Annotated in this window: 110 protein-coding genes and 3 pseudogenes (1 of these 113 cut by a window edge); 67 read left to right on the top strand and 46 right to left on the bottom strand. The window is 66.4% G+C overall.

The features are described 5' to 3' along the window. The 9 genes and pseudogenes from LZ199_RS31310 to LZ199_RS31265 all read right to left on the bottom strand — a co-directional run. Positions 1–715: the 5' portion of a HEPN domain-containing protein gene (locus LZ199_RS31310; protein ID WP_253997428.1), read on the bottom strand. It extends 83 nt beyond the left edge of the window; 715 of the gene's 798 nt are visible here — the first part of the coding sequence; its start codon is at positions 713–715; its stop codon lies off the left edge, out of view. A 12-nt stretch (positions 716–727) separates the two neighbouring features. Further along, complete coding sequence (locus LZ199_RS31305) at positions 728–1,942, bottom strand: DUF262 domain-containing protein (protein WP_253997427.1); 1,215 nt, start codon at positions 1,940–1,942, stop codon at positions 728–730. Positions 1,943–1,951: 9 nt separating this feature from the next. After that, entirely contained in the window at positions 1,952–3,271 is a 1,320-nt protein-coding gene (locus LZ199_RS31300) for a hypothetical protein (protein WP_253997426.1), read from the bottom strand. Between the two features lie 896 nt (positions 3,272–4,167). Further along, positions 4,168–4,362 (bottom strand): annotated as a pseudogene (locus LZ199_RS31295) (hypothetical protein); the annotation flags it as partial. A 22-nt stretch (positions 4,363–4,384) separates the two neighbouring features. After that, positions 4,385–4,861, bottom strand: a complete 477-nt coding sequence (locus LZ199_RS31290) for an SMI1/KNR4 family protein (RefSeq protein WP_253997425.1) — start codon at positions 4,859–4,861, stop codon at positions 4,385–4,387. After that, on the bottom strand, positions 4,861–6,621 hold the full coding sequence (locus tag LZ199_RS31280) for an HNH endonuclease (RefSeq protein ID WP_323389984.1): 1,761 nt from the start codon (positions 6,619–6,621) through the stop codon (positions 4,861–4,863). Before LZ199_RS31280 ends, LZ199_RS31290 begins: the two co-directional genes overlap by 1 nt. Then, on the bottom strand, positions 6,611–8,050 hold the full coding sequence (locus LZ199_RS31275; protein ID WP_253997424.1) for a hypothetical protein: 1,440 nt from the start codon (positions 8,048–8,050) through the stop codon (positions 6,611–6,613). The genes LZ199_RS31280 and LZ199_RS31275 overlap by 11 nt, the downstream gene beginning before the upstream one ends. Before the next feature lie 692 nt (positions 8,051–8,742). After that, the gene (locus tag LZ199_RS31270) at positions 8,743–9,663 is read right to left on the bottom strand and encodes a DUF2381 family protein (protein ID WP_253997423.1); all 921 of its coding nucleotides are present in this window, start codon (positions 9,661–9,663) and stop codon (positions 8,743–8,745) included. A 73-nt stretch (positions 9,664–9,736) separates the two neighbouring features. Continuing rightward, positions 9,737–11,683: a serine/threonine protein kinase gene (locus LZ199_RS31265; RefSeq protein ID WP_253997422.1), complete on the bottom strand. Its 1,947-nt coding sequence runs from the start codon at positions 11,681–11,683 to the stop codon at positions 9,737–9,739. Between the two features lie 202 nt (positions 11,684–11,885). On the opposite strand from LZ199_RS31265, the gene LZ199_RS31260 reads away from it, so the two are divergent. Next, complete coding sequence (locus LZ199_RS31260) at positions 11,886–12,266, top strand: helix-turn-helix domain-containing protein (protein WP_253997421.1); 381 nt, start codon at positions 11,886–11,888, stop codon at positions 12,264–12,266. Positions 12,267–12,318: 52 nt separating this feature from the next. Beyond that, entirely contained in the window at positions 12,319–12,666 is a 348-nt protein-coding gene (locus LZ199_RS31255; protein ID WP_141649280.1) for a helix-turn-helix domain-containing protein, read from the top strand. Positions 12,667–12,860: 194 nt separating this feature from the next. Here LZ199_RS31255 and LZ199_RS31250 read toward each other — a convergent pair whose 3' ends face one another. Continuing rightward, positions 12,861–13,244, bottom strand: a complete 384-nt coding sequence (locus LZ199_RS31250) for a hypothetical protein (RefSeq protein ID WP_141649281.1) — start codon at positions 13,242–13,244, stop codon at positions 12,861–12,863. Between the two features lie 7 nt (positions 13,245–13,251). After that, the gene (locus LZ199_RS31245; RefSeq protein WP_253997420.1) at positions 13,252–14,424 is read right to left on the bottom strand and encodes a serine/threonine-protein kinase; all 1,173 of its coding nucleotides are present in this window, start codon (positions 14,422–14,424) and stop codon (positions 13,252–13,254) included. Between the two features lie 256 nt (positions 14,425–14,680). Here LZ199_RS31245 and LZ199_RS31240 point away from each other — a divergent pair, with 256 nt between their 5' ends. After that, the gene (locus LZ199_RS31240) at positions 14,681–15,061 is read left to right on the top strand and encodes a DUSAM domain-containing protein (RefSeq protein ID WP_253997419.1); all 381 of its coding nucleotides are present in this window, start codon (positions 14,681–14,683) and stop codon (positions 15,059–15,061) included. Between the two features lie 115 nt (positions 15,062–15,176). On the opposite strand, the pseudogene LZ199_RS31235 reads toward LZ199_RS31240, so the two are convergent. After that, positions 15,177–15,411, bottom strand: a pseudogene (locus tag LZ199_RS31235) (PspA); the annotation flags it as partial. Between the two features lie 161 nt (positions 15,412–15,572). Here LZ199_RS31235 and LZ199_RS31230 point away from each other — a divergent pair. Then, positions 15,573–16,568 carry a hypothetical protein gene (locus LZ199_RS31230; protein ID WP_253997418.1) on the top strand — a complete coding sequence of 332 codons (996 nt, stop codon included), beginning with the start codon at positions 15,573–15,575 and terminating at the stop codon, positions 16,566–16,568. Positions 16,569–16,729: 161 nt separating this feature from the next. Here LZ199_RS31230 and LZ199_RS31225 read toward each other — a convergent pair whose 3' ends face one another. From LZ199_RS31225 to LZ199_RS31175, 11 genes are all read right to left on the bottom strand, one after another. Beyond that, positions 16,730–17,251, bottom strand: a complete 522-nt coding sequence (locus tag LZ199_RS31225) for a PspA (RefSeq protein ID WP_253997417.1) — start codon at positions 17,249–17,251, stop codon at positions 16,730–16,732. A 113-nt stretch (positions 17,252–17,364) separates the two neighbouring features. Next, on the bottom strand, positions 17,365–17,787 hold the full coding sequence (locus LZ199_RS31220; protein WP_253997416.1) for a hypothetical protein: 423 nt from the start codon (positions 17,785–17,787) through the stop codon (positions 17,365–17,367). Then, on the bottom strand, positions 17,784–19,331 hold the full coding sequence (locus LZ199_RS31215; RefSeq protein WP_253997415.1) for a recombinase family protein: 1,548 nt from the start codon (positions 19,329–19,331) through the stop codon (positions 17,784–17,786). The genes LZ199_RS31220 and LZ199_RS31215 overlap by 4 nt, the downstream gene beginning before the upstream one ends. Further along, positions 19,328–19,531 carry a hypothetical protein gene (locus tag LZ199_RS31210; RefSeq protein WP_141649462.1) on the bottom strand — a complete coding sequence of 68 codons (204 nt, stop codon included), beginning with the start codon at positions 19,529–19,531 and terminating at the stop codon, positions 19,328–19,330. Before LZ199_RS31210 ends, LZ199_RS31215 begins: the two co-directional genes overlap by 4 nt. Continuing rightward, positions 19,528–20,094: a DUF2924 domain-containing protein gene (locus LZ199_RS31205; RefSeq protein WP_253997414.1), complete on the bottom strand. Its 567-nt coding sequence runs from the start codon at positions 20,092–20,094 to the stop codon at positions 19,528–19,530. The genes LZ199_RS31210 and LZ199_RS31205 overlap by 4 nt, the downstream gene beginning before the upstream one ends. 91 nt (positions 20,095–20,185) lie before the next feature. Continuing rightward, on the bottom strand, positions 20,186–20,365 hold the full coding sequence (locus LZ199_RS31200) for a hypothetical protein (RefSeq protein WP_253997413.1): 180 nt from the start codon (positions 20,363–20,365) through the stop codon (positions 20,186–20,188). A 788-nt stretch (positions 20,366–21,153) separates the two neighbouring features. Further along, positions 21,154–24,360 (bottom strand): hypothetical protein, encoded by a 3,207-nt coding sequence (locus LZ199_RS31195; protein ID WP_253997412.1) that lies wholly within the window; start codon positions 24,358–24,360, stop codon positions 21,154–21,156. 26 nt (positions 24,361–24,386) lie between these two features. Further along, the gene (locus LZ199_RS31190) at positions 24,387–25,898 is read right to left on the bottom strand and encodes a DEAD/DEAH box helicase (protein WP_253997411.1); all 1,512 of its coding nucleotides are present in this window, start codon (positions 25,896–25,898) and stop codon (positions 24,387–24,389) included. Between the two features lie 87 nt (positions 25,899–25,985). After that, on the bottom strand, positions 25,986–26,729 hold the full coding sequence (locus LZ199_RS31185; protein WP_253997410.1) for a hypothetical protein: 744 nt from the start codon (positions 26,727–26,729) through the stop codon (positions 25,986–25,988). Next, positions 26,726–27,067: a hypothetical protein gene (locus tag LZ199_RS31180; protein WP_253997409.1), complete on the bottom strand. Its 342-nt coding sequence runs from the start codon at positions 27,065–27,067 to the stop codon at positions 26,726–26,728. Before LZ199_RS31180 ends, LZ199_RS31185 begins: the two co-directional genes overlap by 4 nt. Before the next feature lie 155 nt (positions 27,068–27,222). Next, positions 27,223–28,032: a sigma-70 RNA polymerase sigma factor region 4 domain-containing protein gene (locus LZ199_RS31175; protein WP_253997408.1), complete on the bottom strand. Its 810-nt coding sequence runs from the start codon at positions 28,030–28,032 to the stop codon at positions 27,223–27,225. Positions 28,033–29,668: 1,636 nt separating this feature from the next. Between LZ199_RS31175 and LZ199_RS31170 the strand changes: the two genes are divergently transcribed. From LZ199_RS31170 to LZ199_RS31145, 6 genes are all read left to right on the top strand, one after another. Then, a complete protein-coding gene (locus tag LZ199_RS31170) occupies positions 29,669–30,277 on the top strand; it encodes a hypothetical protein (protein ID WP_253997407.1) in 609 nt (202 codons plus the stop codon). A gap of 130 nt (positions 30,278–30,407) precedes the next feature. Further along, positions 30,408–31,583: a RecB family exonuclease gene (locus LZ199_RS31165; RefSeq protein ID WP_253997406.1), complete on the top strand. Its 1,176-nt coding sequence runs from the start codon at positions 30,408–30,410 to the stop codon at positions 31,581–31,583. Next, the gene (locus LZ199_RS31160) at positions 31,583–32,242 is read left to right on the top strand and encodes a 3'-5' exonuclease (protein ID WP_253997405.1); all 660 of its coding nucleotides are present in this window, start codon (positions 31,583–31,585) and stop codon (positions 32,240–32,242) included. The genes LZ199_RS31165 and LZ199_RS31160 overlap by 1 nt, the downstream gene beginning before the upstream one ends. Further along, positions 32,239–32,577: a hypothetical protein gene (locus tag LZ199_RS31155; protein ID WP_253997404.1), complete on the top strand. Its 339-nt coding sequence runs from the start codon at positions 32,239–32,241 to the stop codon at positions 32,575–32,577. Before LZ199_RS31160 ends, LZ199_RS31155 begins: the two co-directional genes overlap by 4 nt. Next, positions 32,553–33,383, top strand: a complete 831-nt coding sequence (locus LZ199_RS31150; RefSeq protein ID WP_323389980.1) for a hypothetical protein — start codon at positions 32,553–32,555, stop codon at positions 33,381–33,383. Before LZ199_RS31155 ends, LZ199_RS31150 begins: the two co-directional genes overlap by 25 nt. A gap of 8 nt (positions 33,384–33,391) precedes the next feature. After that, positions 33,392–34,342: an AT hook motif domain protein gene (locus LZ199_RS31145; RefSeq protein WP_253997402.1), complete on the top strand. Its 951-nt coding sequence runs from the start codon at positions 33,392–33,394 to the stop codon at positions 34,340–34,342. 2,121 nt (positions 34,343–36,463) lie between these two features. On the opposite strand, the gene LZ199_RS31140 is transcribed toward LZ199_RS31145, so the two are convergent. Further along, positions 36,464–37,078, bottom strand: a complete 615-nt coding sequence (locus LZ199_RS31140) for a tyrosine-type recombinase/integrase (RefSeq protein ID WP_253997401.1) — start codon at positions 37,076–37,078, stop codon at positions 36,464–36,466. 129 nt (positions 37,079–37,207) lie between these two features. Between LZ199_RS31140 and LZ199_RS31135 the strand changes: the two genes are divergently transcribed. The 4 genes from LZ199_RS31135 (at position 37,208) to LZ199_RS31120 (ending at position 42,259) form a co-directional block, all read left to right on the top strand. Continuing rightward, positions 37,208–37,744, top strand: coding sequence for a hypothetical protein (locus LZ199_RS31135; RefSeq protein WP_253997400.1), 537 nt, complete (start codon positions 37,208–37,210; stop codon positions 37,742–37,744). A gap of 903 nt (positions 37,745–38,647) precedes the next feature. Continuing rightward, on the top strand, positions 38,648–39,190 hold the full coding sequence (locus LZ199_RS31130) for a phage terminase large subunit family protein (protein ID WP_253997399.1): 543 nt from the start codon (positions 38,648–38,650) through the stop codon (positions 39,188–39,190). Positions 39,191–40,110: 920 nt separating this feature from the next. Beyond that, positions 40,111–41,151, top strand: coding sequence for a serine/threonine-protein kinase (locus LZ199_RS31125; RefSeq protein ID WP_323390004.1), 1,041 nt, complete (start codon positions 40,111–40,113; stop codon positions 41,149–41,151). Between the two features lie 397 nt (positions 41,152–41,548). Beyond that, positions 41,549–42,259 (top strand): hypothetical protein, encoded by a 711-nt coding sequence (locus tag LZ199_RS31120; RefSeq protein ID WP_253997397.1) that lies wholly within the window; start codon positions 41,549–41,551, stop codon positions 42,257–42,259. A gap of 97 nt (positions 42,260–42,356) precedes the next feature. Here the strand turns inward: LZ199_RS31120 and LZ199_RS31115 are convergent, their stop codons facing one another. Beyond that, positions 42,357–43,274 (bottom strand): hypothetical protein, encoded by a 918-nt coding sequence (locus LZ199_RS31115; RefSeq protein ID WP_253997396.1) that lies wholly within the window; start codon positions 43,272–43,274, stop codon positions 42,357–42,359. A 121-nt stretch (positions 43,275–43,395) separates the two neighbouring features. Next, positions 43,396–43,653, bottom strand: coding sequence for a hypothetical protein (locus tag LZ199_RS31110; protein WP_253997395.1), 258 nt, complete (start codon positions 43,651–43,653; stop codon positions 43,396–43,398). 326 nt (positions 43,654–43,979) lie between these two features. Between LZ199_RS31110 and LZ199_RS46790 the strand changes: the two genes are divergently transcribed. From LZ199_RS46790 to LZ199_RS31090, 4 genes are read left to right on the top strand one after another with little or no spacing between them, the layout of a single operon-like run. Continuing rightward, entirely contained in the window at positions 43,980–44,180 is a 201-nt protein-coding gene (locus LZ199_RS46790) for a hypothetical protein (protein WP_253997394.1), read from the top strand. Then, on the top strand, positions 44,177–45,976 hold the full coding sequence (locus LZ199_RS31100) for a phage portal protein (protein WP_253997393.1): 1,800 nt from the start codon (positions 44,177–44,179) through the stop codon (positions 45,974–45,976). Before LZ199_RS46790 ends, LZ199_RS31100 begins: the two co-directional genes overlap by 4 nt. Then, the gene (locus LZ199_RS31095) at positions 45,973–46,254 is read left to right on the top strand and encodes a hypothetical protein (RefSeq protein ID WP_253997392.1); all 282 of its coding nucleotides are present in this window, start codon (positions 45,973–45,975) and stop codon (positions 46,252–46,254) included. Before LZ199_RS31100 ends, LZ199_RS31095 begins: the two co-directional genes overlap by 4 nt. Continuing rightward, positions 46,235–47,314 (top strand): head morphogenesis protein, encoded by a 1,080-nt coding sequence (locus tag LZ199_RS31090; protein WP_253997391.1) that lies wholly within the window; start codon positions 46,235–46,237, stop codon positions 47,312–47,314. Before LZ199_RS31095 ends, LZ199_RS31090 begins: the two co-directional genes overlap by 20 nt. An 11-nt stretch (positions 47,315–47,325) precedes the next feature. On the opposite strand, the gene LZ199_RS31085 is transcribed toward LZ199_RS31090, so the two are convergent. Continuing rightward, complete coding sequence (locus LZ199_RS31085; RefSeq protein WP_253997390.1) at positions 47,326–48,372, bottom strand: phospholipase D-like domain-containing protein; 1,047 nt, start codon at positions 48,370–48,372, stop codon at positions 47,326–47,328. A 316-nt stretch (positions 48,373–48,688) separates the two neighbouring features. Between LZ199_RS31085 and LZ199_RS31080 the strand changes: the two genes are divergently transcribed. From LZ199_RS31080 to LZ199_RS31055, 6 genes are all read left to right on the top strand, one after another. Beyond that, positions 48,689–48,874 (top strand): hypothetical protein, encoded by a 186-nt coding sequence (locus tag LZ199_RS31080; RefSeq protein WP_253997389.1) that lies wholly within the window; start codon positions 48,689–48,691, stop codon positions 48,872–48,874. Further along, positions 48,867–50,222 carry an XkdF-like putative serine protease domain-containing protein gene (locus LZ199_RS31075; RefSeq protein WP_253997388.1) on the top strand — a complete coding sequence of 452 codons (1,356 nt, stop codon included), beginning with the start codon at positions 48,867–48,869 and terminating at the stop codon, positions 50,220–50,222. Before LZ199_RS31080 ends, LZ199_RS31075 begins: the two co-directional genes overlap by 8 nt. Beyond that, positions 50,219–50,917: a hypothetical protein gene (locus LZ199_RS31070; RefSeq protein ID WP_253997387.1), complete on the top strand. Its 699-nt coding sequence runs from the start codon at positions 50,219–50,221 to the stop codon at positions 50,915–50,917. Before LZ199_RS31075 ends, LZ199_RS31070 begins: the two co-directional genes overlap by 4 nt. 30 nt (positions 50,918–50,947) lie before the next feature. Further along, on the top strand, positions 50,948–51,574 hold the full coding sequence (locus LZ199_RS31065) for a phage major capsid protein (RefSeq protein WP_323390002.1): 627 nt from the start codon (positions 50,948–50,950) through the stop codon (positions 51,572–51,574). Between the two features lie 101 nt (positions 51,575–51,675). Then, the gene (locus LZ199_RS31060; RefSeq protein WP_013375286.1) at positions 51,676–51,903 is read left to right on the top strand and encodes a hypothetical protein; all 228 of its coding nucleotides are present in this window, start codon (positions 51,676–51,678) and stop codon (positions 51,901–51,903) included. Positions 51,904–51,911: 8 nt separating this feature from the next. After that, complete coding sequence (locus tag LZ199_RS31055) at positions 51,912–52,301, top strand: hypothetical protein (RefSeq protein WP_253997386.1); 390 nt, start codon at positions 51,912–51,914, stop codon at positions 52,299–52,301. A 6-nt stretch (positions 52,302–52,307) separates the two neighbouring features. Here the strand turns inward: LZ199_RS31055 and LZ199_RS31050 are convergent, their stop codons facing one another. Then, positions 52,308–52,514, bottom strand: coding sequence for a hypothetical protein (locus LZ199_RS31050; protein WP_253997385.1), 207 nt, complete (start codon positions 52,512–52,514; stop codon positions 52,308–52,310). Between the two features lie 36 nt (positions 52,515–52,550). On the opposite strand from LZ199_RS31050, the gene LZ199_RS31045 reads away from it, so the two are divergent. The 10 genes from LZ199_RS31045 to LZ199_RS31005 are packed head-to-tail and all read left to right on the top strand — an operon-like array spanning position 52,551 to position 59,169. Then, entirely contained in the window at positions 52,551–53,192 is a 642-nt protein-coding gene (locus LZ199_RS31045; protein WP_253997384.1) for a hypothetical protein, read from the top strand. Then, on the top strand, positions 53,192–53,716 hold the full coding sequence (locus tag LZ199_RS31040; protein ID WP_253997383.1) for a hypothetical protein: 525 nt from the start codon (positions 53,192–53,194) through the stop codon (positions 53,714–53,716). The genes LZ199_RS31045 and LZ199_RS31040 overlap by 1 nt, the downstream gene beginning before the upstream one ends. Further along, entirely contained in the window at positions 53,713–54,006 is a 294-nt protein-coding gene (locus tag LZ199_RS31035; protein ID WP_253997382.1) for a hypothetical protein, read from the top strand. Before LZ199_RS31040 ends, LZ199_RS31035 begins: the two co-directional genes overlap by 4 nt. Then, a complete protein-coding gene (locus tag LZ199_RS31030) occupies positions 54,003–54,644 on the top strand; it encodes a hypothetical protein (RefSeq protein WP_253997381.1) in 642 nt (213 codons plus the stop codon). Before LZ199_RS31035 ends, LZ199_RS31030 begins: the two co-directional genes overlap by 4 nt. A 7-nt stretch (positions 54,645–54,651) precedes the next feature. Then, positions 54,652–55,257: a hypothetical protein gene (locus LZ199_RS31025; protein ID WP_253997380.1), complete on the top strand. Its 606-nt coding sequence runs from the start codon at positions 54,652–54,654 to the stop codon at positions 55,255–55,257. Beyond that, on the top strand, positions 55,257–56,159 hold the full coding sequence (locus LZ199_RS31020; protein WP_253997379.1) for an IPT/TIG domain-containing protein: 903 nt from the start codon (positions 55,257–55,259) through the stop codon (positions 56,157–56,159). Before LZ199_RS31025 ends, LZ199_RS31020 begins: the two co-directional genes overlap by 1 nt. Beyond that, positions 56,156–56,485, top strand: a complete 330-nt coding sequence (locus LZ199_RS31015; protein WP_253997378.1) for a hypothetical protein — start codon at positions 56,156–56,158, stop codon at positions 56,483–56,485. Before LZ199_RS31020 ends, LZ199_RS31015 begins: the two co-directional genes overlap by 4 nt. Then, a complete protein-coding gene (locus LZ199_RS46785; RefSeq protein WP_323389974.1) occupies positions 56,482–58,014 on the top strand; it encodes a phage tail sheath protein in 1,533 nt (510 codons plus the stop codon). Before LZ199_RS31015 ends, LZ199_RS46785 begins: the two co-directional genes overlap by 4 nt. Beyond that, positions 57,905–58,696 (top strand): phage tail sheath family protein, encoded by a 792-nt coding sequence (locus tag LZ199_RS31010; protein WP_323390000.1) that lies wholly within the window; start codon positions 57,905–57,907, stop codon positions 58,694–58,696. The genes LZ199_RS46785 and LZ199_RS31010 overlap by 110 nt, the downstream gene beginning before the upstream one ends. Before the next feature lie 11 nt (positions 58,697–58,707). Then, positions 58,708–59,169, top strand: a complete 462-nt coding sequence (locus tag LZ199_RS31005) for a phage tail protein (protein WP_253997376.1) — start codon at positions 58,708–58,710, stop codon at positions 59,167–59,169. 15 nt (positions 59,170–59,184) lie between these two features. Here the strand turns inward: LZ199_RS31005 and LZ199_RS31000 are convergent, their stop codons facing one another. Continuing rightward, complete coding sequence (locus LZ199_RS31000) at positions 59,185–59,718, bottom strand: hypothetical protein (protein ID WP_253997375.1); 534 nt, start codon at positions 59,716–59,718, stop codon at positions 59,185–59,187. 92 nt (positions 59,719–59,810) lie between these two features. Between LZ199_RS31000 and LZ199_RS30995 the strand changes: the two genes are divergently transcribed. The 9 genes from LZ199_RS30995 to LZ199_RS30955 are packed head-to-tail and all read left to right on the top strand — an operon-like array spanning position 59,811 to position 67,277. Beyond that, entirely contained in the window at positions 59,811–60,584 is a 774-nt protein-coding gene (locus LZ199_RS30995) for a hypothetical protein (RefSeq protein WP_253997374.1), read from the top strand. Next, positions 60,581–60,772 (top strand): hypothetical protein, encoded by a 192-nt coding sequence (locus LZ199_RS30990; RefSeq protein WP_253993359.1) that lies wholly within the window; start codon positions 60,581–60,583, stop codon positions 60,770–60,772. The genes LZ199_RS30995 and LZ199_RS30990 overlap by 4 nt, the downstream gene beginning before the upstream one ends. Before the next feature lie 3 nt (positions 60,773–60,775). Further along, positions 60,776–63,460: a phage tail tape measure protein gene (locus LZ199_RS30985; RefSeq protein WP_253997373.1), complete on the top strand. Its 2,685-nt coding sequence runs from the start codon at positions 60,776–60,778 to the stop codon at positions 63,458–63,460. A gap of 15 nt (positions 63,461–63,475) precedes the next feature. Further along, positions 63,476–63,988, top strand: a complete 513-nt coding sequence (locus tag LZ199_RS30980; RefSeq protein WP_253997372.1) for a CIS tube protein — start codon at positions 63,476–63,478, stop codon at positions 63,986–63,988. After that, entirely contained in the window at positions 63,988–64,329 is a 342-nt protein-coding gene (locus tag LZ199_RS30975; protein ID WP_253997371.1) for a LysM peptidoglycan-binding domain-containing protein, read from the top strand. The genes LZ199_RS30980 and LZ199_RS30975 overlap by 1 nt, the downstream gene beginning before the upstream one ends. Beyond that, complete coding sequence (locus LZ199_RS30970; protein WP_253997370.1) at positions 64,326–65,609, top strand: phage late control D family protein; 1,284 nt, start codon at positions 64,326–64,328, stop codon at positions 65,607–65,609. The genes LZ199_RS30975 and LZ199_RS30970 overlap by 4 nt, the downstream gene beginning before the upstream one ends. 9 nt (positions 65,610–65,618) lie before the next feature. Continuing rightward, positions 65,619–66,197, top strand: a complete 579-nt coding sequence (locus tag LZ199_RS30965) for a phage baseplate assembly protein V (protein WP_253997369.1) — start codon at positions 65,619–65,621, stop codon at positions 66,195–66,197. Positions 66,198–66,205: 8 nt separating this feature from the next. Continuing rightward, a complete protein-coding gene (locus LZ199_RS30960; protein WP_253997368.1) occupies positions 66,206–66,880 on the top strand; it encodes a hypothetical protein in 675 nt (224 codons plus the stop codon). Positions 66,881–66,890: 10 nt separating this feature from the next. Further along, a complete protein-coding gene (locus tag LZ199_RS30955; RefSeq protein WP_253997367.1) occupies positions 66,891–67,277 on the top strand; it encodes a GPW/gp25 family protein in 387 nt (128 codons plus the stop codon). Between the two features lie 55 nt (positions 67,278–67,332). Here the strand turns inward: LZ199_RS30955 and LZ199_RS30950 are convergent, their stop codons facing one another. Next, positions 67,333–68,199, bottom strand: a complete 867-nt coding sequence (locus LZ199_RS30950; protein WP_253997366.1) for a hypothetical protein — start codon at positions 68,197–68,199, stop codon at positions 67,333–67,335. A gap of 110 nt (positions 68,200–68,309) precedes the next feature. Between LZ199_RS30950 and LZ199_RS47030 the strand changes: the two genes are divergently transcribed. From LZ199_RS47030 to LZ199_RS30945, 3 genes are read left to right on the top strand one after another with little or no spacing between them, the layout of a single operon-like run. Beyond that, complete coding sequence (locus LZ199_RS47030; RefSeq protein WP_407667265.1) at positions 68,310–68,855, top strand: helix-turn-helix domain-containing protein; 546 nt, start codon at positions 68,310–68,312, stop codon at positions 68,853–68,855. Further along, the gene (locus tag LZ199_RS47025; RefSeq protein WP_407667264.1) at positions 68,767–69,651 is read left to right on the top strand and encodes an IS630 family transposase; all 885 of its coding nucleotides are present in this window, start codon (positions 68,767–68,769) and stop codon (positions 69,649–69,651) included. Before LZ199_RS47030 ends, LZ199_RS47025 begins: the two co-directional genes overlap by 89 nt. Next, entirely contained in the window at positions 69,533–70,135 is a 603-nt protein-coding gene (locus LZ199_RS30945) for a DUF4142 domain-containing protein (RefSeq protein WP_407667268.1), read from the top strand. The genes LZ199_RS47025 and LZ199_RS30945 overlap by 119 nt, the downstream gene beginning before the upstream one ends. A gap of 14 nt (positions 70,136–70,149) precedes the next feature. Here LZ199_RS30945 and LZ199_RS30940 read toward each other — a convergent pair. Further along, positions 70,150–70,527, bottom strand: a pseudogene (locus tag LZ199_RS30940) (transposase); the annotation flags it as partial. Positions 70,528–70,849: 322 nt separating this feature from the next. Between LZ199_RS30940 and LZ199_RS30935 the strand changes: the two are divergent. From LZ199_RS30935 to LZ199_RS30865, 15 genes are all read left to right on the top strand, one after another. After that, positions 70,850–72,379, top strand: coding sequence for a baseplate J/gp47 family protein (locus LZ199_RS30935; RefSeq protein WP_253997364.1), 1,530 nt, complete (start codon positions 70,850–70,852; stop codon positions 72,377–72,379). A 1-nt stretch (position 72,380) separates the two neighbouring features. After that, positions 72,381–72,911 carry a hypothetical protein gene (locus tag LZ199_RS30930; protein ID WP_253997363.1) on the top strand — a complete coding sequence of 177 codons (531 nt, stop codon included), beginning with the start codon at positions 72,381–72,383 and terminating at the stop codon, positions 72,909–72,911. A gap of 7 nt (positions 72,912–72,918) precedes the next feature. Beyond that, a complete protein-coding gene (locus tag LZ199_RS30925) occupies positions 72,919–73,614 on the top strand; it encodes a hypothetical protein (protein ID WP_253997362.1) in 696 nt (231 codons plus the stop codon). A gap of 4 nt (positions 73,615–73,618) precedes the next feature. Next, positions 73,619–74,014, top strand: coding sequence for a hypothetical protein (locus LZ199_RS30920; RefSeq protein ID WP_253997361.1), 396 nt, complete (start codon positions 73,619–73,621; stop codon positions 74,012–74,014). A gap of 9 nt (positions 74,015–74,023) precedes the next feature. Continuing rightward, complete coding sequence (locus LZ199_RS30915) at positions 74,024–75,361, top strand: phage tail protein (RefSeq protein WP_253997360.1); 1,338 nt, start codon at positions 74,024–74,026, stop codon at positions 75,359–75,361. An 87-nt stretch (positions 75,362–75,448) separates the two neighbouring features. After that, a complete protein-coding gene (locus LZ199_RS30910; protein WP_253997359.1) occupies positions 75,449–76,033 on the top strand; it encodes a hypothetical protein in 585 nt (194 codons plus the stop codon). Positions 76,034–76,198: 165 nt separating this feature from the next. Beyond that, positions 76,199–78,109, top strand: coding sequence for a hypothetical protein (locus LZ199_RS30905; RefSeq protein ID WP_253997358.1), 1,911 nt, complete (start codon positions 76,199–76,201; stop codon positions 78,107–78,109). 10 nt (positions 78,110–78,119) lie between these two features. Then, on the top strand, positions 78,120–78,557 hold the full coding sequence (locus LZ199_RS30900; protein ID WP_253997357.1) for a hypothetical protein: 438 nt from the start codon (positions 78,120–78,122) through the stop codon (positions 78,555–78,557). A gap of 134 nt (positions 78,558–78,691) precedes the next feature. Next, on the top strand, positions 78,692–78,988 hold the full coding sequence (locus LZ199_RS30895) for a hypothetical protein (RefSeq protein ID WP_253997356.1): 297 nt from the start codon (positions 78,692–78,694) through the stop codon (positions 78,986–78,988). A gap of 70 nt (positions 78,989–79,058) precedes the next feature. Then, entirely contained in the window at positions 79,059–79,283 is a 225-nt protein-coding gene (locus LZ199_RS30890) for a DUF6900 domain-containing protein (RefSeq protein ID WP_253997355.1), read from the top strand. A 115-nt stretch (positions 79,284–79,398) separates the two neighbouring features. Continuing rightward, positions 79,399–80,013 (top strand): DUF2924 domain-containing protein, encoded by a 615-nt coding sequence (locus LZ199_RS30885; protein ID WP_253997354.1) that lies wholly within the window; start codon positions 79,399–79,401, stop codon positions 80,011–80,013. Positions 80,014–80,350: 337 nt separating this feature from the next. After that, complete coding sequence (locus tag LZ199_RS30880) at positions 80,351–81,307, top strand: amidoligase family protein (RefSeq protein WP_253997353.1); 957 nt, start codon at positions 80,351–80,353, stop codon at positions 81,305–81,307. 86 nt (positions 81,308–81,393) lie between these two features. Continuing rightward, positions 81,394–81,834, top strand: a complete 441-nt coding sequence (locus LZ199_RS30875; protein WP_172811431.1) for a gamma-glutamylcyclotransferase family protein — start codon at positions 81,394–81,396, stop codon at positions 81,832–81,834. Beyond that, positions 81,831–82,220, top strand: coding sequence for a gamma-glutamylcyclotransferase family protein (locus LZ199_RS30870; protein ID WP_253997352.1), 390 nt, complete (start codon positions 81,831–81,833; stop codon positions 82,218–82,220). The genes LZ199_RS30875 and LZ199_RS30870 overlap by 4 nt, the downstream gene beginning before the upstream one ends. A gap of 8 nt (positions 82,221–82,228) precedes the next feature. Further along, positions 82,229–82,459, top strand: a complete 231-nt coding sequence (locus LZ199_RS30865) for a hypothetical protein (protein WP_141648413.1) — start codon at positions 82,229–82,231, stop codon at positions 82,457–82,459. A gap of 113 nt (positions 82,460–82,572) precedes the next feature. Here the strand turns inward: LZ199_RS30865 and LZ199_RS30860 are convergent, their stop codons facing one another. Next, positions 82,573–82,875 (bottom strand): hypothetical protein, encoded by a 303-nt coding sequence (locus LZ199_RS30860; protein ID WP_253997351.1) that lies wholly within the window; start codon positions 82,873–82,875, stop codon positions 82,573–82,575. Between the two features lie 352 nt (positions 82,876–83,227). On the opposite strand from LZ199_RS30860, the gene LZ199_RS30855 reads away from it, so the two are divergent. Then, positions 83,228–83,824: a cell wall protein gene (locus LZ199_RS30855; RefSeq protein WP_323389970.1), complete on the top strand. Its 597-nt coding sequence runs from the start codon at positions 83,228–83,230 to the stop codon at positions 83,822–83,824. 63 nt (positions 83,825–83,887) lie between these two features. Here the strand turns inward: LZ199_RS30855 and LZ199_RS30850 are convergent, their stop codons facing one another. Both LZ199_RS30850 and LZ199_RS30845 read right to left on the bottom strand, forming a co-directional pair. After that, on the bottom strand, positions 83,888–85,759 hold the full coding sequence (locus tag LZ199_RS30850; protein WP_253997528.1) for a HEAT repeat domain-containing protein: 1,872 nt from the start codon (positions 85,757–85,759) through the stop codon (positions 83,888–83,890). Between the two features lie 85 nt (positions 85,760–85,844). After that, the gene (locus LZ199_RS30845; protein WP_253997349.1) at positions 85,845–86,426 is read right to left on the bottom strand and encodes an RDD family protein; all 582 of its coding nucleotides are present in this window, start codon (positions 86,424–86,426) and stop codon (positions 85,845–85,847) included. Positions 86,427–86,616: 190 nt separating this feature from the next. On the opposite strand from LZ199_RS30845, the gene LZ199_RS30840 reads away from it, so the two are divergent. Next, positions 86,617–87,219: an imm11 family protein gene (locus LZ199_RS30840; RefSeq protein WP_253997348.1), complete on the top strand. Its 603-nt coding sequence runs from the start codon at positions 86,617–86,619 to the stop codon at positions 87,217–87,219. Positions 87,220–87,630: 411 nt separating this feature from the next. Here LZ199_RS30840 and LZ199_RS30835 read toward each other — a convergent pair whose 3' ends face one another. From LZ199_RS30835 to LZ199_RS30820, 4 genes are all read right to left on the bottom strand, one after another. Continuing rightward, positions 87,631–92,139, bottom strand: a complete 4,509-nt coding sequence (locus tag LZ199_RS30835; protein WP_253997347.1) for an NACHT domain-containing protein — start codon at positions 92,137–92,139, stop codon at positions 87,631–87,633. Between the two features lie 292 nt (positions 92,140–92,431). After that, on the bottom strand, positions 92,432–92,755 hold the full coding sequence (locus LZ199_RS30830; RefSeq protein ID WP_253997346.1) for a hypothetical protein: 324 nt from the start codon (positions 92,753–92,755) through the stop codon (positions 92,432–92,434). Between the two features lie 88 nt (positions 92,756–92,843). Next, the gene (locus LZ199_RS30825) at positions 92,844–93,227 is read right to left on the bottom strand and encodes a hypothetical protein (protein ID WP_253997345.1); all 384 of its coding nucleotides are present in this window, start codon (positions 93,225–93,227) and stop codon (positions 92,844–92,846) included. A gap of 30 nt (positions 93,228–93,257) precedes the next feature. After that, positions 93,258–94,037 (bottom strand): hypothetical protein, encoded by a 780-nt coding sequence (locus LZ199_RS30820; protein WP_253997344.1) that lies wholly within the window; start codon positions 94,035–94,037, stop codon positions 93,258–93,260. A 598-nt stretch (positions 94,038–94,635) separates the two neighbouring features. On the opposite strand from LZ199_RS30820, the gene LZ199_RS30815 reads away from it, so the two are divergent. Then, positions 94,636–95,604 (top strand): toll/interleukin-1 receptor domain-containing protein, encoded by a 969-nt coding sequence (locus LZ199_RS30815; RefSeq protein ID WP_253997343.1) that lies wholly within the window; start codon positions 94,636–94,638, stop codon positions 95,602–95,604. 187 nt (positions 95,605–95,791) lie between these two features. On the opposite strand, the gene LZ199_RS30810 is transcribed toward LZ199_RS30815, so the two are convergent. Next, a complete protein-coding gene (locus LZ199_RS30810) occupies positions 95,792–97,033 on the bottom strand; it encodes a hypothetical protein (protein ID WP_253997342.1) in 1,242 nt (413 codons plus the stop codon). A gap of 396 nt (positions 97,034–97,429) precedes the next feature. Here LZ199_RS30810 and LZ199_RS30805 point away from each other — a divergent pair, with 396 nt between their 5' ends. Beyond that, on the top strand, positions 97,430–97,888 hold the full coding sequence (locus LZ199_RS30805) for a hypothetical protein (RefSeq protein ID WP_253997341.1): 459 nt from the start codon (positions 97,430–97,432) through the stop codon (positions 97,886–97,888). Between the two features lie 51 nt (positions 97,889–97,939). Here the strand turns inward: LZ199_RS30805 and LZ199_RS30800 are convergent, their stop codons facing one another. From LZ199_RS30800 to LZ199_RS30790, 3 genes are all read right to left on the bottom strand, one after another. Continuing rightward, positions 97,940–98,761 (bottom strand): hypothetical protein, encoded by an 822-nt coding sequence (locus LZ199_RS30800; RefSeq protein ID WP_253997340.1) that lies wholly within the window; start codon positions 98,759–98,761, stop codon positions 97,940–97,942. Between the two features lie 190 nt (positions 98,762–98,951). Continuing rightward, positions 98,952–99,365 (bottom strand): hypothetical protein, encoded by a 414-nt coding sequence (locus tag LZ199_RS30795; RefSeq protein ID WP_253997339.1) that lies wholly within the window; start codon positions 99,363–99,365, stop codon positions 98,952–98,954. A 6-nt stretch (positions 99,366–99,371) separates the two neighbouring features. After that, complete coding sequence (locus LZ199_RS30790; RefSeq protein WP_253997338.1) at positions 99,372–99,563, bottom strand: hypothetical protein; 192 nt, start codon at positions 99,561–99,563, stop codon at positions 99,372–99,374. A gap of 721 nt (positions 99,564–100,284) precedes the next feature. Here LZ199_RS30790 and LZ199_RS30785 point away from each other — a divergent pair. Then, positions 100,285–101,280, top strand: a complete 996-nt coding sequence (locus LZ199_RS30785; RefSeq protein WP_253997337.1) for a hypothetical protein — start codon at positions 100,285–100,287, stop codon at positions 101,278–101,280. A 1,016-nt stretch (positions 101,281–102,296) separates the two neighbouring features. On the opposite strand, the gene LZ199_RS30780 is transcribed toward LZ199_RS30785, so the two are convergent. The 3 genes from LZ199_RS30780 to LZ199_RS30770 all read right to left on the bottom strand — a co-directional run bounded on the left by LZ199_RS30780 (position 102,297) and on the right by LZ199_RS30770 (position 106,807). Then, the gene (locus tag LZ199_RS30780; RefSeq protein WP_253997336.1) at positions 102,297–104,702 is read right to left on the bottom strand and encodes a LysM peptidoglycan-binding domain-containing protein; all 2,406 of its coding nucleotides are present in this window, start codon (positions 104,700–104,702) and stop codon (positions 102,297–102,299) included. A gap of 61 nt (positions 104,703–104,763) precedes the next feature. Continuing rightward, positions 104,764–106,146 carry a hypothetical protein gene (locus tag LZ199_RS30775; RefSeq protein WP_253997335.1) on the bottom strand — a complete coding sequence of 461 codons (1,383 nt, stop codon included), beginning with the start codon at positions 106,144–106,146 and terminating at the stop codon, positions 104,764–104,766. Between the two features lie 544 nt (positions 106,147–106,690). Continuing rightward, the gene (locus tag LZ199_RS30770) at positions 106,691–106,807 is read right to left on the bottom strand and encodes a DMP19 family protein (protein WP_253997334.1); all 117 of its coding nucleotides are present in this window, start codon (positions 106,805–106,807) and stop codon (positions 106,691–106,693) included. Positions 106,808–107,979: 1,172 nt separating this feature from the next. Between LZ199_RS30770 and LZ199_RS30765 the strand changes: the two genes are divergently transcribed. Then, positions 107,980–108,768, top strand: coding sequence for a hypothetical protein (locus LZ199_RS30765; protein ID WP_253997333.1), 789 nt, complete (start codon positions 107,980–107,982; stop codon positions 108,766–108,768). A 428-nt stretch (positions 108,769–109,196) separates the two neighbouring features. Here LZ199_RS30765 and LZ199_RS30760 read toward each other — a convergent pair whose 3' ends face one another. Then, on the bottom strand, positions 109,197–111,809 hold the full coding sequence (locus LZ199_RS30760) for a DEAD/DEAH box helicase (protein ID WP_256569555.1): 2,613 nt from the start codon (positions 111,807–111,809) through the stop codon (positions 109,197–109,199). Positions 111,810–112,240 lie beyond the last annotated feature (431 nt).

Raw genomic sequence — 112,240 nt, 5'->3', positions numbered from 1 at the left:
GGGCCTTGTGGGCAACCAGCTCGGCTTCAAGCACCGTGACGAACCCCGTTCCGAGCGCCTCGAGCATGTCGGTGAAATCGAGGATGTCAGTTGCCGTCGGAATTGGGGAGACAGTGCCTGTATGGGCACACGCGTTTCGCTTGACGATCAGGTCGTCAAGCTTCGTCGTTAGGGCGCTGTCGGACCATCGCGACGAATTACCAGAATGAGTAGAAACCGCCGGCCAGAATTCCTTAATACCAAGATTTTTCGCGATTTCTTTAACCACGCGGGGGGCCGGGTTCGCCTGTGTGTCAGCGAATGCTTCCCATAAAATTTGATACGAGCCAGCTGCGTTTGATGCCGAGTGGAGCCGGGCGACGATGTCCTCGCGCGTTGCATTGCCGAACGGAGTAGCCCTTCCCTTACGCGCGAACTCCGACGCCCTAGTAAGAACATCGCCGCCACCCTCGAAGTGCCGATTTCGAATGCCCTCCGGAAGTTCGGCGAATGTAACGCCTGATATTGACAGGTCTTCGATGAAGCGTCGGACCAACTCCTTGAGGAATGCCTCGAAGTAGCCCGTCATTAACACGACAGCTCCACACTGCTGCGTCTCGTGAAGCTCGCGAATCATCGGTTCGGCGAGCGCTGCCCCTGTCGCAGCAAGAATACTGTTCGCTAAAGTCCGGATACGCTTCAGCGAAGCCCCGAAATCGGCAAGTGCTTGGCGCATAATTTCACCAGACTACCGCTTCTTGGAGAACCGCTTGCTCAGGGGCTTACGAGCTGCCGCCCCCCCTTTGAGTGCCTCATCCACCGCAGCGCGGGCGAGCGAAATTCGGTCGTTAATCGCAGTCTCACCGTTTGTTCCCTTTTCGACCGCCCTTCTGAACTCTTGGTTCTTCATGCAAAGCTTTTCGAACGCGCTACGAATTCGCCTCGCTACGTCGGGAGTCAATGCAGCAGTGGGACGGTCAGCAAGGGCCTGCATCACGGCATCAGCGTAAGGCGCCGACCGGTTAGCTTTCTTGCTCGGATCCTTTTTGAGCTTGAAAGCGTCGTCCCCAAACACCTTAGCGCAATTCGTGATGGCCTGACGAAACACCGCCGCTTCACGCGCTTGAAGTGAGGAGTCCTTCCTGAATGCGGTGTTCTGCTCGCTCATCACGTCACTAAGGCGGTCCTTGAAACGCATGCTTTTCAGTGTGCCTTCTCTGAGTGAGAAGAAGCGGAGGACGAGTTCCAAATCGCCCATTTCCCGATAGAGGACGTTCTTCTCGAGCGCTACTGGGTCATCGGAATTCGGGATGCCCCAGAGCTGCCGGAACGTGTGATCCCTCGATAGTTCGTGCAGCATCACATTGAAAGGGCCAGGAAAGATCGCGTTGCGGACCTCCATCTGCTCAGCAATAACGCCGCCAGTGTTCAGGCGGTCGAAGACTTCGTACTTCACCTCCGGCGAGGACTCGTGGGTAAGGAGGATCGCGGGTAAGAACCGGCGCTCGACCGTTGCGGCAAACCCCTTCTTCTTGATATCCGCGTACGTAAGGCCGTTCAGTTCCGTCCAGATTTTAAGCCCCTCAACGCGAAGTTCGTTGCTCAAGAACTTGTAGGCAGCCGTTAGACGCTGGCGCCCGTCGAGTACGACATACTTCCCATACTCCTCCTCCCCGAGAAACACCGGAGGAACGGGAACATTCATGATCACGGACTCGATGAAGCGAGAGCGCTTCTCGTTGTTCCAGCGATCGCGACGTTGGAAGTCAGGTCTAAGATTGATCTGTTCATCGATCTGCGTCTTCAACGTCAGCCAGGGCAAGTCGATCTTCGTCGGGAAGATCTGCCGCATCTGCTGGCTGTACTTCTCTTCGAGCGACGCTAGGCTCTGCTCGTTGGGCGCAGCCGTGCCCATGTCCACGCGCTCTTCTTCGACTGCTGTGTCTCGCCTCTTCGTTGCCATTGAGATTCCTCACGCTACGCGCTGAAGCGCGACGACATCCTCGGAGTACCACCGTTCCGCTTCATGCTGCATCGCTCGGGGGTTGATTAGTGCGAGCACGCGCCGAACCGGCACACGGAGCACGACGCGAGATCTGAAGCCGAGTTCCTCTCCGAGTGCCGAGTACAGATCGCCGAGCGGTACTGGAATGTCTTTATAGTAGGAACTCTGGACGACTAGGAGTGCCGTGGCACCTGGCTTGAGCACCCGGCCAATCCCGGCGACCGAACGACGCGCATCGTCGAAGTACTGCAAGTAGTGCTTGTAGTAGTAAGTACTGGATGCCTTCGAAGGATGCTTGCTAATTCGCTTCAGCAGCTGCCGCACCACGCTGGGCTGTGAGCCGACATCGGGTGTTGTCCTGCGCATGAGGTTTGTCCCCATTGCGCCGCTCCGCAGGGCTCTGAAGCGCTCTCCATCCGGGCCGATCCCGAGCGCTGCGAGTTCAAACGCCGTTGCACGGAAGTAATCGATACGCGTGCAGTACGGAGGCGAAGTGACAACGGCGTCGATTGACGCGTCTTCGAGGGGCAGCTCACGCGCATCAGCGAGTGATACCGTGCTCGCCGTACTGCGAACCGATGAACGTGCGAGTGCGGCCTTCTCTGCGTCCGCCGAGCACGTAGCAACCATCGCGAGGAACGCTCGGTCGAATGTCTCCGTGCGTGTGTCGCCCGGCCTTTCCGGTGTAACCCACGTCGGGTTCGAGTTCCCCTTCATGCGAGCGAACTGCTTGGCCGCACGAACGAGACACAGAATGAAAAAAGCAGAGAAGGGCGGCGGTGTCTCAGACTGGAGGTTAACCTTCACACCATCCTTGGTTCCGAGGAGACTGAGGATGGCTCCTTCAATGCGTCGGTACCGGCGGGTTACACGCGGAGATAGCCACTCTAGCAAAGGGTCGTCAGAGGCGACGTCAAGTTCATTGCGCCCCGCCACCGCCAGAAACTCGTTCGCGAGGCCTGCGGAGTGTGCGGTATTGGAGCTTCGCTCCAAGCGCGCGGCGGCAACAAGAGCCGCAACAGGGTTGATGTCGAACCCAATCGCATCGCACCCGTTCGCATCGGCGACAGCCGTTGTCGTGCCCGCACCATTCCACGGGTCGAGCACGGTCCAGCCGGGCTCTGCACCGAGGCCAGCAAGCGCCTCGCGAACGAACACTGAGGAATAGCCGGCGTAGTACGGAAACCAAGCATCGACCCCAACGCGCTTGACTGCAGGCTTGAGCGAGATCGCACGGCGCTCCAAGTGCCGCCCGAGCGTCGTCAGTGTACCGGTTCCTTTACTCATGAGCGTCGGCGCACTCCGCGCGGTGATCGAGAGAAGGTTGGTCCCCGGGCGGCCGCAGCAGTCTACGCAGGACGCTCATTCCCTGTCCAGATTCCAGGACTTCTGAAGGTCTTCTGCCCCACGCCCAGCTGCGCAGTCCCTGTCCCGAGTGAAGCCACGACGCTTAGCAGCGCTCAGCCAGCTGCGCGCCGCCATCGCCGACTTCGAGGGTCAAGACGACAACCTGAAGGTCCGGAACCAGGAGGAGCAGGGCTTGGAACTGGGTCATCCGCGCATGGGGCATGCCCTAGCTTCTACGCGAGGTCGGTGAGAATGGCGATGAAGCCCTCAGTATGTAGCGCACGGCAGGTGGTGCGCGAGAGCGCATATCTGGGCCCCTACCGACCCAAAATAACAGGGACCGAGTAAGCGGATCGCGCAACGACCGGCTGAACGGATCGCATCCGCTGCTCGAACAAAACTGACCTCCGGCGGCCGATTGCCGCACGCCCGCGTGCGGAGGGAGGGGCAAGGGCACAGAACCGTTCAGGTTTCGCGCAGCCGAACATTGACGCTCCCGAGCACGCGGGCTCCCTTGCCTGAATCGAAACCGAACTCCGAGAAAGTGGCGCGCGAGCGATCCGACGGGGCGACCCATGACAACAATTCGATCGAGGCGTCATGCACGAGTCAAGACCAAGTCAACGGGTGCCTCATGCCAAGAGGGCGACGCGCGGGTTAGTCCGCCGTTGACGATGATCACGGCAACAGGAACGCGTACAAGTGGCGACAGCCCTCAATCTTCAGCCGCGTCAACTCCCCGCTTGGACCAACGGAGCTACCCAGCACCCACAACTCGCGCCCCGAACCGCGCGACAGCCGACGCCGCCTGGCGCGCGAGGAGCACCGACACCAAGTCAGGGCCGGTACCGCTCCGCCTCATGGAAGAACTGCGTGAGCGAGTAGTCCAACAGCGACTGGCGGGACTGCATGTACCGGCGGGCGCGGAGGAAGGGCAGCCAGACGCGCTTGCCGACGCGCACCTGGGACTCCTCCATCTTCGCCCGCAGCACCCACGTCCCGCCCAACCGCCGCACCAGCACGTCTCCCAGGAGCCGCTTCTTGAAAGGGGCCCTACACCTTGAGAACCCTCGGGGACAGTTCGTCAGACTGAAGCGACGAGACGAAGGCGCCAAAGCCGTCCGCTAAGAGGTAGATACTCTTCGCGCCGGGATGCGCATGGGCGTCCCAATAGAAGACTCCACCTACCCTGTCCCCCGCAGTCGCCAAGCAAATCTTGTCGGCCCCCTCTGTCGTCGCAATAGGAATGAGCCATTCAGGCACGCGTCCCGCAAATACGCCAAGGTTCCAGTCCAGATTGCATGACTCAATGGGGTCGTTGAGACCAAAGAACAGGTGGATTCGACCAATCGGGTTCCCCGGAAGGCCATCGATGGTGAAGAGGTCGCGCTCTGGCCGTCCACCATTCATCGACAGCAGGAATTGTCGGTACTGGCCAGGCAGACCGAGGCCATGGCGCATCTCGAAGAGCCGAACCTCTTCCTCACTCAGGGGAGGACCGCCTTCGACCGTCTGCACAAGATGCTCCATTATTGGCCTCCTGCGAAGCCACCGGTGTGCCCCGTTCGAGCATGAACGTCAGTGGGAACAAGCTGCATGGTGGTCCGGTCCTGATGGTGATGCCACGTCATTCCCTTCGGTGTCGCCTGAAGCCCAGCAGCCCGGTTTGCAGCAGCGAAGTCCCCGGCTCTTGAACCAGTATACGCAATCTTCACCTCGGCCTTGACGACGCCAGCGGCCCTGAAATCTGGATAGCCCTCCATGTCGAAGGGCACCCCTGTTACAGGGTGCTTTTTCCCTGCGAGGTGCGCATTCCGGATGGGAACGTCCACCGAAGGAGTCCCTCTCGGAGAACTGCCTCCTGCACCGCTCCTCGTCGCGCCCCCCCTTACTGCTGGGCCCCTGCCAGACTCGCGACTGGCCTCGGCCAGCACCGCCTGCGCCTTCGCGGGGTTTCCACGGGCCTCGTACAGCGCCAGCAGTCCCGCCTCACCCCACTCGGCGGCCACCAGCGCGCCCTCTCGACTCGCCTGGAGGTAGCGCAGCAAGTCGCGCGCGGCGTTGATGCCGAACTGCTCCTCCAGGCGCGCCATCAGCGCCTTCATGCCGGCCGCGTCGAGCGCCGGCATCTGGAGGCGCCGTAGCCCGCCGCGCGACTCCACCAGGGCCCGAGCGCCCTTGCCCCCGGCGTACACCGCCACCACCAGCGCGGCCGGCGCCAGCTCGCGCGTGGCCTGCTCGTACTTGCCCTGCGCCAACGAGTACGCCCCGTGCCCCGTCCCCACCGCCAGGTGGTAGAAGCCCACCGGCACACCGAAGGTGAGGGAGTCAAAGGCTCCCGCCGAGACACTTCCCGGCGAGTAGTGCCTCTCCATCAGGGCCTTCTCCACCTCGTCGATGGCAGCTTGGTAGGGCGGCGGCATCTGCCCCCGCATCGCCATGAGCTCCGTGTACCGGGCCTCACCGCTCACCAAGGTGCTGGAGAGCATGTCCCGGCCCGCGCGCCCCAACCCCCGCAGCACGTCGCCGGCCTTCTCCGCTCGCTCCGGGAAGCCCTCCAGCTCCAGGCCCCGTCGCTTCAACTCCTCGCGGACGGCGGCCATGGCGCCCAGCGTCTCCCCCAACTGCTTGTCACGGGCCAGCCGCTGCACCACCTCGCGCAGTTCGTCGTCGAAGGCCGTGTGGAGGACGAAGAGGGCGAGCACCTCGGAGTACGGCACACCGTACTTCTCCACGGACGTGACGAGGAAGGCCGCGCGCTTGCTGCTGAGGACGGCAGAGGCCGGCGCGTCCATCGGCCCCAGGGCTCCCAGGCGGACAGCGTCCCAGGCCGTGAGGGACTGCACCAGCGCGGCCATGTCCACCCCGCGCTGCATGGCCACGAACTCCGCGGGAGAGGCACACGCCAGGAAGGGCTCCAGCACCTCCCGGCTGGAGTCCAGGTGGGGCCATCCCGAGGGAAGGGCCTTGTCGCCACAAACGAAGGCACCGCCCTCCCGGTTCGAGCCCGCCGCCCCCTCCCTGTCGACAACCATCCCCTGCAGCCCGCGTCGCAGGCCCATCGGCGCCGGCTCTGGCGTCCCATCCGCGGAGCCCGCCCCCTCCCCCTGGTACACCCCCGTCGCCGCGCTCCTCGCCGCATGGGAGGGCACGGAGAGGGGACTCAAGGCCAGGACGGCCCCACGGCCCGCCTGGCCCGGCCCCGTCGGCAACGAGGCGCACCCGGAGGCCAAGAGGGCCACGGCCAGGACAAAGCTGAGCCCGCTACCCCAAGGCCGCTCAGCGCGCATTGTCCACCCCCAGCCCCATGGACGCGAAGGCGCCTGGCCGCAGCATCCCCTCCGCCGTCGGGAAGAGCAGCGTGCCCCCCTGCCCCACCACGTACAGCTTCCCGCCCAGGAAACGCCACCGCGCCTCGCCCGAGGCGAGGTAGCGCGCCCCCGGCTGGCCCGCACCCACTGCCAGCCCGCCCACGCCCACCGTGAGGTTGCGGTGGAAGAGCTGCGTCTCCAACCGGCCGTCCACGTCCACCCGGCCCCAGCTGAAGACTTCAGCCCCCATCGTCAGGCGGAAGTGACGCTGCCCCAACCGCCCCGCGCCCTCCGCGTCCCAATTGAGAATCACCTCGCCGTGGGCCGAGTACCCGTCCGGAAACGACGCGTCCGCCTGCGGTACGGCCTCGGGGCCCGCCACCCTGAAGCGCGCCAACTCGTAGTCCGGGCCGAAGGCGCCCTGCCGGAAGCCTCCGCGCTGGAGACGCCCCTCCAGGCGCGCTCGCAAGTCCAGCTTCGGCGACATGGCTTCGACTCCCAGCCCCGCCACCGCGCCCCACGCGCCGCCCTCGCCGGGGCGCCCGCCCCACCCCACGTTCGCCTGCACCTCGAAGCCGCCTTGCCTGTCGCGACGGCTCACGAGGACGGCTGTCCCATCCAGGTGGGCCAGCGTCATCGGCTCCGACGTCCCTCCCGCCCTCCCCCAGTCATGCACCGCGGACAGCGACAACATGTACTTCAGGGGGTACGGCTGGCGGCCGAAGAGGACGTGCTGAATGTCCAGGGCGACTTCCGCCCCCATCAGCCGCGCGCCCAGCACGTCCGAGGCGAAGGCCTCCACGTAGAAGGGCCTCAACATGCCCGTCACCAGCGCTCCGGCTGGGTGGTAGTCGGGGTTGCCCCGGTTGTTGTAGCGGCGCACCAGGTGCCCGGACAGCAGCGTGTAGGACTCCAGGGCCCCCAGCCACACGAAGTTCGGCGCATCGCCTCCCACCGTCAGCGCTTGCACCACCTGGCCCCAGTCGGACAGCTCGTCCCAGTCCTCCTTCCTCACCAGACTGGCGCCCGTCTCCGCACCCCACATGCGCAGCCGTACCGACGCGCCCAGGTCGAGGTGGAGCTTGCCCGGGTTGACGAGCTCCAACCGCGGCACCACCTGCAGAAAGCCTTCATCCGTCCCCGCCCCACGTCGCGGCAACAGCGCCCACGTCGTGGTCTCCAGGCTCAACCTGTTCGCCCAGCGAGAGCCCGAGCCGGACGAAGCCCGCGGTGCCTCCTCGGGCTTGGAGTCCCCCTCGTCCGCCGGAGGCTGGAGCAGTTCATCCCCTTCGGGCTCGAGAAGGACGGCCTCCTCCTGCGCGACGGAGTCCTCGGGAGAGGCAATCTCCTCCGCCCATCCAAATCCAGGCAACACCAGCAACAGCATGACGGCCCAGCGCATGAACATTGACGCCTCCTGCATGAGCCCCGGAGGGGGCGATAAGGACAGAGGTTCCCCGTTCGGTCCGACAGGGCGTCGGGCCGTGAGGTGAATGCGTTGCGCCGGAAGAGTCACGCGCGACCCTGCTGGGCAACCTATAGACAGACGTGTCATGTCACGGCGCCAGGAAGCCCCTAGCGCAGTCTCAACAGCAGACAGGCGAGTCACGTCACGGCGCCAGGAAGCCCCAGCGCAGTCTCAACGGCAGGCAGACGTGTCACACCACGGCGCCTGGCAAGGCCGGCTCCGCTCACGACTCCAAAGGCGAATAGGGATGACTGAGGAAGGGCTCCTCAGTGCCCGTCAGGCACGTGGCCCGACGAAGCGCAGACGGCTCCTCGGCGCACGACAACTGCGAGCACGCGCCTCAACATGGCGGTACAGGAGGTCCTCTGCGCAGCGCGAGAGCCCAGCGCCTGCTTCGAAGCGGATTCAGGAAGGTGGATCCGGCGCGGCGCCTTCCAGGCGCTCTTCCCGGCCACCAAGGAACCGCGCAGTCGCGCGGACACACTCCAGCACAGTGGGGAACACGTCGCCTCCAGGGCACGCCAAAATGGACTAGACCAATAGGTATAGTCCATTGGACCCTATATTGGCATTCCGCACAACCCCCAAACACCTGAAACCCATGAGAGGGCTTGGAGGCAGCCCTCAGCCAGTTAAGGGAAGGTGACGCTGCTCAGAGTGATGGTGCGGCGCATATCTGCATCCCAGAGCTTCAGCGTGAAGGGTCCTTGAGGGGAGTCGGATGCAGCCTCAGCCTCTACCACCACTCGCTGGGCATCCGAGCCCGGGGCAACAGGGCCCGACTGCCACACTCGAAGCACCTTTAGCTCGTCGTTGGCCTTGCCCCGGAGCATTGCCCCCACTGCCGTCCACGGTTGGACGTCCCCTCCTGATTTGAGGGTGACCGCAACAGCCACCCTTCGGGCTGCGCGATATGCATAGACATACTGCTTGGCTGCGGCCCCTCCTGGGGCCTGGGTGGCAACGTCGCTCAGGTCGCGATAGTCAACGCCTCGCTTGCTGAGGACTGCTGTCGAGATGAGTCCCGTCAGCCCATCAGGAGCACTTCGCTCCGCGCGCAGGCGCGCATTTTCCTCTCGGCATTGCTCAGCCTCAATGCGTGCCTGACGAACCTCCTCCTGGTATGTCTCGACACCCCTCCTGCGCCGATAGACCTCGACGAGCGCCTCTGACCGTGCCGGGTGCGCAATCAGGACAAACGTCGCACTTGCCGGAGCCGCTCCATCCAGGAAACGCACCGTCAATTTGAGCCGCTCTCCTGCCGAGATTTTCTCTGAAGGGACCAAGCGCAAGGTATTGAGCCCAGCGTCCACCATCGCGAAACGCTCGCGTCCCTCGAGCATCAGCCCCTCTCGGCTCACCTCTGAATCAAAGAGGAACACCGTCGAGAGCCCCGGGCTCACCGCCACTTCAGCCGCCGGCTGAGCATCATCTGAGACCAGCTCGATTCGGCGAACGCTCAGCCCCACGGCGGGTGAGGGCGACTGCGCCAGAGCCGTCCCCTCACCTGCGAGGAGGAGTAAAAGCAGACCGGCCGACACGGAATGATGCACGCGACGTTTCTCCTGGACCAAGCCAGCGACGACGCCGCTGGCGACTCACGAGCGTCTGCCGGACAGCAACACTTCACTCAAACTCACTCACTGCCTTGACAGTAACGGCAGAGTACACGCGAGCCTTTCCGGACTCCCCTCCTCCGTCCTTTATCGCGAGCCCGCGGTTGCCTGAGCTGTCCAGCACCTCCAAGCACACGGGGAAGCTCTCTCCGCGAAATCGCGCCCGAGTCAGTCGGACATAGACGCGGTCGGCAATAAAGAGTCGCCCAGACATAGTGGCCTTGTCCGAGCCCAGAATGATCTGTGCAGTGCCTTCCCTCACCGTTACGGGCTTTTCTTCTCCCCTGACGAAGCTCGCCCCTTCCTCGTCCCCAAGTTCCATGCCCAGCATCTTCATACCCTTGGTGGCGCCTGCCGGGCACGGTTCAGGATCCGGAGCAGGGCGCACCTGTGGGCCCGAGCACGCCAGCGCACCGCAGAGGGCCGTCGTCGCCAGGGCACTGCTGACGATCCTCGTGACCTTCTTGGCAGGCACCGGCGGGGAGGTCGGGGTGTCACTCTTCGTCGTCGTCACGGTGGCAGTCACCTCGGGAAGCGTCGCGGGAGGCGCGACGGCCGCAGGTGTTGCCTCCGGCCCGGTGGGAGCTGCGGCTCGGGCAGCTTGAGGTTTCTTTGTATATGGCGCTACTTCTTGGCCGGGGTCGGCCTGCGGCTTCGGTGAGGCCGTCCGCTGTGAGAAGTACGCCCCAGACGCGAGGGCCATGGCCAGCAGCCCCACGCCCAGTACCCGCCCCTTCCGGAGTCGCGCGAGGAACGAGCGCCGCCCCACCTCAACAGCGGGGGCCAGAGGCGCCGCAAGCAGCGCGGCGTCCGCCTCCATTGCGACTTGCGCCCCCGCCCCCGCCTCATGCGCCAAGCCCAGCAGCTCCCCCTCCAGGGGCCGCGTAGCAGCAGCTACCAGAGCGGATTGGGACAGCAATGCCGCGGGCGGGCCCTCTCCCGGCAGCTCCGGCCCGGGCGCCTTGCCACGGCGCATCTGGCGCAGGGGCCGCTTCGCCCACCGAGCCAGCGCTCCCGCCTCGCCCTCGGTGGTGGCCGAGTTCGGGCCATACGAGTCAAACAAGGGCGTGTCCCACGCCTCCCCTTCCGCCCCGGACAGGAGCTCTTCCAGGGCCGCACAGACAGCGCTCGCCTCCGGACGCGCAGCAGGGTCCTTCTCCAGCAGCCGCATGCACAACACGCTCAGCCGCTCCGGGACGAAGCGGTTGGCGAGGTGAGGGGGTACCGGCGACTTGCGAATGACACTCTGGACGTACTCCGGGTCCGTCGCCGCGTCGAAGGGCAGTCTCGCCGTGAGGAGGCGGTAGAGGACCGTGCCCAGAGCCCACACGTCGTCGGAGGGGACGGACACGTAGCGGGCCCCTCTGTGCCCCGTGTGCTGCTCCACGAATAGCCAAGCCTCGGGGGGCCGGTACTCCATCGTCCCGGGCGGCAGCATGGACTGAGTGACACCGGGGGGGGCGCCCTCGTAGTCCCCTATGCCGTAGTCCACCAGCACCGCCAGGCCGTCCGCATCGCGCACCATGACGTTGGCGTCCTTCACGTCCCGGTGCACCACTCCCGCAGCGTGCGAGGCCGCCAGCGCCCGCGCCACGTCGAGCGTCACCTTCGCAATCTGCCGGGCCGAGGGGTTCTCCTCCTTCACCCACGCGCTCAGCTTCCGCCCCTCCACGTACTCCATGGCGATGAGGGCGTAGTCGCGCTCCCCTGCCTGCCAGTAGGAGAAGCCGCGAAGCCCCACCACGTTGGGGTGCGTCAAGCGCAAGAGGATGGAGACTTCCTTCTCCACCCGCCCCTCCACGCGCTGCCGCTCCACGAGCTTCAAGGCGCAAGGCTGCCCGTCGTTCGTCGCGAGGTACACGGTGCCGAAGCCGCCCTGGTCCAGGTGCCTCACCACCGTGTAGCCCTTCACCACGTCCCCGGGAGACAGCACGGCCGGGGGGCCGTTGTCCCTCATGGCGACGTCCTCCTGAAGACTCTGTAGGACAACAGGGCTGCGGCCACGCGCATTCAGTACCCTCCCCGGCGCCGGCCCACGCTACCAGAAGCCCGGGGAAATCGTGCGAAGTCTTCTCCCACCTCCAACCACCTGCCACAGAGGACACCAAGCCTCACCTCTAGGTGAAGTTGACTAGCCTATCAGGTATAGTTTGTCTGGAATGTATATCCACCCCGACATCCGCGCCGTCGCCCTTCCGAAGGAGCCGGAGCCCTCCCGCCCCTTGTCCGCCATCATCGGCGACACCACGCGCGTCGCCCGCATTCGTGCCAACCTGACACAGGCGGAGGTGGCCCAACTCATCAACATCTCTCCCACCACCTACTGCCGGCTCGAGCGAGGGCGAATGCTCCCCAGCGTCCAGACGCTGTACCGTCTGTGCCCCGCCCTCCGCACCACCCCCAACGAATTACTGGGCTACCGCGCCTCGCTGCCACCAGACGTCGTCGCTGCCGCCAAGGAGGCCCTGCTCCGACGTGTGCACGAGTTGGACGCGCACCAGGCCCTTGCCCTTATCCAGCTCCTGTCGGGCGTGCGCTGATGGAATGGTGTTCCCATGACAACTGGAAATTCGGGTATATTTCCTTGTACCTATGAACGAACAGCTTGCAAGGCACCTTGGCGCCATCGCCCGCCTCGCCCGGGAGCAGATGAGCCTGACGCAGGTCCAAGTCGCGGAGCGCGTGGGGATGGCCTCTGCCGTCTACAGCCGTGTTGAGCGCGGACACATGATTCCCAGCGTCGAGACGCTGAAGAAGTTGTGCGTTGAGCTGATGGTCTCCCCCGAGGACATGATGGGCCTTACCGAATCCTCGACCAGCGGAGCACGGGCTCGGCCGGAGGATGACACCACCTTGCGCCGACTCATCTTCGTCGCGCGGAAGCTCGACGCGGGGAAGCTGGACGCCCTCGTCCATGTCGCCACTGAGCTGGCCCGCTGAAGCAGCTCCCTGGGCGGAGGGGCGCCGCCAAACGGCTCGCACCGCCCTCTTCCAAGCGCCAGGCCGCTTGCGGCCGGCGCCTCCGAGCAGGGAGCAGGCTTGGCGGGCAGAGCCCCATGCCTCGGGGCCCTGCACCAGAAGCCTCAGCGGCCCCCGGCGATGACGGAGCGCCTCCCGATGACGGAGGCCCCCCACTACGCCGCGCCGCGCTCCCGCAACTCCTCATTCACTTCGGCGAGCCAGTCCTCAAGGTTCTTCTTCTTGAGCTGAAGGCGGGCCACCTCGTCCAGCCCCGCCTCCTCGTCGACACGTCGCTCCCTCGGAGGCTCTGCCTCCAGGTCCTCACGCACCTCCACCGTGAGGACGTCGCCCGCACGGATGTTAACGTTGCGCCACGTCAGGTGCTCGCGGTGCTCTCTGCCCACGGAGCCCCCCACATGGAGCGTCAGCTCCGGGCAGGCGTTGGATTCGTCGTGAGGGCGGCGCACCCACGTCAGAATGGTGGAGAGGACGCCGAAGTCCGGCACCCCCGCGGTGGTGAGGTGCCGGCCATTGCGTAGCACGCGAAAGCAGAGCATCGGCGGCCTACCCTTTCTTCGGGAGCCCCAGTTCGTGCTTCTCCAGCCCATCCGGGTAGATGCCGGCCTCGCCGAACTCCACCTCGTCACGCAGCGCCCCGCCCTCGGACACGACACGGGCTACCTCCTTGGCGGCCTCCGCTCTCCCATAGGGCTCGTGGAGCTGGGCGTGGGCGACACCACGCAGTGCATCCCTCATGTCCGCCGCCGTCGCGAAGCGCTCCTCGGGGTTGAGGCGCAGGGCCGTGTGCAACACCGCCTTGAGGTCCTCATTGAGGTGGGCCACCGCCTTCTCGACGACATCCGGCCCGAAGGACTCCATGAGGGCCTGCATCTGCCCCAAGGGCAGAGAGGGCTGCATCTCCGTCTGGAACCGGCTCTCCTTCGCCGCCAACGCCGGGGCGTCATGCACCTCGAAGAGGTGTTTGTTCGTCAAGGCCTCCACCAGCAACACCCCCAGGCTGAAGACGTCGGAGCGCGGCGTCAGCCCTTCCTTGCGCAGGTACTCGGGGCTGGCATAGGCAACGTCGCCTCGGAGCAGATTCTCCGGCGATTCCTCCCGCCCCACCAGCAGTGAGTACGCCGCTCCGAAGTCCAGCACCTTCACCTCTCCATGCTGCCCTAGCGCAATGTGCCGAGGGCTCACGTCGCGGTGGACAATGCCCAGGTGCACTCCCTTCTCCGACGTCAGCGTGTGCGCATAGTGCAGCGCGTCCGCCACCTCCGCGCCCACGTACAAGCAGAAGCCCTCCGAGAGGGGCTTCCCTCTCACCAACGCCGCGCACACCAGCGTCTCCAGCGAGGGCCCACCCACGTACTCCATGATGGCGTAGGGGGCGTCCTCCAGCTCATCCACCTGCATATGGAAGACTTGAGCGATGTTGGGGTGGTTGAGGCGAAAGGCCAACTGCACCTCTTCAATCATCCGCGTGCGCTGCATGTACGTGGATGGGCTGGCAATTCGGCGGACCAGACACGGACCGGACAGCGCGCCATCCGCCACGCGCCGCTCCGCCTTCAGCAGCCGCTCGCCACTCGGCCGCACCTCCAGCTCCCGCACCGCCTCGTAGCGCACGCCCTCGACCTCGAAGAGGAAGCGCGACGCGCTGGGTGCAGGCAGGCTGGGGACTCTGAGCGGTAACTCTTCCGTCGTCACTTCATCTTCCGGACGCTTCGGCATGGCTGTGAATCCTCCTGAGTGAAGGGTGCGGCCCCACGGGCAACGAGGCTCGCCGTCACCGGGCGCCTCTCCGGGAACTGGCTAGGTCTAGTTGACTCGACCGTCGAATTAACATGACCTTTCGTGCCTGTGAAGCCCTCTGACACCCGCAGCGGACAGGCCGCTCCCCATGAGCGCCTATCCCTCTCCTGGGTGCAAGACGCCCCAGCCCTGGCTTCGCACGCAGGCCTGGACTGCTCGCAAAGGAAAATGACTCGTGAGTGAAACCGTTGACTGGGGCCCAATTCGCGAACTGGCACGTCGTGTCTCCACCACAGGAGCGCGCCTGGCCCTTACAACTGAGGCGAAGGCACTGCTGAGGCGTACGGCCTCCGAGGTGGGAATCAGCGACAGTGAAGCCGAGAGCGCGCTCGCCACGGAGGAGGGTGCGTTGGGCCTCTTACGTGAGGAGTCTCAGCGCATCCGAGAAGGCTCCCACAGGCTCATGGACGCGCTGCACCGGATGCACCAGTACAAGGACAAAGGGGACTTCGGCAGCGCCCGCCAGGAGATGCGGGATGTGCTCAAGGTAGAAGTCGTGCCCCACTACCGCGCCCTCGCCCAGGGGCAGCTCGAAGACATGGCCGACGAGCCGTAGCAACGAGCGCGGAGCGCCTTGCCCAGCGGTGTGCCGGGCGAAGGCGTCGCTCGCGCACTTGGGCTACTTGCCGCAGGAGCGCCCTCCGGCGAGGGCGCTTTGCGGCACAGACGCAGGCGAGCGTCACCCTGTCGAAGGAGGCGCACCACCCGCCTGCCGTCGGAAACACGCTCCACCGTCACCGTCCTCGCCTTCTCGTCGACGGCCTCCACCTTCGCCGAGAAGGTGCCCCGCCCCTGTTTGTAGCGCAACGCCTTCCCCTCCGCGCATGAGACGGACGTCTTGGGGCTGGGGGCGGCAGTCGTCGCTGTGCGGCTCGCTGCGCGCGGGCGCCCGCTCTGAAACGGGGCCTGCTGCCCCCAGGAATCCGTGCTTGAGGGAACCCGTTTCCCTCCCATGCAAATGGCGAACACGCGCTCCGGGCAGGGAGGCCGGAAGGAGGATGCACCATTGCGCTCGTCTGCTCTAAACTCCGGACGTTCACATCCCTGCAGCAGAGATGAGGTAGCCCGTGTCATCGGTTTCGTGCCTCCTGTTGGCCGTCACTACCGTCCTCGCGGGCGTGCCTCAGCCACTGGATAGACAGGCGCCGCACGGCGGCCCCGCGCCAGAGGTGACCGCGGGCAGACTCGCCAACGCTGGCCAATATACCAAGGCATTGGCCCTGCTGCGCGAGACCGCGCGGGCCCCGGGCGCCAGCCCGGTGACGCAGGCGCGTGCATTGGCGTGGCAGGCGCGCATAGAGGTGGACCGAGGGGACTTCGCGGCGGCGGCGCAAACGCTCACGCAGGCAGGGTTGCGCGCCGAGGCGTCCGGGGACGCGGAGGCACGGGCGCGCGTGCATTTCGCGCGCGGCCTTCTCCACGAGAGGAGGCAGACGACGGGTCTCGGCGGGGACCCGGAGTTCGCGCGAGCGCGCGGTGAGTACACGGCGGCGCTCGCGCTCGCGGAGAGTGCGGGATTGGGGTGGCGTGCGCTCGCGCGCTTCCGCGTCGGCGTGGCGGCGGAGCGCCTCGGGGACGATGCGGCGGCGGACCGCGTCTATGCGGAGGTCATCGAGGAGGCGCGGCGCGGCGGAGACGTTGAGGCGCAGTCGTTCGCAGACCTGCACCGCGCCAACATCGCCTGGCGCGCAGGGCGCATGGAGGGCATGCGCGCAGAGCAGGAGCGCCTGCGGGAAGTCGCGTCCAAGGCGGGCCTCCTCTTCGTGGAGTCCTCCGCGCGCATCAACCTGGCGGACCTGACGGGTGGAGAGGCGGGCGCACGCGCCGCACTGCAGGTGGCCGAGAGACTGAAGCCCTTCGTGCAGGGGCTGCCAGGAATGCTCGACTCCGCGTACGCGTACGCTCTTGAGACGGCGGCGGAGTTCACGCGGGAGCGAGACCCGGCACGGGCGCGGGCCCTATTCCAGCGTGCCCTGGCGCACGCGGAAAGCAGTGGGCTGGTGGCAGCTCGCGTGCGGCTGCGTGAGGCGCTCGCGATGCCGGCGGACGCCGGAGCGCCCTGAGCCGGTGCTGCCCCTCCAATCGCGAGACCCTTCACAGAGATTCCCGCCACACCGTTGAGAATGTTTCACCCCTGCTCGCTGCCCGACACGCACAACCGCCGTCTCCGGGTACGAGTACGCCGCAGCAGCGCTCTCCGGAGAGGGCGCTTCGCGGCCCAGACTCAGGCTGGCGTCACCTTGTCAAAGGGGCGCACCACCTGCTTGTTGTCGGAGACGCGCTCCACCGTCACCGTCTTCGCCTTCGCGTCGATGGACTTCACCTTTGCCGAGAAGCTGCCCCGCCCCTGCTTGTAACGCACCTCCTGTCCCACCTCGTATGCGACGGACGTCGCGGGGCTGGGACTGGAGTTGGGGGCGGCGACCGTCGTTGCGCGTCCCGCCGCACGCGGGCGCCCTCTGCGGGCCTGGGGCGCGGCCTTCGTCCTCGTGGGCTTGGGCGCGGCCTCCGGCTTCACCCACTTCCGCACGGGCACCGAGGACGGGCGCTTCGGCGCGGGAGAAGGCACGGAGGCGCGCTTCGGCCCGGACGCCACACGAGTCGGGCCCGGCTCGATGCCCAGGAACTGGACAACCTTCTCCAGCAGCTCCAACTGCCGGCCCAGCAGCTCCAACTGCCGACCCGTCGCCTTCTCCACCGCATCCGCCACCGCAGCCTGAATGGTGCTCTTCATGTCGTTCTGCATGTGCTTCCGCTCGCTTTCCTCGCAGGCCACTGGAGCCCGCCGATTCTTCAACACCCAAGACAGCCACTTGCACTCACGTTACACCAAGGAGTCCGAATACTCGGGCTCCCGTCTCAGAATGAAGCCTTCACCTCGCGCCAGCGCTCGCGCTGCATCTCCCATGTCCCCGCGTGTGCAACGGCCCGGAGGACTCGCTCGCTGAGCGGCTCCGCCCCATCCACGGCCTTGAGGAACAGCACCTCCTCCTGGATGTCGGGCGCCAGCAACCGCAAGTCCAACAGGTGCGTCACACGCGCCCGGGTAAAGCCCAGTTGACTCGCGACGTCCGCCGCGCTCGCCACGAGCCCCCGCTCAATGGCGGACTCCACATGGTGCGCCAGGGCCAGCATTCGCGCGACGCGCGAGGGCCTTCGCGCCACCTCTCGCGGCGACGGCGGCGCCCCCTCTCGGAAGCGCACCTTCGAGCGATGCACGCGGTGGAAGGGCGCGCTGACGAGGCCGGCCTCCGCCGACTGGGATTCGGGGCTGGTGCTCACGCCGCCACCCCTTCACACCCGGGCGATGCGGCCTCACCGGCATGGGCCAGGTACACGTCGACATGGCCCGTCGCCTCGTTCATCACCACACGGCCAACGAGGGCCCGAAGCAGGCGTCCCCGGTTGACGGCGGTGAGGGCGTCCCACACCGCGTCGAAGTCCGCCAGGGCCTGGGCCACCCACGCCACCTCCAACCGCTCCCCCTCCGTGGCGTCCAGGGCGCGCTCCACCTCCGCCAGTCGCTTCTTCATGCCGGCGACCTCCTCCTCCGTGGCCGTCAGCTTCTCCTCCAAGAGGCGCCGGGCGGGGCCCTCCAGCTTGGTGAGGGAGTCCACCCACTTGCTCGACTCCCCAGCGCGCTTGGCCAAATCCCTCGGCAACTGCGTGCGCTCCACACCCAGGGCCTTGCGCTTCTCCTCCAGCCGCGCGGTGAGGCGTGCATGTACCTGCGCCGCGAAGCCCTGGCCGACGGAGACTTCCCGCAGGCGCTCGACGACGAAGTCTTCCAGCGCAGGCCCCGGCAGGGGAGCTGCCCGGCACCCCTGCTTCCCCTCCTTGTCCCGAGTGACGCAGCGGTAGTAGCGGTACTCCCGCGTGCCCTTGCGCGTGCTGCCGGGTGTCATCGCCTCGCCACACAGGCCGCAGCGCAGCAGCCCTCGCAGCACGTAGTCGGGGTTGCGCCCGTGGTACTGGATGCCTGGGCGCTCCAGCATGTCCCGCACCTGGTGGAAGGTGGCCCTGTCTACAATCGCCGGGTGCTCTCCCGGGTGCATCTCATCGCCGTACGGCACGAAGCCCGCGTATAGGGGACTGCGCAAGAGGCGCAGTACGTCCTGCGTCGTCCACTTCCGAGCCGCGCGCGTGGCGCCGCTCTGGGCCTCATAACGCTTCGTCTTGCGCCCCCTCTCGTTGAGGAGGCGCGCCACCGCCGAGGCCTGCTGGTGCTGGAGGTACAGCTCGAAGGCCTCCCGCACCACCACCGCCTCGTACTCATTCGCCACGAGGCGCTTGTCCTTCACGTCGTAGCCCAGCGGCGCGCGCCCTCCCGTCCACAGCCCCTTGCGGCGCGCGGCGGCCACCTTGTCCCGCGTGCGCTCGGAGATCATCTCCCGCTCGAACTCGGCGAAGGACATCAGCATGTTGAGGGTGAGCCGCCCCATCGCATCGGCGGTGGAGAAGTTCTGCGTCACGGAGACGAAGGACGCGCCCGCCGTGTTGAGGCGCTCCATGACTTTCGCGAAGTCGAGGAGGCTGCGGGAGAGGCGGTCCACCTTGTACACCACCACCACGTCCACCCGGCCTGCGTCCACATCCTGCATCAGCCGCTGGAAGGCGGGCCGCTCCATGTTGGCGCCGGTGAAGCCGCCATCGTCGTAGCACTCGTCCACCAACGCCCAGCCGGGCTGTCGCTGCACGTAGGTGACACAAGACTCGCGCTGGGCGTCCAGCGAGTTGAACTCCATCTCCAGGCCCGCCGCCGTGGACTTGCGCGTGTACACGGCGCAGCGCTTCGCGTCCGAGGACGCTGGCTTGCTCTTCCTCATTCCCCCTCCGAATTCCCGGGCGTCGTCGGCCGCGTGGGCTCGGCGCTCGAGGCTGGCGGTTGCCCAGCGAAGCGCTCCGCCGCAGCCACCAGTCGCTCTATGTTGTCGTTGAGGCGCTTCAACTCACGGACGAGGGCCGGCATCGTCCCCTCGTAGAAGCGCTGCCCCATGTGCGTCTGGAAGAAGGAGGGGGCGCTCATCGCGTCACCGCCTTCTGCTTCGAGCCGCCGTCCTTGAGGCCGAAGAAGCTGTAGCCATTCCAGGCCGTGCCCGTAATCAGCTTGGCCACGAAGGAGAGGCTGCGGTGGAGCTGGCCTTCGTATTCAATCCCGCCCTCACGCACCGTCACCCGGTGCTGTACCCCCTTGAACACGCGCGTCAGCACCGTGCCCGGAGGCGGCAGGCGCGCGTCGCGCCCATCCGCAGCACCATCGCGCCCGTCCACTGAGGCAGGAGGAGGTGGCGGTACGGAGGGCTTCGTCTCCTCCACCTGCCGCATCCGCCAGCGCTCGGGAAGCTTGTCGCCCAGCTCCGAGATGCGCGCGACGGCGCGCGAGGAGAGACTCCCTTCGGCCAGCTCCTGGATGCGGAAGGCCAGGCGCTTCTTCAGGTAGTCCCGGTTCCGGCTGCGCGTCGGCTCGCCGTACAGCTCCAGGTACTTCGCCGCCAGCTCCGGCACCGGCATGGTGGCCAGCGCGGCCAATTGCTGTGGCACGTCCGCCAACTGCTGGCGCGCGGCCCGAGCAGTCCCTCTCTTCGCCATGGTGTTGTCTCCTGTGCCCTGGGCAGCAGGCCCTCGGGCGAGAGCCATGGACGCTCCGTCCCCAGAAGAAGACAAGTCGAGAGTCTGCGGCTCAGCCATGCGCGCTCTCCTCCGCGCTCCACGCGGGCGCCTGTCCTTGCCGCTGCGCATGACGACGCAACCACAGCTCCCAGAGGGCATCGGCGAGGACATCCACCGCGTCATCCTGGCGCTCCTGCGGGGTGCTGGAGCGCCCCGCGGCTGAAACCTCAACCTCATGCTGATTCGACATTCGCGTATCCATCGTCATGACAAAGGCCCGAGAGCGAAATCGAGGAGACACATGGCACCCGCAGCACTCCCGCCAGGACGACTCCACTCGCCAAACGAGAAACACCGCGCATCGCAGCGCCTCCCTGCTGAGACTCGTAAGGGCCACAGCGGGAAGCAATTCAGGAGGGGAGACGGAGGAGTCTCGTCAGGGCCCGTGCCGGCTTCACCCGGTCGGCGGGAATCGCGATGAATGGGAGGCTTACGTCCGTCCTCCGCCAACGCGCGTAGACTTCCCACGCCGTGGCCGTCCATGCATAGCTCGTCCTCCGCAGTCCTCCATTGAAGACATGGCTCGGGTGCGGGGGCAGTGGAATCGGCTCCCACGGGTTTAGCCGGCCACGAATCAGCAGCGGCAGCCAGTTCGCGAAGGCGAGCAACTCCTCCCCGTAGACAGTCCACTCCAGGCGCAGGCGCGGCTCCCCCAAGGGGTGTGTCACCCCGCTGAGGCCAAACCGACGCAGCATGGCTTCGGGGGGCTCAAAATTGAGTCGGTTCATCGAAATCCGCGTCACCGGCGGCGCCTCGGGGAAATGCCTGTCCGGCCAGGAGTGGCGCGAGAGGTCCACCCGGTTCAGCCACTCCCCTTGCCGCCATACCAGCCGCCGGCCCTGGTGAATCACGGGGGTCAGCGGCTCCATCTCCGACGCGAGACGTTGAAGAAACTCCGCCCACAGCTTGCTACGCGACAGCCTTGTCATGACTCCACCTCACGAATGGGTCTCCACCCAACCGCCTGCTTGACACCACTCACTCAGGACGCCCTTCCTCAGCGAAGCCATAGCCCTGGCCACGCCACCCACGGCTTGCCTCCTCGACGTGTGGGAAGTCGTCCGCGGAGATGAAGGGCACCTTCGCGACATCAATCACCAGGGCACACCTGCGCAGGGACTTGCCGGCGAAACAGACGCGCTCGCTGGGGGAAACGACGTACCCTCCCGCGCGGTGGTTTTCGTGAATGAGGCGTCGCAGCGCCTTCGTGTCCACCATCTCTCCTCGGTAGTCGGTGCGCTTGCAGTACATCCGGTAGGCGTCGTAGGCGGACTCCAGGTGGAGGCACAGTCGCCCCTCGACGAAGGCGTAATGCACGCGGTGCTTCAGCTCGCCCTGAATCGCCATGGTGGACAGCTTCTGGACGAAGACGTCGAGGGCGTTTCGCACGCCCTCCTCCTCCTCGAGGACGTCCTTCAGCACGGCGTCCACGGCCTCACGGGCGCCCAAGTCGGCGGGCAACGGGTAGCCGCACTCCTCGGCGAACTGCTCGAAGAGGTGAATGCCCAGCAGCATGGCCGTCACGTTGTCGACGACGCGCGGAGGCACCTGCCGCCCCTTCACGAGGCCATCCGCGACGTCGCGGGCCACACGGTAGTCCTTGTCGAAGTCCCGCCCCAGGCAGAATTGAATGTAGCGAGGGGCGAAGAGGGCCAGGCGCACAGACGTCACCTCGCGGAAGGCCGCCCGGTAGCCCGGCTGCTGCACCGTCGCTTTCTCCGGGCTGACGGGAAGAATGCGCTCCACGAGAGCCGCTTCCGTGGGCCGCGTCTCCCCGCAGACACACAGCGGGGCCTGCAGCCGGTAGGTGGACACCGTCAAGTCCGGCCTGCCCCGCTCCTCCGTCTCCCCTCGGTAGAGGCGCCGCATGTAGCGGTGCACCAGGTGGAGGCGCGGCGGCGGCATGTCGTGGGGCTTGTACTCGTCCAACACCACCGGCACGGAGCGCGTCGAGGACAGCAGCTTCACGAGGGCGAATTCCGTCTCCGTCACGCTGTAGGCGTCCGAGGCCGGCACCCCGGCCAGCGGCCAGAAGACTTCCGTGCAGGTGCTGGACTTGCCGCTGCCTTGCGTCCCGTAGGAGAAGAGAATGGGAAAGGAGCCCACCTTCTCCAAGAGGCGCGGCTTCAGCGGCGTGGCGAAGAACCACCCCAGCATGGGCAGCACCACCTGCGGCGTGTTGATTCGCGGCAGGTACTCGAAAACGGTGCGCGCCACGTCGTGGAAGCTGTCGTCGTCCGTGGCCTCATAGCGGACGCGCGACTCGAGGGACGCCCCGTTGGGCAGGTACGCCACGGGCGACGGAGAGAGAAAGCCCTCCTTGCCAATGGCGCACCCGGGCGCCACCCAGACGTGGTGCGCCCCCTGTTTGAAGTCCCCCAGGACGCTGGTGCCCGGCAGCCGCGGCACCGCACGCCGCGCCACCACGCGCAGCAGTCCCTGCACGTTGTTGTCGCTGCCCGTCCACTGCGTGTGGACGGAGGGCAGGTGGTGCAGCAGTTCCTTGCGCGAGTTGAAGGCCCGCCTCGGCAGCCGCGCCCCTTCCATGCTGGTGCCCTTGTCCGTGCGGATGTCTCCGAGGAACACCTCCCCCTCCTCGGTTTCGACGACGGCCTTGGGCGTGAAGGTGAAGGAGGAAATCGCCTTCGCGTCTCCGCGCTGCGTCACCGTGTAGTAGCAGTACGCGTCCTCGAACACCTCGCCGTCGATGGTGTCGTCGCCGCTGCTGCTCTTCCCTCCGCTCTTGGAGTCCGCGCCCTCCGCGCCCTCTCCCGCTGCTGACGTGCGAACGGCGCGGGCCATGGACAGCCGCAGCTTCTGCGTTGCCAGGCCGGTGCGCACCTCCAGCAGGCCCAGGTACTTCTCCTGTGCGGACGGAGGACGGTGGGCGATGGCCTCCAGAATGGGCTTGAGGCGGTACTCCACCTCCTGGGCCGGCACCGTGGCCAGGCGCTCCACAGCCGCCTCGATGTCGAAGACGACGTCGTACATCTCGCAGCGCACGTCCGGCTCGCGATTCACTCGGCAGTAGCCCATGCCCTGGAGGGAGTGGCAGGGCGGCGCCACGGAGCCATCCTCGCGGGCGGTGGCCACCACCTTCTCGTAGGCCTTGCGGATGTAGCCGGCGCCGTCCCGGCCCTTCAGCTTGCCCAGGCCTCGCCTGTCGTACTCCAGGACGAGCTCGGTGATTTCATCGAGGCCGAGCTGCTTGTGGGTGAAGTAGCGGACCATGTTGAAGATGGCGACGCTCCGGTCCTCCGCCCCCTGCTCCCACAGGCGCTGCACCGGGCCGCACATCTCCACCGGGTGCGCCCAGTCGTACTCCCCCGTCTCCGTCCGGCGGGCCTTCACCGTCCCCTGCTGTGCCGAGGTGGAGGGCGCCAGCGGCAGCGCCACCTGGGACGGACGCGCCAGGTGCGGCACCTGCGGCTGCACCGGCGCGCTCAGCAGGCGCTCCAGGAGTCCTGCGTCTTCCACGCGCTCGAAGCCGGCGAGCGCCCGAGCTGCTCGGTGAGGCCGCTCCGCCGTCCCCGCCCCCTTCCGGGCGACGGTGCCCACCACCTTGATGATGCGGGCCACGTCGTGGATGGAGTCCACGCGCACGCGCTCGGAGGCGAAGCGGGCACGGAACTCGGCCTCGAAGGCCTTCAGTCCTGCCTGCACGCGCTCGTGGGCCTCCCCTTCCAGCGACTGCGACGGCAGGGCGAACCACAGCTGCGCTCCGTTGCCGCTCATCATCAGTCGCGGCCGGACGAGTCCCTGCGCTTCGCACCAGGCCGCAGCGGCTTCCGCGACCTGGAGCGTCAGCGTGAGCTCGTCCTCGGTGCTGGCCGTGTCCTTGGGGCGCACGGGGTCCAGGTCCACCACCGTGGCCGTCACCACCTCGATGTCCTTGCTGCCCGCCCCCGTCCGCAACGGGAGCAGGACGTTGGGGGCCAGCTCGAGCAGGCGCTGGGGGCGCGGCTGAATGCCCACGTACACGTTGCCGGCAGCGTTGGCCTCGACGCAGGCCGCGACGAAGGCCTCCTCGTCGTCGAAGAAGCCCAGGCCGACGATGCCACCGCCGCCCGGGCGGATGACGCGGACTTCGCTCACGCCGTGCGGCGCGTGCGCCAGCCACCGCCAGGTGGCGTGGATGGCGTCGGGGTTGGGAGTGCTTGGAGTGGTGTCAGAAGGTGTCGTCATCGAAGGTGCTCACTCCCTGCATCGGCTCAATGGGCGCTGGCGGCGGAGGACACCCCCAGCACCGTGGCGTACTGCTGGCGGCGCTCGGCGTGGTGGCGCCGGAGCAGCGGCACCTTCCCGTCGACGAAGTCGATGAGGACGGCGCTCTTCTTCTCCTCGTGCGGGCGCATGAGGCGTCCGAGGCGCTGGACGGTGCGTCCACGCGCGCGGCCGGGGTACACAAGGAAGACGCGCGAGAGGCGCGGCAGGTCCAGCCCCTCATCCGCCAGGCTGGTGGCCACCAGCACACGGACGCGCCCGGCGCGGGCCTGGTCCAGGAGAGCCTTGCGCGCCTCGCGCGGCACCTCACTCGTCAACGCGGCGGCCGACAGGCCGGTGGCCGAGAGCCGCTGCGCCAGCAGTTCGCAGTGGTCCACCCTTCCCGTGAGGACGAGGCACAGGTGGCCCGCCCAGGCCTCGCGAGCCACGGCACCGAGGACGAGGTCATTGCGCGCCTTGTCTTCCGCCAGCGCTTCCAGCATGGGCGCGTAGTCGGAGGCGCGGCCATAGGGGAAGTCGAAGGCCGTCTCCACGGCGCGCACCTCGGGCACCACCAGCACCCCGCGTGCGACGAGTTCCTCGTGTTTCACCATGGCCAAGGGGGCGCCCAGGTACAGCCGCAAGAGCGGCGTCAGCCCATCCTCCCGTTCGGGCGTCGCCGTCAGGCCCAGCCGGTAGCGCGCCGGGCAACGGTCCACGATTCGATGGAAGGCGCTGGCGGCGATGTGGTGGGCCTCATCGATGACGAGCAGGCCGAAGCGGCCGAGGAAGGCGTCGAGCTTCGCCTCCTCCCACCGGGCCAGGGACTGGACGACGGCCACGGTGACGGGACGTACCTCCTCTTCCCCGGCGCCCACGAGGCCCGCCTCCAGGCCCAGGCGCTCGCGCACGTGCTCTCGCCACTGCTCGGCCAGGTCCAGTGTGTGGACGAGGATGAGCGTCTGCGTGCGGAGCCGTGCGATTGCGCCGACTGCGAGGACACTCTTCCCTGCCCCGCATGGGAGCACCGCTGTCCCCTGGGTGGCCTTCGCCAGCCGCTCCACGGCCTCGGCCTGGTAGTCGCGCAAGGACACCTCCGGAAGCTTCGCCAGGCGCTTGGGCGGCAGCACACGCGCGTCCTCGAAGGACAACGTCAGGCCCGCTTCCTCCGCGGCCCGGCGCAGCAGGTGAATGGCCCCGCGCGGCAACACCAGCTCGCGCGCCTCCTGGCGGAAGAAGTACAGCGTCTGGGGCTCCGCCCCCGGGCGCTTGCGCAGCCGCACCAGCTTCCAGTACGCGGGGTTGGGCAGGGAGAGCGATTGGCAGAGGCCCTCCAGCACCTTGGGCGGAACGTCGCCGGCCGCGAGCCGCAGCCCTGCATCCACGCGCACGCGCAGCGTCCGTTTGTCCGTACCCGCGTTGCGCTCAGGCGCAGACGGCGCAGCCCCCACGCTGGAGTCCTGGGTGCGAGAGACAACACGTCCCCCGTCCCCGCGCATTTCGGAGAAGTCTTCCACCATTCGTTTGTTTCCTCAGTGAGGCGCGTCGGGGGCACGCAACAGGCCCCCTTCGCGCATGGCTACGGCAACAGGCTCAGCAGGGCGCGCTCACGACCCGAAGGGGTCCACGTCCGCGACGCTCTCCGCGGAGTACTCGGCCACGAGGGAGTCGACGAAGGCGCGCGCCAGCTCCCCCTTCGAAGCCGGCAAGTCGCGGATGCGCTGCACGGCGAACTTCTGGAGGAAGCGGTCCACGGCCTCGCGCGGCAGCGCCTTCAGCGCGGTGGCGATGGCCTGCGCGAGCTTGACGTCGACGGGCTCACCCGCCTTCGCACTGGAGGAAGTCCCGGTCGGCGTGCTGCTCGTCGCTGCCGCCGCCTCGGCCGCGTACAGCTTCGGCAAGTCATGCAGGCTCAGCGCCTGGAAGGCCTGCTGCTCCTCCGAGGAAAGCTGGCACTCCGGGAGGATGGAGTACGTCGTCTTCGGGTCGTTGGCGGCGCCGTGACGCTTCACCTCGAAGGCCCACTTCTCCAGCCCGTACTTCGTCCGCACCTGAAATAGGTTGGTGAAGAAGGTGGAGGCCTGCTCCATCACCTTCACCTCTCGCGTCCCGTAGACGGCCACGTTGAGGGCCACGCGCAGCGAGGACTTGTGCCCTTGTGCCCTCAACTTCTCGTCGAACGGGACGAACTTGTTGTCGAGGTAAACCACGTCGCGCGGATGCGGCTCGCCGAGGAAGACGACGACGGCGGTGTCCCCGTCGTTCACCAGCTTCAGCCAGACGCCGCCTTGCTGCTCATGCTGCTTGGCCATCGCGGCCGTCTGCTCCCACATGTTGGTCATGGTGCTCATTCCTCCTTCTGGCAGTGCGTGGTGGGGGCGTGGCGCTCGCGCCGGTACACCGAGAACAGCTCGGTGCCGTCCTCCGTGGAGCCCGCCGCCTCGATGTTGAAGTCCGCGTCGGTGTCCACCACGTGCTGAATCTCCCAGCGGCGGAAGAGGCCCGGCAGGCGGACGTAGTCATTGGCCTGGGCCCCGGCGCACTCGCAGCAGAGGCATGGGCTACGGGCCCCCGCTTCCGGCCCTGAGTCGCCCCGGCCCACCACCCGGAGGTGGTGTCCGTCGATGCGCGCGAAGAAGCGCACGTATGTTTCACCATGCTCGAAGTTGTTTCGCGTGGCTGTCTTCATTCAGTCCTTCCAGGTTGCAGGCAATACAGGGGCGTTGCTGTCCGCCGGGACGGACAGGGTGTCTCGAAGCAGGATTGAATTGGGGCGCGAGGCGGCCCCGTTACTCCCTCAAAGCCAGGCGGCATGCGGAGGGGACATACGATTCGCGCATTCCGTCAGCCGCCCCCTCCCGGTGCCCTCTCGGTTGTTTCAGAATCCACAAACTCTAAAAAGCACCCCCACCCGCCATTTCGGGACAAGAAATCTTTTTTGGGGATTTTATTCTTCATTTTCCGCAGCCGAGTCAGGGCCCGTCGGACGCGCTTGCGCGCCGTTTCGGGCGACACCCCAAGGCTCGCTGCCACTTCGACAGCGTCCTCTTCGCGAAGGATGAGGGACACCACCAGGTCCGTGTCCTCCCCCGTCAGCGGGAGGAGCCACGCGCGCAGCTCCTCCACCTCCGCGTTGAAGGAGCGAGCTCGCGGTACAAAGGGAGTGAGCCACGGCACCGAGGGCACCCAGCCGTCCACGTTTGCCAGCGGCTCAAGGCGCGCGCGGTGGCGGTGCTCCACCAGCTCCTTGTGCCACGCCTTGAGGACGTCGCGCTCCGTCCCGCGCACGAGTGTCCCAGCCACGCGATGGACGCCTGACAAACTGACGCGTGCCACGAGGGCCATGAAGGACGCGGCCACCGAGGACACCACCTCCGCGGGCCGGTGCTCCGTTCGCCTGAGACATCGGCGATACACGCTGTCCAGCCCAGGCCACAGGCCCAGCCACAGCAGCGCCACGAAGGAGCTCGCCGCAGCTCTCATCTGAACCAGGGTGACGAGGCCCGCGAGTACCCCATCCTTGACGTGCGAGTCGCCTTCGCGCGCCGTGAGAAATGAAACAAGGGCCTCCGGCTCCTCGAAGTCGGAGAGTACCTCCCAGTTGCGCCGCAACAGGCGGTAGGCGCGCCGCGCCTCGGCCGTCTGGAGGGCCATGCCAAGCTCTCGATGAAGAGCATCCCAACCACGACTCACAGTTGCATGCCGCCCCGGCCCTGCGCTCGGCGCGCGGGAAGTACCAGGTGAGAGGGGAGACCAGGCCGAGCCCCGTTGAGGGAATGACGCCAGCACCTCCGAGACAGCCCCGTCTTCGGCGGGCACCTCGTGGCGGCGACGCGTCTGTCGAAGGGAGGGGCGGACACTCCGCGCACCCCAAGCCCCTCGCTATGGTGACGCGCAGGCTCCCTTGCGAGTGGGAGCGCGGCAATGTGAGAGCGGCGTGCCCAGGTGGGCCAGGACGCGGTTCCCTCGGCTCAGGCCCAGGCCCATCCGGATGGCGCACCAGCGCCTTGGCACCACCAGGGCTGAGCCAATCACAACAAACCAGCACATCGTGTCGAACCAGCAATTCACGCAGCCCCCGCACAGCCTAGGACGACACCGGACTGAAACATGCTCGCAAGCAATACGAACGACACTGTGCAACGTGGGCGTGACCACGACGTGACGGCGCGAAGAGAAACGCGCAGCCAGGCCTCCCATACCGCCAGCACCCCTCCGCACTTCATGGCGATACTTGTTACCCATGTCTCAACACCCTCCCAAACCCCCAATACCCAGACATCCACGCATTCAACCCTGCTTCCGTCGCATCCGATTTTTCCAATGGAGACATCCAGGGTGGGTGATGCGGCGTCGGGGACACGGTCGCGCGCGCCTCTGCGACTTTCATGCCCGCACGTCGCCACTCGGGCTTCGACGTCGCACGGAAGGCACGAGCCGCCCACCCATTCGGGCTTCGGTTTCGCGCAGCAAACTGCTCGTCCAGACATTCGGACGCGCGCCATGTGAAACACCCTTGTCTCGCTGTATCACCACCCCACCTTCGGCTTGAGCAGTCCTGCCAACTGCCCATCCTGCGCGTCTCAGAAATCCGGGAAGCGACGGCCCTGATAGGGCGCAGATGACACGGAAGGCGTCAGGTGCGGCCCGAATGGCTCCCGCTCCCGTTCACGCGCGTAGAGGCCGTTTCCGGCCGTTCTGCAGCCATTCACAGGCCAGGGCAGGAGCGCGCCCACCGACGCCGCGCGCTCCACCTGCGTGACTCTTCACAATCCGCCGCAGCACTTTCACTCAACGTCTTGAAGGTGGCAGAGGGGTGGCAGAGGTGGCAGGTGGGTGGCAGTACCAGCTGCCACCTTTTTCTTCTTTTAATTCAACAACTTATCTCTTGGTGGCAGTGGTGGCAGTCTTTTTTCAAGTACCCCTACGTGACGCGCGCGCATATTTGAATGGCACTATTCAATAGGGGGTTCGAAGTCTCACTCTCCCTAGGGTGCATTACCCCAAAAAACACTGCCACCATTGCCACCACTGCCACTCCGTTGATTTCACTGGGGAATCTCGTGGCAGTCTTTCAAAAAGTGCCTGCCACCGGCTGCCACCTTTCTGCCACCCGGAGAAGGCATGTCCCCGAAATCGCGCCGGAGGCCTTTGCTCTGCCTTATGGCCGCGTGTCACTCGCCCTCGGAAAATCAAAAAAGAAATCGGGCAAAAAGAATTCTTGTCCTGAAACGGAGGGATGGGGTGCTTTTAGGATGTATCGGCAAGCACGCGCCGCCGACATCCGCGCATGGCCCTTACACACCTCCTCCAGCCCACTCCCGCCCCACAGCGTCCGCCTGGCGTGACGTGCGAAGCCTATGTCCGCGGCGAGGGCAACCACTGCCTGCACTACCGGCATGGCGGAGGCTGCACCCTGCCCGGCGTGGGTACCTGCACCGAATGGCTGAAGGTGAATCGGCAGGCCACCACCCGTCGTGACGTGGCCGCGCCGCATGTCCCCGTTCCTCCGGCGAAGTCCGCTCCAGCCGCGGTGGATCTCTTCGGTCATCCGCTGACCGAGGCTGGCTCGAAGAAGAACGCCCCCGCCCCCGCCTCCAAGCCCTCGCCGCCAGCTCCGTCTCGCGATGTGAAGGCACCGGACCCAGGGGACCCGCTCTCCGCCCTGCGCGGCCTCACCGACGAGGACATCGCCAGCTTCAAGGCCCTCGGTGCCGAGGTGTGCTTCGCCTCCGAAACCTACGGCCAGGTGTGGCTCGTGCCGGCCTACACCGGCCAGGCCCGGAAGGAGCTCACCCCCGAGCACGCCGCCACCCTGGTGCGCGTCCTGTCTGCCTTCCCGGGCTCGCGCGTCATGTCCTTCGAGAAACGGCAAGCCTCCCCAGAGGTGCCGCAATGAGCGCGACCCTCACCTGTGAAACAAGCACACGGGGCCGCTCTGCCTCCCCGCCTCGACTTGATGTGTCTCTCGAAAAGAGCGTGATGACTGTCTCGCGACACGCCACTGCATCGGCCCGGAGGCCCACGTCATGAGCGCACTGCGAAACGAGCATTTGTCATACAGCCGGCTGAGCCGCTTCGAGGCCTGCCCACTGTCCTACCAGCTCCACTACCTCGACAAGCACACCGCCGAGCCCGGCGTCCCCCTGAGCTTCGGAAAGGCGCTGCACGCAGTCCTCGAGCGACTCCTCCAGGAAGTCGTCGACACCGAGTACGCGGGCCGTCTCTCCGAGGAGCGCGCCCTCCAGCTCTATCGTGAAGAGTGGGCCGCCTCGGGCCTCTCCGGCCTGGACCTCTTCCAGCAGGGCCTCTCCATCCTCCAGGACTTCGTCCGCCAGCAGGGCCGCGTGGACTCCCGCGACATCCTCGCCGTGGAAAAGGAGTTCCGCCTGCCGGTGGGGCCCTTCACCGTCCTGGGCTTCATCGACCGCGTCGACTGGGTGGACGACGAGACGGTCCACGTCATGGACTACAAGTCCAACCACCAGCTCTTCAGCCGCGAGGAGCTGGACTCCAGCCTCCAGCTGAGCATCTACGCCCTCGCCGCGCGCCGCATGTGGCCCTGGGCGAAGAAGGTGCGCCTGTCCATGTGGATGCTCCGCCACGGCATCCGGCAGGAGACGACGCGCACCGAGGAGCAGTTGGACGCCGCCCTCGCCTACGTCGAGACGCTGGGCCAGCAGATGGAGTCCTCGGAGTCCTTCCCCGCCCGCCTCAACCCCAACTGCGTGTACTGCGACCACCGGCGCAACTGCCCCGCCTACGCCCGGGCGCTGACGGGCCAACGCGAAGTCGTCTGCGAGGACACCGCTGACTTGGAGTCCGTCGCCCGCGAGCGCCAGGAAGTCGCCCACCTCGCGAAGATTCTCGGCGCGCGCAAGGCGGAGCTGGAGGGCGTCCTCCGCGCGCACCTCGCCGAGCAGGACGAACTCGTCCTCGCCGGCACGCGCTACCGCATGTTCAACACCACCAGCCTCGACTACCCGCTGGAGCCCACCGTCGCGGTGTTGGCCCGAGCCACCGGCCTCCCCCGTGAGGAGCTGATGCAGCGCCTCGCCAGCGTCGAGAAGAAGGCCCTCGATGCGCTGCTGAAGGACGCGGGCAAGCGCCTGGGCACCGCGCGCGTCGCGCTGCTGAAGGCCGAGCTGGACTCCCTCGCCGCCAAACACCACTCGCCCAGGTTCTGGGCCAAAGAGGTCGCATAGTGCTGCTCGCTCACCCTGCTTCCGACACCACTCCTTTCTCTGCGCTCCGCCAGCCGCTCTTCCCCAGCCTCCCGCCGCACCTGCGGACGCTCGCCTTCATCGACCTGGAGACGACGGGGTTGGACTCCTCCCGTCACGAAGTGCTGGAGGTGGCCATCCTCCGCGTCGACGCCCGAAGCCTCAAGGTGCTGGCGGAGTACGAGGCGCGCGTGCAGCCCACGCGGCTGGCTGACGCCGACCCCGCAGCCCTGGCCGTGTGCGGCTACTCCGACGAGGAGTGGCGGGACGCCCTGCCCCTACGGGAAGTCTTGGCCACCGTGACGCCGCTCTTGGCAGGCACCCTCGTGGCTGCCCACAACACCAGCTTCGACTGGGGCTTCCTCGTCGAGGGCTACCGCCGCACCGAGCTGCCCCTGCCCAGCGTCGACTACCACCGCCTCGACACCGCCAGCCTCGCGTGGCCGCTGCTGGCCACCGGCGAGGTGGAGTCCCTCTCCCTCAACGCCTTGGCGAAGCGCTTCGGCCTCCACCGGCCCTCGCCTCACCGCGCCATGGCGGACGCCCGCTGCGCGCTGGAGCTGGCCCGCTGCCTCGCCGTGCGCATGTCCCGGGGTGGCCACATGGAGCGGCTGTTGGAAGAGACGGGAGGTCTCTCGTGAGCGGCGCCTCCTCTCGTCGCAAGGGCGCGGACTTCGAGAGGGCCCTCGTCCACCGCTTCCGCGACGCCATGCCGGAGGCGCTCATCCGCCGCGGACTCCAGTACCGCACCGGACAGGAGATGTCCGACGTCGAGGTGCCGTGCTTCTGGGTTGAAGCCAAGGCCCACCAGCGCACCAACGTCCGGGAGGCCATGCGCCAGGCGGTGGAGACGTGCCCGCAGGGCCGCTGGCCCCTCGCCGTGTGCAAGGACGACAACCAGCCGCCCCTCGTCACCATGCAGTTGGACGACTTCCTCGAGCTGGTGCGCGAGTGGTGGGAGGCCCGTCCTCGGTGAGTGACTTCTTCGGCCACCTCCTGGGCCTGCTGCGTGTGGAGGCGCTCGCCCCTCGGCACCACGCCGTCTTCGCGGCTGCGCGCACGCGGCGGCCCGCCTTCGCGCGTCATGCCACGCTCGAATCCGTGCTGGCCGCCTTGGCTGACGCGCGCGAGGAGACGTACCCGGAGCGGGAAGCCCTCACTCGGGCCCTGGTGGCCGAAATGCAGGCCTCCTCCAGCCCCGCGTGGACGGCGGGCCTCGCCGCAGCCTACGCCCCCATGTTGCGGCGCCTGCGCCGCCGCCTCCTCGGCAGCGCGGTGCCCCGGGAGGACCTGGACCAGCTCGTTCTCGCCACCTTCCTCTCCGTCGCGCGCGCCTTCCCTCTCTCCCGCTGGGGTGACTGGACGGCCGTCCGCCTGCGCCAGCAGACGGCGCGCGAGGTGTTCCGGCACCTCCGTAAGGAGCGCGCGGAACAGCACGAGACGTACACGCAGGCGCAGTTCGCCGAGTGGCTGCCCGACGCTCGGCCGGCCACGCCGGTGGAGAGTCCCAGGCGGCCCAGCATCCGCCGCAGCTTCGTGCAGCGCGACGCCGTCCTCGTGCACCTGGCCCGAGCCACCCTGCCTCACAGCGACGTCGAAGTCCTCATGGCCACCGTCGTCCGGCGCGAGAAGCTACGCACCTACGTCAGCCGCCTCGTCGAAGGCGACGCCGCCGAGGCGGAGAGGACGTACCAGCGCCTGAAGCGCCAGCGCACGCGGCTGATGCAGCGCCTGCGCACCCAGGCCGTGGACACCGCAGCGCAGCCCTCCAGTGGCTGCTGAGGGAAGGCATGGCCCAGAAGAAGCCCCTCAGGAAGCTGGGGCGCCCCACCAAGGCCGAAGGCCCCCGGCTACCTCATGACGAGGTGGACCGGCTCCTCGTGGAGGGCGAAGAGGTGCCCACCACGCGGGGCCGTGTGAAGCGGCGCTTCCCCTCTCTCCGCGAGTTGGCCGAGCGCTTCGGCGTCGCACACAGCGCCGTCGCCAAGTACGCCCAGCAGCACGACTGCCTCGGCCGCCGCAAGCGCCTCCTCGCGGGCCAGCAGCCGGCCGAGCCGCCCGCGCCGACCGAAGCACCACCGCCCCCACCTCCGAAGCGCAAGACGGGCCGCCCCCGGAAGTCCGAGGAGCCCGCTCTCCCGCGCCTGGAGCTGGACCGCGCCCTCGTCTTCGGCGACGTGAAGACGCTCCCCGACGGCTCCACCATGACGAGCTACGCCTCGTACCGCGAGCTGGCCGAGCGCTTCGGTGTCGCGACCTCACTCGTCGCCAACTACGCGAAGGAGCACAACTGCCTGCGCCGCCGCGAGGAGGCCAAGACTCGCATCGCCACCAAGGCGGATGCGAAGCTCATCGAGCTGCGCGCCACCGCCATCGCCGTCTCCAAGGACGACGCCCTGAAGATGATTGACGGCTACCTCCTCGGCTTCGAGGAGGCGCTGTCCGAGGGCCGCGTGCGCGTCGACAACCCCACCGACTTCAACACCATGGTGCGCCTGAAGGAGTTCGTCCAAGGCGGCGCCGACTCCCGCCAGGAGCTGCACGCCACCTTCTCGCTGGAGGGCTTGCAGGCCCGGCACGCCCAGGCCCTGCGCGCCGCACGGGAGACGACGCCCGCCGAGCGCGGCGAGGTGGACGCTGAAGCAGAGAGCAGCGACGAAGACACGGAAGTGTCGAAATCGACGGATGAGGAACATCCCGACACCGCGACGTCAACCAGCGCCAAAGACGAGTCGCGCTAGCCGACCTCCGTCGTGGCTTCTCCTTCTTCTCTTTTTCTCAACCGTCCCGAAACCAAACTAGAACGCCCGCATGGAGGAGGTCCTATTCCAAACAAACCTCCACCCACTCCTCGTAGCTCTGTTCATTACTCCCAAAAAACACCCACCCAAGGGGCAACATGACCAGCTCGCAACTTCACGGCACAATCACTCAGCCAAAACAACAACCACAAACCCGGACACACACATGAAACACCTATCCTTCGCCTGCCTTATTCTCTCGCTGATTGCGTGCGGTTCGCCGGAGGCCGTGCAGCGCGAGGACTCGCTGGAGGCGGTCACACACGAGGAAGCAGACGTCCAAGAAGAAGCGTGGAGTCAGACGGAATCCACAGGAGCAGCAGACGAGGCGTCTGCTCAAGCATGCGCCAAGCGTTGCTCGGGTGGTTCTTACGCTGGCCAAGCATGTAGCACTCACTCCAATTGCGGCAAGACGTGCTCGGGTGGCTCTTACGCTGGCCAAGCATGTAGCACTAACTCCAATTGCGGCAAGACGTGCTCGGGTGGTTCTTACGCTGGCCAGGAGTGCAATTATAACGCAGACTGTGGCAAGACGTGCTCGGGGGGCGTTTACGATGGCCGCGCCTGCAACTTTGACTCCAACTGCCCCAACGGGCGCTGCTATTCTGGCTTCTGCAATCCGCACCAATGCAATTCGCACCTCTGCCTGATTTACTGCTGAGGCACTTGATTGGGCAACACAGTGCGCGGCAGTCGCCGACGCCCTCTTCGTGCCTCCTGCCGCGCGCCTCCGGTGGGCCACATCCGGAAACGGCGAACACGTGCGGACCTTCGATTCCCGCCCGGGGGGACCAACTCGCGGCAGAGTCTGCCCGCCACCTTCTCGCTGGAGGGTTTGCAGGCGCGGCACGCCCAGGCGCTGCGCACGAGACGACGCCCACCGAGCGCGGCGAGGTGGACGCGGAGGTGATAGCGAGCGATGGCGAAGACCTCGACACGGCCTCCTCGGAAAGCCCCAAGGACGACGCCCTCGTGACTCCTCCAACGGACGTCGCGGCCCCCGCTGACCCCGTCTGAAAGTGCCCATCGGTAAGTGAACGCGGGCACTTTCGCGTTCAGTTTCGCCGTTCACTTTCGCCGCGCCGGCCAGGCCAGGCCTGGTGACAGTCCCCCGGGAGCTCAACCAGGCGCGCGGAAGCACACGCCTGGCCCCATAGCCTTCGTAGTTTCGCGAGGTTAGGGCGGACAGCCACCAGGTCCTCGAGCGCCGCGGTACGAGTTCGGGCCTGAACTCGCGCCCGGAAGCACACTCCGTCCGGAGCGCTGGACGCCCGCGCGCCGTTCACTGCCCCGACCCACCCGCCCCTTCCCTCCCTGAGGCCCCGCTGGCCGGCGCGTGACCCACCTGGCGCGGGGCACCGGCTGGCCCCGCGCACCGCGCCTGTCGCCGCGTGGCGCCCGTTTCGTGCGCGCGTGTCCCCGCGCGCTTCGGGCCGCAGGCCTTTGTCCTCCTCATGAGCCCCACGACTCCGAGCCAAGCCCCCCGCGCCCCCACCCTCCGCCCCCCGCGCACCTGGGCGCGCGTACCGTTACCAGGGCCGAGCCGAATGGCCGGAAATAGGTAAAGGCGGCCATTCGGCGTCACCGCCCCCACGCTGTTTCGCGCGCTTACGAGGCCTCGTGAGGGGCCGAAGCGCCGAGGCCAATGGCCGCTTTCCTCTGGTTGGGCCACCTGCCGCCCGCCGCGCGGCCCAGCTCCTCCCCAGTCACCTTCACCGCCTACCCCGGCCGGGCGCAACCATGCCTACCGATGACGCCAGCACGCCTACCCCGCCTACCCCTGGCGCCAGGGTGGGGGGTGGTGCGATCTTTCGTGCGGGTGGCGCCGCCGGGGCGTGTACCTGGGGCCCTTTTCGAGAGAGTCACCTCCGAAAAAGTGAACACCCCTCCCCTGTTCATTTGCACCCGGTAAGTGAACGCCTCGCGCTGTTCACTTTCGCCGGCTGCGCCTGGGGCGGCCCGCGCGAGCATTGCGCACGGCTGCCCCTCACCGCCTCCGCGCGGCACCCCAGCCAAGCCAGGGGCTCTCGCGGGCGCTCAGCGCGGAGGCGGCATTCCCCATCAGCAAGGCAGGTCCTGCGTCACGCGCACCAGCTCGTCATCCGAGGGGTGCGTGTAGATGACCGTGGAGTCGATGCTGCGCTGGCGCGCGAAGCGCTGGGTGAGGCGGATGTCCTTCGTGCGCCGGTACACCCCGGTGCACGCGGTGTGGCGAACGCTGTGGAAGTTCAAGTGCCGCTCCAAGCCCGCGCGCTGCTGCCACACCGCGAAGCCGTGGCGCACCTGTCGCGTGGACAGGCGCAGGCCCTTGCGGCTCAGGAAGAGCGGCGCTTGGGGACCCACGTCGTGCCCCAGCGAGCGTTTGAGTCGCAGCAGCTTCTCCAGCTTCGCGCGCACCGTGTCCGAGAGGACGACTTCCTGAGGGCCGGGGTGCCGACGGCAACCCTTGAAGACGCGCAGCGGCACGTGCCGGCGTGCGCGGCTACGCGCGTCGAAGATGTCGCCGATGTTGAGGGCGACCAGCTCATGCTCACGCAGGCCCGAGGCCAGCGCGAGGCTGTAGAGGCAGTGGTCCCTGAATCCATCCCGGTGCAACCCCGTGGTGCGCAAGAGCAGCGCCACCTCCTTCTCGGTAAGGGTGCGGGGTGCTCGGACGACAGCGGCATAGGCAGACATGGCGACTCCTTCGTGAAGAGGACGCGGCCATACGCGCTCTGTCGCCCCAGCAAGACAAGTCATTAACCACGCTGCGCATTCTTGAGCCGGGCCCCGCGCGGCCTCGGCATTTCCCCAAGAGGAGTCGCTGTGCATCCGCTGGCTCATTTCAACTTCGAGGCACACCGCAAGACGGGCAGCCACACGGCGTCAGGTGCTCCGTCACCACAGCCACGCCTGGCCTCCGTCTCACCGCTCCAGGACCTGGTGCTGGCCCACCTGGAAGTGGCCAGGACGCTCGCTTCATTCATCCCGGGCCTCACGCCGGAGCTGGCAGCGGCCCGCGCGCTCGACGCTATCCACACGGACACGGGGCTGACGATGGAGCCCCACCGCAGGGGGCTGTCGGCCGCCGCCGCTCCACCCGCGCGGCTCACCGCCACGCAGCTCGGCCAGAAGCTGGGGCTGTCCATCCAGACGATGAACCTCCGCCTGGAGGCGTGCGGCCTCCAGCGGCAAGCCGCGAGTGGCGAGTGGGAGCTGACGGACGCGGGCTGGGAGTACGCCGAGGCTGTCCCCCTCAGCCCCCATGAACATTCCGCCTGCGAGTTGCTCTGGCGGCCCGAGGTGCTCGGCGTCCTGGAGGATGCCGCTCGTTCCTCGGCCATTTCCGTCGGCCTCGGCTGAAGGAGGGCACCGTGACGCTCGGCATCGTCAAACGCACCGAGGACGACCTCACCCAGTGGCTGGCCACCGAGTCGGGCTTCATCAGCGGCCTCTGCCACTACGACAGCGAGCCGGTGGTGCTGGAGCCCTACCAGCAGGCCCTGCTCGACAACCGTTCCCGCTTCCGTTGGGTGGCGAAGAGCCGCCAGGTGGGCTTCTCCTTCCTCTTCGCCCTCGAGGCCCTCGCGCGCTGCCACCTGCGTGACGGCCACACGGCCGTGTTCGTCTCGTACAACCTCTCGGATGCGGTGGAGAAGGTGCTCATCGCCCGGCAGGTCTACGAGGAGCTGCCCCTCGCCTACCAGAAGAAGCTCGTGACGGATGCGAAGACGGAGCTGGCCTTCGAGTCTAACGCCAAGGGCCGACGCCTCTCGCGCATCATCTCCGTGCCCTCCAAGCCTCCGCGCGGAAAGCGGGGCGACGCGTACCTCGACGAGCTGGCCCACTACGTGAACGACCGCGAGGTCTACACGGGCAGCACCGCACTCATCCTCCGCTCCCACGGGCAGCTCACAGGCTGCAGCACCCCATTGGGCCGGCGTGGCATCTTCTGGGAAATCGCCTCGCAGGAGCTGCGCAAGTACCCGCACCACACGCGCCAGCAGGTGCCCTGGTGGCTGTGTCGCTTCTTCTCCCTCGACGTGCGGCGCGCCTCGGTGGAGGCACCCTTCATGTCCACCGAGGAGCGCGTCGCGCGCTTCGGGCGCCCCGTCCTCACCGAGCAGTTCGACTCCCTGCCGCAGGAGGACTTCCAGCAGGAGTTCGAATGCCTTTTACGTCGACGAGTCCTACAGCTTCCTCCCCTACGAGCTCATCCTCCCGTGCACCACCGACGAGCTGCCGCTGGCCCAGGACGCCTCCGACGTGCCCGTGCCCCAGGGCCGCCTGGTCGCGGGCTTCGACGTGGGCCGCACGCGAGACCGCTCCGAGCTGGCCGTCTTCGAAGAGGTGGAGGGCCGCTTCACCTGCCGCATGTTGCGCAGCTTCGAAGGCGTGCCCTTCGCGGAACAGGAGGCCCACCTGCGGCGCCTCCTCTCCGTCCTGCCCGTGGCGCGCCTCTCCGTCGACCGCAGCGGCATCGGCATGAACCTCGCCGAGAACCTCGCCCGCGACTTCCCCCAGGTGGTGGAGGAGAACTTCACCAACGAGGCCAAGGAGCGCTGGGCCACCGACTTCAAGATTCTCCTCCAGCGCCGCGACGTCACCCTGCCGCGCCAGCGTGAGCTTGTCGGGCAGATTCACTCCATCAAGCGCCGCGTGCTGCCCTCCGGCAAGGTGTCCTTCGACGCCGAGCGCACCAACCGCGGGCACGCGGACAAGTTCTGGGCCGTCGTCCTTGCATGCCAGCGCGAGCGGGGGCCCGAGCGACGAGGGAGCGGGGAGATCGGCGTGCGCGTGATTGGCTGAACACGACCGAGTCCCGACCGCCCAGCGCCTCGCGCGGCAACGCCGAGGCCTTTCGGCCGGCCAGCTCCTCGACAGCAGCGCTGCCCCGCGCGGCGCCACAGCACCACGGGAGAAGTCCTCACCACCAGGGCCAAGACGAAGACGCAGCAGCTCCGCCGAGGCGGCGCCAGCGGGCGCGGACACCTGGAAGGAACCTGCTCGTCGCAAGTCCTATGCGCGGACTGCGGAGGAGTTCGGGCCGACGCCCAGCCCGAGCGCTGGCGGCAGGGCACGCAGAAACCTGGACGGAACTGCCGAGGACCTCCCCGTCGACGACCTGATGCGCGCGGGCGGCGACCCCCTCGCCGCGTCCGCGACCTATCAAGTGGTGCGCAACCGCTGCAGCGCTGGGACGGCGGCTTTCTTGATGCATTCCCCGAGCGCGTCGACGTGGCCGCACCTCGGAACGTGATGGGATTGATCCTACCTTTCAGGTTGGAGATCCTTCGTGCCGTTTCACCAGTGAAAAGGCATGAGAACCGAGCGCGCGGAACGGGGTACAGCGCCGGCTTTAGAGCGTAGACACCGGCCCCCGCCCAAGAGCGTGTAAACGACCTGATTTACGTGCAGTTTCGCGCCAATTGACGGGGCGCGTCACGCCGCTCGTCATCGCGTTTGAACGCGATGCCGCGACCTGCGTTTGAACGCACGTCACGGAACCTGGAAGGTGGGATTGACAGCGATTGGCTGGCCGCTATATTTCGGGCCGTAGTCCACTCAAGCAGAGTTCAAGGAGGTGCCGGCGAACTCACGGCAACCTGAAAATCCTCTTTGGAAGAGGAGCCCCCGCGGTTGCAGCCGTGAGGGCTCCCAGCTTCCGAAAGAGACGTGACGAGCAGTGCTCACTGCGTCTTCTCGGCTTGGTCGTGGGAACGACCGAGATGACCTTTAGTCGGTCCATCGCCAGACCGTCAAGCACTGCCAAGTCACGGTGCATTGCCATGTCGGCTAGTTGGCCGCCGTGGACTCCATCACCGTTGCGGGGCCCGCTGGCACGTCATGCACAAGCGGGCTCCCTCGGCATTGCAGCCATCCATTCGTCTGGATGGCGAGGCAGTCACATGAATCAACGGCATTTAGGACCTGGCGAGTGCCGCATCAAGCAGGTGCGTCGCCTGGGAGCTGGCGGGCTTGGGTACGTTGATGAAGTCACCATCATCGCGTCTCGACACTACGCACTCCCTCGAGGCGCTCGTTTCGCGCGCAAGCAACTCCATGAGCGATGGGCACGTGAGCCCACCGCGATTGAGCGCTTCATTCGGGAGATCTCCACCCTTCAGAGATTGCGGCACCCGAACATCATCACGATTCGGGCAGTGAACGCTCCTGGCGGCATCGTTCCCTTCTACGTCATGGACCTCTGCTCGCAGAGCATGCGGGACCTGCTGCGCAAACGGCGTGCTCCGATTCCTCTTCGAACCGTCCTGTCATGGGGCCATGCCCTGGCTGGAGCTCTGGCATACGCACACGAGAAGGGAGTCATCCACCGCGACATCAAGCCGGAGAACGTGCTGCTCTCGAAGCAGGGAGTGCCCGTCATCGCGGACTGGGGGCTTGGCTACTTCGTGCACCAGATGTCCCGTGTCCTGCAGCCACTGACTGCTGCGGGACTTGGGACCGAGTACTACGCGTCGGAGGAACAGTGGCGGACCGGGAAGTGCGGGGTGACCGGCGATGTGTACTCGCTCGGCATCACCCTTGCGGAACTCGCGCGAGGCGAGCCGATGCGGCTCGCAACGCGGGCCGTTGGGTCCGGCATCAACGATGAGGTGGTCCCTGGGACCTCCGTGGGCGCGCGTTACTTCACCAAGGTCATCCGGCGCATGACGTTCCAGGCCCCCGAGCACCGCATCCAGTCGATGGCCGAGGTGAGGAACCACATGAGGATCGCTGCGCAGCTCCTCCACATCAGGACCTGCTGACGGCCTGGCCCCCCATGCGGGAAGAGCGCATGGGGGGCCAGCGCTCGCTGCTGCAGGAAACTGGAGGCGACGTCTCGCAGACTGCCGATGCCACGGCAGTCAACACCGTCGAAGCCACAAGGAACGCTGGACTTCAGGTCCAGCACTTTCTCGGCCTGCGAGTGGTGGGCCCCGACAAGGCGTCCTTCGATGCCGAACACACCAGATGCCGCCACGCGGACAAACATGAACCGTGGGACTGACCTCCCAGCGGGACCGCACGCAAGAACGTCGAGTTGGCGGGGAACTCCGCATGCCCGTCGGCGGCTAGTCTGGGAGCACAATGGCTGCAAAGCTACTATCACCCCAAGGCAACATGGCCCCCTCCTCACCGTGACCTCCTCTGCATTTCAGCCCCATGATCGACCCCACATCACTCATTGGTCCCGCCGTCGTCACTGCCGTAATTTCAGGCATCGTTTCCTTCTTCGCACTGCGCACGACGAAATCAATCCACAAAGAGCGACTCGCCTTTGAACGCGACCAAATCGAAAGCAAGGCTCGGTCCGACATCACGCTAGCCGAGAAAAAACTAGAGCTGGACCGCGGGCTAGCTGACTGGAAGCGGCAAACGGAACTTGCCGAGCAAGTGCTCTCTGACTTCTACAGGGCTCGCGACATATTTATGGCAGCCCGCTCCCCTGACTCATTCTCAGGAGAAGGAGCCACTCGTCCGAAGAGCGAAGACGAGTCAGAGAGCGACACACGCTATCGCAATGCGATCTATGCGCCATTCGAACGGCTCACAAAGAGCAGCTCATTCTTCGCCGAACTCCATGCACGTCGATACCGCTTTATGGCCCTATTCGGGACCGAGGCTGCGCAAGCATTCGACTTGCTCAGATCCGCCCACAACGAGATATTGTTTGCAACGGAATGTCTTCTCGAGGAACATAAAAACGAGATGAGCCATGTGGGCCCCACAGGAGCGCAGCACTACGTCAAGGACTGGAAAGCCACGATTTGGCGCTCAACCGGAGGTAAAGACATGATCACGCCTATGCTCGAAACGGCAGTAGCTACAATCGAAAGAATCTGCCGAACCGCATTGGAAGTAAGACCCCGATAGCCTTCTCGCTCTCCTCACGAGCGCTCACTGTTGCCCCGTATCGGGGAAAGGCAAACCAAGGCTCGCCCGGTCCGGTGCGGCAAACAATCAGTCAGACTCAACTGGCCTGATGCTTTGACACCAATGCCGAGCGTTCCTTGACCTTCAGCCATGCCTGCCGCCGGAAGGGGTACGTCGAGCAGATGCGGCGCCACGTCCACACCTCACTCCGCGTCCACCAGTCCGCAGGCGGCTGGCGGCCGACGTCCCGCAGGTTGCCGAGGCCACGGTAGCCGACGCCGTCGAGCCGGAAGGCGGCGTTGGATTCCAGCACCAACACCTTGTCCGTCTCCGAGTGGAAGTCCACTACGAGGAAGGTGTGCCCCGAGCCCCACTGGCTGCCCCACCCCTGGATGAGTGTCCAGGGGTGGGGAGGCACGTCCGCCGACGGCGCCGGCAGGGCCATGCCGGACTCGACAGCCGCCGTCACGGGGGAGAAGTAGTCCTGGGTGGAGGCAATCATCATCTGCCGGTGGCGACGCGCGTCCCACGAGAGAGCCGCGCCATGCGCCTCGGAGAAGGCCTTCACCAGCAGGGCCTCGACGAAGGTGCAGCAGTTGTTCAGCTTGGGCGGCGCCAGCGGGACACGGACGCCCGGGAGCGCCCATGGGTAGTACGCCCGGCTCGCGTCGTACCTGTAGTCGAGGAACGCCCCCAGGAGAGTGGTGAGCCGCTCCTCCAGGACGGCCAGCGGCTCGCTGTCGAACGACAGCCGGGCCATGGCAGGTGCGCTCTCCTGGGAGAGGAACGTTGCGTAACGCTGGGTGCGCCAGCGCGTGCACACCCAGGTGTCGAGCGCGCTCAGTTTCGGAACCAGCAGTCGGGCGTAGTCAGTGTCGGGCGTGGGGTGGCGGGACTTCTCCTCGAGCACGAGATAGTCGCCCGCCTCGACATAGCCTCCAGGCTGCGTGCTCGTGTCCGGCAGCGCGAAGCCGCGCAGGCGCGCTGGCAGTCTCGCAACACGGTAGGTGTCCATGGTGTCTCCTCCACGTCGAAGTGGGGCTTCAACGTGTTCGCCATGGACGAAGAGACAGAGCCGGTCCTGCCATGAGGAGCCGGGTTCGTGCGGCCCACTCTTCGCGCGGGCGCAGCGCGCGTCAGGGCACCCAGTCCGCGTCGGGCGCGTCGTCGTCGTCGGCGCGCCACGCGCCGCAGTGGATGCAGAACACCCACCCCACATAGCCGGCCTGGGCCGCAGGGTGCTCGGGGTACTCCTCGGCCGTCACGAGGTAGTCGCTCGGATGATGCGTCTCCTCCTCACGCTCCGGGCACTCGCATGGGCACGTCGTCACGTCGTCCGCCGTGGCCGCAACGTCACCGACGGGCGCGATGCCGCGCGCGTCCTCTTCTCGCATCAAACACTCCGGGTTTGGATTCATCAGCAGCCCTCCCAATCGTCTCTGTGACTCTCAGCAGCAGGAGGCACCTTCACGCATGCGCTTCGGCTCGCGCGCGGGCTCCCGCGTCAGCCGCAGGTGTCGCCAATAGCGCTCTGTCCCCCGACGAAGGCAACTCATTGAGGCGCGGGCCTTGAGCGAAAAGCGCGCGCCGGATGTCCCCGAAATTGGGCCCGAAGCCTTTGTCCTCGCTGGAGGTGAGGCGCGCGGCCCCCAACGCCCTCGCACATCGAGGGCACCCCTCCCACCGCGCGCCTTGCCTCCACTTGGTCCGGGAGGCCTGTGTGCAGAGCGTCGTCAGAGTCTTCGTCCTCGCCTCCCCCTCGGGCGCGCCACACCCCGGGCCGGAGTTCACCGTCGAGGCCTCCACCCACGACGGACTGCTGGGGGCAGTCCACGCCGAGCTGGCGGCACGCGGCCAGCGCGTGCGCGCCGTCTCTCACACCCCCACGGGCCTCCTGGCTTACGTGGAGGACCGTCCGTGACGGTGCCTGTGGAAGTCCACCAGGCCGAGGAGCGCCTCCAGTCCATCCTGAAGGCGGTGGTGGTGGGCGCCCGCGTCGACGAGCCCGCCAGCCGCCCCTGGGGCGAGGACGCCTTGGCCTTCAGCGAGGCCGGCGCCCTCCAGCCCCCTTACGACCCAGAGGCCCTCTGCCTCCTCGTCGAGCACTCCAACTCGTTGCGGCAGAACGTCGACGCCTACGCGACCAACATCGATGGCTTCGGGTATCGCTTCGAACCCTCCATCGACTTCGACGCCGACGGGGCCCGGGAGAAGGTGGCCGACGCCATGGCCTTGGAGCGCCTGGCCGCGCGTGACTCGGGCACGCTGCCGCCAGGGACGCCTCTGCGCCCAACGGACGAGGAAGTCTCCACCCACGCCGAGGAGGTGCGGCAGCAGGCCCGAGTGGAGAAGGCTCGCCTGGAATCCTTCTTCGACTTCTGTTGCTTCGACGGCAGCTTCGTCGAGTTGCGTCGCCGCACCCGCCATGACTTGGAGGTGACGGGCAACGCCTACTGGGAGGTACTGCGCGACGGGAAGGGCGACATCGCCCGCTTCGTCTACGTGCCCTCGTACACGGTGCGGCTCCTCCCTCTCGACAAGGAGGCCGTCGAGGTGCGCGAGCGCGTCCGCATCTCCGCCGTCAGCTTCGACACGGTGAGCACCCGTCGGCGCCTGCGCCGCTACATTCAGGTGCAGGGTAGCGAGTGGGTGTACTTCAAGTCCTTCGGCGACCCACGCGTCATCTCCCGTCTCACCGGCCGCACATTCAAAGACGTCGCCGCGCTCAAGGCCGCAGACGCCTCAGACGGCCCGGCGACGGAGCTCATCCACTTCGCCATCCACTCGCCGCGCTCGCCCTATGGCATTCCGCGCTGGGTGGGCACCCTGCTGTCCGTCCTCGGCTCCCGGCAGATGGAGGAGGTCAACTACCTATATTTCTCCAACAAGTCCGTCCCTCCCCTCGCGCTGCTCGTCTCTGGAGGGAGGCTCTCCGACGCCTCGGTGCCGCGCATCGAGCGCTTCATCGAGGAGAACCTCAAGGGCAAGGCCAACTTTCATAAAATCCTCATTCTCGAGGCGGACGGCGCCGGCACGGGCGACGGAGGCCGCGCGAAGATTGAGCTGCGCCCCCTGACGGACGCCCAGCAGCAGGACGCCCTCTTCCAACAGTACGACCAGCGCAACATCGACAAGGTGGGCAGCGCCTTCCGCCTGCCCCCGCTGCTGCGCGGAGACGGCCGGGACTTCAACCGCTCGGTGGCCGAGGCGCAGCTGCGCTTCGCCGAGGACCAGGTCTTCCAACCTGAGCGCGACGAGTTCGACTTCTTGTTGAATCGGAAGGTGCTCGCGGACATGGGCGTGCGCTTCTGGCGCTTCCGCAGCCAGACGACGGCCACCAGAGACCCGGAGCGCATGACCGAGATGGTCGAGCGCCTGGTCCGCGTGGGTGTGCTGACTCCCGAGGAGGGCCGCCACCTGGCCGGCGACATCTTCCACCGGGAGTTCCGCAAGATTGCAGACGACTGGGTGAAGCGCCCCATCACCCTCACGCTGGCGGGCATTCAGACGGGCGTTGAAGACCTGAAGCCCCAGAAGGACAAGGGCTCACTGCTGGGCGAGGCGAACCGCCTCTTGGGGCTGCGAGAAGAGCTTCGGGCCGAGGAGGAGCGCCTGGCCCAAGGACGCCTGGCGCTCGCCCGCCGGTACATGGACACCGAGCACGTCCCGGTTCCGCGAGAGGAGTTCGACAGGTGGTTCTCGGCGAGGGAGTCATGACGCCCGAGCAGCTCCAGCGCGCGTGGGTGCTCCAAGCCCAGGCCGACGCCGAGCGCGGTGTCCTGGAGTGCCGCATGTGCCGAAGGCGCGGCCCCCTGGAGGAGACGACGACGCTGTGGCGCAACGGCCTCCTCGTCTTCGCGCTGTGTGACAGGTGCGCGGCCAGCCACGACGTCGTCTTCTCCCCCACTCCGGCCGGCGTCGAGGTGCGCGCCAGACGCCGCAGTCCCGTGGATCTGGTGACGCAGGAGGCCCCCCATGTGCCTGGCCCTCGCTGACAGCCTCCTCCTCCTGCACGAAGCGCGGGAGGTGGCGGACGCCCTCCTGGGAGACGTCCTGAGACTGCCGGTGGCCAAGGCCCTGGACGTCGGCACCGCCGCAGGCATGGACCGCGCCGTGGCCCTGCTCGCCGCGCGCCTTCGCCGCGCCGTCGGGCGCGCGGACGTGGACGCCATGCGAGAGGCGGTGGCCGTCCTCGACGTGGACTGGAGGAAGACGACGGCGGCCCAGCGCAGGCGCCTCGTCGCCCAGTCCCTGGAGGCTGCGGGCCGGCGGACAGCCGTCATCCCCTCCCGCATCCAAGCGCCCCTCGGTGACGCAGCCGAAGAGGTGGTGGCGTCCACGCGCAGCCATGCCCGCCGCGAGCAGGGCCTCGCCCTCGCCGCCCGCTTCAACGCCGTCGACAGACGCGTGGCCCAACACATCGTCCGCACCCAGGGCAACTTCGTGCGGGATGAGTACGGGCGCCGGCTGGACGCCTTCGGCCAGAAGGCTCGACGGCTCGTGGCCGAGGGGCTGGAGGGCGGCCTCGGGCGAAGCGACATCGCCGAGTCCTTGGAGAGGGCCGCGCGCGGCGCGCTCATCGAGCGAGCCCCCTTCTACTGGGAGGTGGTGGCGAGCCACTTCATTGGCCAGGGGCGCTCCTTCGCCCAGGTGAGCAGCTACGCCGAGGCCGGCATCCGCCGCTACCGCATCGAGGCCGTCCTCGACGAGGCCACCACCCAAGTGTGCCGTTTCCTCCACGGGAAGACGTTCGCCGTGGCGGATGCCCTCCAGCGCTTCGAGCGTGTCGAGTCACTCGAACGGCCGGAGGACGTGAAGCAGGAGCTACCCTGGGTGAGGGAGCGCCTCGACGCGGACACTGGGCGCGCCGTCCTCTACGTCAACCGAGGCGGCCAACAGACGCGCTTGGCCGAGGTGCTCCGCTCCGCCGCTGGCACCCGCGACGACGTCGGCGAGTTCCGCTCGCTCGCTTCGGACAGGCAGCTCGCGGACGCGGGCGTGTGCTTCCCGCCGTACCACGGCCTCTGCCGCACCACGACGCTCGCGGTCGTGTGAGGCGTGTGCGCCTACGTCCGGGTGTTATCGACTGGGTGCTGGAGCTGACGAAGCTGTGTCAGCAGCTTGCTCTTGATCTTCTCAAGTGCATCGACCACGCGTCGGAGATCCTTCAGGGCTTCAGCCCGTAGATCCTCCCACTGCTCCTCGGCCACCCGCACTCCTTCTTCGTGCCACCACTCCAGATTTTCCTCCTCCGAGCAGTTCTCAACGATGTGTTGATTGATAGCGCCGTCGAAGGAAAATCCGATGCAGGCTTGGATTTTCCCATACGAGTACTCAAGGTCGCCGAGCACGTCACCGATTTCGTCGAGCGACGTCGCCTCACGGATTACCGCCTGAAGGGGCTCGGCCCAAGCTGGATCGCGCGCGTCATCCAAGACGGCTTCGGCGCGATGCGCGAGATCAAGAAGACGCTGCACCGCCTTCGTGAACTCGTCCTGAGCATGGGCGGAGTCCGAGTCGTGAACTGCGTCGTAGATACTCTCGAACTGCAGCTCCTCTACGAGCCAGTCCTCGAGGCTCGCGGCAACTGCTGACGCAAGGGTAGGGTGAAGGAGCGCGTCCGCTTTCAGGAGGTCCCACGACTTCTCGCGAAGCTCGGCGAGCACGTCTTCGTCCTCCAGGATCACACCCGCTTCGACGTTGGAGGCGCTTTCGTCGCTGAAGTTCGACGAACCGACGTAGCCAATGTCGTCGACGACGTAAACCTTCGCGTGGTTCCTTCGCGTAAAGTAGATTTCGACACCGGGGCGCGTCGCCAGCGTGTTGAGTCTATCGATGGAACTCTTGATGGCTTCACGCGCCTTCAACTTCGGCCCATCCCGCCAATACGACGCCCACCAGTTTGGAATGTTCGTGACCAGCCGGAGGGACTCGAGCTGGGTCGCGCCCTCTAGCGCAGTCAGGAGCGGGCCGCCCGCCTTTGGCAGATTGTAGGTGACGATGAAGGCCGTGCTTGCCGTTGGCAGACGGTCGTAGACCTCCTGAGGACCATGTTCGTCTTTCGTGATGACGAGCTTAGCTCCTTCGGACAGCTCGATTTCGTTCTTGGGCATCGACCGGTGCACTCCGCATTAGGCGGACGCTTGGCTCCGCTCTTGTGCATCACGGTACTGGGCCGATCTCTCCCGTGTCGATCCCCAGTACGTCCCCGCTGCGTGCGGGCGACAGCTTTGCCTCCAACGACAACGACGCATGCATGAGGTTGCAAAGCTGAGCGAGGCCGAGAGAACTGCCCCGACCGGTGGAAGCGTAGGTGGGGTGGGCTTCCGCCGTACCACGGCCTCTGCCGCACCACGACGCTCGCCGTCACTTAAGTGATGTCCCCGATTTCGCGCCGCAGGCCTTTGTCTCTTTCGGAGACGAAACGCCATGCAGGCCACCTCGACAACTACCCCCACCTCACCTCCGACGCCGGAGGGCAACACGACGACGCAGGAGTCGACCTCCACGGCCAAGGCCATCGAGACGCCCTTCGTCTGGCCCCGCGACTTGAATCTCCCCACCTCGGGAGAGCTGACGTGGGGCTTCGACCCGGAGGGCCTCCAGGATGGGTGACGCCCTCTCGAAGGCCCTCGCCCGGGCCCGGCACGTCCTGGAGTCCCTCCAGGGTGGTGAGCCGGTGGAGAAGACCATCTGGGGGAGCCCAGCGGGCAAGAAGCGCCTGGCGAAGCGCCTGGTGGCCATGCTGCCCGCGCACAAGACGTACGTGGAGCCCTTCGCCGGGAGCGCCGCCGTCCTCTTCGAGAAGGCCCCCTCGGACGTCGAGGCCATCAACGACGCGGACCCCGAAATCGCCGACGCGTACCGGCTCATCCAGAAGCTGACGCCAGCGGGCCTCGCCAAGCTGAAGAAGCTGCCGTGGGTCGGCGACGAGAAGACCTTCAAGAGCCTCTTCGACTCCAAGCCGAAGGGGGACGTGGAGCGCCTGCACCGCTTCCTCTACCTGACGCACTTCTCCTACGGGAAGCTGCGCGGTCGCAGCGTCAGCCCCAACGGCATGGGCGTCGAGGCGAAGACGCTCGCCCGCATCGAGCAGCACGCCCCGCGCCTCAAGCGCGTGAAGGTGTACGGCGGCGACTACGAGAAGGTCGTCCGCAAGTACGACGGGAAGGACACCGTCCTCTTTCTCGACCCTCCGTACCCTGGCTACAACGTCGACGTCGGCGAGGGTGACTTCGACGAGGAGCGCTTCTACGGCGTCCTCAAGTCACTCAAGGGTCGCTGGCTCATGACGTATGGCATCCGGGGGAAGTTGCCCGGGATGCTGAAGGACTCCGGCTTCGTGGTGAAGCGGATCCGCACGCCTCGCACGATTGCAGCCATGCGCGGCGTGGGCGGCTCCTCCGTGCTGACGCAGCTGCTCGTCAGCAACTACCAGCCCGCCGCGAAGGCGCTGGAGAGTGACGGGGACTTCACGCTCGACGACTGGCAACCGGAGGAGCCGCCCGGCACCGCCCCCTTCGCCACCACGACGTCCCTCCTCAAGGGCGTCGAGCCCGACGACGAGCGGTACGTCTTGGGTGTCGTCCTCGAGCCGGAGACGGTGGACGCGCAGGGCGACCTCTACTCCGCCGCGGAGATTCGGCAGGCCGCGCACCGCTTCATGGAGGAGTTCGGCGGCCTGGGGCTCATGCACCAGATGCGAGTCAACGGGCACGTCAAGGTGCTGGAGAGCTACCTGGCCCCCGTCGACTTCGTCTTGGGCGAGGTGCAGGTGCGCAAGGGCACCTGGCTTCTCGCCGTGCGCGTCCTCTCCGACGAGCTCTGGGGGCGTGTGAAGGACGGGCAGTTGACGGGCTTCTCCATTGGCGGCACCGCGCGCCGCCTTCCCGAGGCCGCGCCGGCCACCGAGACGCCCCCTTCCGACACACCTGCCGCTGACTCTCAGCCGGAGGCTGCATGACGAGCACCACCCAAGGCCCCGCGTCCGTCCACCGCCTCGTCGACATGGTGGTGGAGGAGGTGTCCCTCGTGGACAGGGCCGCCAACAAGCACCGCTTCCTCCTCGTGAAGCGAGACGGAGACACCATGCACGACGCTCCCCAGGACACCGCGCCGGCCGAGGGCGCGAGCAGCACGGCCTCGGACACCGCCAAGGCCGATGACGCACTCCTCGCCACGGCCCAGCAGGCCCTCGAAGCAGTGACGGCCCTCGTCGAGGCGCTGGCCTCGGCGGACGGCGCCGACGGCGTGCGCGTGGTGGAGGTGGCCCAACACCTGCGCGCGCTGGCCGACGCGTTGGAGGAGAGCGAGGACGACTCCGAGGACAAGGAGGATGTCGAGGCGCGCGCCAAAGCCGCCAACCCCGCGCCGGCTCCTCAGCCGGCTCCGCCCGCGCCCACGCCGGGCCCCGACGCCTCCGGCGTCATGGAAGGCCTGACGAAGCTCACCGACGCCGTCCGCGCGCTGGAAGGCTCCGTGAAGGAGCAGCACCAGCGACTGGGACGCGTGGAGAAGCAGCACGGCCTGCCCAACAGCGGCGCCCCCGCGGAGCGCCCGCCCAAGCCCCCCGTCGAGGACGTCGGCTGGCCCCTCGACCTCAACAAGCCCCTCAACCGGGAGAGCGTCGACAAGGCCCTCTCCTTCCACGACGTCTGACGTCCCACCCGCCCCCAGAAAGCCTCAACGCTGAAGGAAGCCCTCATGAGTCGAATCGATAACCGTGCCCTCTTGGAGAAGGCCGACCTGGCCCTCGCCGACCTCACGGCGGGCGGCGGCATTCTCCAGCCCGCGCAGGCGCAGAAGTTCATGCGCCTGCTGATTAAACAGTCCGTCCTGTTGCAGCAGTGCACCGTTGTCCCGATGGCGGCGCCCAAGCAACAGTTCTCCAAGCTGAAGTTCGGCAGCCGAATCTTGCGCCCGGGCCAGGAAGCCACCGCCGTCCCCGCCGCCCAGCGCGTGAAGCCGGACCTCTCCCAGGTGGAGCTGGACGCGAAGCTCTTCAAGGGCGAGGTGCGCCTCTCCGACGAAGTGCTCGAAGACAGCATCGAGCGCGGCGAGCTGCGCCAGACACTCATGGAGATGCTCGCGGACGCCATCTCCAGGGACATGGAGGAAATCCTCGTCAACGGGGACACGGCCTCGGCGGACCCCTTCCTCGCCACGTTGGACGGCGTCCTGAAGCAGGCCACCAGCAACGTCGTGGACGCGGCCGGCGCGCCCATCAGCAAGGACGTCCTGGGCGACTTGCTCAAGTCGCTGCCCTCGGAGCACCTGCGCGACAAGAGCAGCATGGGGTTCCTCTTACCAGCGTAGACGCGGACCTGGACTACCGGAACTCGCTCGCGGAGCGGGCCACGGCGGTCGGCGACAAGTTCCTCGAGGGCGATGCGCCGGTCCTCTACTCGGGCGTCCCGGTGCGGCCCATCCCCCTCTGGCCGGAGAACCTCGGTGCGACGAATGACCGCACGGCGGTGTTGCTGACCAATCCCAAGAACATCCACGTCGGCATCTGGCGGCAGATTCGCATCGAGTCGGCGCGCGACATCTCCGAGGGCACGCTGAAGGTGGTGGCCACGCTGCGCTTCGACGCGAAATTCGCCGAGGAGTCCGGCACGGCCAAGGCCATCAACGTGCAGTTGTGAGGCTCACCATGGACAACTCCTATCTCGTCCGACTCAAAGCCTACGACGCGCGCCGCGGCCACGTGCTCCGGCGCTACACGTATGCCGGCATCAAGTTCCAGGAGGAGCGCGGCTGGTACCGAGTGGAGAAGCCGGTGGCGGACTACCTGCGCACCGTGCACCAGTTGCCCGGTGACACCTACTCGCCTCTCGCCTTCGACGTGTGCGCGGAGGCCGAAGCGCGGGCCCTCGACGCGGCCGAGGCCGATGAAGCCAAGGTGAAGCGCAGCGCCAGCGACGAGCTGAAGCTGAGTCCAGCGCGGCCCGCCGGCACGCTGACGACGGAGGACATTCCGAAGCAGGCCGTCCACACGCCCGAGGAGAGGGACGGCCGGCGTAGCAAGCGAGAAAAGGAATGACTCAGCTCAGTCAGACTCGAACCACCCAATGAGGTCCTTCCAACTGACCGTCACTCCATTGCCTTGCCGTGTCTTTCCCTTACACCACTCAATCTTGGCCTTTCCAATTCGAAGGTCACCCAGGAACGTCCCGTCCGTGTCGTAGACATCTAACGTCACGCCGGTGTTTCCAAGGTCCATGTTTACAGCCAAGTCTTTGATGCTCACCTTCATTTCGTAACCCTCCTCACCAGAAAGAATCGTCCTGAAATGGCCTACGCAGTAGTCGCCGACCTGCGAGCGGAGGGAGTGACTATATCGACAGCAAGCGATGCGCGTCTCCAACTCCTCGTCGACGAGGCAACGCGCACCATCGACAAGGTGACGGGGTGGCACTTCGAGCCGCGCTCGGCGACGTTGCACTTCGACGGGCGCGGCACTCCCTCCCTTTGGCTGCCGGTGCCGCCCATCCGCCTCTATCGCCTGGCGCTCCACGGGGAGGACGTGTCCTTCTCGCGGGCGCACCTGGTGGTGGTGGGTGCCCCGGTGGGCCCGGGCTTCGATGGGCCACGCCTCACCTTCCGCCATGGCCGTGTCTTCCCGCGTGGTGAGGGCAACGTCACCGTGGGCGCGAGCTGGGGCTACACGGAGACGGACGGGACGCCGGAGGGGCGCACGCCGCTCGCCATCCGCCGCGCCTGCATGCTCCTCGTCCTGCGCAGCCTCTCGCCCCTGGCGGATGAAGACTCGTTGGAGGAGCGAACGCGCTGGCGGGTGGTGGAGGAGCGCACGCGCGAGCAGAGCTACCGCCTGGACAGCGTCCGCCCTGCGGTGCGGCCTCTCACCGGCGAGCCGGAGGTGGACACCCTCCTCGCCCCCTATGTGAAGCCTTCCTTGCCCGGGGCCGCGTAGTGCGAGGCCGACTCATCTACCCCTTCTTGGCGGAGCTGTACCGCTTGGACACCGCCGCCATGGCGGCACCTGGCCCGGGTCCTCATGCCAGCGGGTACGACGCGGACTTCCGCGAGCCGGTGCTGGTGGACGCGGACGACGACGGCCTGGCCGAAGCCTTTCGCCGCGAATTTCCGCCTGTGCGTGTCCCCTGCCAGGTGGAGCCGGATGCCTTTGAGTCATTGCGCATGGCCCCTTCCGGCAACAGCCCCCGGACGAGCTTCGAACTCGTCTTCCACTTCCGAGACTTGGAGCGCCTCGGCCTCGTCGACGCGGCCACTGGCGACGCCCTCATCCGCCCCAGCGACAGGCTGGGCGCCCTCTACGACGTCGCGGGCGCCCTCGTGCAGGCCGTGAGAACACCTCCTGGGCTGTACGTCACGGAGGCGCGCCCCACGGGCTTCGGACTTCACCGCCGGAGGCCTCGCAGAAACCTCCTTCTCGTCACCTTCAACGACAGGCCCCAAGCCCGAGGACTCGCATGAAAGCACTGCTTCTCGCCCCACTCCTTGCCACCGCCCTCCTCACCCGCTGCCGCGCGCCGGACGGCTGCGCGCCGGTGTCCACGCGCTGCGCCGGCAATGTCGCCGAAATCTGCAACGGCGACGGCAACTGGCAGGTGCTCGCCGACTGCGACGCGGTCAGCGAGCACAGCAACGCCGCCTTCACCTGCGACTACGTCAACGAGGAGGGCGTCACCGGCCACACGTGCCTGCCCACCACCGTGGACGCCGGCACCGTCGACGCTGGCTCCGAGGAAGGCGGTGTCCTGTGAAGGGCTACCTCCAGTCCCTGCCTGGCGTGGGCACTCTCTTCCAGCGTGACATCCAGCCCGCCGAGGTGTGGGCCTTCTACCAGCACATGCAGACGCGCCTGCGCACCAAGACGGCGCGCAAGTCGGACTCCCTTGAAATGCAGTTGGCGGCCGAGGCGCTGCAGCGCATGGGCATCCTCGACAGGCAGCGCTTCCTGGAGAAGTACGCCACCACCGTGGGCCGCACCCTCTACCTGCCCTTCGAGGTGGGCGTGCCGAAGGGGGGCTGGGACTTGTGGGCCCAGGTGGTGGTGTGCGTCCACGAGCACCAGCACGTCGTCCAGCACGACGAGGAGGGCCCCAGCTACGAGTTGGCCTACCTCACCAGCTCCGCAGCGCGCGCCCGCTACGAGGCCGAGGCGTACACCTGCAACCTGGAGCTGCACTCCTGGCGCTACGGCACCCTGCCCGCCGTGCGCCCCATCGCCGAGGGCCTCAAGAACTACGGCTGCCGGCCGGAAGACGTGGAAGTCGCCGCCCACACGCTGGCCCTCACCTCCGTGTCCGTCCGCCACGGCGCGGTGGTGAGTGAGGCCACGAACGTGGCCCTGGAGTGGCTCAACTCGCACGTCCCCCACCTGCGGGCCAAGCAGGGCTGAGGCGTCCATGGCCGTCTCGCGCACCGGAGACTGGGAACGGGCCCGCCAACTGCTGGCGGCGGGCTCGTCGCGTCTTGAGGGTGCGCTCCAGACGGCGCTGCGCCAGGAGGCGCACGCCCTGCGCAAGGAGGTGGTGCAGGGCCTCACCCAGCAGGCACCGGGTGGCGAGCCGCTCCGCCCGCCCTCGCCCCTCACGCTCGCGGCGCGCCAGCTCGCGGGCTTCAGCGGGACGAAGTCCCTCCTCGTCTCGGGCGCGCTGCGCAACTCCATCTCCGTCGTCGTGGAGGGCGACGAGGCCTTCATCGGCGTGTCGCGCTCGGCGAAGAGCCCGGACGGCGAGTCCCTCGTCGACGTGGCGCAGCTCCAGGAGTACGGAGGCCCGCCCGTCGTCATCCCCATGACGCCGAAGATGCGGCGCTTCCTCTTCGCGCTGCTGCGCCAGGCCGGCCTGGCCGGCGAGTCGCGTAACAGCGGCAGGGGCCGCAGCGTCATTGTGACTCAGACGCCAGCGCGGCCCTTCCTGCGGCCGGCCTTCGCACGGTTTCGCCAGGGCGCCAGCCGCCGCTTCCTCGCGCGAGTGGCGAAGGAGCTGGGCCTCGGAGGGCCCGGGTAGTGGCCCTCCCCTCCCTCACCTCCGTGACGCCCTCCTCGGGCCCCACCAGCGGCGGAGACATTCTCCGGCTCGCCGGCACTGGCTTCGCCGCGCGGGTGGCCGTGCGCCTGGGAGGAGTGCCCGCCGAAGTGCTGTCGCTTCGTGTGGAGTCGGGCACCCACTTCGCGGACGTGAGGACGCCGGCCCACGCGGTGGGCACCGTCGACGTGGAGCTGCTCAACCTCTCCGCGGACGGACTCCCCATTCCAGGCGAGGCCGCCGTCCTCTCGGGGGCGTACCGCTACCTGCGCCCACGCGTCGCGAAGGAAGCGGACCTCACCCGCCTCGTGCGGACGCTGCTGCGCGAGCTGAAGCGCCAGGTGGTAGCCAACGTCAGCGCCAGCGTCTCCGTCGACTACGACGACACGGTGGCAGGCAACCTCAACGTCATCGCCATGGCCTCGCTGCCCTCGGTGGTGCTGTCAGGCCCCACGATGCGCGAGAGTCGTCGCTACTCCACCAACGTGTTGCACGAGGACGTCGTGCAGGGCCCCTCCGGCGCGGAGCTGGTGCGCAGGCGCCCCGCGTACACGGTGGACCTGGCCTTCACCCTCACGGCGGCCTCCGAGCGCACCGCCGAGCTCTTCAACCTCATGGCCGCCGTGGCCACCTTCCTCAACCGCAACCGCTGGCTGGCCATGCCGAGGGACGCCGAGGACGCCTCGCGCGGCACCGTCCGCTGGGAGATGGACGCGGACGGCGAGGTGCGCACGCAGCTCGGCAGCCGCGACGACGTGCGCGCCTTCACCTGGGGCTTGGTGGTGCGCGGCTTCGACGTGGACTCGGGCCTGCCCCTCGACCTCGGCAAGGCCGTCGCCGGGACTCACCTCGAAACGGACTCTCTCTCTGGAGGCACCTCATGAGTGTCACCCTCACCAACGCCCTGGGCAGGCTCGTCACCTTCCTCCTGCCCCATGAGTCGTACTGCGTCGCGCGCGGCGAGTGCGCCTGCGGCGTGCAGCCAGGCCGTGGCGGCCGACGCCTGCCCTCCTCCCTCACCCTGGCCACGGGTGTGTCGCTGGAGGACGTGCCCGAGGCCACTCTCTGCGTGCCCGCGGTGGCTGCTGCCATTCGCCGCGGCGAAGTCGCCCTGAAACGGCAAGCCCCCACGGCCCCGCCGTCGTCGCCACCCTCTGACGCGCCGGAGGTGTCGGCGCGCGCGTCCCGCAAGAAGCGAGGTGCCTCATGAGTCGTGAGTTGCTGTCGTCGAAAATCGTCGTAGAGGAGGAGGAGCCGCGCGTCCGTGGCATTCCCTCGGCGCCCACTTCCGTGGCGGGTGCCGTGGGCCTGGCGGAGCGCGGCCCCATCGGCCAGGCGGTGCTGTGCACCTCCTTCGAGGAGTACCAGGCCACCTTCGGCCGCTTCACGCCGGACGCCGACTTGGCCCTCGCCGCCATGGGCTTCTTCGAGAACGGAGGGACTCACTTGTGGGCGGTCCGCACCGCCCACTACGAGGACGCCTCAAACCCTGAGTCGCACACGGCCACGCCTGCTGCGGCAGCCCTCACCACGGGCGGCGGGCCCACGCCCGCCGTCGTGCGCGGCACCTTGCGTCCCCCTTTCACCCTGGCCGACGGCCAGCGCCTGGAGGTGTCCTCCAACGGCGCCGAGGCGGTGGACGTCGTCTTCTCCGGCACCGCGGCTTCCGTCTCCGCGGGCCGCCCCGGCCCCTACACCCTCACCGCCGGGCAGTCGCTCCGGGTGCGCGTCGACGACGGGCGGGACGTCTTCATCCCCTTCAGCGAGGAGGACTTCGGCGACATCGCCCAGGCCACTGCCCAGGAGGTGGCCGCCGTCCTCAACGCGGGACTCATCGGCGGACGCGCCACCGTGGAGGCCGGTGTGCTGAGAATCGCCAGCGACACCCAGGGCGCCTCCAGCCGCCTGGAGGTGGGCGACGCGGTGGCCAACACCGTCTTCGGCTTCGCGGGCGGCCCGCAGGTGGGGAGCGGCAACGTCCAGAGACTGCGCGCCGTCGAGTTGGCCGAGGTGCGCGCCCTTGTGGAGGCGGCGGTGGCGGGTGTCCGAGTGGCACCGTCCTCCCTGGGGGCCCTGCAGTTGCTCACCCAGTCCACGGGGCCTGGTGCCTCCTTGCGTGTGCAGGGAGACGCGGGCTCCGGCCTCGGACTCGACGCGCTGCTGCACACGGGCGACGCCTCCGGCGCCACCGACGTCCTCCACCTGGAGGCCAGGGATGCAGGCGCCTACGCCAACCGCCTCGAGGTGGAGGTGCGGCCCCCGACGAATGGAGCTCCCGAAACCTTCGACGTCCTCGTCCTCGAGGACGGCGCCTACCGCGAGTCCTTCCCCAACCTCTCCTCGGCCCAGGGCGACGCACGCTACGTCGAGCGCGTCCTCAATGACGAGCGCACCGGCTCCACCTACGTCCGGGCCTTCATGGTGTTGGACGCGATTCCGGACGTGCAGACGGTGGCCCTCTCGGGTGGTGCGGACGGCCTCGTCGGCCTGGACGACACGGACTTCATCGGCTCCGAGGCCGGCCGGAGCGGCCTTTTACGCGCTCGACGCCGTGCAGGACCTCTCCCTCCTCCTGGTGCCCGGGCGCGCCACGCCCGCCGTCCACAACGCCATGGTGCGCTACTGCGAGGTGGCGCGCGACGGCCTCGTCTTCGCCGTCCTCGACTCGCCCGCGGGCTACAGCGCCACGGACATCGTCTCCTACGTCTCGCAGGAGGCCGCCCTCGAAGGGCTCTCTGAGCACGCGGCCCTCTACTGGCCCCGCGTCACGGTGCTCAACCCCGCCCGCGGCGTCTTCGGCAACGTCGAGCAGCTCGTTGTCCCGCCCTCCGGCATCATCGCCGGCGTCTTCGCGCGCAACGACGGCGCGCGCCCCGGTGGTGTGTATGAGGCGCCCGCGGGCATCGAAGCCGGGCGCATGTTCGGCGTCCTGGGCTTCGAGTCCAAAGAGACGCTGGAAGAGAAGAAGCGGGACGTCGTCTATCCCCACCGCATCAACCCTCTCACCACCGGGCCTGGCCTGCCGCGCTTCATCGACGGCAGCCGCACGCTGAAGGCCAGCGGGAACTTCCCTTACGTCGCCGAGCGGCGCGGGGTGTCCTTTATCGAGCGCAGCCTCAAGTCCGGTTTGCAGTTCGCCAGGCACCGCAACAACACGGAGGGGCTGCGCGCGCAGGTGCGGCGCTCCATTGCCGCCTTCCTCCTCGCGCAGATGAAGAACGGGGCCTTCCGCAGCCAGGAGCCCGCCAAGGCCTTCTTCGCCGACGTCTCAGACGCCCTCAACCCACCGTCCGTCGTCTTCGCCGGAAAGCTGGTGGCGCGCATCGGGCTCGCCACCAACAAGCCCGCCGAATTCATTGTCCTGCGCATCGCCCAGGACACCCGCGCCCTCGAAGCCGAGCTGGCTTCGGCGGGCTTGTAAGGAGCCTGGCCATGGCCATCATCGGACAGCCGCGCAGCTTCCATAAGCGCTTCAAATTCCTCTGCGAGGTGGACGGCCTCGGGCACTCCGGTTTCCAGAAGTGCAGCGAGTTGTCCGTCGAGGTCGCCAACGTCCAATACTTCGAGGGCGGCAGCCTCATCCCCAACAAGTCCCCAGGGCGCCTCACCTTCTCGGACGTCACCCTGGAGAGAGGCGCCACGCAGGACCACGAACTCTTCGACTGGTTCCAGGACGTCGTGCACACCACCAGCGGCCTGGGCCTGCCGGACAGCCTCTACAAGCGCAACCTCGACATCGTCCAGCAGGACAGGGACGGCACTACGCTGCGTCGGTGGAGCCTCTCCCGCGCATGGCCCGTGAAGTTCGTCGCGGGCGAGTGGGACAACGAGTCCGATGAAAATGTCATCGAAAGCGTCGTCCTCACCTACGACTTCTTCGAGCTGGCCACGTAACGGCAGGCTACATATCTACCAGAGCCCCACTGCCTTCTTCAGTGCACCAGTCGAGCGAGTCGCCTCGCCGCGCCGTCCACGAACAACCCCACATACCCGCCACTTGTGGACCTGCTTCTTACGAACGTTACTGAGGCTTGGATTTTTTGCCGAAGCGGCGTCGATCATGAAGGTCTCAACCTGGTCGATGAGCCGCTTGTTTACTGCGCCTCTGCTTAAGGGGTGCGCGATGAAAAACATGACCGGCTGGCCACGCTTGTAGTCCAGGAGCGTCGGTCCATAGTGGTGGGCAAGCTTGTGAAGAGCAAAAGTCTCGTCTTCAAAAGACTGCTCTGCGGCCTTGCCAACGTAGAGAGGTGTATAGCCGCGACCGGCGCGCATTGCGAACACGTAGACCCCTCGCATCCACCGCACATCGCCGACTCCAGTCCAAAACCCAGACAGGTCGCGAGCAACCATCTTCCCATGCTTTCCAGGCTCCAATGGCACTTCGAATGGACCATGAACCTCGAACGCCTTCATCTCAAACTGGCTCTTCTTCTGTGCCATAGGGCTCCCTTCCCAACGGAGTGGTATCGCTCAAACTCGTCAGATGTCCCCGATTTGTAGTTCGAGGCCTTTGTCTTTCCTGGAGGAAGGACATGGCGAACATCATCTCATGCCCCTCGGGGCTGACGGGCCGCATCCGCGGCATGAAGGTGCGGGAGGAGCGGGTCCTCGCTGACCGCAAGCTGGCGAAGAGCGGCGGCCAGGTGGATGAGCTGCTCTCCGCATGTTGGGAGGAGCTGCTGGAGGCAGGCCCCTACGCCTTCGCCGACGGGAAGGTGGACTGGGGCCAGGTGCTGCAGGGGGACCGCTTCTTCGCCCTGCTCCAGGTGCGCGTCCACACCTACGGCCCCGAGTACGTCTTCGCCGTCCCCTGCCAGAATGCCGCCTGCCGCGCCCGCATCGACTGGGAGCTGGATTTGACGCAGCTGCCGGTGCGCGTCCTCTCGGACGCCAGCCGCGCGGCCTTCATGGCCGGCAACCGCTTCGAGACGAGCCTGCCCGACGCCGGCAAGCGCGTGCGCTTCAAGCTTCTGACGGGTGAGGATGAGCGGCGGCTGCCGCAGCTCCAGCGCGCGGCGCCGGAGAAGCTGCTGTCCTCCGTCCTCGCCTACCGGGTACTGGACGTTGACGGCGTGGACGCGCGCGACAAGCGCCGCTTCCTCGAGGACTTGAGCCTGCGCGACGCGGACTTCCTCGTCGACGAGTTTGACGCCGTCGACTGCGGCGTGGACACCACCCTCGAAGTCGAGTGCCCCGAGTGCCTCATGCGCCAGGACGTGGAACTCCCTTTCGACCGGGGCTTCTTCCTTCCGGGGAAGCAGCGGACGACGAGGCGCCGGGAGCGCTCCACCTCTTCCCCGGCGTGACGCTGGAGACGTGGCGCGAGGGCCTCTTCCAGTTGTGCTGGCACCAGCACGGCGGCAGCGGCCTCGCAGCTCCCCTCGGTGACGCATTGGAGCTGCCCACTTCGGACAGGGACTGGCTCGTCGAGCGCATGGGCCAGCAGCGCGCCCACGAGGCGAAGGCGTTGGAGAAGGCCGCGAAGCGGAGGTAGCGCATGCTCAACAACGTCGGCCTGGGCTTCGTCTTCACGGCACGAGACTTGGCCTCTGGCACCTTCCAAGGTGTCGAGCGCAACTTCATGAGCCTCGACAGGCGCGTGGGGTTGGGCACCGCACGCATCGAGGGCGCCTTCCAACGGCTCGGCGTCGCCATGGCCCTCTTCACGGCCGGTGCCGTCACCATCGGCGCGTCACTGTCCCTGGCCAACGCCGCCGGTGAGTTCGAGCAGGCCGTGGCGGGCGTGGCCGCCGTCTCTGGCGCCTCGGCCGAGGTGCTTGGGCAGCTGCGTGACGCGGCCATCAAGGCAAGCCTCGCCACGCAATTCACGCCCACCGAGTCCGTGCTGGGCCTGCGCGAACTCACCCAGGCCGGCTTCAGCGCCGCTGAGGCCATGAAGCTGCTGGAGCCCGTACTCGACTTGGCCGGGGGCTCACTGGGGGAGCTGACGCCCCAAGGTGCGGCGGGCCTCGCGTCGCAGGCGATGAAGGCCTTCGGCATCTCCGTGGACGGCGCCGCCCTCTCCGTCGACCAGATGCTCCAGGCCGTCAACGTCTTCGCCCTCAGCGCCAATGAGTTGCCCCTGGCCCTCGGCACCGCCGCGCGTGGCGCGCAGGCCCTCAATCAGTCCCTGCCCGAGACACTCATCGCCCTGGGCCTTGTGAAGAATGTCGTCCCCGGCGTGGAGCGCGCTTCCACCGCCGTGGCTGTCGCCATGGAGCGGATGGCGGACCCAGAGGTCCAGAAGCACTTGCGTGGCCTGGGCGTTGCCGTCACCGACTCCAGCGGCAACTTCCTCAGCTTCCTCGACATCCTCGACAAGCTGTCGCCAGCCCTCAGCCGCATGACGGAGGCGCAGCGCAGCGCCTTCCTTCTGAAGGCGTTCGGCCGCGAAGCCCTCGGCGGTGTGAATGCCATCCTCACGCAGTTCACCAACGGCATCCGCAAGGACACAGGTGAAGTCGTCCGCGGCGCCGAGGCCCTCGAGTACCTGCGCGGTGCGTTCAAGAATGCGGGCGGCACGGCCGAGGCGTTCCGCAAGCAGATGCTGGACACCTATGAGGGACAGAAGACGCTGCTGGCCGGCAACCTGGAGACGCTGGCCATCGTCCTGGGGGAGCCCTTCAGCCAGGTGCTGAAACCCCTCGTCACCCTCGTCGCCAGCGCGGTGCAGCAGGTGCTGGGTGTCTTCCAGGCCTTGCCCGGCCCGGTGAAGCGCGCCTTCGCAGTCTTCGCGCTCGGAGCTGGCGGCATCATCACCCTTGTCGGCGCCGTCATCGCCGCGAAGGTGGGCCTGGCGCTGCTGGTGGTGGGCCTCAAGGTGCTGGGCTTCACGCTGGGCGGCCTCCTGGCCACGGTGCTTCCAGCCGTGGGCGCTGTCGTCCTCCTGGGCGTCGCCGTGGCCGGCCTCGCCTACGCCTTCCGTCACAACCTCGGGGGCCTGGGCGACTTCGCGCGGCGTGTGCAGGAGCAGGTGACGCTCGCCTTCCGCGGCCTCGTTCAGCTCTTCGAGGACGGCGGCTTCTCCGGCGCCGTGAGGGAGGAGCTGAGCCGCGCTGAGAATGCCGGGCTGAAGGACTTCCTCATCAACGTCTACCTGTGGGGCCATCGCATCCACAGCTTCTTCTCGGGCATCGCCGACGGCTTCTCCTCCGGACTCGAAGCTGCGCGCCCCACCCTCGATGCCTTCCAGGCGACGTTGCGGCGAGTGGGCGAGGCGTTGGGCTTCCTCTCCGAGAGGGACGACGCGGCCACAGCAGCGGCGAAGTTCGCCGCTTTCGGCGACGCGGGGGCCACGGTGGGCCGCGCCCTCGCCCGCGTCTTCGACTTCGTCGTCATGGGCATGACGGCCGGTGCAGAGGTGGCGGAAGGCCTGGCGGGGCAATGGCACTACATGAAGGCCGGCGTCGACGTCCTCCTGGGCAGCCTGGCGCACCTGGGCCGCGTCCTCGGCGGGGCACTCTCGGGCCTTTTTGGCACCACCTCCGCTGTGCAGCAGGGCACCAGTGGGTGGACGCTCATGGGGGAAGCCCTTGGGTTTGCCATCGGCAACATCACCACCGTCGTGGGCGTGTTGGTGTCCGCCGTCTCCCTCGTGGTGTCGGTGGTGGGGGGCATCCTCAACGCGGCCCTGGCGGCCTTCTCCGGCATCCTCGACGTCTTCTGGGGCGTGGTGTTGACGCTGAGCGGAGCCCTCACCGGCAACTGGGCCGAGGCGTGGACGGGCCTGAAGCTCATCGTCTTCGGGGTGGTGGACGCCATCTCCGGCGTCCTCTTGGAGTTGGTGGGCGCAATCCTCGGCGTCGTGGACGCCGTAGCGAGCCTCTTCGGCAAGGACACCGGCCTCCAGCAGGCGCTGCGGACGGCCCGGCTTACCCTCCACCGGGACTTGTCCGTCGCCTTCGGCCTCGAGGACTCCCCCGGCTCGGCCCCGGCGCCCGTCGCCTCCACGGCCTCCACCTCGCCGGTGGACTGGCCCTTGGAGTCCTCGTCCATGCCAGCGGTGGCGGCCCTCCAGGCCTCGCTACCCCAACCCGAGGTGCGCTCTTCGCAGCCCGACGTGCCTCCCGCCGCGCCCGTCCTCGTGAGTGTCCAGGTGGACGGAGAGGTGCTTGCCCAGGCCACGGCGCGCGCGGAGAGGGACGCCGCCTCCCGCAGCTTCTCCCCCATGGCGTCTTACTGAAAGGCAGGCCCCTACGTGTCCATCGCTGCTGGCCTCGCCCGTCCTCCTCGCTGCCACCTCGTGAATGTCCTCACAGGCGAGGCCATGGAGTGCCTCTTCAACCCGTCGCAGCTCACCGAGAAGCTCCAGGTGAACTGGAACCGCCTGGCGGTGCCGGGCCTCTCGCACCAGGTGCTCCAGTTTCAGGGCACCTCCAACCGGCAGCTCTCGGGCGTGGAGTTCTACCTGGACGCCTTCTTCGCCACCCAGCAGGCCGACACGTCCAACATCATGGCGTTCCGTGCCTTCTTGCGCGCGCTCACCGTGCCTCCGGCGGGTACCGAGGGTGTGCTGGCAACGGCCCCCCCGCGCGTCCTCGTCCTCTGGCCCGGCGTCCTCACCGTGGAGTGCGTCGTCGCCAGCGTGGAGTTCCAGTACCGCCAGCTCGCCGTCGACGGCCGCGTCCTCGTCTACACCGCCACCGTCACCTTCGAGGAGGTGTTGGACACGCGCGTCACCTCCGAGCAGCTCCGCCAGGAGGTGCCGTAGTGGCCCCTCACGCCGGCAGCCGCTACTCCTTCTCCCTCGGCCTCCGGGACGAGGGCGGCCACCTCTTCCTCAGCGAGAGAGCCCCCTTCAGCTACCAGCCGCACGCGGACACGCGCGTCCACCTCGTCGCCCAGGGCGACTCCCTCTGGGGGCTGGCCGGGCGCTACTTCACGCCCCTGCCGCGCGCCTGCGGTTTCTGGTGGGCCATCGCCGACTTCCAGCCGGAGCCCATCATCGACGCGACGCTGGAGTTGGAGGCCGGGCGGCGCCTCTACATTCCTTCGCTGCGCGTCCTCACCGACGTCATCCTCAGCGAGCAGAGGCGGAGGGCCAGCGAGTGACGCGGCCCCTCGACAGGACTGCGCCTGGCGTGCGCCTCACGCTGCTGGCACACGAGCGGGCCCGCGGCGGCGAGCCCCTCTCCCTTGAGGGTCGCGTCCTGGGTCTCACCTTCGAGGACAGCGCGACGAAGGCCGACAAGCTGTCCCTCCAGTTGGACAACTTCGACCTGGCCCTCTTCGACAGGGCGGAGCTGGTGGGCGGCACGGCGCTGGAGGTGTCCTGGGGCTACCCGGGGCTCATGGCGCCTCCGCGACGAGTGGTGGTGAAGAAGCTGAAGGGCTTCCAGGTGCTCACCGTCGAGGGACAGGCCCTCAGCGCCCTCATGCACCGCGAAGCGAAGACGCGCACCTGGAAGGGCAAGACGCGCGCCCAGGTCGTGCGCGAGGTGGCCGCCGAGCACGGCTACGAGGAGGACTCCATCCACGTCGAAGACACCGGCGAGTCCTTCGACACCATCCACCAGGCCGGGGAGACGGATGCGCGCTTTCTCCGGCGCCTGGCCGCGCGGGAGGAGTTCCAGTTCCACGTCGACGACAGGGGCCTCACCTTCGGCCCGCGCAACCAGGCCGCCGCGCCCACCCACGTGCTGTGGTGGTACGCCGACGCAGGCCGGGGCGACATCCTCTCGGTCAACGTCGAGTCGGAGCTGGGCCGCCGAGTGGGCAAGGTGGACGTGCGTGGCCGGGACGCTCTGGCCAAGAAGAACATTGAGGCCCAGGCGAGCAGTGCCACTGTGGAGCGCACCACCCTCGCGGACTTCCTCGAGGTGGTGGACAAGCGCACGGGCACCACGTCGCTGCAGCTCCGCAACAGCACCACCAGCGTCCAGCCCACCTCGGCATCGACACCTGCCCAAGCCCAACGCGAGTCCGAGGCCCGCTTCCGACGCGCGGAAGCCGGCACGGTGAAGCTGTCCCTCCAGGTGGTGGGCAACCCCAGCTTGCGCGCGAAGTCCGTCGTGGAGGTGCGCGGCATCTCCAGCTTCCTGTCCGGGAAGTATTACGTCACCGAGGCGAAGCACGTCCTCTCCTCCTCCGGCTACACCACCGACTTGAAGCTGTCGCGTGACGGCACGGGGCAGCGTCAGCAAGGCAGCGCCGACAAGCAGGGCCAGGCCCAGGGCGGACAGCCCAACACCAGTGCACCCGAGACGACTGGGGCACTGAAGGAAGTCGAGGCATTCGAGAGGGACACCGGCACCCGGTACATCGAGTACCGCCGTGACGGACAGCCCATCGGTGTCGAGGACCCCGAAGCCGGAATGAGTCTCCCCAGGTAGCGAGCCACCATGAGCACCTTCGACGACGACATCCTCGCCCATGACACACGCCTGCTTGGCATGTACGTGAGCTACGTCACCAGCCGCGACGACGAGGCACAGCTCGGCCGCGTCCGCGTGTGCATCCCCGGCGTCCTCGAGCCCGAGTCCGCCTGGGCCTGGCCCCTGGGCACCTCCGGGGGCGGCGCCAAGGACACGGGCTTCTTCGCTGTACCGCACGTGGGCGCCGAGGTGGCCGTCTTTTTCAACCAGGGCGACATCGACGCCCCCTACTACCTCAGCGCGCACTGGGGGAAGCCGGGCGGACAGAGCGAAGTGCCCGAAGAAGCCCAGGTGTCTCCGCCCGACAACCGCGTCCTCGCCACACCCACGTTCCGTGTCGAACTCAACGAGTCCGCGGGGAAGAGGAAGCTGAAGCTCACCAACCGGAAGACGGGCGACTGCCTCACCTTCGACGCGGAGGAGAACACCGTCACCCTGGAGGCCACCACCGCCCTCACCCTGCGCGCAGTGGGCGCCATCTCCCTGGAGGCGGCTCAGGTCACCATCGCCGGGCGTGTGGTGCGCCCCATCGCCGAGCCGATTTGAGGAAGCCCATGGCGCTGCCCATCTGCATCCATATCCCCCCGCTGCCAGAGGCGCCCACCCTCACTCTGCCCGGCGGCGCCACCCTGCAGCACCACCAACTCCTGCAGGCCGTCCAGCCAGCGCTGGCGCCGCTCACGCCCCTCTTCGACATCATCGGCGCGGTGCTGGCCCTCGTCGAAGTCGTGAAGGCGATACCTGACGCGTTGGGCCCTCCGCCGGACCCGACAGCCATCGCCGCGGCCCTGCCGAAGCTGGCGGAGAAGGTGTCCAAGCTGCTCCGCCTCGTCCCCCAGCTCTCGGTGCCACTTGCAGTGGTGGGTGTCATCGACATCGTCCTCGGCGAACTGGGCCATGCCCGTGGCCAGTTCCTCCACCTGCAACTGCGCCTGTCGAGCGTCGCGCAGGCCCGGCTGCGAGCCGCCCAGCTTGGAGACGCGGGACTCCTGGCGGTGGCTGGCTGTGCGGAGGCCAACGTCGCGCAGGAGGCCGCCAACGTCGGCAAGTCCCTGGCCGCCCTCTCCCAGCTCATGGCCCTCCTCAACGTCCTCCTTGGCCTGGTGGGCGGCCCCCAGGTGCCGGACTTCTCCAGCCTTGAGGGGAGCGCGCTGGAACAGGCAGTTGCGCCCCTCGACGCCATCGTCCGCACGCTGCAGCAGGTGCGCGCGGCCATCCCCATTCCATGAGGAGAACGTCGTGAGTCGAGCGCCCCAGCATCTCCTCGTCCCCTTTCGCAGAGACCGAAAGCGCGACTTCGCCACGGGCACCGGGGCCGAGCTACTCGCCTCGAAGGTGCGGCAAGTGCTGCTGACGGAAGGCGCCACGCCTCATTCCACCGGCGAGCTGCCCTGGCGCACCAGCTTCGGCGCGGGCCTCTCGCGCCTTCGCCACCAGCGCAACGATACGGTGCTGGCGGAACTGGCGCGCGTGTACGTCCGTGACGCGCTCGCGCGCTGGCTACCTGGCGTTCAGCTCGTGCAGGTCCGCGTCGAGCAGGACGCAGCCGCACTGACGCTTCGTGTACGCGTGCGCGAGGGTGACACGACGGCGGACTTCGACGTTCCCCTCCAGCGGGGACCTTGAGTCGCGAGTAGCAGCCGTGCGTCCACCTCACGCCGAAAACGCTGCTCATGTCCTGCTACATGCTCGTCAAACACGACTCGTGTCCTTCAGGCACGAGGGCGATCTGCCCCTTGTCGTGAATGTCCCAGCGCAGCTTCGGACGCCCGTTCTTGGTCTCCCTCACGAAGGAGGCATAGGCGAGGACAACCCGGTCTTCCTCCCATGCGGAGCGGAACTTCGGAACCACGCTGTGCTTCACCCAGAAAGCTGCAGGGGAGCGGTCACGCGTGCGGATGTTGAGCCAATTCATTGCATTGCCATGGCTGACGCTATGTAAACGACCCCACCACAGCATTGGTTCGCTTCCATCGTCCGCACCGTCAATCCGATGGATGGGACGGATGAAGTCGCGGAGTCGCCCCCCTGTCGCGAAGGGATTTTCGAGCAAGGAGGGCAGGCTGTCCGCGATCTGCTGAACAGTGACCCGGGCGCTCGAGCGCGAGCGTGCGACTCCTGAAGCGACTCGTGGCCGAACCATCTTGCGTTCATGGTGGAGAGCAAAGCTCGCCTCTCCCGCAACTCCGCCCGGCGCTTCGCGAGCTGCGAGCCAAACTGGTACCAGCGTCGTCTCTGGTCCAGAAACAAAGGACGGGCGCCCTACTGGAGTGGCACCGTGCGCAGTGGCTTTGGCCTTCGACGGACGCTCGGCACACGGAACATCCTCGTAACCAGGATAGTGAGACAGGCGCGGGACGATTCCACCGAGTTTTCGAGGCCCGTCGGTGGGCGACCTGTAAACCGGCACGCCACACCGTCCGCAGAAGCATTGGTCGGCGTGCTTGGTGCCGATGTCCTCAATCAGGAGGCGAGTTCCCCGAAGCAGCACCTCGTCAGGCGTGTGGCGTCGGAAGTCGAACGTCGGGCAGAACCACGCTGCATCCATGCTGGAAGGACTCCTCACGTCGAAGGGAATTCGCACGCCAGTTGCTGCACCCCATCCTACCCTCTGACCGGGAGGAGATTAACGCGAGACCTGCCGCGTGTTCTCCATGCATGAGGTCACACGCGCGGAGCCGGGGACTGAAGCTGAAGCAGGCGGACAGGACAGCGCTGGAGGCGCTGACCCACCGCGGACGCGAGTCGGCGAGGGTGCTGAAGCGAGGGCGAGCGCTGCAACTGCTTGCCGAAGGCTGGACAGTGGTGATGGCGGCCGAGGCAGTAGGCGTCACGCAGACCACGGTGCGCACTGTGCGTCGCCGCTACTTGGAGGAAGGGCTGGGGGCTGCGCTGCATGAAAGGCCCCGGCCCGGAGCGGCGCGGCTTCTGACGGAGAAGCAGGCCAGCGAGGTGGTGGCGATGGTGTGCGCGCCGCCGCCGGAGGGGCACGCTCGCTGGACAGTGCGACTCATTGCTAAGGAGGCGGCGCGCAGGGGCTTGGTACCGAAGGTGGGGCGGGAGACCGTGCGCGAGATGCTCCTGCGGCATGACTTGAAGCCGTGGCGGGAAAAAAATGTGGTGCGTGCCCGAACTGGACTCCCGGTACATCGAGCGCATGGAGGACGTGCTGGAGGTGTACGCGCGCCCCCTGCGCTCGGCTGAACCTGTCGTGTGCTTTGATGAGAGGCCCGTGCAACTGCTAGAGTGGGTGCGGCCTGCATCACCTGCCCGCCCTGGACGAGAAGCACGCCAGGATTACGCCTATTTTCGTTGTGGCACCGCGAATCTCTTCTGCGCAGTGGAGCCCAAGGCGGGCTGGCACTTTGTGAAGGCCACGCCCAACAGAAAGAGTGAGGCATTCGCTGAAGCGCTGCGGGACGTCGCCAATCACTACCCGAATGCAGAAACCATCCACTTGGTGCTCGACAACCTGAGCACCCACAGCTGCCGCGCCCTGGAGGTACGGTACGGGGTGCGAGCAGGTCGTCGACTCTGGCGCCGCTTCAGCGTGCACTACACGCCTGTCCACGGCAGCTGGCTCAATCAGGCGGAGGTAGAGATTTCCCTGCTCTCTCGTCAGTGCCTCGGCAATCGGCGCATCCCCACCCTCGACAAACTCGACCAGGAAACAGCCGCCTGGGAGCGTTGGGCCAACCGCCAGCAGCTCCGAATCCGCTGGCGATTCACTGTGCCGAAGGCCCGGGCGAGGTTCGGCTATGACCCACCAAGCTTCTCCCGGTCAGAGGAATTATGCTCCACTCCAAAAGGAGTAGCACACCATGAAGCGCACCTTGCACGGTGTCACCCTGGCCGCGGTCCTCTTCACCGGCGGCGTTTCCCTGGCCCAGACCGCCGCCCCCAGCACCCTGCCCGCCACGAAGTCGGCCGCCACCGCCAAGGGCGGCATGCTCGACTACAAGGGCTTCATGGCGCCCTCGGATCCGAAGGCCTTCCTTGAGCGCCTTCACCACATCCACCAGTCGGAGATCAAGCAGGCGAAGCTCGCCCGGACGCGCTCGCAGAACCCGGACGTGACGAGCTACGCCGACACCATGATCAAGATGCACACGGACGCGGACCAGAAGCTGATGGCCTATGCCGAGAGCCAGAAGATGAAGCTCGCGGACATACCCAAGCCCATGAACGACGTGGAGAAGAAGGCCATGGCGGCGGAGAGGGCGGACATGGAGAAGCTCCAGGCGCTGAAGGGCGCGCCGTTCGACTCCTGTTACATGGCCGGACAGGTGGGCGCGCATGACATGGCCATCGGCAAGGTGATGGCCGCGATGCAGGGCATGAACGCCACGGGCGAGATGACCACCATGCTCACCCACCTCAGCCAGGAACTGCCCAAGCACCGCCAGATGGCCTACGACACGCTCGGCAAGCTGGCCCAGACCAGTTTGCGCAACTTTATCGACGGCGGCGAACAGGCCGGCTAGAGCGTGTCCGCAGCTTAGAGCCAGAGACGAATGGAGGCGATGAGAACCATCGCCAGGTAGTTGGCGGCACGCTTTTCGTAGCGCGTCGCCACGCGCCGGTTCTGCTTCAAGCGATTGAAGAGACACTCCACGCGGCAGCGCTTGCGGTAGGCCGCGTGGCGGAAGGAGCGAAGGCGCCGCTGGTCGGAACGGGTAGGGATGACAGCCTGCACGCGGTGCTCTCGGCACCAAGCGCGCAGGCTGTTGTGGCTGTAGCCCCTGTCGCCTACGAGGGCATCCGGAAGTCGGCGCGGCGCCCCCGGCGTATGCGCACGCGGGACGCCTCCACCCGCCATCAGCGCAGGGAAGGCTTGCGTCTCGTGCCGCTGGCCCGCCGTCAGTGCAAAAACGAGGGGGCGGCCTTTCTCCCCGGCTCATGCCTGCTCAACGCCGAGGGCCCTCGATCAAGGACAGCCCCTAGAACGCCCCATTCTTCCATGTCCGTCGCATAAACGTGCTTGAAGTGGATCGTGCCATTCGGCTTTATGTCCACGACGTATCCTCCGCCTGTTCGCAGGCGTAGAGCGACAGCAAGCTGCTGACTTACGGGACTTTATTGAATCGGGATAGGTACTGAAGTGCTCGAACCACGCATAGGAGTAGCGTGGCGGCTCCCGACTCGAATCGCCATCCCCATGTCCCCTGAAGAAGTGGGTCCAAGGCCTTTGTCTCCCGGTGGAGGCCTTCGCCGACGTGCCACTTCTTCCCGCGTCCACCGACTACACCCACCGAGACTTCGACGCCCTTCGCGCGCGCCTCGTGGCACTGACGAAGAGCGTCTTCCCTGACTGGAGCGACTTCGACGTCGCCAGCTTCGGCAATGTCCTGCTGGAGATGTACGCCTTCATCGGCGACGTCCTCGGCTTCTACCAGGACAACCTCGCCCGCGAGTCGCGCCTCTCCACCGCTACCCAGCGCCGCAACGTCATCGCCCTGGCGCGCATGCTGGGCTACCGGCTTCATGGTGCCCAGGCTGCCACGGCAGAGGTGGAGCTGCGCCTGGCCCAGCCTCCCGCAGCCCCCGTCACCTTCCTCTCCGGCACCGTCGTCCGCACGCAGGAGGTGACGGAGGCCGTCCGCTTCCAGTTGCTGGCGCCCGCCACCATTCCGGCCGGCGCCAACCCACCGCGCGTCCTCGCCGTGGCCGAGCACTCGAAGACACACACCCAGCTTTTCGACGCCCGCGGCCTCGCCGACTTCGACGTGCACCTGGACTTCGCGCCCTACCTCGACGGCTCCGCCCGCGTGTCCACCGCCCAGGGCGCCTTCAGCGAGGTGGACACCTTCCTCAACTCGCGCGCCTCCGACGCCCACTTCCTCGTCAGCGTCGACCAGGGGGACAAGGCCACCGTCCGCTTCGGCACCGGCACCAACGGCCTGCCACCCGCTGGCACCGTGGCGGCGGTGTACAAGACGGGCGGCGGCGCGGCGGGCAACGTGGATGCGGGTCGCCTCGTCGTCGTGGAGGGCAGCTTCCGGGACGCCCACGGCCACGCGGTGCAGGTGTCCGTCCACAACCCCTCCCCCGCCTCGGGCGGCGCGGACAGGCAGACGGTGGCCTCCGCGAAGCTGCTCGCCCCCGAGAGTCTCCGGGCCCTGACGCGCACCGTCGCCCGCGAAGACTTTGAAATCAACGCCCGGCGCCTGCCCGGAGTGGCCCGCGCCCTCATGCTGACGTCCAACGAGGACGCCACCATTGCCGAGAATGCCGGCATCCTCTACGTGGTGCCCCAAGGCGGCGGGGTGCCCACGCCCGCGCTCAAGGCCCAGGTGCTGCGGCAAGTCACCGAAGTCTACCCCTGCACCCTCACCTTCCAGGTGAGCGTCCAGGAGCCGGTGTACCGGCGCGTGGACGTCTCCGCCCGCCTCTTCTTGCGCCAGGGCGCTTCGGCCCGGGACGTCGCCTCGCGCGTCCGCCAGGCGCTCGCCGCCTACTTCCGCGTCAGCGAGCCGAACGGCACGCCCAACCCGCGCATCGACTTCGGCTTCAACCTCAAGGACGCCCAGGGCTTCCCGGCCGGAGAGGTGGCCTGGTCCGACGTCTTCAACGTCATCCGCGACGTGTCAGGCGTCCGGAAGCTGGGCGATGCGCGGCTGGACCTGACGCTCAACGGCCTGCCTGCGGACGTGAAGCTGACAGTGCGGGAGCTGCCGGTACTGGGGAGCGTCACGCTCCAGGACGGGGACACCGGAGGGCTCCTCTGACATGCCTCTCCTCAACCCCAGTTTCGAGGACGCCGGCGCCCGGCCCGGCGAGGCGGAGCACTGGGCGCTGACGACGGTGACGCGCCTCGAAGCCCTGGCGGGCTTCGGTGTGCCCGAGGAGTCATGCGAGGACTTCGAGCACTGGTACGTGTGGCGCGCCGCCCTCTCCGACGTCCCTGTGGCCCTCGCCTTCTTCTCTGGCCAGCGCGAGGGCTTCGAGTCCTTCTCCCGGGGCTGGGACAACGACGGATTCCTCTTCGAGCTTCCGCCCGCGCAGCTCGTCCCGCACCGCTTCGAGGAGCAGGCCGTCGAGACGTGGGGCCAGGGGCCCTTCCTCACGGACTGGGCGGACGTCACCTCCGTGTCGGGCCTCTTCAGCGACTCGCGGCGGGAGGACTTCGAGCTGCGCTGGCACACCAACGAGGCCTACGCATGGCGCTGGGAGGACGTGACGGCGCGCGGGGCCCTCTTCAACACGACGCAGCCCACCGAGGACTTCGGCACCGGGTGGCCTCTGGCCGCCACACAGTGAGGACACCATGGCACTCGCAGACTGGACTTACCTCAACGGCGGACTGGACATCGCCACCGTGGACAGGGGCGTGACGGCGGGCATTGCCCGTCCCCCGGGCGGCGGCAACTTCCTCTTCGCCTTCAATTCCCTCGCCGCCGCGCAGGGCGCTGTGGGTCTCTTCGCCAACCTCCCCGACTTCGCCCCCATGTCCAAGGGAGGCAGCATCCGCGGCTGCCTCCAGCGCGGGCCGGGTGGCGGCCCCACCGGCTTCTCCCCCTTCCTCTTCCTCTGCGGGCAGGGCACCTCCGTCAACGACAGCGCCTACCTCCTGGGCCTCTCCGACGACGAGCCGCACCGGGTGGTGCTCCGCAAGGGCGCGGTGGCCACGGGCCTGCCCGACGCGGATGGGCCCGGTGTCCTGCTGAAGTCCTCGGCCAGCTTCACCCAGGGCACCTGGCTGCACCTGCGGCTGGACGTCGTCGTCAACGCCAACGGCGACGTCGTCCTCAAGGCCCTCCAGAACGATTTGGCCGCGCACCCGCTCGGCACGCCTCCTGACTGGCAGCTTGTGCCGGGCATGGCCCACTTCATCGACGACGCCCTCGGCATCAACTCCGGCAGCCAGCCCCTCACCTCCGGCCGGGGCGGCTTCGGCTTCGCCGTGCGGGACGTCACCCGCCGGGCCTACTTCGACTCGCTCGAGCTCTCCCGGCAGGTGTGAAGCCATGGCCCTCACCGCCTTCACCAGCCGCCTCGGCCTGGGCCAGGGACGCATCCGGCCCCAGCGGGGCACGCCCGCCTCGGGCGAGTACCTCTTCGTCCTCGGCGACGAGGAGCCTGGGCGCCGCTTCGAGCTGGCCCCCGGGGACTTCGCCGAGGTGACGCAAGCCGTGGACGTCACCAGCGTGGACCTGGTCCGCGCCGCCTTGCGCCTCCGTGTGCCCTCAGCAGCCCCGGCGGGCCTGGCCTGGGAGGCGTCCCTCGTCGTCGACAACGTGAAGTACGCCCGCTGCCTCGGGCGCCCCGGCCGCGAGCGCCTCCTCGGGGACATGGCCGCCAACGTCTCGAAGCTCTCCGGCGTCCACACGGTAGGCGTCCGCCTGGAGCTCGTTTCCCCATGAGGTGTCGCCATGGCCACGGTTGAGCTGCCCACCCTCTACGTCGACACCGTCTCCCTCTTCGCCGAGACGCGCCGCCCCCTCCTCCTCAACCGCGCTCCGGGCCCAGGGGAGGAGGACGTCCCCGTCGACTCCGTGCTGGAGCTGGAGCTGGTGGACGTCGGCGTGGACGGCATCGCCCGGGCGGCCACACGCGTCTGGGTGGGCGGAGTCCTCGCATTCGAGGGCGGCGCCAGCGCAGAGGTGACACCCGCCTTCGCGGGGCCTCTGGCGGAGGTGACGCAGACGGCGGACACCCTGCGCGTGGTGCTCCACCCAGCGGTGCCGCTGGCCAGCCAGGCCGCCGTCTCCGTCCGCGTCGTCTCGGCCACGGCGGGCGCCGCGCACCTCCTCGACGAGACGTACACCTTCACCGTGGAGGACAGGGTAGCGCCCCGTCTCGTGGGCGCCCAGTCCCTGGCGCCGAAGTCGGTGCGCCTCGCCTTCGACGAGTCCGTCCGGGTGCCGCCCTCGGCGCGCTTCACCTTCACACCTCGCGGTGCGCCCGCAGTCCCAGTCGCTTCCCTCGAGGCTGCGGCGGACGGCCCCCTCGTCCACCTCTTCCTCGACACGGAGCTGACGCCGGACGTGGTGTATGAAGTGCGCGTGGAGGGCGTGACGGACGCACACGGCAACCCGGTGCTCGCCCCCTACCACCGCGCCACCTTTCCTGGCTTCCGGCCAGCCCGGCCGCCCTCCCGGAGCTTTCAGCTCTGGGACATGCTGCCCCGCCACAACCACCGCGACGACGTGACGGGAGACTTGCGCCGCTTCATCTCCTGCCTCCAGGAGGTGACGGATCTGCTCCTCGCCGACTTGGACGCCTTCCCCGACGTCTTTGACCTGGAGCGCGCGCCGGAGTCCTTCCTGGACGCCATCCTCCAGGACTTGGGCAACCCCTTCGCCTTCGAGTTGGACGTCCTCGCCCGGCGCCGGCTGGCCTCCGTCCTCGTGGACATGTACCGCCAGAAGGGCACCGCGCTGGGCTTGCGCAACGCCATCCGCTTCTTTCTGGGCATCGAGGTGAGGGCCATCTCCCCGTTCGCCTCGGACACCCTCGTGCTGGGTGAGTCCGAGCTGGGCGTGGACTGGGTGCTGGGGCCCTCAGAGCGCTTCGCCCGCTACGCCTTCAACGTCGAGGTGGAGCGTCTCCTCTCGCCCGCGGAGCGCCAGCGCCTGCGCACCCTCGTCGAGTACCTCAAGCCCGCGCACACGCACTTCGTGGACCTGGTGGAGCCCCTGCCGCCCATTCTCCCGGAGCACTGGGAGCTGGGACTCAGCGAGTTGGGCGAGACGACGACGCTGCACTGATTGGCATCCATCTGGTGCCACGGTGGGCGGCACTCTGCACCGGGGGGTTGTCGTCAGGAAATGGCACCCGCATACCCTGTAGGCACCATGACCGCACAAATCAGCGACACCCTCATCTTCAGAGAACAAGAGTTCGTCCTCGCCGCCGCCAGCGGCGAGGGCCTCTTCGAGCCTCCACAGCACGGCCTCGCCCCTGAGATGATTTCGACGGCATGCTATCGCGGCTATTGGTGCACCTACGAGGTCATCGCCGAGTCGCTGCGCCTCCAGCAACTCCACATTGGGTTACCGCCCCCGGCGGCAATAGCAGCTCGGCACGGAAAGGGGCCGTCCCTGTTCGAGCAGCTCCCCGTCTACTCTGAGCAGTTCCACTGCATTGCCTATCGCAATCTGTCTGCCCCCGTCCCTTTCACCGGAGGGCTCCTCCTCGCGGCCGACTTCGTCCGGGAGCTCTATGTGCACATGGGCTTTCACCCTGTGTGGAAGTTCCGCAGGGTGTACGAACTGCTCTTCGAGGGCGGAACACTGGTGCAGACCCGGGATTGTTCATCGGAGATGGCTCGCCTCCGGGAGAAGATTGGCACCACCTCTCTTAGCCCACGCACCCCTCATGACAGAGAGGAGGTGAAGCGGTGGATAGCCGAGTGCTTCAATCGCCAGTACGGGCGCTGAGCCGCAAGGCTCCTGGCGGTCGAGCCGGGGAGGACAGCGGCATTGAGCAGATGCCCAGCGCGTAGCCGCATGGATACGAGCTAGAACGAACCTCCTTCGCCGTCGTACTTGCGATGTCCCCGATTTCTCGCGCCATGCCTTTGCCTTCCTCTGGAGGGCGCAGGCATGAGCAACCGGCTGGACTTTCACTTCAGGCAGAAGGTGACGGAGGCCGAGCTGGACTTGGCCTTCGCGCAGTTGGAGCAGGCGGACCGAAACCTCGCCTCGGACTTGGGCGTCCACGGCGTCATCTCCGGGGCAGTGCCCGCGCCGCACTCCCCCGTGCCCAACCTCTCCGTCGACCTGACGGCCCCGGGCCGCGCGTACGACAACCTCGGCCAGCGCATCTTCGTCGGCACTGGGCAAACGGTGGACTGCGCGGTGGACTTGTCGGGCATTCCCACCGACGTCTCCACCTCCGGCAGCGAGCGGTGGCTGGGCATCTTCCTGCGCTTCACCCGCCTGCTGTCGGAGCCGCGCACGGACGGCAACTCCCAGCAGGTGTACTTCCGCCGCGACGAGTCCTTCGAGTTGGTGGTGCGCCAGGCGCCGGAGGGCCCCGTCGGCCAGGCGCCCAAGCCCGCCCTCCAGCCCGACGAGCTGCTGCTGTGTGACGTCCGGCGGCGCCCCGGGCAGACGCAGATTCTCGCCGCGGACTTGGACACCTCTCGCCGGCAGGCCTTCATCTTCGCGAGGGGCACCTCGGTGGCCGTGGAGAGCGGCACCTGGGACGTCCTGAGCCCCAGCGCCCAGACGGTGCAGGCGACACTGGACGAGGTGGACGCCGAGCTGGCCGGGCACTTCTCCGGCGCCACCCGGAGGCACGCGGCCAGCGCCGTGGACTACGCGCCCCATGGCTTCGTTGGCGCCACCACCGTGCAGGCGGCCGTGGACGAAGTCGTCGACAAGCTCTCCTCGGCCGCTGCTGGCACGCCGGGCGCCTCCCGCGTGGGCGCGGACGCGGTGCCCGGCACGCCCAACCTGCTGCCGGCGGGCACCGTGGACGCGCAGCTCTCCTCGCTGCTTGGATTCGTCAACGCCCACCAAGGCGCGGCCACCGGGGCACACCACGCCAGCGCCATTGGCGCCACACCCCACGGCTACATCAGCGGCACCAGCGTGCAGGCTCAACTCCAGGAGGTCGTCACCCGCCTCGGCGAGACGACGGCAAACAGTCCTGGCGCCTCTCGTGTCGGAGGAGACGCGCTGGCCGGGGCGCCCCACTCCCTCCCTGCCAGCAGCCTGCGGCAGCAGATGGCCGCGCTGCTGGGCTTCCTCAACGGGCACGTCACCCAGGGAGCGGGGGCCCACGCGGCCTCCGCCGTCTCCGTCGCGGACACGGGCGACCTCCTCACGGCAGGCACCTTGGAAGCCGCCCTCGCCGAAGTCCTCGGGGCCTTCAGCGGCGGGCACTTCCGCGGCAACGAGACGTCGGCGGGCCAGCACAAGGCCATCCTCCAGCCCGTCCTCGGCGCCGGTCGTGTCCTTCTCCTCGACACCCAGGGCGCGGGCGGCGCAGCCGCGCGCCTGCGTCTCTACGCCGACAGCGACTCGGTGTGGTTCACCCTCAACGCCGCCTGGGATGGAAGCGCCTGGGCCCGGGACACCACCGGGGCCGCTGCAGGTGGCTTCCGCCTCTCACGCAACGAGGCCGAGTTCCTCCATGACGCCAGCCTCACCGCCACCTTCGCCTCCTGGACGCGCACGTTGCGACTCCCGCTGAGTAGCACCGCCAGCAACACCTCCTTCGAGTTGGCGGGCAGCGTGCGCGAGGTGGGCCGGCTCGGCCTCCAGTACAGCAACAGCGACACCGTCGCTCACGACAGCCTGGCCGGAGGCGGCTCGGTGACGTTCCGCAGTCGCTTCCCCACCGCGCCCTCCTCCATCACCCTCAGCCCCTACGCCACCAGCGGAAGCTTCGTCGGCAACCCCACCGTCATGGTGCCGGACAGAGACGGCTTCGCCTTCTACAGCCACCAAAACCTCCCAGGCCTCGCCGCGACGTACTGGTTCGGCTCGTACACCGCTGTCGCGTAAGGGCGCCCCCATGGCCATTCACGAAGTCACCAGCGAGGACGTACTTCAACGCTGCGCCCGGTGCGGCAGCGGCAACCGCCTCTCCCTCAATTCCCTGGAGGTCGGCGTCGCCCGTCGGGAAGACGTGGACGACGGCCTCGTCCAACTTCCGCCGTGCCCCGCCTGCCGCTCCACCGAGTTCCTCATCCGCGCGGCCGAGGGTGAGCCGGAGCACCCGGCGCCAGGCAGCTTCGGCCATCTCCACCGACTCCTCGTCGGCCACATCCACGCGGAGCTCGTCCAGCGCGGCCGCCTGCACACGGGGCTCAAGCCCAAGGGGGGCGGTGCCGGCAAGGTGGTGGTGCGGCCCCTGTCGCAGGAGACTCGCGAGCGCTGGTTCCCCCAAGGCCTCCGAATCGCGGTGCCCCCCGACGAGCAGCCCCGCGTCCCGGGGGAATCCAGTCAATAGTCATACACTGCCAGCAAATACCCCTGCGCCAGCCATGCCCAGGGGCGTCCCGAATCCCTCTCTCTTCGACTTGATATATCTCGAAGACAGAGCGTGTATGCCTTCGCGCGCCACCGCGCGCCAGGGAGACACATATGATTATTGGCACCGACACCACCTACCTCGGCAACGAAATCCCCGGCCTCCGGGGGCAGAAGGTCCGCATTTTCGCGGTGTTGCGCGGCGGCCTCCGCCCAGACGCCACCCCGGACGCGGACGACTACTACGTGAATGACGACGAGAAGCTGGCGCGCCTCGGAGGCGTCACTGCCGAGGACTGCATCGACGCTGCTCCCATTCGCCCGGACAGCACCACCTCCTTCGTGCATGTCGACCCGCGCGCCGTCGACTTGGAGTGCTTCGCGCACCTGCGCAATCCCAGCGCACAATGACTTGCCATACGCGCGAACCAGAGCGCATATGCCTCACACGCCCGCCCAAGACGCACGAAAGGACAAAACAATGACATCCCGCAAGCCCCGCCCCGCCAATGCCTCGAAGCCCGCCCAGGCGCCCGCAGAGACCCTCGAGCGCATTGTGCGCGAGGAGATGAACATCGAAACGCTGAAGACACGCAATAGCGGCAGCCTCGACTTCTACGAGGTGGCGGTGTGGCAACTGAGGGATGCCCTCGAAGCGGCCTACCAAGCAGGCCTGAGCGCCGCCAGCAACGCCCGCAGCGAGTAGCGCCTCCTCTCAACCACCCACGCCCCGCGCAGCGGGGCAGCCGCGCATGAGGGCCGCCGGGCCGCCCTCGTGAACGGCAGACGTGTACCCACGGCCCGGAAAGGAAAACACCACCATGCCCCGTACCACCGCACCGAAGACGAAGAAGCTGGAGACGATGAACCTGACGGAGCTGCGCGCCCGGTACCGCGAAGTCGTCGGTGAGGAGACGCGCAGCCCCAACAAGACGCACCTCATCCGCCGCATCGAGGAGGCACTCGCCGCGAAGAAGCGGAGAAGCCCCACCCACCGGGCGACGGCCACGGCCCCCAGCGCGCCTTCGGCCCCTGCGGCGCAGGCCACCGCCTCGTCCGAGGGCACGCAGCCGGCCCGCCAGCGAGGGCGCTTCGCTTCCATGACGATTGGCGAACTGCAGGCGAAGTACCGCGAAGCCGTGGGGCGCCCGACGGGCAGCAGCAACCCCTCTTACCTCCACTGGAAGATTCGGGAGGCGGAGGCCGGACGCGTGCCGGTGGGCCCTCGCCCCGAGCGCGAGGTGAAGGTGGGCGCTGACGGCAAGCGCGTCATCCCTCTCTCCTTCGACGCGAAAGAACTCGAAGTCCTGGACAAGGCCTGGCGCGACGCGGGCCTGCCGAGCCGGACTCGCTTCTTCCGCCGCGCGGTGCACCGCGAACTCGCGGCCATGGGCGCCACCGAGGCCGCCGCGCTCTTCGCTCCCAAAGAGGAGTGAGGCCCACCACGGCGACGAAGCAACAGGGCCCCGAAGCCCTCCGACCTGAGGCACTTCGCAAGACGCTCGCGGGCGCCGCGTGCGGCGCGCCCCCCGGCTCTCCCCCGCCGAGGCAATCACACACTGGGGTTCCCCCCGCCCGCCGCAACCCAGGCACCTCGAACATGCCCCACCCGCCGAGGGCGGGCGTGAAACCCCGCGTATTCTCGCGAGCATTCCAGACGCCCAAATCCGCCCTTTCGGCAGTCGAAGTGGACTTGCTTCATTCACACACAAGAGCGTGTATGTGTTTCGCGACGGGCGCCACAGCCCCGCGCGAATGCGAGAGGCAAACTCCATGAAGACGCTCCGGTTTGGAATTGAGATTGAGACGGTTGGCGCCAGCCGCCAGAAACTGGCCCACGCGATTCAGGGCGCGGTGGGCGGGCACGTTTCCGGCGACTACCAGGGCTGGCAGGTGACGGATACCCAGGGCCGCACCTGGAAGGTGGTGCCAGACGGCTCGCTGAGCGGGGGCGAGTACAGCGGCGAAATCGTCTCCCCCATCCTCACCTACCAGGACATGGAAGCCTTACAGCAGGTGGTGCGCGCCGCGCGCGAGGCCGGCGCCCGCGCAGACGCCTCCACCGGCATCCACATCCACGTCGACGGCAGCCGCTTCGATGCCAAGGGCGTCACCAACCTCGTGAAGATGGTGCACAAGCAGGAGCGCCTCCTGGAGACGGCCCTCGGGGTGAGCGCGACGCGACTGGCCCGATACTGCCGGCCCATCGACGCGGCCTTCATCCAGCGGCTGGAGGCCCGCCGCCCGCGCACCCTGCAGGAGGTGAATGAGGCTTGGTACGGGCGCCGCAACCTCGCGCCGCAGCGCTACGACTCCAGCCGATATCACGGCCTCAACCTCAACAGCCTCTTCTTCCGGGGCACGATTGAATTCCGCTACTTCAACGGCTCGGTGCACGCGGGCGAGGTGAAGGCCTACGTCCAACTGGTGTTGGCCCTCGCGGCCCGAGCCCTGGCTTCAAAGGCAGCCTCCAGCAAGCGCCGCGACTTCAACCCCGCCACCGCCAAGTACGACTTCCGGGTGTTCCTCCTCCACCTGGGCCTCATCGGCGAGGAGTTCAAGACGGCCCGCACCCACCTCCTCAAGAAGCTGGAGGGCAGCGCCGCCTGGAAGGGCCAGCGCCGCGACAGGCGCAGCCCGGGTGGGAACGGAACTCCTGGCAGCGAGGGCGCGCAGGGCGGCAACGGGAGCGACGTGGGCGGCGAACGCAACGAGGCTCTGGCCGCCTGAAGCGGCCTTCACGCCAGGGCCCTTCGGGCGCCCTGGCTGGCAATGACATCGGCGGGCCGCACGCCCGTCTCCAACACGAGAAACCCATGCTCTACTTCGCCTACGGCTCAAACCTCGACAGGGCACAAATGCGGACGCGCTGCCCTGGCGCCACCGTCGAAGCCCGCGCGACGCTGCCCGGCTACACCCTGGTGTTTGGCGGCTTCAGCCGGCGCTGGGGTGGTGGCGTCGCCAGCCTCCAACGAGTGCGCGGCGCCCACGTCGAAGGGCTGCTGTACCGCCTCGACACAGAGGACTTGCAAGCCCTCGATGCGTATGAAGGACATCCCGTCACCTACCGACGCACCACTCGACTGATGACAGACAGTACAGGCAAGCGTCACCGCGCACAGGTGTACCTTCAGCCCGAGGACGACTTCGCAAGCTGGCCGCCCACAGCCCACTACTTCCACATCCTCTGGCGCGCGTACGGGAAGCTGCGCTTCAACCGCACCACGCTGGAGGATGCACTCGGAGGTGCGGCATGAAGGCCGCCGCAAGCACCCCGACGCGCATCTTTGTCTACGGAACGCTGCTGTCCGGCGAGCCCAACCACCGCCTCCTGCGCGGCACACGCCTCATCGGCCCAGCGCGGACGCAGCCCCGCTTCAGCCTCTACGACTACGGGCCCTTCCCCACCCTCGCCTCCGGAGGCAGGCACGCTGTCGCAGGGGAGCTGTACGAAGTCGACGCGCTCATGCTGGCGGCGCTCGACAGGCTCGAGGGCCACCCCCACTTCTACCAACGCAGTCCCATTGCCCTCGACGGTGCCGGCCGCGTCGAGGCATACCTGTTTCCCAAGGGGCGGTTGGCTGGCCGCCCCATCATCGAGTCCGGCTGCTGGCGCACACACCTGAAGGAGAAGAAGTCATGATGATCATCATGCGCGACGGACGTGTCTTCCAGGGCACGGCCGTCCAAATCGTGAAGGGAATGCAGGACATCGCCTTCGGCGTGGAGCGCCTCTCCATTCCCGAGTACATCGACTGGGTGGTTGCCAATACCCAGCGTTTCGAGTCCGTGGCGCTGCGCGTGCAGGGCGCAACCGCCGAGGAGAAGGCCGCGTCCCTCGTGGATGAAATGCTGCGCGAGGGCCTGGCGACGCGAGGGTGAGCCGGGCCGGCATGGCATGCCTCTCAGGGTATGCCCATGCGGCCCGGGCCCGTCCGCCGGCCGAAGCGTCCTGTTTCACCTGATGTTTCACACACGTCCAGGAGGCGCGCACCTCATGCGTGGTGCTCGCCACTGTGAAGAGGCAACTCTCTCGCCCCGCGAACAACCCACTCCCGCAGTGCTTCCTGCTCCGGGGTGTGAGCGCACGCCGAGTCATTCGCCTCCACCAGACTCAACGCATCCTCGGCGCCCAGCGCGTGCAGCGCCGCGGCCTCTGCCGTTCGGTACTCCGCCTTCGCCCTGGCCATCCGCGTCCGCGATTCGGCACTCCCGTCCATCGTCGCGTACGCTCGCTGCAACGCCACCTCCACCCGCCGCAGTTCTTCTGCGAGGGCCTCCCGCTCGCTCATCGTCATTCGCATTCCCCACAGCACGCAATGTGCCAGCCCGCAGGGTGGCTCGAGCCAACAACCATTCCCGTGAGGTCGATGGGTATTGCCGCCAGAGGCGAGCGCTCCACGCCTCCACTCGAGCACTGCTCGACTACGACACATGCCCAAAGGATGGTAATCATCACCCGCCGCCCCCACGCGCATTCGCCCCAAATACACAGCAATGCGGACAAAGCCTCACATGCCCAAAATCCCGCGCACTCCTGTTTCGAAGGCTCACGGCTCGTCCCCTTCCACGAGGGAGCCGCTCCGCCCGTTCGCTCCGACGTTCGCAACCTCTTTTGAGTCGGCCTTCCGCGCCGCCCTCGATGACGAGTTGGCGCGCCCACTCGCCAGCCTCGTCGCGAGACTGGTCCAGGTGGCGAAGCACCTCGCCCCGGGGCCCCAGCAGGAAGTGTCGAGCCAGCGCCCAGGCCGCGACGCGAGGCCTCCTCCCCCTACGCAACAGCAGCGCCGGCCCCCGCTCCCGCCTCCCGCGCAACAACAGCACCGGCCTCCGCTCCCGCCTCCCACTCCTACAGCCAGGGCATGCGCCGTCATCGGCTGCAAGCGCCCCCACCGCAGCCAGGGCTACTGCGCGGCGCACTACCAGAAGCGGCGCCTCATGTTGGCCACGGGCCGCCTGCATGCCGCCTGGGTAGAGAACGCCGCGCCCCACAGCATCCCCGAAGTCATCCTGCCGCGCGGGCGCAGGCCCAGGGCTGACGCCGCGCCTACTACGCCGGCTCCCGCCGTCGCCCCTGCCCCTCGCATGTGGGTGCGCAAGAAGGGGGCAACGGGGGCGGACGGCACCGCCGGCCCTGGGGCGCCCACGCCGGCCAGGCAACCCAACGCGAGTTCGGAGCAGGAGCGCGCCAAGGCCACCGTCCAGCGCTGGGCCAGCGAGTTCCGCTCGGGGAAGCGGCGCGCCTGAAGCGGCCTCGCCCGCGCCAGGCCCCCTCCTGCCCAGGAGGGGTGCCCTTCCCGAGCGGTGACGTCAGGGCCGCCCGTCCGGTTCGACGGGGGCCAGGCGCCCGTCCCTCGTGACGCGCACCACGTGGGCTGGTGCGAAGGTGCCAGCCCGGCCACAGGCGACTGCGTCGAGTCGCTGGTCCGACATCCCCACCACGAGGTCTCCCGCCTCGTCCAGCGCGTATGCCATCGGCGCACCTGGGAGAGTCACCCAAGGGATGGCACGCCACCGCCCCTCGGACGCGTCGACACGCACCAGACTCCCCGCGCCGCCAAACAGGTGCGCGAGGCACTCCACCACCACGAGGGCGCCGTGCATCCGCACGACATGCAGGGGATTGGCGTGGGGCTCCTCCAGTACCGTCACCCGCCCGGCCTCATGCACCTCCAGCGTGCCCCCAAACTCCCCGTCGTCCCACCCGACGAGGCAGGCCTCGCCCATGGCTTCGAGGACGGCGGCGGAGTCCCCTCCAGGCACGGCTGCACACGGACTCCCTAGTGGGGGCGCCTTCGGCTTGTCCCAGTGCAACTGGAGAGAGGTGTGCCCCTCGCGCAACGTCCACCCTCCGGCGCGTCTTGGACTGATGCGGGCGCAGTCGATGGACGCCGCAGGCTGCACCTCCTGCCCGGAGAGTCCCTCCAAGGCCAACCTCGCGTGGCTCCGCGCCATCGGAGAGGCGTGCTTCGCCACCACCTGCTGGAACAACGGCACCAGCTCCTCCGCATGCGTCCGGAAGGCGTAGCTGCCCAGCGCCCCGACAGCCGCGGCCTGGACTTCGCTGTGCGACGCGTACACCGCCTGGCGCAACGCCTCGAGGGCGGCTGCACCTCCCACGCCTCCAAGAGCCTCTGCGGCCCGCGCCCGCACCCAGCCCTCCTCCCCCGTGGCCAGCAGCCGCAGCAGCGGCTCCGTCGCGGCTGGCCGCGCAACGTCCCCCAGGGACACGAGGCTCGCAAGGGCCCGGGCACGGCATTCAGGCACGGCGAGCTGCTGGAGTACCTCGGGCACCGCAGCAGGACTCCCGAAGGCCACCAGCGCCTGCAGCGCCACCGGTGTGAGGCGCACGTCCGCCCGCTGGAGCGCCTGGAGCACCTCGGGCGCGGCCTTCGCGCCTCGGCGCTCGTAGGCCGCCAACGCCGACGCCACGTAGGCCGCTCGCGGGGTGCACGCGTCGAAAACCGCCTCGCAGCTTGGCGCAGGCGCCGACGGGCAGGACGTCCCTGGTGGGCGCCGGAGAGTGGGCTCCTCCAGCTCCCGCGCGAGGAGCGTCCGCAGGCGCGGAACGAACGTCTCCGTGTACATGGAGGGGCGCCGGGCGAGGACGCGGCGCACCAGCACCAGCGCCTCCCAGCTCGACTCCGGATTCTCCAGCACCTCTACGAGCACCGGGGCCAATGTCGGGCCGAGGTGCTCCAGGGCCGACGTGGGCGACTCCAGGAGGTGGCGCACAATGGCTGGCGCTGCTCTCTCGTCATCGAGTGAGGAGAGCGCGTGCAGGGCCAGCCCACCGGGCTCCCGCTCATACGCCTCGATGAGCGCAGGCATAGCGCCCGTGGCCTTCTCTTCCATCTTCGCCAGCGCCTGTGCTGCACCGCCGCGCACGCGACGGTCCGAATGCCGAAGCAGCGAAATCAGCCGAGGGACGACGTCCTCCCCCGCGCGCCCCAACTTCCAGGAGGCACACGCCTGCTCCGGCGGCAGCCACTTCGCCCCCGTGTCGGGGCCGTGGAGTTCCTGCAGTAGCGCAAGGCACGCGTCAGCCCCATCGCAGCAGCCCTCCCATGTCCTGATGTCTTCCCGCTTCCATGGCCGGGAACACCCCAGGGACAGCGCCACCACCACGCACACAAGCCCAGCCAGCCAGCGGGGACGCCCGGACTTCACCTCTCCCTCCATGTCATCGCCTCTCATTCTCCCTTCGCTGTGAAGGGACTCCGAACCCAACGCTTCAGCCAGTCACGAACCGCGCAGCGAAGGAGCGCTACGCTCGAGGAGCCTTCACGACGCGGGTGCCGGCCACCCAGTCGTGAAGGCATCGCCGCTCCTCCCCAACGAGGAAGAGCGCGTCCACGAGGCCCAGCCAGACGCAGTAGCCGCAGAGCGCCATCGGGAGCGCGTTCCTCAGCAAGGCGATCCGCCACACCTCCGCTGGAAGTCCGTCTCCGCGGACGACGCGTATCCCCAGGAGCCGCTTGCCGAGGCTCGCCCCAGTCCCTCGAATCAGGCTCGCCTGCACGAGCAACACGAGGAGCGCCGGGGCGTAGACGACCGGAGCCTTCATCGCCGCCTCGTCCGGAATGGCCAGGCACCGAAGCACGCCCAGGAACAGGGACGGGAGCAGGAGCGCAGCACCATCGACAAGGCAGGCCGCGAGCCGGGCCCTGCGCGTCGCCAGCTCTGGAGCCGCATGAAGGCACCGAAGGCACAGGCCCGCCCCGGACGAGGCACAGAAGGCACACGTGAAGGTGCCGCAACGAGCACAGGCGATAGCGGCAGAGAAGCCTGGGTGCTCGGAGCACTGGGCTTCCAGAATCGATTCAAGGGCCTCGCGGAAGTCGGACATGGAGGGCCGCAGCACAGCTACGCCCGCCTCAAGGCGGCAAGTTCCTTCAGGGGAAATCTCCCGCCTGCACCGACAAACACAACCCAATAGGTCTAGTCCACTAGACCATCACGTCAGACTCCGCACCTCGGAATTGCTTGACGCTCGCCTCGGCCGCAAGCTCGATGGATTCGACGAGCCACAGGCCGATATGCAGAACGACTACTTCATGCTCATGGGCGATTCGCTCAACCAATGGATGACGCGCGAAGGTCCGCCCCCCGAGAAGCAACTCGTAGGAGTAAACTGGCGACAGCGCCCTGTCTTCGTGGCGAACCCCATCAAACTGCGCATCCGTACGGGAGTGCTCCCGAAAGAACCCTTCCCTGCCTATGAGGGCTCCTGTACGCCCCTACTCTCCGCCCAGGCCAAGTCCCTCCTTGAGCCTCTCGCCATCAGCCACCTTCAGTTTCTCCCGGCTGACGTCTCCTTCGAGAGCGGGGAAGTCCAGAGGTTCTGGTGGCTCCACACCTGTCGCTCGATTTATTGCGTCGACAAGAAGCGCACGAAGGGCCTGTTCTACTCCCCTCGGGAGATGTTGGCGATTGGCAAGCTCGTGCTCGATGAGCATGCGCTCGCAGCCATTCCCCTGGAGAGACGGCTCATCTTCCGACTGGGCGAACTCCTCTACACCATCCTCCTCCACTCGTCCCTGGTGGACCAACTGCGAGGCTGGGAGGCAGAGGGGTTCAAATTCATGCCTGTCGCCGAGTGGTACCACCCCGACTTCATTGAGGACTACCACGGCCCGTGAGGCAACTGGCTGGACACATATGCGTCGCAAGACTTGGCCGCTACATCCCACGTGCGTCTCGGCAGAGCATCCGGCGAATGGCCCGATGAACGACGAGTGCTCCACGGGCGAGATAGGCGGCCCTCTCTGCTGTGCGACTGGAGGGGCGCATGCGCACAGCAAGGCGAGCCGCCCCTACGACGCCGGCCGCACCCATCGCCACATGGAGCACGTCGAGACGTACTACCAGCGGGCGAGGGACAGCCAGGGACCATGGCGCTGGCGCTTGATGTCCCCATGCGCCTAGCGTGCCACCGCGCCGCGCCAGCCGGGGTCAGCCTCGGGGAATGCCGCTGGGACAGCCACGGGGCCGCGCAGCTGGGGATTAGCCAGCGACAGCGGACAACTGTCTTTGTGAATCAGCGAATGAGGTCACCACTCAATCCCCGGCCAGGGTTGGTCAGAGGCGAGATCGGGGTGACGCGGCTCACCAATCGGCCTGCCATGCTCCAAGCGCCATACCTCGATTTGACCGAGCAGCATGACGGCTGACTTCCGTCGCTTCTCGTCTTCCGTCGCCATTCCGAAAATTCGAGCACGCAGTTCGCTTGCGGCGCGCGCATGTTGCGTGAAGACGTTAGAACTTTGCCCATAGGGCCGTCGCTCAACGAAAGCGCTCTCGAGCTGGTCCCAAATGCCTTGCGGAACTGGCCGGGGCTTGGTGTCATCAATCAGGAGCAGATTTGCAGTGAGCGCTTCAGGCGTTCCGAACATGCTCATGACGTTCGCGAGAACGTGCCGATTTAGTTCCGGCAGGTCGCGTTCGCACAATTCCCGAAGCCGCGTGGCCACCTCAGGCCGACGCTGGGCCTGCTCCATAAGGCGCGCACTCAGCACATCCTCGCGGTGAAGGCGGCTCGTCACCACGATGCCGCGGATGTCCGGATCGACAAAGCTCAAGAGCAGTTCGCGTGCTCTCGGAGTATCGAGCGCGTCGAGGGCATTTATGAAACTATCCTCGCATTGACTGAACGTCTGCGGGGCTGAGGCGAGTTCGCACAGGAGGTCGACGGCAGCATCCGAGCGGCTCTCGCCGAGAGCAGTGACAAGCTCGCGTAGGTTGTATCCCCAGAGCCGTCGCGTGCCAAGTACGTCGCGCACCTTGGCGATCCCTGCCGCAGGGTCGTCGACAATGGGGCAGAGAGCAAGAATGCGAGGCCAAAGGTATTTGTCTGAATCCTGCATCCATTTATCTGTCCGCTCAAGGAAAGAATCAACCAGAGCGAACGCAGTGGCCGCAGGCAAGACGCTCCCCGCCATCAACAAGCGCTCGGCGGCGCTGAGACAGATGGATTGGTCCCATTGTCCGGGAATGGCAATTACGCCGAGCACCGTTGCAGCGGAGTCGCGACCGTCTATCGCGGCAAGAGCCGTTGCGAGCTCTTTCAAGCCGGCGGCGGGTTTGCCGTTTTTGCTATGCTCTTGCAGGCGCTTGATTTCGGAGTTAAGTGCGATGGCGAACCGTTTGCGCCGCTGGTCGTCGCCGGCCGACGGAACGCAGCCTTCACGCGCGGCCCACATTAAGCCATAGCGGGACATCCGATTGGAGGAGTGCTTCGTCGTTGGCATGCAGTCGCGCGCCATAGCGGCCGCAGCGTCGGAGAGGTATTCTGGCTCCTGAAGTAGGGTAATGAGCACGTGCTCGGCGTCGGCCGAGTCTAGGTACATGACGGCGGCTATGTGCCAGCGGGCGTAGCTCATGTAGCCGCCATTGCCGCAAGGTCCCTGGTCGCCGGCCGCGCGCGCGGCCCGGCCGCGGCGCATCCTTTCGATGTCGGCGCGAATGAGCGTCACCATGTCCGCCATGTCTTCGGTTTTTCCGACCTGAGCAATCGCCGAAGCCAGGTTGGCTTTCTCGTCGCCGTTGAAGTCGTCCTGGCGCAGCACGAGATCGACGCTGCTTTTCAGGTATGCGCGAAGGCCTGCCTTCAGCTCGTCGTCGGCTATGCGCAGCGACTCCGCGTCCGGCCGGGCGACCCTGCTGAGAAGGTCTGCAGCGACTTTGAGGTCGAGGGGGTCGCCGCCGGTGACGGACGAGAGGACACCCGCTGCGGCAACATCGCCGGGAAGGCGGCGAAACACGGCCTCCAGCTGGCGCATCACCTGCCACTCGAATTCGTGCCGCGGCCTTGTCTCCGCATCCTCCTTGCGCCGCAGTTCGCGCAGCTTCGCAAAAATGCGTGCCGCAAGCTTTGCATCCGCGCGAGCGGCGATCACTGCAGTCATGCCCTCAATGCTCGCGTTCTTGAAGTCTTCGGTCTCGAGGCGCTGTAGGTATTCTTCCACAAGGCCGTCAGGAATAGCGGTTGCGAACGGTAACCAGTACTCGTGGTCGTAGAGGACGCGTTCGGCAATCTGGATAGCCACCCACTGGCTCGCCCAGGCAGGATCGCTCTTGCGCAGATACTTGAGCGCCGGCTGGATAGAGTGCGAACCTAGATTATTCAGGTCACCACCGGGAAGTGCCGCCATTGCATCCTTGACGACGCCGTCCAGGCCTGTCTCGCCGAGTTCTATCAAAGCGAGCGTGGTGCGCAGGCGCGCGGGACAATCCGTGGTACTCTCGATAAATTTCCGCATCGCGGCGATGGTCTTGGGTCTAAGCGCCGCAGGCATTCGGTCTGCATTCTTGCGAGCAACATCCTCAAATGCCTGCTCATCCATCGACTCAAGAACACGGGTCAGCGCGTCGGTAGACCCGGTCCACATAAGGCTCAACGCCGCAGCATACCTTACCGCGCTGCTGCTGTCCTCCGCAGCGAAGGCCGCGACCTCGCCATCGGTATGATGATGAAGCAGCTCGGAGACGAAATCCGCTCGCGCCTCGTTGCTCCAGCCGCGCACCTGCTCGCGCCAGTCCGACCCAAGCGACGAGACCTGAATCCCCGGCCAGAGCCGGTACGTACTAAGCCGCGCTTGCCGATCTTGCCCCGAAAGAAGCGGCACGATTATGTCGCTGAAGTCGTCCGCACCAGTGGCGAGCATCGCGGCGAGGGCATGCTGCCGATAGTTACCGTCGCGGCTCGCGTAGGCGGCGCGGAAGCGCTCGCCGACGGCCGCGCGCACTTCATTCCAGATGGCGGCACCGCAAAGCTGTGCAAGCTCGCCAGCGAATACGGGGTCGACGGCGAGCGCCATCATCACCAGCTTCCCACCGGCGCAGGTGTTTCGCTTGTCGGTTCTGCCATCACCGGCCTGCTCGGCAAACGTCTCAGCGATCATGCGCAGCGGCTCGGCCCATGCCGGCTCGTTCACGTAGTCGGCCGTGAAGCATCTGGTCCCGGCGAGATCCTCGTCCCGCAGGGCGAGAAGCTGCGCCCTGACGTCGAGCGTAGCGTAGTACTCCTGAAGCTGCTGATGCTCGAATTGGAATGCAGTTTTCGGGTAGTCAACGCGCTCAAGAACATGATGGGCCGTGAGCGTCTCAAGGACCGCCGGCGCTCCTACCGAATCGGTCTGCCCGCGGTTCGCAAGCTCGCGTGCGGCGACAGCAACGACAGTGCGAGCATCAGCCTCAGGCAATGCTACCGCGCCACAGCGGACCATCTCAGTTGCGAGGACCTTCAGGTAATCAGTTTGCAGGCCGAATATCGGCACTGATTGCAGCGCGTTTCTGTGTTCGTCTCGTTGCTCTTGCAGACGGAGAACCTCGGCGAGGACGCCGATTTTTGTGGAGGGAATTTCAGCGCTCGCTTCAAACAGCGAAGCGACTTCCGAGAGGATGAACGGCGTGCGAGTCAGCTCGTCGAGGGACGGGTCGGCGGCGATGCGGGCGCGCAGTTCAGTGCTTTGGACGCCCAAGCGGGCCGTTAGGTAAGCTGCCCGCTGCGAAGGTCGAAGCCGTAACAACCGCAGTAGCAATGCACCGGGCAGCGGCGGCTTCAAGTGGTGCGTGCGGGTTGCAACAATAATGCCCGCGCTCGGAAGAGCCCGTTCGAGTTCCCGGAGTACGTAGTCCGCCTGCGTGGAGTTCGACTGCGCAATTTCATTCCAGCCGTTCAGAAGTAACAGGAAAGGTTCGGTCTGCTGAACACGCGCAAGGTCGGCGGGAGTGAGACCTTCGGCCTGAACCGCAGACATTCCGGCAATATATTCGAGAATTCCCCGGCGCGATGACACCCACGACGGAAGTTCGACCATGAACGGTGTGCCGACGGTGCGAATGCGTTGCGCGAGCTGTATCAGCGTTGTGGTTTTTCCGCGGCCGGCGGCCCCTTCGAGAACGATGCGGCGGCTCTGCGACAGCGCTTGGTCAATTTGCTCAAGCGACAGCACATCGGAAGTCTCCGCTCCATTCGGGTCAAGCCGCACGGCTGTAAGGTCGATGAGCGGATGTCCTTTTGTCTTGCTAGCCCAGGTCCGCGTGACAGCGTCGGCCGCGCGCCTTGTTCTCTCAATGACGCCTGCGACTTGCGGTTCGACATCGAAATCGAGATGGAGAAAGCTGGCACGCAGCGAGGCGTTCTCCGGCATCATCATCTGCGTGATGATCTCCTCGCGTTCGATGATGTGAAGTTCGAGGCCGTGGTCTTTCCGAATTGCCTCCTCCCACCGCTTTCGGTCGGCGTTGCCGACTTTGGCGGGTGTCACGAAGAGGAGCATCTTTAGGTCTGGAAAGTCCTCTTTGGCGGTCTTCGCATCGGTAGAAACCTTCCTCAGCGCTGGTGTTATAGAGGCGGCGAGTCCTTTGCCAATTTTCTCCGGCGTCAGGCTTTGGGGAGCGTAGGCATCCAGGCCGAAATCCTTCTTGCGCTGGCGGGCGATGAGCTCAGGCCAGCGCATCTTGCCGAGAACTACCGCCAGTCCCTGAAAGCGCATCCCCTCCTCTTGAGAGGCGATCTCATCAAGGGCCCTTTCGATGTCGATTCTCAGGATGGCCATTCGGGTCCTGCGCTGCGTGTCGGAGGAATCCGAGGGAATATGTCACGGCTGGCGCAACCGTTCCAGAGAGCCCTGTGCGTTGCGGAAGTAACTGGTGGTCTTTCGACCGTGAACGCGTCATGTAGTGGAGGTGGTGGTGAGTGCGGGTTGGAGTTCCTGCGCCCCCTAGCGTTCGGTCACCGCATCATGAGCGCGTCACCGACACATTCAGCAACGCGTCAATGCGAGTAAGCGAGGCGCGCAGGCTTCGCGCGTCCCTGCTTGGCGAGGAGGTCCGAAATCATCATCAGGCTCAAGGCCATGCCAGCTCGATGTGGAGAAGCGGGTCCGCAGGCATTTCCACCTTCGCGGCTAGTGCTGCGCGGAAGGCCTCGCCCAACACACCGATGTCCGGGGACGCGCGCGCCTGGCCGTCCAGCCAGTAGCGGCTCTCCGTCTCCGCTCGCAGGTGGCTCTGCACCCAGCCGGCGAGCATCGGCATCTGCTCTTCGACATTGGAGCGCGGCACCTTCGCGCCGCGCGCCAGCATCCCACTGAGGAAACCATGGACGGCACTCGCGCGGACGGCGCGCGCGTAGGCGAGCTGCTTGTCGCTGACGGCCTGGAGAAGTGGCACCTCCAGCCCCTCCACCGTTAAGACAACGTGCGGCAGGATGACGTGAACGCAGCCTACCTCGAGCTGGTCCGCGAGCGCATCAGCCGCATCACGCCGCTGAGCCGCGCGCGGCTCGGGCCGAGGTGATTCCGAATCGCTCCTCCAGTACCTGGAGCGTGGGCCCTGTCGTGCGCGGCACCTGCTCATCCACCCCGAGAACGGTGGCGTGGAGGGCACCGTCCTCGTCCGTCACCTCGACGTAGGCGTCCCGGGCACGCCGGGCACTCGCAACGCTCCGCACACGGTACAGCCCCGGCACCGTCACCCGTACCGTGGATGTGCCGCTGCCCTGGCGGTTGAGGTCCGCCGTCCCACGCAGCCATCGCACGCGCCACTCAGCGCCCGCCGGCTGGAGCTCAGCGACGCCGCCCCGCCGCTCGTGGACGAGTACCTCCACCGTCAGCTCCCGCCGGCCGTCGGCCTCCTGCCTCACATCCCGGGCAACAACCTCAAGCCGAAACCATCAATCCATAAAGGTCTTGAGCCTCGAGCCCCGGGTGATGATGTCGGCCGCCACCGAGCGAGCAACACTCTCCGCCCCAGCACGCTGAGCATCATTCTGGTACGTCGCGCGCACATAGAACTGCCACCCATTGTCGGCCCAGCGAATTTTGAACTGGTCGTACACATTTGGGCCACTCATGTAGACGCGCCGTCCCGCAACCTCGTCGGGCGCACCATCAGCAGCCGAAATCATCCGGTCGAACTCTGGCCCCTCCCACCGTGCCTGGACCTCAATCTCAATTCCAGGATGGCTAGCCGCCGCGTACTTCGCCCAAGCCGAGTTGCCCCTCGGTGCTTTCCGAATCGTCTCGCGCGTCAGCGGCCCGGCGCTCTGTGACAAGAACGCGCTGGCCTCAATTTCGTGGTCTCGTGTCATCTGTGTGGCACGGATGCCCTGCGACCGCGAAGGCGTCAGGATCGCAGCAACCCCTACGAGGAGGAAAAGCCCCAACAAGAACATCACGGGGCGGTTGCGCTCGAGGAGACCGAAGAGGCCGCTATTGCGTTCAGACGAAGCAGAGTGAGGTTCGGGTGAAGGGCCCCGCCCTTGACCAACCGGAGCCGCGGGGCGCGCAGGTCGCCCATCAACGAGGACCTGGCCGAACTCATCAATCGAGAGCACGACGCGCAGAGGCCCACGCGCAAGCCGCGCGGAGACTCCGTCCTGACTCTCGATGATAGCGCCGAGCGACGATTCATTCTGAAGCACCCGGTCCAGGATGGCTTTTCGCTCATCCATGCTTATCCCGCGAGGAACGGGCCGTGGAGGGCCAGCGGGGGGCACGCCCGGCGCAGGCTTCGCAGGTTTTCCGTCTACGAGGACCTGGCCGGACTCGTCGATGGCGAGCGTCACGCGCCTACCACGCGCAGAGACCGTGGCGGAGACACCAGTTCGGCCCTCAACGCGCCCCCCTAGCAACACCTCGCTCCTGAGCACCTCCTCCAGGAGAGCGATGCGCTCCTCCACACCAAGTGTCCTCGGTCCCTGCATGCAGATGCCCCCCCAACAAACTGGGGCTGGAACTCCAGCACGGGTGCACATCGAGGCACAAGCCTTCCAGGCATGGCACCAGGCGGCCGGTCCTCTGGCCAACATGTTGCCGGTGCCGAAGCCGTGCAGCCCTACAGACTTCTTGGATGCCACCTCGCGAGCTACCCGTACTCGCCCGTCCGAGCACTCGGACACCTGCCTGGGGGTAGTGGCGGGCATTCATGGAACCGACCGAACGAGCATGCCCGCCGCGAATGAGGCACTCCTCCTCGCTGCACCATCTGCGGCATCCCGCCCCGCATCCTTTGCTGGTATCTCTCAAGGCACTTCCCTGAGGATCCACTGAATGGCCAAGCTCTTCTTCTCCTACAGCCACCAGGACGAGGTGCTCCGCAACAAGCTGGAGACCCACCTTTCCATGCTCCGGCGGCAGGGACTCATTGAGTCCTGGCATGACCGACGAATCACGGCAGGCAGCGAACTCGACGCCGCCATCAGCGAGCACATTGAGGCCGCAGACGTCATCCTGCTGCTCGTCAGCTCTGACTTCCTGGCATCAGAGTACTGCTACTCGACGGAGATGATGCGTGCGCTGGAGCGCCATGAAGCGCGCAAGGCGCGAGTCATCCCGGTGATTCTGCGCCCCTGCGACTGGCACACAGCTCCCTTCAGCAAGTTGTTGGCCGCTCCGAGAGATGGGAAGGCCATCACGATGTGGCCCAACGAGGACGAGGCATTCACCGATGTCGCGGTCAAGGTCCGCGACGCGGTCAAAGCCCTGGGCACGGCCCCAGCCGCCAGTGCTCCTCGCTCACAGCCAGCCATGCCTGCTCCCAGCACGCTCCGGCCTGAAGCGGCGACTGCCGGCCGGCCACGCTCCAGCAACCTGCGATTGACGAAGGAGTTCTCGCAGCTCGACGTGGACGAGTTCCTGCGTGACTCCTTCGAGTACATGGCCAAGTTCTTCGAGGGGTCGGTGAACGAGTTGCAGCAGCGAAACTCCGACATCCAAGCCCGGTTCGAGCGACTTGATGCGCGCCGCTTCGCCGCCCACGTCTACAGGAATGGGAGGCGGCTGGCGGAATGCTCCATCTGCCTGGGCGGTGGCGGCTTCGGGCGCTCCATCACCTTCTCGTATGACCGATCCGGCGGTGGTGGCATCAACGAGATGATGAATGTCGATAACGACTCCCAGTCGCTTTATCTGAAAGCGACCGGGTTGCAGTCCTTTGGCCAGTCGCGCGGAGAGCAGCTATCGCACGAAGGCGCCGCAGAGCACCTGTGGGCACTGTTCATCGCGCCCCTTCAACGATGAGTAGGCCCCGACGGACGTTCGACCTGCTACCCCAGATGCTCCGTTCGACGCGAGCCGTCGTTCAAGAGCTGGGCGGTCCACCATTCCTCAGACTCGACTGGGGAGGCGACACCACAGGCCTCCCCAGAGCGTACAACCGTCCACTTTGGACACTGCACCTTCGCCCTCGTCTTGGGCTCGACAAGGATCAGTCGTCACCTCCGACGACACTGTCGAAAGCCGCGCTGGCGCCAACGGCGCCTGCAATACCACCCAGCACGCCGCCTACAAGGGTGCCTACCCCCGGAAAAACCGCCGACCCAAGCACGGCGCCTGCGGACGCCCCACCCCATCCGCCGGCCGCGCCACTCGCCGACTTACCCACCCGCTTGACATACTGTCCGCCCGAGAGTTCGCCGGTCGCCACCTTGTAGCCCCCAGCTGCCGCGTCGACCACAACCGCGGCTACGGCGAAAGCACCGTTCGAGCGCGCAACGGAACCCAGCACCGCCTTGGCGCCCTGCGCGGTGGCGCTCTTGGCGATTGCCGTGACCCCCGCCTTCAGGGCGGCACCAGTGGCCGCCTTCGCCGCACCGTCGAGCGCGGCCACGCCGGTGTCCTTGCCAGTAGCCTTGAGCGCCTGCCCCACGCTCATCTCGCCACGGCTGACGGCGAACGCATTTCCCACGCCGCTCACAATCGCGGAAACGCCAGCCGACGCGAGGCCACCCGCCACGGCCGCTTCACGCGCCGCTGAGCCAATCTCCATCGCAACCGAGCGCGTCGGGACACGGTCAAGCTTCGCCTGACCAGCGCGCGCTGCGCGTCCGAGCTTCTTCGCTCCCTTCACATCGAGCGGCTTGCTCTCTACCGCGCCGCTCTTCACCCGGTCGCTGGCCCGCCGCGCCGTGTCCTTATAGTTCGCCGCCTGAGCAGGCCGCCTCACCTGGTTGCGCAGCGCTTCCTTGTGCGCCGTCTGCTCTACGCCGCCGAGCTGGTCCGAAGGCGCGACCTTCTGCTGCCCCGTGTACTTCGGTCGCGACAGCGCCTTCGCCGTCGATTCGGGAGTCGAGTGGTACTTGAGCTGCGCGTTGTCGACGACCTTTCCTCTACGCAGAATCTCCACGTCAGCAGTATCCAGGCAGCATCCTGCCTCGAACGTTGTGCGCGCGCGCAGGGGCTGCCCCTTCATCACGGCATCGGCGTTGAAGGTTGCAGCGTGCGCGGCCTCCGCCGCACGGCCTCCGAGCTGTGCGTCCGAAGCCTTCGCGAACTTGCTGCCAATCTGGTTGAGTACCTTCTCTCCGTACGCGAGCTGCTCGTTGGCGAGATGCGCCTTCACGTTGTGCCTCGCCGCGTCGCCCGCCGCCTTAACCCCCGCCTTCGCTGCCTGAGCCCCGGCGGCCTGCGCCCCACCTGTCCGGGCGTTCCGTTCGTTCTCGTCAGCCATGACCCAACCTCCAGGGAGAGCGAAGCCCTTCGTCTTCAGCAGAGCCCCCTGATGTAGGCTACATCACCGCCCCCCATCGTCCCAACGCAGCACCACCAGAGCGCGCGCGTCCCCACAGACTCGGTCCTCGTGTCATGGGTGCGTCAAGACCCTGCCCGACAGACTGAGCCGACCTAAAGCAGGTCCGTCAATGCAAGCGATGCTTGCACGAGCCCGGCGAGTCCCTGATGCCGATGTTGCGCATACCATTCATCTAGCCGCACTCGTTGCGACACACTCGAATGGACTCAACAGCCACTTGCTGGAGGCTTTGCATTACAACGGCGGCCACAGCAGTGGGGCTTGCGCCCCACATCGCCTTCTGCGATTTAGGAAACCATACTTTTGGAGGATTCCTTGATGCGTCTCACGGCTACCCTCTGTGCCGCACTTCTGATGAGCCCCGCCTTGGTGGTCGCCGCCGAACCTGCCGCCGACGCCATTGTGCGCAAGCAGGTGACGGTGAGCGGGAAGAACGATGAGTGGACGTCGGTGGACCTGAAGGTCGCCAAAGGCGACATCCTACTCATCAAGGCTGCGGGCCAGGTGGTGGTCGGCTCGTGGACTGGCGCGGTGGATGCGAACGGGGCCCCGGGCAACGGCTACGGAATGCTCGTCATGAAGGTGGGCGCAGAATCGGGGAACATCCAAGTCGGCAAGAAGGCCTACTTCGTGGCTGACGAGAACACCGGCTCGGTGAAGGTGAAGGTCTACGACACGAAGTATGGCGACAACAGCGGTTCCCTCACGGTCGAGGTCATCAAGATTCCTGCTGGCGCCATTCCCGAGGCGCAGGTCGTCGCGCAGGACGAGTAGCCTCAAGGCAGGGCGTCAGCTTGGCGAGGAGGTCCGAAATCATCGTCAGGCTCATGGCCACGCCAAGTCGATGTGGAGAAGCGGATCCGCGGGCATCTCCACCTTCGCGGTTCGTGCTGCGCGGAAGGCGTCGCCCAGCACGCCGATGTCCGGGGCCGCGCGCACCTGGCCGTCCAGCCAGTAGTGGCTCTCCGTCTCCGCACGCAGGTGGCTCTGCATCCAGCCAGCAAGCATCGGCATCTGCTCCTCGACGTTGGAGCGTGGCAGCTTCGCGCCGCGCGCCAGCATCACACTGAGGAAGCGATGGACGGCACTCGCGCGGACAGCGCGCGCGTAGGCGAGCTGCTTGTCGCTGACGGCCTTGAGGGGCGGAACTTCCAGCCCCTCCACTGTGAGGACCACGTGCGGCAGGACGACGTATACACAGCCCGCCTCGAGCTGGTCCGCGAGCGCGTCAGCCGCATCACGCCGCTGGGCCGCGCGTTCGGCTCGGGCAGAGGTGATGCCGAAACGCGCCTCCAGGGACTGAAGCACGGGCCCCGTCGTGCGTGGTACCTCGTCGTCCACTCCAAGGACGGTAGCGTGGAGGGCCCCCTCCGCCTCCGACACCTCGACGTAGGCGTCCCGGGCACGCCGGGCACTCGCGACGCTCCGCACGCGGTACAGCCCCGGCGCCGTCACCCGCACCGTGGCCGTGCCGCTGCCCTGGCGGTTGAGGTCCGCCGTCCCACGCAACCACCGCACGCACCACTCAGCGCCTGCGGGTCGGAGCTCGGCGACGCCGCCGCGCCGCTCGTGGACGAAGACCTCCACCATCAGCTCCCGCTGGCCGTCGTCCTCCAGCTCCACATCCCGCGTCAAGCGCATCCGCATGGAGGGCCTCCTCCTCCGCCAGCAGTAGGCGTCGGGCGCGCGGGCGGGGCAATCACCCAACGGAGGTAGTCGTCAGCGGTGAACGCGGCTGAACGAAAGCTCCGACGAGCCTCTAACTGGCGGGGGACCGGCGAGCGAATCACCCGTCAGCTCTCTCGGGGCGAGCCTAGTAGGACACCGGACGAGCGCTCTACGACGAGAGGCTCCCGAAGATGCGCACGTAGGTCTCGTGAGGAACCTCTTCCTTCAACCTCCTCACAAGCACGACGCTGAGCCGGCGAAGGACAACAGCCCTCCCCCGAGACACATCCTGTGTTGCGGACGCGCCGTCCCTCATATCGGCGTCCGTCTCGCCTGCCGCCTTCCATACGTCGCGGAGCATCGCCTCGTGGTCGGTCTCCTTCGTCAGCCGCGTGCGGAGAGCACCGACCTCGGCCAGCGTTGCAGGGAGCGAGACGAGGAGCTTCTTATAAAATTCGTGGTGAGGGTCGCCTGGTCTCCCCACGACCTGCTTAACGGCGTTTTGGCCGGCGGCCGTCTCGACATCGACCTCATTCAAGTGTTCTTCGAGAAGCCTGCGCGTTTCAATCGAAAGCGAGTGCATGGAGCCTCACTTCACGAAGCGAGCGCGGAGGGCGCCCTTGGGAGGCTGGGCTTCAGCGCTGCCGGCCCATGCACTCTCAACCTTGACCACCAATTCACGACCGTCTGGCATCGTGACGGCCAGCTTGTCGAGATTGCTCGGCACTCTCATCCCGTCCACGAAGAGCGAGTACTCCTTGCCTTCGAGCGTGACGTTCATCGCTGTCAACATTACGAACCCCTCTCTTCGAGCCAGGATGGCTCTGAACGCTCAGCATAACGGGTAGCCTCCTGGCTGGGCTCGGCTACGCGCGTCCGTCCAGGAGCCCCTCGGGAGCAGTGTCTCCCAGGGGACTTTTTCGAAGTACGTGGCGCCCGACGAAAAGCCCTCCTTGCCCAGCAGAGAGGGCCGGGCCACCCAACATGCAGTCGCCGAGTTGGGGCAGCGGCAACGAAGCGCGGCCGGCTCGACACCGACCGCCGAAGCTTCGGACGCGGACACCGATGCCACCTACATCGCGAAGCCACGGAAGGCCCATGCCATGCTGCGGTAGGTGCCCCGCCGACATGTGCAGTGGACGCTCGCACAGTGACCGGGCGCCAGGAGGTCGAAGCTGGCGGCCTCCGCAGTGCCTTGCTCTCCACCTACCCAGAACTCGGTCGCGGCGTCACGAGTGGCGCATTAGCTCCACGTTCAGCAGAATATCGAGGCCAGCGATGGATGCTTGCAGCAAGAACGAAGGGACCCTCATAGAGCGCCCCGACACCTACTCCTTAGCAGAAGCCGCCACACCCTAAATGCGGAGCGTAAGGGTGGCGGAGCGGTACGGCAGGCAGTGGTGAAAAAACCTGTCCCAGCCGACTCGGGTCGTGCCGATGGAGAATGAGGGCAGAGCTTGGACTGTCGTACGCCCTCATTCACCCACCTTTGGAGACGTCAAATGAGTGAGTCTACGAGTCCTTCCCCCGCTGCCCCGCATCCGCTCGAAGTCTTCGCGGGGTTCCTGCAGGGCGTTGCGCAGTTGGTGAACGCGACAGCCGCAGTAGCCAACGAGGTCTACACCCGTCGGCTTGTGGAGGCGGGCCAGCAGGTGGACAGCCCTCCCCCATCGTCTACCAACATCATTCCGCCGGACGTCAAGGCCTTCGGGACGAAGCTCGGCAACTTCCTGTTCGGCGTCCATGCGGCCATCACCGAGTTCGCCGATAGCCCGACGGCGCGCTGGCTTGTGCAAGTGAAGATGAACGCTGATGCCCACGGAGAGTCCGTTCAAGACTACCTCAAGCACCAGGGCGTCCACTACGGGTGCCATCTCGCCCTCAGGGGCATGCACGAGGAGAATCACTACGGCGCCGTCGAGGTGCTCGCCCGAAGTGCGCTTTCCTTGAAGCTCCGGCAGGGAGATAGCTTCCGCCTCGGTACTGCCCTCGTGGAGAAGCCATGGCAAGCCGAGCGGAACCCGGCCGAGAAGCTCCGCAACTTCGTCCGGCGGGCAAGGAATCACCCGACTGAGGACCCCAGCTCGCACGAATACGGAATGCGTCCGCCGCGGCGTCGCAGCCTCGAAATGACGGCCCAGGTCATTCCGCGTGAGGCGGGCGCGTCGAACCAGGAAAACGAGGAGGCACCGGACGCACTCCAGCCGAGCGACATCAAAGAGGAGGCATCGGGCGAACTCCTGCGGAGCAACATCACGGGGCATCGTACAGACCACGACATCGCGCGAAACGAACAGCTCGAGCACGTGCGTGCAGCTCTGAAGAAGAAGCTCACGCCCCAGGCGTATTCACTCTGGGAGAAGCACCTGCAGGGCGGCAGCTATGCGGAGGCGGCACGTCACCTCGGCATGTCGAACAGGGAGTGCGAGCGGTACCGGCGCGAAATCACCCGGAAGGCGAAGCAGGTCTCCAAGCGGGTCCGGAGCTTGAAGCCCTGAGGTCCTCGGGCAACTGCCGTCGGGGCGAACGACTGGCGGCAGTCCCCTCGACCTCGTGTGCCCACCCAAATCCGGTCACTGCGTCAGCCACATCCGCACGGGGGCTCCCCCGTGCGCGCAGTACGCGTCGGGCACGGGCGGGGCAATCCCCCCAGAGGTAGCCGTCAGAAGAGAAAGGGGTGGACACAAACCCAGGGCCTCCAGCCCCATGCGGCTCCAACATCCCACATCATCGCACCCAGAGGATTCTGGACGCCATCCCCAATTCGCGATAGTCGGGGGTAGCCGCACCGAAGTTTGCGGAGACTCAATCGGCCCCCGAATTTTCCCGAATTCGCCTAACCCCAGGATTTTTCTCGTGTTTTTCGTCGCAGTCTCTGGAGAGAAGGCCGAGAACAAGTTCGCGCAGGGCTTCGTTCGGGGAGCTGATTGAAAGGCCTAGCAAACTGGCAGGGCCTTTTCGGTTAACACGAGTCGCGCGATGGATTGCGCTAGACACTCGTGCTTAAGCCCCTGAACTACAAGGGTTTTCACCCTGCGACGATTCAGAGAACACGCTCGACGCTCTGCGACTCAGAACGCGATTGCCTATCCCTTCGGCCGCAGATTGGGCTTTCTGGAGCTCTCTTTCGTCCAATCTGGGGAGAGAGCAACCGAGAGCGGTTAACAGGTGCTGTTAACCATTGGGACAGCGGTTAACACCACTCTCCGAGAGTCCCTATTTCTCCGCTCTAGAGTTTCCAGGAGGGCGACTCTCTCCGCTCTCCGGTTTCGCCCCTCACATGCTTTGCGGCTTTCATGAGGAGATGGTGGCGGGAATGGGGCGGCTGGAGCGCAGGCGTGCCATGGAGGCCTATGTGGCGGGCCTGCTGCTCGATGGGGAGCGCAAGAGCATCGAGCCCAGGCATGGGGATGCCGGGGTGGTGGATGCGCGAAGAGCAGCTCCGCCTCGCGAGCGAAGCGGCATTCCCACCGGCACGAGGTCTCGGTTGCCGTGCCCCCGGCATCACCATCCATCAGAGCTGCTTGCCCGTCTTGGGATCGTACTTGACCGCGACAGCGACGACCTGGTCCGTGGGTAGGACCTCCAGCCACTGGTCGAAAACCTCGTAGGGTTCGGCGGGCCGGAATCCACCTTCCAGGGGGTCGAAGCCGCGCTCAAACACCTCTTCCGTGGCAAGCGTATTGCTCATGTCGGTGTTGGAGGCTTGCAGCTCCGTCGCCACGAGTGTGAGCACTTGGCCGAGTGTCTTTCCCTGGTAGATATCCGGGTCGCCCGGCTGCATCAGGTAGGGCTGATCAAGGCCTGCCTCGCCTTCCACATTGGCCTGGGCTAGCCAGCCGAGTGCTTCGAGCTCATGCCCGGGTCGGATGGGCAGGACTGCCTTCACCCAGGCCGCATTGAGGAATTCGTTGCGGCGCTCGTCGCCATCGATCTGGATGAGCCAACCCAAGGAGCTGCCCTTGGGCGCGGGGTGGGTGTCTTCGGTGATCAGGTAGTTGACGCGCCACTCGTCGCTCGCCACCCTTCGCTGGTCAAGCGCGTTGTTCTTGGCGGTGTGGGAGTACCAGCTTACGACGGTGTCGCCCGCGAGGTGGTCGGCGGCGATCTCGCCGCCGGATGGCGGCCTCGGGACCGGGTATTTGCCTTGCGTCGCCTGGGTTGTCATCGGCAGGTCAGAGGCGCTTGGACGCCAGTACTCGGGCGCCACGAAGTAGAGCATCTCGTCCACGTCGAAAATCTGGCGGATCAGCTCCGAGTCGATGTGGGGGTCCTCGAACAGCCGAAGCCTGCGTATCAAGTTGCCGAAGACGGATTGACGCTCCTCGCTGCGCAAGTCCTCGGAGGGGCGCAGACGCACCCCGCTCACCCACTTCAGGCGATCGCGCACCGCGCCCGCATAGGCGGCACGCAAGACCTCAGCCACCTTCGCGTTGTAGTCCGACATGTCCGCATCGTACTGAGCCTTCGCCGGATCGACGGCCGGCGGGTCCCAGGTCAGGCTGAACGCCAATTGGAGGGGGGAGAGGTTTCCGGTGTTGAGCCTGTCGGCGAAGACCTGGAAGACGCCTGTGTCCCGGTCCATGATCTCGATAGGCTGTTGTGGCACGAAGGTGATGTCACTCCCCTGGGACTTGGCCGACACGAGGCCTACCGAGGCAAGCGTGTAGCCAGGCGCCGGCGGTGGTGAGTTGAAGATGATGTTGGCAACGATATGCATCTCTCTGGCGGCATCGAGTATTGTCGTCGAGTTGGGAGCGTGGTCTATGAAATCCATATTGATGTTGGGAGGTACGGCGGTGCCCCGAACCTTGGTTATCGGGAATGTGCCCGCGAACGGGACGAACTTGTGCTCCAGTCGTGGAAGCACCTCGGGTTTCTTGATGGAGGACAAGTCTGGCGCGGGTACCACATGGACAAGCTCTCCCAGTCCCAAGTCTTTTCCAGGCACGTCCAGGAAGACCTGCCAGCTGAGTCTCGTGCCGATGTGCTGAACCTGGACGCCGACCTTTCGCATCTTGCGGCGCAGTTCATAGTTGACCAGTTCGGCGGTAGTGTTTTGGACGACGTAGCGGCGGCTGCTCGTGTCGGTGGTCTCTGTAACGACCTTGAAGGTGGTCTTGAAGTTCCTGTGGATCTCGCTGCTCACCTTCGCGCTTTGAGTGCGAGCGTGCTTGTGAGTGAGTTCGGAACTCTTCTTGATTGTATTCTTGACGCTGAGGCTGGCGCTAGCGTCCGCATGGTATATGCCAGCGAACTTCGCTCCCGCGCTGGCACTGGCGCCGAGGGTGGTGTCGTTGGCGTTGTCTTCCTTGATGGCGTCGGCGACGTCTTCTTGCGAAGTAAGGGACTCCTCGGACTTGCGGGTGGCCTCCTCCGACTGTTCAGCCGTCCTCTCCACCAGCGTGCGTCGCGTGCTGCTCTCGACGACCTCCACCGTTCCGCCCGGGCTGATCCAGAGGTGACCGGTTGGCACACCAAGGAACGTGTCAAATTCGAAGAAATATTGGCGGAACAGCGTGACCAGGCCGACTGGCGACAGCATTGCTTGCGCCCTTGACCCGAACTGCTCGACCAACCTCCGGTAGAAGGGGTCGGCCAGCTGCCGGGCGGAGCGCCCGCTGAACACATCCTGTTGATTGGGCGGAATGACTCCCGAGACGAGACGAAGTGTGGGGCGCCGGCCGAACCAGCCGGCCATCGGCTGATACACGCCGAAGACCTCGGTTGCGTACGGGAGCGCCCCTTTGAACTCAGTCGCGGGTCTGCCTTTGAATACCGGCAAGGGCGTCAAGTCAACATCAGGAATCGTCAACTCGGTTCCGACGTCGAGCTGCTCCGGGCTCGACAACTGATTTGCCTCGGCAATCAGCGGAGAGCGGCTCGCATCGCCGTAGAACCGTGCCGCGATCGACCGCAAGGTGTCGCCTGGAGCGACGATATATGTCCTGGACATTGAGGGGTTACCTTTCCAATAATCGCTAGGGCAGCAGGCCTTCCTTGCCGATTTCCTGCACGAAGGTGCGATGGCGGAACTCGTAGTGGTCGGCGGCCGTCCAACCGGGGCTCAAGAGGATGTGCTTGGTGATGAGGCCGATCGCACGCGTGATGGGAAAGCCCAGGAGAGCGTTTGACTGCGGCGCGTCCTTGACCCAGGCGTAGAGATCAGTAAACCCTGTACGCCCGCTGATGCCGAAGCTGCCACGCTCTGGCAAGAGCCGGATGAGCGCCAGGATATCCGCCCCGATGGCGCTTTCCTGCACATAGTCGTCGATGGCGCCTTGAATCAGCCGCGCGAGGCAGATCTTCTCCAGGGAGTCGGCAATGAGCGGCTTGCCCTGGTGTTTGAATTCGAAATCGAAGAAGCGAATCTTCGCGCCGTGCGCCTGAAGCAGCGAATCGAGAGGCCCCACCGGAACGGAGCCGCCTTTCACGCGCGGCACGCCGCCTCCGTGTTTGCCGGAGGCGTCAATAGAGTGGGTGTAGGCGTAGATGTGGATTTCCGCGCCGCTGGCGGTGAGCGCCTCCTTCACCGCCCAGCGCGTGAGCTTGTTTTGAAACGGATGGGGGCCAGCAGGAAGAGGATAGTCGTCATGATTATAAAAGGCGTCGTAGTAGATCACCCGCTTGAGATTCCCAAGGGGGACGAGCTTGTTGATGAGGGTCAGGTTGACGCCTCGGTAGCCGGTGCTGTAGCCCGCCATCACCTCGATGGTGAAGTCGATACCGGGTAAGGCCGCGCCGTTCAGCAAGTCCTTGATGATGGCCTGGGTGATGCCGATGCCCCAGGCCTGCCCGTATCCCTCCCAGGCGGACTCGACACCGGGGATGGTGATGAGGACGCCGTCGTCCGACTCGGCGAAGAACCGGCGCAGGCCGAACAGGTTGAGTTCCGGCCCGACGCCGAAGAACAGGCTGACCCGCGCTTTCGGCTTGCTTCCCGTGGGCTGCGCGTCGAAGGCGTCCTTGAGCTTCTTCGGCACGAAGACGAAGTAGGTCCTCTTTTCGCTGAAATGCATACGGGCGCTGGGGGTCTTGATGCGGAGCTTCTCGTACTTCTGGGGCAGGACGGTGGCGGCAGCGATGAGTGCAGCTTCCGGGTCGGAGTTCAGCGGGTTGGGAAGGTTCATGCTGAATGTGTCGGGGACCGCGTTGGCGTAGCTGGGCGGGGAGGCCATGAACCCAGTGAAGACGTTGTAGAACGACTTCACCGGGTGGTTTTCCTTTGGCTGCGTAGTGTTGCGCTCGTCGGCGTAGAACGCGTCGTTCAAGCTGTCGCGCGCGCCTGTGGCCGCGGTGAAGAGAGCCGGGGCGGCCGGGGCCGTGGGCGAAGCGATCTGAGGGACAGCCGGGGGCATGATCATCGCTTGGCCCTCGTCAACGACGTGCTCAGCACGGATTGCCTCATCAACGTGCAGGAGGTCCTGTGACGCCAGCCATTGCACACCAGCAAGGAATGAAGCGCGGAGTATAAGAATGGAAAGGAGGTGCTGAGAACTGCCCTGGCGGCGGTGGGCTCGGCCCTCTTCTGGACAAGAGCGGCAATATCGGGGTTGGCTCAACTGATGGTCGTGAGCCTGTTGCTTTGAGCACGTGCCGCACACTCATCGGACGCCCGGCCATAGTTGCACCTGCTGACGACGCTGCGACCGACTGAGTTGTTGTTCAAATCTATGCTTCGCTCATTCGCTGATTGACGGGTCTGTTCGTGACAGTCCCTGAAGCCTTTCGTTCAGCAGGAACGACAACTCGTTCCTGGACCTGCCCTGAGTCAACCCGGCACGCACGCTTTAGGGGGCCGCTCTCCGCACTCCTGGCTCAGGCTCTCCAACGGGCGCCCTCAAGCGGGGGCGGAGCCGAGGCCGAACGCCCAGGCAGCACGAAGTCCACCTCGGCCGGGGCGGAGTTCTACAGCGCCTGGTCCAGCCCTCCGTTATCCACGTCTCGGATGAAGAACGTCGTGAGGGCCAGCACCTGTTGGCCATGAGTCCCCGCCTTCGTGTCATAGCCCGAGGCGGGCTCCATGAGCCGCCAAAGACGTTCGCCAAGAGGAAGCCCCTCGACGCTTGCTCGGGTAAGGCGCGTCTCAGCATTCCGCGCGCCCCCTCCAGTCACCTGCGCCGGAGCTGACTCCGAACCGGACCGCGTCGCGTGAGGGCCGCCCGCGCCAGTGGGTGCAGCAAGAGACGTCGCACTTCGCGGATCTGTTAGCGGCTGGGCCTCGATGCCCGAGTCGCTCACCCTGAGGACAACATAGAGCGTCAGGCTTGGATTGATGAACAAGGTGCGAAACTCATCGGCAGACAGAGCATGCACCGCCCAACCCACTGCGTCCTCGGAGTACCCAAGCACCTGCGGCGGGGGAATGAACTGAAGTGCTTCAGTCGCCAACTCTCGACTCTCGAAGACTGGGATGCCACCCTCGGTCCCAGGCATCCACAACCCACCAGCGCTCTCCCCGGCAGCAGTCTGTGCCTCGATGATGTGGTACGCACAACCCTCTGGAGGGAGGACGTCCGGAATGCGCATCAACCGGGCGGCAATCAACTTCACAGCTTCTTCGTTCGGTTCTACCCCGGGCATGGCGTCTTCAAACCACTGGATGCGTCGGGATGAAACCTACCGACTGCGAAGCCGCAGATAGCGTCCCGACATCAGCAACAGAACCTAGAACCGTCCACTACTGCTCAAACGCCTTGAGCTGACTCATAGCCGGTACCGCTCGATCTCCTTGAAGTACTAGGTGAGCGAGTAGTCCAGCAGCGACTGGCGGGAATGCATGTACCGACGGGCGCGCAGGAAGGGTAGCCAGACGCGCTTGCCCGCTCGCACCTGTAACTCCTCCATCTTCTCGCGCAGCCCCCACGTCCCACCGAGTTTTTGTCGCCAGTGGTAGGGCGTCTCCTCTGTGGTGCCGTCCTTCCGAACATCCCGACGACGCTAGCGCCAGGAGATCCCGAGAGGGCGGACCACCTGCTCGCGCCTCCTCACAACCAACCCAACGCCAAGCCGCAAGGGCTCGCTCAATCTTCACCCGAACTGAACAACGGGGACCAGTCCATGCCACTGCCGAGCACGAGGGGCCCTACAGTGCCTGCGACTGTAGGACTAAACTTGCACACATCGAACTACTCGGAAATATTGAAGGAAGCTGCCCTTAGCGCCAGACTGCCAGGATACCGATTTTAGGAGGGCACGTGACGTCATCAGCTGACGAGGATTTTCCCGTTCAAATAGAACATCTGCTCGCGTCCATCTTCGAGATGCTCAAGGAGCAAGGAGCAGCGCGCGAGATTGCCATCCTCGTGAACGCCAACGCGCATGCCTACCGCGAGTCCTACGACAACTGGAACGGAGGAACGTATGGGTGGGGGCTTCGGCTCGGCCTTGACCTCGGCCTCTTCAGTCGACTTTCCGAACCCGAGCGACACCGCGCTGAAGAGATCATTGTTGAGCTAGGGCGCCAGTTCTTCCGAGAGTTCGACAACCACAACCTAAGCCTAGTTCTCATTACACCAAAATCAGTCACGAATCCTGAATGGAGAACGGACGCATCCGCATACCTAGCTGGCGCTGGAATCAGTAACCAAGGGCGGGTTCGTAGCGACAATATCGCTTCGCGCCAATGCGATGGACTGCTCTTCCGGTCCGAGCCCGAAATCCACCTATACGGCGCCCTAAAATCCCTCGGCGTCACGTTTGCGCCGCTACCTGTCTTCCTTCGAGGCGGCAGAGATTATGTTCGCCTCGAACCTGACTTTGTACTGCTCAAAGATGGTGTCCTCATGGTTGTCGAAGTCGATGGAGACACCTACCACCGCGAAAGCGTTACCGATGCATATCGGCGCCTCTCGCCACTTGACCACGAGGGTGCCAAGATCGAACGCATACCAGCCACCGATTGCTCAACTCCCTCAGGGGCGAAAGCCTGCGCAGAACAACTCTTACGTATCCTGGAGAAACGAATCGCGCAAGGCCGACGCTAATGCACCAGCAACTGAGCGTGAAGCGGCAGCTTCAATACATACTTCACCGAACGCGAGTCCCCAATGAGTGACCCAATGGTACCGAGTCAACTCAGCGGAACTCAACCCCGGTACCGCTCCACCGCATGGAAGAATTGGGTGAGCGAGTAAGTAGTCCAAACAGCTCCTGGCGGGACTGCATACACCTGCGAGTGCGGCAGGAAGGAGCCGACAGGCGCGCCTGCCGACGCGCCCTCGATCCTCCTGCTTCTGCCTCGCGCCCCAGAGCCCCCAGCAGCCGCCATCAGGGCCTGTACGTACCGCTCCACCTCATGGAAGAACTGCGTGAGCGAGTAGTCCAGCAGCGACTGGCGGGACTGCATGTACCGGCGGGCCCGGAGGAAGGGCAGCCAGACGCGCTTGCCAACACGCACCGCTATCCATCCCTACTACCCTCCCTTGGACTTCGTCAGCGGAACAGTATACGTCTTCTCAAAATGATTTGCTGTCAACCTACTTCCCTCAAGCATCTTGTTGACATCTTCGACCTTCCAGAAGAGCGGGGGCTGTTTCACGAGAGCCCCTAGAAATTGTTCAATGCTTTTGAGGAGCTTTCCAAGCCCTTCAGGAGTCAACACTCTCGTACCCTCAGGGAAGAAAGCATCATGTCTCGGTGAGGTTGAGCGTGCAGCAACAACAGGAATCCCGGCGCGCTCCGGGTCCCTGTGCTTGAACCACTCCATCGCGGCCAAGAGCTGCTCCCCATCACTCTTGGGCAGGTCCTTCATGCGTTCGTTCTTGGCCTCAATGACCCAGGAGAACTCCGGCCACTCCCAGAGATTATCGGGACCACGCAGATACAGCTTTTCTGGACGTTCCCCTGCAGCACCGAAGAACACAGCCAAGTCCAGCAGTCCCTGCTCAAAAATCTCCGGCTTTGCATCAAACGACAACTTCGTCTTTAGCGCCATCAACTCAGCCAGCGCTCCATTCGGATTGGAGAAACCAGCATACCACCTAAGCACCACAGAGGCTGAGGCAGACGTGGGCTTCGTGCGGCGGATAACAACAGCGTTCGGCGGCGCATACATGTAACTGTTTTTATCGCGCGCAGTCTTTTGGATCTGAAGGGCTTCTGCCTGATTAAACTCGTACGTATAATTTGCCTTTCTCTGCAGAAGCCAGCCGACCTGCTCTTCAGCTGGAGCACTACCCATAGAAGACCTCACACCGTCCTGATCATGGGCTTGTCTCGATTTGGTCGGCTTTTCCTTCTTGGCCTTAAGTGCTGGCGCCTTGCCTTGTTGTGTCCGGTGAATTACCTCTTGAATGATCTCGGCAGAGCGCTCGGAGTCCTGCGTAAGCGCGGCATACTGGGCTTGGTGCTCAGCTTCGGCCAAGCGAATCTGGAGATCCTCTGGTTGGCCCGCCAGGCTCTTAAGCTTCCTTCTAACTCCACTATCATAAAATGACTTCCAGCCCGCGTCGCGCGTGAGGCACTGACTCGCCATGTTTTCAACAGCAGCAGTCAGCGTCCCCCCTTGATCCAATGCAATCTTCGTAAGCCGCTCCGAAAGTTGCAGTTGCGCCCGCGTCGTAGCGCCCATCAACTCAACTACATCGCGCTTAGCAAGGAAGTTCACTAAATCAGGGCCAGTAAGAACCACCACAGCATAATCTGCCTGAGACCGAACAGCCCGCCCCATACCCTGTTCAACGCGATAGATCCATCGCCGATAGGCTCCTCCCGGACGGCCAGGAACCTTCCTGTCGTAGTCATCACCGAGACCTTGGCCAACCGGCATTCCATCAAGGACAAGAACCCGGCAGGCATCATCCGGAAGATCCACTCCATCGTATCTTTGGGCAAAAGCAACGAACGACAGAGTTCCTTTCTTGAGCGCCTCGACAGTGGCCTTTACTTCTTCCCCCATCTCAACGGTAGCCCCAACTTCTTCCCACTCTCTTGCCGCCTTCTCGCTCGGAGTAAGCACGACCACCCGATAGCGCTTGGCCATCTTTCGACACCACTTCATCACCCATTCACGATCCAAGCTTGGGTCAACGAGCGATGGCGCAAGAACCATGCGCTCCCCAACGCCACCGTCTGACGGGGGAGCAATTGGATCCAGCGCCGCGTCAGGGTCGCAGCCAAGCTCTCTAACAAGAGCAGAGTCATCAGATAGCGTGGCCGACATGAACAGCCTGTGCTTGGCCTCAGCGAATTGGCGGACTAGGTGCACGGCGGGAATGTCCGGGAAGATTTCAATGGCCGTACCCGACACAACACATCGACACCACCTGAGATTATTTCTCAGATACCCCCAAACAAACCTAAGCTCATCATCACCAGCATGACTTTCCAACGTATCGCGCAACTGCGTCACCAATTGCGCCCATATCCAGAAAGGGACCTCAGACACTGCCTCACTGTCCCCACGCTCAATCCCCAGCCACACACCTGGAGCATAGTCCTTACACGGCGCGAGCAAAACCCCCAGCACATCATCAAACAGCGACTCCTCTTCAAGCCGCTCAATGCGGATCGTAAAACTATCTCTCACCTCTTGGATTCCAGAATGAGCATCATCAAGAACAAGCGCATGCGGAACCAGGTCGACGTCATCGCGCCCAAAAGTGGAGCGAGCATTGAAAAGCTTATCGTAAGTACATACAATAATCGCCTTTCCCGCAATTGCAGCAGTCGCGGGATGTTTTTCGCGCGCACGATAAGCAACGGCATTGATCCCGAGATTCTCCGCCTCCTGAATCACTTGATCGACAAGTTGCGTGGTCGGGCAAAGATACACCACCGGGCGACGCGTCTCCTCCATGTAAGAAAAGAGATGCACGAGCGCAACGGTCGTCTTACCAAAGCCGGTGCTCATCTTTAGAACAACATCGCGGGCTCCTCTCCGTTCGGCGAGAGCGATCAAAGCTTCTTTTTGAGGCTCTCTTAGTCCGACGTGCGAGGTTTTTCTATCAAGGGAGGCAAAGAGTGCCAGTGGGTCTGAGACATCAAGCGAACTCTCCTCATCCGTGTACTTTGTAAAATCGACCAAAGGTTCCCCCAATGGAAAAGTGAAATACCAGGAACATATCTACTGTTCGCAAGTGGCGTCACGCTGGGTGCGACCTGACCCCTCCCGTGGTATAGTCGCGCGGCAGTATTTCTCACGCCCGCAGAGAACAGACCAATAGCGAATTGAGCAGCCATCTGCCCTCAGCACCTGCGTGCGACGACATTGGTGCCTGACTCCTGCCGCCAGCGCTAAGCCCCGCCCCCGCCGCAGCAACATGCCCCCATGTTGGCGCCAAGTCGGGTGGAGTGCGACGCGTTCGAAGGCAGAGCCCCGCCTCTTGGTCCGTATCCGTCCGGTGAACGCCGTGCCGGACTGGTTGAGGGCGGACGGGAGTTGTGCTCGGCGGTGGTCGCGAGCCTGGACGTGAGTGGGTTGAGGAGAGGGAGCCGAGCGATGGCGCTCAGGAGGAA

The organism is Myxococcus qinghaiensis (genome assembly GCF_024198215.1).
Classification (GTDB): Bacteria; Myxococcota; Myxococcia; order Myxococcales; family Myxococcaceae; genus Myxococcus; species Myxococcus qinghaiensis.
Note: the sequence above shows the minus strand (reverse complement) of the source record. Positions and strands in the feature narration are given on the sequence as shown.

What these genes read in the sequence shown, in the direction of transcription:
- LZ199_RS31175 (WP_253997408.1), bottom strand. Translation starts at nt 28,032, where the DNA reads ATGGCCCTCCAGACGGCCGAGGCGCGGCGCGCCTACCGCCTGTTGCGG.
- LZ199_RS31205 (WP_253997414.1), bottom strand. Translation starts at nt 20,094, where the DNA reads ATGGCGAAGAGAGGGACTGCTCGGGCCGCGCGCCAGCAGTTGGCGGAC.
- LZ199_RS30820 (WP_253997344.1), bottom strand. Translation starts at nt 94,037, where the DNA reads ATGGATGAGCGAAAAGCCATCCTGGACCGGGTGCTTCAGAATGAATCG.
- LZ199_RS30790 (WP_253997338.1), bottom strand. Translation starts at nt 99,563, where the DNA reads ATGAACGTCACGCTCGAAGGCAAGGAGTACTCGCTCTTCGTGGACGGG.
- LZ199_RS30870 (WP_253997352.1), top strand. Translation starts at nt 81,831, where the DNA reads ATGAAGGCCGCCGCAAGCACCCCGACGCGCATCTTTGTCTACGGAACG.
- LZ199_RS31265 (WP_253997422.1), bottom strand. Translation starts at nt 11,683, where the DNA reads ATGAGGGACAACGGCCCCCCGGCCGTGCTGTCTCCCGGGGACGTGGTG.
- LZ199_RS47030 (WP_407667265.1), top strand. Translation starts at nt 68,310, where the DNA reads ATGAGGTCACACGCGCGGAGCCGGGGACTGAAGCTGAAGCAGGCGGAC.
- LZ199_RS31110 (WP_253997395.1), bottom strand. Translation starts at nt 43,653, where the DNA reads ATGCGAGAAGAGGACGCGCGCGGCATCGCGCCCGTCGGTGACGTTGCG.
- LZ199_RS31000 (WP_253997375.1), bottom strand. Translation starts at nt 59,718, where the DNA reads ATGGCACAGAAGAAGAGCCAGTTTGAGATGAAGGCGTTCGAGGTTCAT.
- LZ199_RS31090 (WP_253997391.1), top strand. Translation starts at nt 46,235, where the DNA reads ATGTGCCTGGCCCTCGCTGACAGCCTCCTCCTCCTGCACGAAGCGCGG.
- LZ199_RS31095 (WP_253997392.1), top strand. Translation starts at nt 45,973, where the DNA reads ATGACGCCCGAGCAGCTCCAGCGCGCGTGGGTGCTCCAAGCCCAGGCC.
- LZ199_RS31280 (WP_323389984.1), bottom strand. Translation starts at nt 6,621, where the DNA reads ATGCGCGCTGAGCGGCCTTGGGGTAGCGGGCTCAGCTTTGTCCTGGCC.
- LZ199_RS31165 (WP_253997406.1), top strand. Translation starts at nt 30,408, where the DNA reads ATGAGCGCACTGCGAAACGAGCATTTGTCATACAGCCGGCTGAGCCGC.
- LZ199_RS31225 (WP_253997417.1), bottom strand. Translation starts at nt 17,251, where the DNA reads ATGCAGAACGACATGAAGAGCACCATTCAGGCTGCGGTGGCGGATGCG.
- LZ199_RS30920 (WP_253997361.1), top strand. Translation starts at nt 73,619, where the DNA reads ATGGCCCTCACCGCCTTCACCAGCCGCCTCGGCCTGGGCCAGGGACGC.
- LZ199_RS30890 (WP_253997355.1), top strand. Translation starts at nt 79,059, where the DNA reads ATGACATCCCGCAAGCCCCGCCCCGCCAATGCCTCGAAGCCCGCCCAG.
- LZ199_RS30895 (WP_253997356.1), top strand. Translation starts at nt 78,692, where the DNA reads ATGATTATTGGCACCGACACCACCTACCTCGGCAACGAAATCCCCGGC.
- LZ199_RS30995 (WP_253997374.1), top strand. Translation starts at nt 59,811, where the DNA reads ATGGCGAACATCATCTCATGCCCCTCGGGGCTGACGGGCCGCATCCGC.
- LZ199_RS31035 (WP_253997382.1), top strand. Translation starts at nt 53,713, where the DNA reads ATGAAAGCACTGCTTCTCGCCCCACTCCTTGCCACCGCCCTCCTCACC.
- LZ199_RS31120 (WP_253997397.1), top strand. Translation starts at nt 41,549, where the DNA reads ATGATCGACCCCACATCACTCATTGGTCCCGCCGTCGTCACTGCCGTA.
- LZ199_RS31145 (WP_253997402.1), top strand. Translation starts at nt 33,392, where the DNA reads ATGGCCCAGAAGAAGCCCCTCAGGAAGCTGGGGCGCCCCACCAAGGCC.
- LZ199_RS30815 (WP_253997343.1), top strand. Translation starts at nt 94,636, where the DNA reads ATGGCCAAGCTCTTCTTCTCCTACAGCCACCAGGACGAGGTGCTCCGC.
- LZ199_RS30950 (WP_253997366.1), bottom strand. Translation starts at nt 68,199, where the DNA reads ATGGATGCAGCGTGGTTCTGCCCGACGTTCGACTTCCGACGCCACACG.
- LZ199_RS30910 (WP_253997359.1), top strand. Translation starts at nt 75,449, where the DNA reads ATGACCGCACAAATCAGCGACACCCTCATCTTCAGAGAACAAGAGTTC.
- LZ199_RS31005 (WP_253997376.1), top strand. Translation starts at nt 58,708, where the DNA reads ATGGCCATCATCGGACAGCCGCGCAGCTTCCATAAGCGCTTCAAATTC.
- LZ199_RS31015 (WP_253997378.1), top strand. Translation starts at nt 56,156, where the DNA reads ATGAGTGTCACCCTCACCAACGCCCTGGGCAGGCTCGTCACCTTCCTC.
- LZ199_RS30885 (WP_253997354.1), top strand. Translation starts at nt 79,399, where the DNA reads ATGCCCCGTACCACCGCACCGAAGACGAAGAAGCTGGAGACGATGAAC.
- LZ199_RS30930 (WP_253997363.1), top strand. Translation starts at nt 72,381, where the DNA reads ATGCCTCTCCTCAACCCCAGTTTCGAGGACGCCGGCGCCCGGCCCGGC.
- LZ199_RS31140 (WP_253997401.1), bottom strand. Translation starts at nt 37,078, where the DNA reads ATGTCTGCCTATGCCGCTGTCGTCCGAGCACCCCGCACCCTTACCGAG.
- LZ199_RS30900 (WP_253997357.1), top strand. Translation starts at nt 78,120, where the DNA reads ATGGCCATTCACGAAGTCACCAGCGAGGACGTACTTCAACGCTGCGCC.
- LZ199_RS31190 (WP_253997411.1), bottom strand. Translation starts at nt 25,898, where the DNA reads ATGGTGGAAGACTTCTCCGAAATGCGCGGGGACGGGGGACGTGTTGTC.
- LZ199_RS31255 (WP_141649280.1), top strand. Translation starts at nt 12,319, where the DNA reads ATGAACGAACAGCTTGCAAGGCACCTTGGCGCCATCGCCCGCCTCGCC.
- LZ199_RS30880 (WP_253997353.1), top strand. Translation starts at nt 80,351, where the DNA reads ATGAAGACGCTCCGGTTTGGAATTGAGATTGAGACGGTTGGCGCCAGC.
- LZ199_RS30985 (WP_253997373.1), top strand. Translation starts at nt 60,776, where the DNA reads ATGCTCAACAACGTCGGCCTGGGCTTCGTCTTCACGGCACGAGACTTG.
- LZ199_RS31195 (WP_253997412.1), bottom strand. Translation starts at nt 24,360, where the DNA reads ATGACGACACCTTCTGACACCACTCCAAGCACTCCCAACCCCGACGCC.
- LZ199_RS30835 (WP_253997347.1), bottom strand. Translation starts at nt 92,139, where the DNA reads ATGGCCATCCTGAGAATCGACATCGAAAGGGCCCTTGATGAGATCGCC.
- LZ199_RS31210 (WP_141649462.1), bottom strand. Translation starts at nt 19,531, where the DNA reads ATGAGCGCCCCCTCCTTCTTCCAGACGCACATGGGGCAGCGCTTCTAC.
- LZ199_RS30770 (WP_253997334.1), bottom strand. Translation starts at nt 106,807, where the DNA reads ATGGAGCCCGCCTCGGGCTATGACACGAAGGCGGGGACTCATGGCCAA.
- LZ199_RS31115 (WP_253997396.1), bottom strand. Translation starts at nt 43,274, where the DNA reads ATGGACACCTACCGTGTTGCGAGACTGCCAGCGCGCCTGCGCGGCTTC.
- LZ199_RS46785 (WP_323389974.1), top strand. Translation starts at nt 56,482, where the DNA reads ATGAGTCGTGAGTTGCTGTCGTCGAAAATCGTCGTAGAGGAGGAGGAG.
- LZ199_RS30925 (WP_253997362.1), top strand. Translation starts at nt 72,919, where the DNA reads ATGGCACTCGCAGACTGGACTTACCTCAACGGCGGACTGGACATCGCC.
- LZ199_RS31180 (WP_253997409.1), bottom strand. Translation starts at nt 27,067, where the DNA reads ATGAAGACAGCCACGCGAAACAACTTCGAGCATGGTGAAACATACGTG.
- LZ199_RS47025 (WP_407667264.1), top strand. Translation starts at nt 68,767, where the DNA reads ATGTGGTGCGTGCCCGAACTGGACTCCCGGTACATCGAGCGCATGGAG.
- LZ199_RS31125 (WP_323390004.1), top strand. Translation starts at nt 40,111, where the DNA reads ATGACCTTTAGTCGGTCCATCGCCAGACCGTCAAGCACTGCCAAGTCA.
- LZ199_RS30840 (WP_253997348.1), top strand. Translation starts at nt 86,617, where the DNA reads ATGCAGAACGACTACTTCATGCTCATGGGCGATTCGCTCAACCAATGG.
- LZ199_RS30850 (WP_253997528.1), bottom strand. Translation starts at nt 85,759, where the DNA reads ATGGAGGGAGAGGTGAAGTCCGGGCGTCCCCGCTGGCTGGCTGGGCTT.
- LZ199_RS30960 (WP_253997368.1), top strand. Translation starts at nt 66,206, where the DNA reads ATGGCGCTGCCCATCTGCATCCATATCCCCCCGCTGCCAGAGGCGCCC.
- LZ199_RS31300 (WP_253997426.1), bottom strand. Translation starts at nt 3,271, where the DNA reads ATGAGTAAAGGAACCGGTACACTGACGACGCTCGGGCGGCACTTGGAG.
- LZ199_RS31245 (WP_253997420.1), bottom strand. Translation starts at nt 14,424, where the DNA reads ATGCCGAAGCGTCCGGAAGATGAAGTGACGACGGAAGAGTTACCGCTC.
- LZ199_RS31075 (WP_253997388.1), top strand. Translation starts at nt 48,867, where the DNA reads ATGGGTGACGCCCTCTCGAAGGCCCTCGCCCGGGCCCGGCACGTCCTG.
- LZ199_RS30875 (WP_172811431.1), top strand. Translation starts at nt 81,394, where the DNA reads ATGCTCTACTTCGCCTACGGCTCAAACCTCGACAGGGCACAAATGCGG.
- LZ199_RS31200 (WP_253997413.1), bottom strand. Translation starts at nt 20,365, where the DNA reads ATGTCGAATCAGCATGAGGTTGAGGTTTCAGCCGCGGGGCGCTCCAGC.
- LZ199_RS31080 (WP_253997389.1), top strand. Translation starts at nt 48,689, where the DNA reads ATGCAGGCCACCTCGACAACTACCCCCACCTCACCTCCGACGCCGGAG.
- LZ199_RS30785 (WP_253997337.1), top strand. Translation starts at nt 100,285, where the DNA reads ATGAGTGAGTCTACGAGTCCTTCCCCCGCTGCCCCGCATCCGCTCGAA.
- LZ199_RS31185 (WP_253997410.1), bottom strand. Translation starts at nt 26,729, where the DNA reads ATGAGCACCATGACCAACATGTGGGAGCAGACGGCCGCGATGGCCAAG.
- LZ199_RS30905 (WP_253997358.1), top strand. Translation starts at nt 76,199, where the DNA reads ATGAGCAACCGGCTGGACTTTCACTTCAGGCAGAAGGTGACGGAGGCC.
- LZ199_RS30810 (WP_253997342.1), bottom strand. Translation starts at nt 97,033, where the DNA reads ATGGCTGACGAGAACGAACGGAACGCCCGGACAGGTGGGGCGCAGGCC.
- LZ199_RS30865 (WP_141648413.1), top strand. Translation starts at nt 82,229, where the DNA reads ATGCGCGACGGACGTGTCTTCCAGGGCACGGCCGTCCAAATCGTGAAG.
- LZ199_RS30915 (WP_253997360.1), top strand. Translation starts at nt 74,024, where the DNA reads ATGGCCACGGTTGAGCTGCCCACCCTCTACGTCGACACCGTCTCCCTC.
- LZ199_RS30965 (WP_253997369.1), top strand. Translation starts at nt 65,619, where the DNA reads ATGAGCACCTTCGACGACGACATCCTCGCCCATGACACACGCCTGCTT.
- LZ199_RS30795 (WP_253997339.1), bottom strand. Translation starts at nt 99,365, where the DNA reads ATGCACTCGCTTTCGATTGAAACGCGCAGGCTTCTCGAAGAACACTTG.
- LZ199_RS31085 (WP_253997390.1), bottom strand. Translation starts at nt 48,372, where the DNA reads ATGCCCAAGAACGAAATCGAGCTGTCCGAAGGAGCTAAGCTCGTCATC.
- LZ199_RS31170 (WP_253997407.1), top strand. Translation starts at nt 29,669, where the DNA reads ATGGCCCTTACACACCTCCTCCAGCCCACTCCCGCCCCACAGCGTCCG.
- LZ199_RS30775 (WP_253997335.1), bottom strand. Translation starts at nt 106,146, where the DNA reads ATGATCATGCCCCCGGCTGTCCCTCAGATCGCTTCGCCCACGGCCCCG.
- LZ199_RS31305 (WP_253997427.1), bottom strand. Translation starts at nt 1,942, where the DNA reads ATGGCAACGAAGAGGCGAGACACAGCAGTCGAAGAAGAGCGCGTGGAC.
- LZ199_RS30800 (WP_253997340.1), bottom strand. Translation starts at nt 98,761, where the DNA reads ATGCGGATGCGCTTGACGCGGGATGTGGAGCTGGAGGACGACGGCCAG.
- LZ199_RS30860 (WP_253997351.1), bottom strand. Translation starts at nt 82,875, where the DNA reads ATGACGATGAGCGAGCGGGAGGCCCTCGCAGAAGAACTGCGGCGGGTG.
- LZ199_RS31275 (WP_253997424.1), bottom strand. Translation starts at nt 8,050, where the DNA reads ATGTTCATGCGCTGGGCCGTCATGCTGTTGCTGGTGTTGCCTGGATTT.
- LZ199_RS31070 (WP_253997387.1), top strand. Translation starts at nt 50,219, where the DNA reads ATGACGAGCACCACCCAAGGCCCCGCGTCCGTCCACCGCCTCGTCGAC.
- LZ199_RS31055 (WP_253997386.1), top strand. Translation starts at nt 51,912, where the DNA reads ATGGACAACTCCTATCTCGTCCGACTCAAAGCCTACGACGCGCGCCGC.
- LZ199_RS30845 (WP_253997349.1), bottom strand. Translation starts at nt 86,426, where the DNA reads ATGTCCGACTTCCGCGAGGCCCTTGAATCGATTCTGGAAGCCCAGTGC.
- LZ199_RS31215 (WP_253997415.1), bottom strand. Translation starts at nt 19,331, where the DNA reads ATGAGGAAGAGCAAGCCAGCGTCCTCGGACGCGAAGCGCTGCGCCGTG.
- LZ199_RS31025 (WP_253997380.1), top strand. Translation starts at nt 54,652, where the DNA reads ATGGCCGTCTCGCGCACCGGAGACTGGGAACGGGCCCGCCAACTGCTG.
- LZ199_RS31250 (WP_141649281.1), bottom strand. Translation starts at nt 13,244, where the DNA reads ATGCTCTGCTTTCGCGTGCTACGCAATGGCCGGCACCTCACCACCGCG.
- LZ199_RS31290 (WP_253997425.1), bottom strand. Translation starts at nt 4,861, where the DNA reads ATGGAGCATCTTGTGCAGACGGTCGAAGGCGGTCCTCCCCTGAGTGAG.
- LZ199_RS31260 (WP_253997421.1), top strand. Translation starts at nt 11,886, where the DNA reads ATGTATATCCACCCCGACATCCGCGCCGTCGCCCTTCCGAAGGAGCCG.
- LZ199_RS31045 (WP_253997384.1), top strand. Translation starts at nt 52,551, where the DNA reads ATGGCCTACGCAGTAGTCGCCGACCTGCGAGCGGAGGGAGTGACTATA.
- LZ199_RS31050 (WP_253997385.1), bottom strand. Translation starts at nt 52,514, where the DNA reads ATGAAGGTGAGCATCAAAGACTTGGCTGTAAACATGGACCTTGGAAAC.